This window comes from Dolichospermum heterosporum TAC447, assembly GCF_024584745.1.
In the GTDB taxonomy this organism is placed as follows: domain Bacteria; phylum Cyanobacteriota; class Cyanobacteriia; order Cyanobacteriales; family Nostocaceae; genus Dolichospermum; species Dolichospermum heterosporum.
In genome coordinates this window covers 1843418-1937500 of sequence record NZ_CP099464.1, presented here as the reverse complement: position 1 = coordinate 1937500, position 94083 = coordinate 1843418, and the positions used below count along the sequence as shown (strand labels likewise).

General features: G+C 38.6%; 88 protein-coding genes, 2 tRNA genes, 2 rRNA genes, 1 other RNA gene and 1 riboswitch (2 of these 94 only partly in view). Of the genes, 51 read left to right on the top strand and 42 right to left on the bottom strand.

The features are described from left to right. The 4 genes from NG743_RS08830 to NG743_RS08815 all read right to left on the bottom strand — a co-directional run. Positions 1-239 (bottom strand): 23S ribosomal RNA (locus NG743_RS08830) (it extends 2586 nt beyond the left edge of the window). 162 nt (positions 240-401) lie between these two features. Then, positions 402-474: transfer RNA gene (locus NG743_RS08825), tRNA-Ala, on the bottom strand. Positions 475-557: 83 nt separating this feature from the next. After that, positions 558-631, bottom strand: a tRNA-Ile gene (locus NG743_RS08820). Between the two features lie 140 nt (positions 632-771). Then, positions 772-2258, bottom strand: a 16S ribosomal RNA gene (locus NG743_RS08815). The 16S and 23S rRNA genes sit together here with 2 tRNA genes alongside, the layout of an rRNA operon. A gap of 417 nt (positions 2259-2675) precedes the next feature. Here NG743_RS08815 and nadC point away from each other — a divergent pair. Continuing rightward, complete coding sequence (gene nadC / locus NG743_RS08810; RefSeq protein WP_027403963.1) at positions 2676-3542, top strand: carboxylating nicotinate-nucleotide diphosphorylase; 867 nt, start codon at positions 2676-2678, stop codon at positions 3540-3542. A 113-nt stretch (positions 3543-3655) separates the two neighbouring features. Here nadC and NG743_RS08805 read toward each other — a convergent pair whose 3' ends face one another. The 5 genes from NG743_RS08805 to NG743_RS08785 form a co-directional block, all read right to left on the bottom strand. Further along, a complete protein-coding gene (locus tag NG743_RS08805; RefSeq protein ID WP_027403964.1) occupies positions 3656-4840 on the bottom strand; it encodes an LL-diaminopimelate aminotransferase in 1185 nt (394 codons plus the stop codon). A 75-nt stretch (positions 4841-4915) separates the two neighbouring features. Continuing rightward, positions 4916-5251: a thioredoxin family protein gene (locus tag NG743_RS08800; protein WP_027403965.1), complete on the bottom strand. Its 336-nt coding sequence runs from the start codon at positions 5249-5251 to the stop codon at positions 4916-4918. Positions 5252-5573: 322 nt separating this feature from the next. After that, on the bottom strand, positions 5574-6365 hold the full coding sequence (locus NG743_RS08795; protein ID WP_257121857.1) for a PspA/IM30 family protein: 792 nt from the start codon (positions 6363-6365) through the stop codon (positions 5574-5576). Between the two features lie 163 nt (positions 6366-6528). Continuing rightward, the gene (locus tag NG743_RS08790) at positions 6529-7239 is read right to left on the bottom strand and encodes a PspA/IM30 family protein (protein ID WP_257121856.1); all 711 of its coding nucleotides are present in this window, start codon (positions 7237-7239) and stop codon (positions 6529-6531) included. Between the two features lie 165 nt (positions 7240-7404). Beyond that, positions 7405-8595, bottom strand: coding sequence for a hypothetical protein (locus NG743_RS08785; RefSeq protein ID WP_257121855.1), 1191 nt, complete (start codon positions 8593-8595; stop codon positions 7405-7407). 105 nt (positions 8596-8700) lie between these two features. On the opposite strand from NG743_RS08785, the gene NG743_RS08780 reads away from it, so the two are divergent. Continuing rightward, a complete protein-coding gene (locus tag NG743_RS08780) occupies positions 8701-9246 on the top strand; it encodes a DciA family protein (protein WP_027403969.1) in 546 nt (181 codons plus the stop codon). 333 nt (positions 9247-9579) lie between these two features. Continuing rightward, positions 9580-9894: a hypothetical protein gene (locus NG743_RS08775; protein WP_027403970.1), complete on the top strand. Its 315-nt coding sequence runs from the start codon at positions 9580-9582 to the stop codon at positions 9892-9894. A gap of 375 nt (positions 9895-10269) precedes the next feature. Here NG743_RS08775 and menB read toward each other — a convergent pair whose 3' ends face one another. Then, positions 10270-11106 (bottom strand): 1,4-dihydroxy-2-naphthoyl-CoA synthase, encoded by an 837-nt coding sequence (gene menB, locus NG743_RS08770; RefSeq protein ID WP_035082730.1) that lies wholly within the window; start codon positions 11104-11106, stop codon positions 10270-10272. Positions 11107-11270: 164 nt separating this feature from the next. Here menB and NG743_RS08765 point away from each other — a divergent pair, with 164 nt between their 5' ends. From NG743_RS08765 to brnA (NG743_RS08750), 4 genes are all read left to right on the top strand, one after another. Next, positions 11271-13652, top strand: coding sequence for a phosphoketolase family protein (locus NG743_RS08765; protein ID WP_257121854.1), 2382 nt, complete (start codon positions 11271-11273; stop codon positions 13650-13652). A gap of 138 nt (positions 13653-13790) precedes the next feature. Next, the gene (locus tag NG743_RS08760) at positions 13791-16733 is read left to right on the top strand and encodes a serine/threonine-protein kinase (RefSeq protein WP_257121853.1); all 2943 of its coding nucleotides are present in this window, start codon (positions 13791-13793) and stop codon (positions 16731-16733) included. Positions 16734-16836: 103 nt separating this feature from the next. After that, positions 16837-17100, top strand: a complete 264-nt coding sequence (locus NG743_RS08755) for a BrnT family toxin (protein ID WP_027403973.1) — start codon at positions 16837-16839, stop codon at positions 17098-17100. Further along, positions 17090-17323: a type II toxin-antitoxin system BrnA family antitoxin gene (gene brnA, locus NG743_RS08750; RefSeq protein WP_027403974.1), complete on the top strand. Its 234-nt coding sequence runs from the start codon at positions 17090-17092 to the stop codon at positions 17321-17323. The genes NG743_RS08755 and brnA (NG743_RS08750) overlap by 11 nt, the downstream gene beginning before the upstream one ends. Before the next feature lie 209 nt (positions 17324-17532). Here brnA (NG743_RS08750) and NG743_RS08745 read toward each other — a convergent pair whose 3' ends face one another. Together NG743_RS08745 and NG743_RS08740 are read right to left on the bottom strand one after the other, a co-directional pair. Continuing rightward, a complete protein-coding gene (locus tag NG743_RS08745) occupies positions 17533-17913 on the bottom strand; it encodes a type II toxin-antitoxin system HicB family antitoxin (protein WP_027403975.1) in 381 nt (126 codons plus the stop codon). Then, positions 17879-18154, bottom strand: a complete 276-nt coding sequence (locus tag NG743_RS08740) for a type II toxin-antitoxin system HicA family toxin (RefSeq protein WP_027403976.1) — start codon at positions 18152-18154, stop codon at positions 17879-17881. Before NG743_RS08740 ends, NG743_RS08745 begins: the two co-directional genes overlap by 35 nt. Positions 18155-18552: 398 nt before the next feature. Here NG743_RS08740 and NG743_RS08735 point away from each other — a divergent pair, with 398 nt between their 5' ends. From NG743_RS08735 to NG743_RS08685, 11 genes are all read left to right on the top strand, one after another. Then, a complete protein-coding gene (locus NG743_RS08735) occupies positions 18553-20382 on the top strand; it encodes a WG repeat-containing protein (protein ID WP_051424193.1) in 1830 nt (609 codons plus the stop codon). Positions 20383-20389: 7 nt separating this feature from the next. Further along, the gene (locus NG743_RS08730) at positions 20390-20749 is read left to right on the top strand and encodes a type II toxin-antitoxin system RelE/ParE family toxin (protein WP_193964482.1); all 360 of its coding nucleotides are present in this window, start codon (positions 20390-20392) and stop codon (positions 20747-20749) included. Between the two features lie 10 nt (positions 20750-20759). Next, positions 20760-21089: a helix-turn-helix domain-containing protein gene (locus NG743_RS08725; RefSeq protein ID WP_193964480.1), complete on the top strand. Its 330-nt coding sequence runs from the start codon at positions 20760-20762 to the stop codon at positions 21087-21089. A 110-nt stretch (positions 21090-21199) separates the two neighbouring features. Then, positions 21200-21433: a type II toxin-antitoxin system BrnA family antitoxin gene (gene brnA, locus NG743_RS08720; protein WP_096664968.1), complete on the top strand. Its 234-nt coding sequence runs from the start codon at positions 21200-21202 to the stop codon at positions 21431-21433. A gap of 53 nt (positions 21434-21486) precedes the next feature. Next, a complete protein-coding gene (locus tag NG743_RS08715; RefSeq protein ID WP_027400593.1) occupies positions 21487-22005 on the top strand; it encodes a DUF29 family protein in 519 nt (172 codons plus the stop codon). Between the two features lie 5 nt (positions 22006-22010). Beyond that, positions 22011-22529: a DUF29 family protein gene (locus NG743_RS08710; protein WP_027400592.1), complete on the top strand. Its 519-nt coding sequence runs from the start codon at positions 22011-22013 to the stop codon at positions 22527-22529. 5 nt (positions 22530-22534) lie between these two features. Continuing rightward, the gene (locus tag NG743_RS08705) at positions 22535-23053 is read left to right on the top strand and encodes a DUF29 family protein (protein WP_257121852.1); all 519 of its coding nucleotides are present in this window, start codon (positions 22535-22537) and stop codon (positions 23051-23053) included. A 197-nt stretch (positions 23054-23250) separates the two neighbouring features. Beyond that, complete coding sequence (gene gap / locus NG743_RS08700) at positions 23251-24276, top strand: type I glyceraldehyde-3-phosphate dehydrogenase (RefSeq protein ID WP_027400590.1); 1026 nt, start codon at positions 23251-23253, stop codon at positions 24274-24276. 151 nt (positions 24277-24427) lie between these two features. After that, positions 24428-25858: a pyruvate kinase gene (gene pyk / locus NG743_RS08695; RefSeq protein WP_193964320.1), complete on the top strand. Its 1431-nt coding sequence runs from the start codon at positions 24428-24430 to the stop codon at positions 25856-25858. Between the two features lie 136 nt (positions 25859-25994). Then, complete coding sequence (locus NG743_RS08690; protein WP_027400588.1) at positions 25995-26996, top strand: transaldolase; 1002 nt, start codon at positions 25995-25997, stop codon at positions 26994-26996. Positions 26997-27347: 351 nt separating this feature from the next. Beyond that, a riboswitch (cyclic di-AMP (ydaO/yuaA leader) is annotated at positions 27348-27463 on the top strand. A gap of 158 nt (positions 27464-27621) precedes the next feature. Then, positions 27622-28266 carry a universal stress protein gene (locus NG743_RS08685; RefSeq protein WP_027400587.1) on the top strand — a complete coding sequence of 215 codons (645 nt, stop codon included), beginning with the start codon at positions 27622-27624 and terminating at the stop codon, positions 28264-28266. Positions 28267-29154: 888 nt separating this feature from the next. Here NG743_RS08685 and NG743_RS08675 read toward each other — a convergent pair. Then, a complete protein-coding gene (locus NG743_RS08675; protein ID WP_257122116.1) occupies positions 29155-30750 on the bottom strand; it encodes an IS1634 family transposase in 1596 nt (531 codons plus the stop codon). 549 nt (positions 30751-31299) lie between these two features. Continuing rightward, on the bottom strand, positions 31300-31500 hold the full coding sequence (locus NG743_RS26855) for a pentapeptide repeat-containing protein (protein WP_371316535.1): 201 nt from the start codon (positions 31498-31500) through the stop codon (positions 31300-31302). Between the two features lie 409 nt (positions 31501-31909). Here NG743_RS26855 and NG743_RS08670 point away from each other — a divergent pair, with 409 nt between their 5' ends. Both NG743_RS08670 and NG743_RS08665 read left to right on the top strand, forming a co-directional pair. Next, entirely contained in the window at positions 31910-32185 is a 276-nt protein-coding gene (locus tag NG743_RS08670; protein ID WP_027403977.1) for a TM2 domain-containing protein, read from the top strand. A gap of 613 nt (positions 32186-32798) precedes the next feature. Beyond that, positions 32799-35213: a heavy metal translocating P-type ATPase gene (locus tag NG743_RS08665; RefSeq protein WP_257121851.1), complete on the top strand. Its 2415-nt coding sequence runs from the start codon at positions 32799-32801 to the stop codon at positions 35211-35213. A 639-nt stretch (positions 35214-35852) separates the two neighbouring features. Here the strand turns inward: NG743_RS08665 and NG743_RS08660 are convergent. The 3 genes from NG743_RS08660 to NG743_RS08650 all read right to left on the bottom strand — a co-directional run bounded on the left by NG743_RS08660 (position 35853) and on the right by NG743_RS08650 (position 39730). Continuing rightward, positions 35853-37454: an IS1634 family transposase gene (locus NG743_RS08660; protein ID WP_257122132.1), complete on the bottom strand. Its 1602-nt coding sequence runs from the start codon at positions 37452-37454 to the stop codon at positions 35853-35855. A 679-nt stretch (positions 37455-38133) separates the two neighbouring features. Beyond that, a complete protein-coding gene (locus NG743_RS08655) occupies positions 38134-39246 on the bottom strand; it encodes an RNA-guided endonuclease InsQ/TnpB family protein (protein WP_236630633.1) in 1113 nt (370 codons plus the stop codon). A 172-nt stretch (positions 39247-39418) separates the two neighbouring features. Then, a complete protein-coding gene (locus NG743_RS08650) occupies positions 39419-39730 on the bottom strand; it encodes a recombinase family protein (RefSeq protein WP_236630663.1) in 312 nt (103 codons plus the stop codon). A gap of 213 nt (positions 39731-39943) precedes the next feature. Between NG743_RS08650 and thyD the strand changes: the two genes are divergently transcribed. Both thyD and NG743_RS08640 read left to right on the top strand, forming a co-directional pair. Then, positions 39944-40864: a thylakoid membrane protein ThyD gene (thyD, locus tag NG743_RS08645; protein ID WP_027403979.1), complete on the top strand. Its 921-nt coding sequence runs from the start codon at positions 39944-39946 to the stop codon at positions 40862-40864. 162 nt (positions 40865-41026) lie between these two features. After that, a complete protein-coding gene (locus NG743_RS08640; RefSeq protein WP_027403980.1) occupies positions 41027-42208 on the top strand; it encodes an aldo/keto reductase in 1182 nt (393 codons plus the stop codon). Positions 42209-42529: 321 nt separating this feature from the next. Here the strand turns inward: NG743_RS08640 and NG743_RS08635 are convergent, their stop codons facing one another. Beyond that, positions 42530-43546, bottom strand: coding sequence for a LysR family transcriptional regulator (locus NG743_RS08635; RefSeq protein ID WP_027403981.1), 1017 nt, complete (start codon positions 43544-43546; stop codon positions 42530-42532). Positions 43547-43713: 167 nt separating this feature from the next. On the opposite strand from NG743_RS08635, the gene NG743_RS08630 reads away from it, so the two are divergent. From NG743_RS08630 to NG743_RS08605, 6 genes are all read left to right on the top strand, one after another. Beyond that, complete coding sequence (locus tag NG743_RS08630) at positions 43714-44430, top strand: NnrU family protein (protein WP_257121850.1); 717 nt, start codon at positions 43714-43716, stop codon at positions 44428-44430. 573 nt (positions 44431-45003) lie between these two features. Then, on the top strand, positions 45004-45390 hold the full coding sequence (locus NG743_RS08625) for a thioredoxin family protein (RefSeq protein ID WP_257121849.1): 387 nt from the start codon (positions 45004-45006) through the stop codon (positions 45388-45390). A 411-nt stretch (positions 45391-45801) separates the two neighbouring features. Continuing rightward, positions 45802-47880, top strand: coding sequence for an NAD(P)H-quinone oxidoreductase subunit 5 (locus tag NG743_RS08620; protein ID WP_257121848.1), 2079 nt, complete (start codon positions 45802-45804; stop codon positions 47878-47880). Between the two features lie 397 nt (positions 47881-48277). Next, on the top strand, positions 48278-48565 hold the full coding sequence (locus NG743_RS08615; protein ID WP_027403985.1) for a DUF4258 domain-containing protein: 288 nt from the start codon (positions 48278-48280) through the stop codon (positions 48563-48565). Then, entirely contained in the window at positions 48565-48789 is a 225-nt protein-coding gene (locus NG743_RS08610) for a type II toxin-antitoxin system MqsA family antitoxin (RefSeq protein WP_027403986.1), read from the top strand. Before NG743_RS08615 ends, NG743_RS08610 begins: the two co-directional genes overlap by 1 nt. 144 nt (positions 48790-48933) lie before the next feature. Continuing rightward, positions 48934-49194, top strand: coding sequence for a ribbon-helix-helix domain-containing protein (locus tag NG743_RS08605; protein ID WP_137908561.1), 261 nt, complete (start codon positions 48934-48936; stop codon positions 49192-49194). Positions 49195-50311: 1117 nt separating this feature from the next. On the opposite strand, the gene NG743_RS08600 is transcribed toward NG743_RS08605, so the two are convergent. The 7 genes from NG743_RS08600 to NG743_RS08570 form a co-directional block, all read right to left on the bottom strand. Next, positions 50312-50728 (bottom strand): type II toxin-antitoxin system VapC family toxin, encoded by a 417-nt coding sequence (locus NG743_RS08600; RefSeq protein WP_306459833.1) that lies wholly within the window; start codon positions 50726-50728, stop codon positions 50312-50314. Continuing rightward, positions 50710-51048, bottom strand: coding sequence for a hypothetical protein (locus tag NG743_RS08595; RefSeq protein WP_035083192.1), 339 nt, complete (start codon positions 51046-51048; stop codon positions 50710-50712). Before NG743_RS08595 ends, NG743_RS08600 begins: the two co-directional genes overlap by 19 nt. Before the next feature lie 429 nt (positions 51049-51477). Further along, entirely contained in the window at positions 51478-51870 is a 393-nt protein-coding gene (locus NG743_RS08590) for a type II toxin-antitoxin system VapC family toxin (protein ID WP_027403988.1), read from the bottom strand. After that, entirely contained in the window at positions 51870-52091 is a 222-nt protein-coding gene (locus tag NG743_RS08585; protein WP_027403989.1) for a type II toxin-antitoxin system Phd/YefM family antitoxin, read from the bottom strand. Before NG743_RS08585 ends, NG743_RS08590 begins: the two co-directional genes overlap by 1 nt. A 252-nt stretch (positions 52092-52343) precedes the next feature. Next, entirely contained in the window at positions 52344-52673 is a 330-nt protein-coding gene (locus NG743_RS08580) for a ribulose bisphosphate carboxylase small subunit (RefSeq protein ID WP_027403991.1), read from the bottom strand. 46 nt (positions 52674-52719) lie between these two features. Next, a complete protein-coding gene (rcbX, locus tag NG743_RS08575) occupies positions 52720-53127 on the bottom strand; it encodes a RuBisCO chaperone RbcX (RefSeq protein WP_027403992.1) in 408 nt (135 codons plus the stop codon). Between the two features lie 70 nt (positions 53128-53197). Then, a complete protein-coding gene (locus NG743_RS08570; protein ID WP_027403993.1) occupies positions 53198-54628 on the bottom strand; it encodes a form I ribulose bisphosphate carboxylase large subunit in 1431 nt (476 codons plus the stop codon). A gap of 873 nt (positions 54629-55501) precedes the next feature. Here NG743_RS08570 and NG743_RS08565 point away from each other — a divergent pair. Continuing rightward, positions 55502-56566: a ligand-binding sensor domain-containing protein gene (locus tag NG743_RS08565; protein WP_080683938.1), complete on the top strand. Its 1065-nt coding sequence runs from the start codon at positions 55502-55504 to the stop codon at positions 56564-56566. Between the two features lie 253 nt (positions 56567-56819). Beyond that, positions 56820-57593 carry a 3-methyl-2-oxobutanoate hydroxymethyltransferase gene (gene panB, locus NG743_RS08560; protein ID WP_257121847.1) on the top strand — a complete coding sequence of 258 codons (774 nt, stop codon included), beginning with the start codon at positions 56820-56822 and terminating at the stop codon, positions 57591-57593. Between the two features lie 48 nt (positions 57594-57641). Here the strand turns inward: panB and NG743_RS08555 are convergent, their stop codons facing one another. From NG743_RS08555 to NG743_RS08545, 4 genes are all read right to left on the bottom strand, one after another. Next, entirely contained in the window at positions 57642-57968 is a 327-nt protein-coding gene (locus NG743_RS08555; RefSeq protein WP_257121846.1) for a DUF6887 family protein, read from the bottom strand. Continuing rightward, the gene (locus NG743_RS26850) at positions 57958-58095 is read right to left on the bottom strand and encodes a DUF6888 family protein (protein WP_370743737.1); all 138 of its coding nucleotides are present in this window, start codon (positions 58093-58095) and stop codon (positions 57958-57960) included. The genes NG743_RS08555 and NG743_RS26850 overlap by 11 nt, the downstream gene beginning before the upstream one ends. A 147-nt stretch (positions 58096-58242) precedes the next feature. Further along, entirely contained in the window at positions 58243-59208 is a 966-nt protein-coding gene (locus NG743_RS08550) for a DUF1517 domain-containing protein (protein ID WP_257121845.1), read from the bottom strand. Between the two features lie 368 nt (positions 59209-59576). After that, entirely contained in the window at positions 59577-60092 is a 516-nt protein-coding gene (locus tag NG743_RS08545; RefSeq protein WP_257121844.1) for a GNAT family N-acetyltransferase, read from the bottom strand. 273 nt (positions 60093-60365) lie between these two features. On the opposite strand from NG743_RS08545, the gene NG743_RS08540 reads away from it, so the two are divergent. Further along, positions 60366-61802, top strand: a complete 1437-nt coding sequence (locus tag NG743_RS08540) for a BCD family MFS transporter (RefSeq protein WP_257122131.1) — start codon at positions 60366-60368, stop codon at positions 61800-61802. A 57-nt stretch (positions 61803-61859) separates the two neighbouring features. Then, positions 61860-63083 carry a RuBisCO small subunit-like domain-containing protein gene (locus tag NG743_RS08535; RefSeq protein WP_027403999.1) on the top strand — a complete coding sequence of 408 codons (1224 nt, stop codon included), beginning with the start codon at positions 61860-61862 and terminating at the stop codon, positions 63081-63083. Between the two features lie 57 nt (positions 63084-63140). Here NG743_RS08535 and NG743_RS08530 read toward each other — a convergent pair whose 3' ends face one another. Continuing rightward, positions 63141-63929, bottom strand: a complete 789-nt coding sequence (locus NG743_RS08530) for a glycoside hydrolase family protein (protein ID WP_027404000.1) — start codon at positions 63927-63929, stop codon at positions 63141-63143. A 249-nt stretch (positions 63930-64178) separates the two neighbouring features. Further along, on the bottom strand, positions 64179-64730 hold the full coding sequence (locus NG743_RS08525; RefSeq protein WP_027404001.1) for a 2'-5' RNA ligase family protein: 552 nt from the start codon (positions 64728-64730) through the stop codon (positions 64179-64181). A 175-nt stretch (positions 64731-64905) separates the two neighbouring features. Here NG743_RS08525 and NG743_RS08520 point away from each other — a divergent pair, with 175 nt between their 5' ends. The 5 genes from NG743_RS08520 to queF all read left to right on the top strand — a co-directional run bounded on the left by NG743_RS08520 (position 64906) and on the right by queF (position 66819). Further along, positions 64906-65172 carry a YciI family protein gene (locus tag NG743_RS08520; protein ID WP_027404002.1) on the top strand — a complete coding sequence of 89 codons (267 nt, stop codon included), beginning with the start codon at positions 64906-64908 and terminating at the stop codon, positions 65170-65172. Between the two features lie 37 nt (positions 65173-65209). Further along, positions 65210-65306: signal recognition particle sRNA small type (gene ffs, locus NG743_RS08515), an RNA gene on the top strand. Between the two features lie 25 nt (positions 65307-65331). Continuing rightward, positions 65332-65733: a phasin family protein gene (locus NG743_RS08510; protein WP_027404003.1), complete on the top strand. Its 402-nt coding sequence runs from the start codon at positions 65332-65334 to the stop codon at positions 65731-65733. Between the two features lie 165 nt (positions 65734-65898). Then, the gene (locus NG743_RS08505; protein ID WP_027404004.1) at positions 65899-66321 is read left to right on the top strand and encodes a hypothetical protein; all 423 of its coding nucleotides are present in this window, start codon (positions 65899-65901) and stop codon (positions 66319-66321) included. Between the two features lie 81 nt (positions 66322-66402). After that, complete coding sequence (gene queF / locus NG743_RS08500) at positions 66403-66819, top strand: preQ(1) synthase (RefSeq protein ID WP_027404005.1); 417 nt, start codon at positions 66403-66405, stop codon at positions 66817-66819. Positions 66820-67283: 464 nt separating this feature from the next. Here the strand turns inward: queF and NG743_RS08495 are convergent, their stop codons facing one another. Continuing rightward, positions 67284-68357: a glycosyltransferase family 4 protein gene (locus tag NG743_RS08495; RefSeq protein WP_027404006.1), complete on the bottom strand. Its 1074-nt coding sequence runs from the start codon at positions 68355-68357 to the stop codon at positions 67284-67286. A 366-nt stretch (positions 68358-68723) separates the two neighbouring features. Here NG743_RS08495 and NG743_RS08490 point away from each other — a divergent pair, with 366 nt between their 5' ends. Next, positions 68724-69452 (top strand): ABC transporter permease, encoded by a 729-nt coding sequence (locus tag NG743_RS08490; protein ID WP_027404007.1) that lies wholly within the window; start codon positions 68724-68726, stop codon positions 69450-69452. 7 nt (positions 69453-69459) lie between these two features. On the opposite strand, the gene NG743_RS08485 is transcribed toward NG743_RS08490, so the two are convergent. Further along, complete coding sequence (locus tag NG743_RS08485; RefSeq protein ID WP_027404008.1) at positions 69460-70428, bottom strand: hypothetical protein; 969 nt, start codon at positions 70426-70428, stop codon at positions 69460-69462. Next, complete coding sequence (locus NG743_RS08480) at positions 70425-71888, bottom strand: ATP-binding protein (protein ID WP_027404009.1); 1464 nt, start codon at positions 71886-71888, stop codon at positions 70425-70427. The genes NG743_RS08485 and NG743_RS08480 overlap by 4 nt, the downstream gene beginning before the upstream one ends. Before the next feature lie 304 nt (positions 71889-72192). Here NG743_RS08480 and NG743_RS08475 point away from each other — a divergent pair, with 304 nt between their 5' ends. Together NG743_RS08475 and NG743_RS08470 are read left to right on the top strand one after the other, a co-directional pair. Further along, positions 72193-73626, top strand: a complete 1434-nt coding sequence (locus tag NG743_RS08475) for a GTP-binding protein (protein WP_027404010.1) — start codon at positions 72193-72195, stop codon at positions 73624-73626. Between the two features lie 73 nt (positions 73627-73699). Then, positions 73700-74581 (top strand): bile acid:sodium symporter family protein, encoded by an 882-nt coding sequence (locus tag NG743_RS08470; protein ID WP_027404011.1) that lies wholly within the window; start codon positions 73700-73702, stop codon positions 74579-74581. A 66-nt stretch (positions 74582-74647) separates the two neighbouring features. Here NG743_RS08470 and NG743_RS08465 read toward each other — a convergent pair whose 3' ends face one another. Beyond that, positions 74648-75469 (bottom strand): SirB1 family protein, encoded by an 822-nt coding sequence (locus NG743_RS08465; protein WP_027404012.1) that lies wholly within the window; start codon positions 75467-75469, stop codon positions 74648-74650. Between the two features lie 205 nt (positions 75470-75674). Between NG743_RS08465 and NG743_RS08460 the strand changes: the two genes are divergently transcribed. From NG743_RS08460 to NG743_RS08425, 8 genes are all read left to right on the top strand, one after another. Beyond that, a complete protein-coding gene (locus tag NG743_RS08460) occupies positions 75675-75929 on the top strand; it encodes a TIGR03643 family protein (protein ID WP_027404013.1) in 255 nt (84 codons plus the stop codon). A gap of 25 nt (positions 75930-75954) precedes the next feature. Further along, positions 75955-77457 carry a cryptochrome/photolyase family protein gene (locus NG743_RS08455; RefSeq protein ID WP_257121843.1) on the top strand — a complete coding sequence of 501 codons (1503 nt, stop codon included), beginning with the start codon at positions 75955-75957 and terminating at the stop codon, positions 77455-77457. A gap of 472 nt (positions 77458-77929) precedes the next feature. Further along, complete coding sequence (gene atpD / locus NG743_RS08450) at positions 77930-79378, top strand: F0F1 ATP synthase subunit beta (protein WP_027404015.1); 1449 nt, start codon at positions 77930-77932, stop codon at positions 79376-79378. A gap of 89 nt (positions 79379-79467) precedes the next feature. After that, positions 79468-79881 carry an ATP synthase F1 subunit epsilon gene (gene atpC / locus NG743_RS08445; protein WP_027404016.1) on the top strand — a complete coding sequence of 138 codons (414 nt, stop codon included), beginning with the start codon at positions 79468-79470 and terminating at the stop codon, positions 79879-79881. Positions 79882-80236: 355 nt separating this feature from the next. Beyond that, entirely contained in the window at positions 80237-81418 is a 1182-nt protein-coding gene (locus NG743_RS08440) for a hypothetical protein (RefSeq protein WP_152540505.1), read from the top strand. Between the two features lie 141 nt (positions 81419-81559). After that, entirely contained in the window at positions 81560-81883 is a 324-nt protein-coding gene (locus NG743_RS08435; RefSeq protein ID WP_160170646.1) for a hypothetical protein, read from the top strand. 70 nt (positions 81884-81953) lie between these two features. After that, a complete protein-coding gene (locus NG743_RS08430; protein ID WP_027404020.1) occupies positions 81954-84029 on the top strand; it encodes an SPFH domain-containing protein in 2076 nt (691 codons plus the stop codon). 109 nt (positions 84030-84138) lie between these two features. Continuing rightward, on the top strand, positions 84139-84702 hold the full coding sequence (locus tag NG743_RS08425; protein WP_027404021.1) for a Uma2 family endonuclease: 564 nt from the start codon (positions 84139-84141) through the stop codon (positions 84700-84702). Positions 84703-84842: 140 nt separating this feature from the next. Here the strand turns inward: NG743_RS08425 and NG743_RS08420 are convergent, their stop codons facing one another. From NG743_RS08420 to NG743_RS08410, 3 genes are all read right to left on the bottom strand, one after another. Beyond that, complete coding sequence (locus tag NG743_RS08420; RefSeq protein ID WP_027404022.1) at positions 84843-85295, bottom strand: protein kinase domain-containing protein; 453 nt, start codon at positions 85293-85295, stop codon at positions 84843-84845. A gap of 153 nt (positions 85296-85448) precedes the next feature. Further along, positions 85449-85784: a DUF5615 family PIN-like protein gene (locus tag NG743_RS08415; protein WP_027404023.1), complete on the bottom strand. Its 336-nt coding sequence runs from the start codon at positions 85782-85784 to the stop codon at positions 85449-85451. Beyond that, positions 85777-86103, bottom strand: coding sequence for a DUF433 domain-containing protein (locus NG743_RS08410; protein WP_236630634.1), 327 nt, complete (start codon positions 86101-86103; stop codon positions 85777-85779). Before NG743_RS08410 ends, NG743_RS08415 begins: the two co-directional genes overlap by 8 nt. 64 nt (positions 86104-86167) lie before the next feature. Here NG743_RS08410 and fabG point away from each other — a divergent pair, with 64 nt between their 5' ends. Further along, positions 86168-86908, top strand: coding sequence for a 3-oxoacyl-[acyl-carrier-protein] reductase (fabG, locus tag NG743_RS08405; RefSeq protein WP_027404025.1), 741 nt, complete (start codon positions 86168-86170; stop codon positions 86906-86908). A 61-nt stretch (positions 86909-86969) separates the two neighbouring features. Here fabG and NG743_RS08400 read toward each other — a convergent pair whose 3' ends face one another. After that, entirely contained in the window at positions 86970-88052 is a 1083-nt protein-coding gene (locus NG743_RS08400; RefSeq protein WP_027404026.1) for an MraY family glycosyltransferase, read from the bottom strand. Between the two features lie 163 nt (positions 88053-88215). On the opposite strand from NG743_RS08400, the gene groL reads away from it, so the two are divergent. Continuing rightward, positions 88216-89898 (top strand): chaperonin GroEL, encoded by a 1683-nt coding sequence (groL, locus tag NG743_RS08395; RefSeq protein ID WP_027404027.1) that lies wholly within the window; start codon positions 88216-88218, stop codon positions 89896-89898. 681 nt (positions 89899-90579) lie between these two features. Here groL and NG743_RS08390 read toward each other — a convergent pair. From NG743_RS08390 to thrC, 3 genes are all read right to left on the bottom strand, one after another. Beyond that, a complete protein-coding gene (locus NG743_RS08390; RefSeq protein WP_027404028.1) occupies positions 90580-91065 on the bottom strand; it encodes a DUF2996 domain-containing protein in 486 nt (161 codons plus the stop codon). Between the two features lie 232 nt (positions 91066-91297). Beyond that, positions 91298-91573 (bottom strand): MoaD/ThiS family protein, encoded by a 276-nt coding sequence (locus NG743_RS08385; protein WP_027404029.1) that lies wholly within the window; start codon positions 91571-91573, stop codon positions 91298-91300. A 75-nt stretch (positions 91574-91648) separates the two neighbouring features. Further along, positions 91649-92953 carry a threonine synthase gene (thrC, locus tag NG743_RS08380; RefSeq protein ID WP_193962574.1) on the bottom strand — a complete coding sequence of 435 codons (1305 nt, stop codon included), beginning with the start codon at positions 92951-92953 and terminating at the stop codon, positions 91649-91651. Positions 92954-93288: 335 nt separating this feature from the next. On the opposite strand from thrC, the gene ychF reads away from it, so the two are divergent. Then, on the top strand, positions 93289-94083 hold the 5' portion of the coding sequence (ychF, locus tag NG743_RS08375; protein WP_027404031.1) for a redox-regulated ATPase YchF. The gene runs 297 nt beyond the window's last position; only the first 795 of its 1092 coding nucleotides appear in the window; its start codon is at positions 93289-93291; the stop codon falls past the right edge of the window.

The following is a 94083-nucleotide window of genomic DNA, read 5'->3' as shown; positions in this document are numbered from 1 at the left end:
CACCACTACTTAGGGAATCTCTAGTTTGATTTCTCTTCCTCCAGCTACTAAGATGTTTCAGTTCGCTGGGTTGGCTCTTTCCTGTCTATATATTCAACAGGTAGTACATAGGGTTGCCCCATTCGGATATTTCCGGCTCTTAGTTTGCTTCCAACTCCCCGGAACATTTCGTCGGTAACCACGTCCTTCTTCGCCTCTGTGTGCCTAGGTATCCACCATTAGCCCTTATTAGCTTGACCACAATGTCTGCTTGTTTGCTTTCACATCCATCTCAATGTCTGTGTCTGCGGTGCTTTTTCTCTTTCTCTTATGCAGTTTTCAAGGTTCTGGCTGGAATTTAACCCAGCAGTCAAAAACTATTATCATGTCAATAGTTTCAGTTGCTGTTTTTCTTCCAAATGTGGAGGTTAGCGGACTCGAACCGCTGACATCCTGCTTGCAAAGCAGGCGCTCTACCAACTGAGCTAAACCCCCCTACTAAATTTTGGATTTGCGATTTTGGATTGGTTGTTTATTTCAATCTAAAATCTAAAATCGCCAATCTAAAATTCTTCAGGTGGGCCATCCTGGACTCGAACCAGGGACCTCACCCTTATCAGGGGTGCGCTCTAACCACCTGAGCTAATAGCCCTTATCGAACCAAACCATAGTTTGAAAGCTTTACTTCAAGTCTGCGACCGACCTTGGGATAAACCGAAGTCTAGGTTTTTTGTCTAGGTCTTGATTTTTGACTTTTGACTTTTGCCTTTTGACTTGATTTGGGTCTCCCTAAAAGGAGGTGATCCAGCCACACCTTCCGGTACGGCTACCTTGTTACGACTTCACCCCAGTCATCAGTCCTACCTTAGGCATCCCCCTCCAAAAGGTTGGGGTAACGACTTCGGGCGTGACCAACTTCCATGGTGTGACGGGCGGTGTGTACAAGGCCCGGGAACGAATTCACTGCAGTATGCTGACCTGCAATTACTAGCGATTCCTCCTTCACGAAGGCGAGTTGCAGCCTTCGATCTGAACTGAGCTACGGTTTATGAGATTCGCATCACATCGCTGTGTAGCTGCCCTTTGTCCGTAGCATTGTAGTACGTGTGTAGCCCAAGACGTAAGGGGCATGCTGACTTGACGTCATCCCCACCTTCCTCCGGTTTGTCACCGGCAGTCTCTCTAGAGTGCCCAACTTAATGCTGGCAACTAAAAACGAGGGTTGCGCTCGTTGCGGGACTTAACCCAACATCTCACGACACGAGCTGACGACAGCCATGCACCACCTGTGTTCACGCTCCCGAAGGCACTTCCATCTTTCAACGGAATTCGTGACATGTCAAGCCTTGGTAAGGTTCTTCGCGTTGCATCGAATTAAACCACATACTCCACCGCTTGTGCGGGCCCCCGTCAATTCCTTTGAGTTTCACAGTTGCCTGCGTACTCCCCAGGCGGGATACTTAACGCGTTAGCTACGGCACAGCTCGGGTCGATACGAGCTACGCCTAGTATCCATCGTTTACGGCTAGGACTACTGGGGTATCTAATCCCATTCGCTCCCCTAGCTTTCGTCCCTCAGTGTCAGTCTTGGCCTAGCAGAGCGCCTTCGCCACCGGTGTTCTTCCTGATATCTACGCATTTCACCGCTACACCAGGAATTCCCTCTGCCCCGACCACACTCTAGCTTTGTAGTTTCCACTGCTTTTATTTGGTTGAGCCAAACTCTTTAACAGCAGACTTACAATGCCACCTGCGGACCCTTTACGCCCAATCATTCCGGATAACGCTTGCATCCTCCGTATTACCGCGGCTGCTGGCACGGAGTTAGCCGATGCTTATTCCTCAGGTACCGTCATTTTGTTCTTCCCTGAGAAAAGAGGTTTACAACCCAAGAGCCTTCCTCCCTCACGCGGTATTGCTCCGTCAGGCTTTCGCCCATTGCGGAAAATTCCCCACTGCTGCCTCCCGTAGGAGTCTGGGCCGTGTCTCAGTCCCAGTGTGGCTGATCATCCTCTCAGACCAGCTACTGATCGTCGCCTTGGTAGGCTCTTACCCCACCAACTAGCTAATCAGACGCAAGCTCTTCTTCAGGCAGCAAGCCTTTCACCTCTCGGCACATTGGGTATTAGCCACCGTTTCCAGTGGTTGTCCCCAACCTGAAGGTAGATTCTTACGCGTTACTCACCCGTCCGCCACTATCTCCGAAAAGACCGTTCGACTTGCATGTGTTAAGCATACCGCCAGCGTTCATCCTGAGCCAGGATCAAACTCTCCATTTTGGTTCGTCTGTTATAAAGCTCTTTCTTAACCGTTTTTACAACCACGGTCAGGTTATTTTCTTTCTGACGCAGGGTACTTGTCGTATTCTGGCTTTCAAACTATAATATTTTCAAGGTTCGGTGTGCTGTTTAGTGTCGCCTCTTTTTTGCTTCTCTGTTCAGCACTTATCTAATATATCGAATCTACTTTGGTTTGTCAACTACTTTGGCAAACTATTTTTCGGTTTGTTTTTTGTTTTATCTAAAATCCTTGTGAGACAAGGGTTATGAGCGTTAAAATTCCTGAGATTTCTGCCCTTTTGGTGGTGTTTTTGATTTGGCTGGGTTTGTGGAGTTCCACTTCTGGTTTTTTTTGAGTCATTAGAGAAAGAAAGACAATAATTGATAGTGTTGAGTGGATATAGATAGATATTAGAGATGAAGAGTTCAGTGGCTGTACTACCACCGTTTTTGGTGCTGGATCAATTGTTGCAAAGTTGGTTGTTGGAAGATATTGGTAGGGGAGATCGTACTACTCAATCTCTATTGTCCCAACATCCCACTAGAGGAGAAGCTAAATGGATAGCGAAAGCACCAGGGATAATTGCTGGTTTACCGATTGCGGCTAGGGTGTTTCAGCTTTTGAATAATCAAGTTGATTTTGTCAATGTTACCGATGAGGGTACACTATGCGAACCAGGGCAGGTGATAGCGGAAATTAATGGTTCACTGGATACGCTGTTAATGGGGGAAAGGGTAGCGCTTAATTTGGTGATGCGGTTAAGTGGAATTGCCAGTTTGACTAATATATATGTAGAGAAAATAGCTGATTTACCTGCTCAGTTGGTGGATACGCGCAAAACTACTCCAGGGTTGAGAATTTTGGAAAAGTACGCTACTGCTTTGGGTGGTGCGATGAATCACCGGATGGGTTTAGATGATGCGGTGATGATTAAGGATAATCATATTGTTGCGGCTGGGGGAATTGGGGAAGCTATTACCCGCATTCGTTCTCACGTTCCTTATCCTCTAACAATTGAGGTGGAGACGGAAAATTTAGCACAGGTGCGGGAAGCTTTACAGTACAAAGCAGATATTATTATGTTGGATAATATGCCTTTGTCTATGATGAGTGAGGCTGTATTATTGATTCGTGATGAAGATGATCGGGTGAAAATTGAGGCTTCGGGAAATGTAACTTTGGAGACTGTTCGCGCTGTTGCGAAAACTGGTGTTGATTATATTTCTACTAGTGCGCCTATTACTCAGTCTAAATGGTTGGATTTGAGTATGAGAATGGTTTAATAATGTCTGAATCAGGATATCCGGGATTAAAGGATTAACAGGATGAGAAATTTACCAATTACCAATTACCAATTACCAATTACCAGGCTCAATTAGATGACTAGCAACTTGAGTTAATAGAGGAACTGGGAAATTCTCTCTACAGCAGTTTCTAAGATTTCTGGTTTTTGTACTAATGCAAAGCGAACGTATCCTTCACCGAATTGACCGAAGCCGACTCCTGGGGAAGCGGCTACACCTGTTTTTTTAACTAGTTCGGTGCAAAATTCTATGGAATTATGACTCCATTGTGGGGGTAATTTTGCCCAAATGTACATTGTGGCTTCTGGTGTGGGAACGTTCCAACCGATACGGTGCAAGGCTTTAATGAAGGTGTCCCGGCGTTGACGGAAAATATCAACGGCAGATTTTACACCATCTTGGGGTCCGGTGAGGGCGGCGATCGCTCCGTTCAAAATTCCCAAATATTGGTTAAAATCAACGCTGGCTTTGATTTGCTTAAGGGCTTGAATTAATTGCGGATTCCCAATTGCGTAACCAATGCGGAAACCACCCATATTATAGGATTTGGAAAGGGTAAAGAATTCAATAGAGACGCTTTTTTCGGGGTCTGCTTGCAAAATTGAGGGAACAGGGGATTTTGGATTTTGGGTTTTTTCTGTGAAGACTAAATCTACGTAAGGGAAGTCGTGAACGAGAACTATATTATGTTGTTGACAAAAGGCTACGGCTTCTTGAAAGAAGGATAAGGGGGCGATCGCACTGGTAGGATTATGAGGATAGCTTAATACCATTAACCGCGACTGGGCTAAAACTGTGGCGGGAATATCACTAAAAACTGGTAAAAAATTATTTTCTGGTTTTAATGGCATGGGGTAAATTTGACCACTAGCCAAGTATACTCCTCCGGCATGGGAAGGATAACCAGGATCTAATAATAGGGCAAAGTCGCCGGGATTAAGCACGGCTAAGGGTAAATGGGCTGTTCCTTCTTGAGAACCAATGAGGGGTAAAACTTCTGTTTCTGGGTCAACTGGGATACCGAATTTTTGCTCGTACCACTGGGCTGCGGCTTGACGGAAATTTTGAGTGCCACGAAATAATAAATAACCATGAGTGGTAGGATCATGGAGAGATTGAGCGATCGCTTCTATGACGTGATTCTCGGTAGGTAAATCTGAAGAACCTAAAGATAAATCAATTAATTCTCTTCCAGCAGCCAAAGCAATGGTCTTGGCTGTGTCCATATCGGCAAATACGTTAGATTTTAAGGGTTGTAACCGGGTAGCAAATTGCATTTCAATTATTATTTATTGGTCATTAGTCATGAGGTAGTGATCAAAAACTATGGAGTTTTGATCACTAATCGGTAACTAATTATTATTTAAATGATCTTCCAAAAAACTGAGTAATTTATCTTTACCAATTACTCCCTCAATAGATTCTAATAGTTGTTCTCCTCTTACCAATCTCAGAGCCGGGAGACCTTCTACTTGGTATTGTTTGACTGTGAGTGGATTGGCATCAGTTTCCATCTTAACAATTTTTAGGCGATCGCTATAAGTTGTCGCAGCCGCATTAATCACTGGTGACATCAATTGACAAGGTCCGCACCAGGAAGCCCAGAAATAAACTAATACAGGCTGTTCGGCTTTTAATACTTCCGTTTCAAACTCAGCATCAGTGATAGTGATTACACCCTTGTTCATTATAGTCTCCATAAAGTAGTATAAATTGGCGTTGCTGAATGAAAGTATGAATTTGTCTCTCGCAGAGGCGCAGAGGCGCAGAGAGTAAGAGTTCGAGAAATGGAATTTTTGATTTTCATACCGCCATTATGCAATGGACATAAATTAATCAAATTCATTCACAAAATACTTTATCCCAATCTGAGAGTCAGTTGTTATCCGATTTTAGATTTTGAGTTTTAGATTGTAAAAGATTTACTAATAAACTTTTCGGCTTTGAAAATGGAGTAAAATCCCACAACCAAGATGTGTGGGATTAGCTGAATTGAATTATCTGCAAAAACTACAGATTATCCAGTTGTTTGCGTAGAGATTCCAATTCAGCATCAACTGGTTCAACCGATTTAGCTGTACTGGTTGGTTGTACTGGAGTTGTGGTGCTAGATTGTTCTGGGGTTAGTAGTTTTCGGTCGGGTGCAGGTGCTAAGGATGCTTTCAAAGCGGCCAATTCATCATCAACATCACTACCAGATTCTAACTTGGCAAATTGGTGATCTAAATCTGCACTTACTAACTCGGATACAGCCTGAGATTTAGCTTCTTGCATTAATACTTTTTCTTCCATGCGCTCAAAAGCAGACATGGCACTATTGCTACTCATCCCACTAACCATATTTCCCAATTGTTCTTGGGCTTTTGCAGCGGTAATCCGGGCTTTGAGCATTTCTTTCTTGGTTTTGGCTTCAGAAATTTTGCTCTCTAACTGGATTAAATTCTTTTTCAGACCTTCTACCTGAACAGTTTGCTGATCTAGACTGGTTTTTAAAGCCGTAGCAGTATCAGTATAAGTTTTCTTGCGCTCTAATGCTTGACGGGCTAGGTTCTCATCACCTTTTTGCAGGGCAAGTTGGGCGTTACGTTGCCACTTATTAATTTCGGCTTGTCCTTCATTATACTGTTTTTCAGTGCGCTTCTGGGCAGCTATTGCTTGTGCTACACCTTGGCGCAACTTCACCATATCCTCTTGCATTTCGAGGAGGGCTTGTTCCAGCATTTTTTCTGGATCTTCGGCTTTACTGACTAAATCGTTTAAGTTAGCACCAACTACTCGTTTAAGGCGATCAAATAATCCCATAAATTTATTTTTCCTTTAGAGGTTTACGCTCTTGGTTAGATAGTTAGCCTTTCTACTATATCAATAGCTACCTATGCCAATGTAGTCTTTCCAGTCTGGATTACTATCTTTTTTTCTATTCTGAATCATGAACCTATTAATTATCTATATTAACCAGAGAAAGTTATGGTTCGGGTGTTTTGGGTAAATTATGATCTGGCTGGGGATTTTCTTCTTGATTTAGGATATAAGTTTTCATGGCTGCGAGTTCTGTATCAATATCATGGTGAGAATCTAAGGATGCAAATTCTTTTTCTAGATTATCACCACCCAGTGTACTAGCAACTTCTGATTGTGCTTCTATTTGTAAGACTTTTTCCTCCATTCGTTCTAATGCACCTAAGCTAGATGTAGCAGAAGTTCCAGTTAACATTTCTTGCAGCCGATAGGAAGCTTCTGCGGAACGAGCGCGAGCGATATACATATCTTTCTTAGTTTTTACCTCAGCCAGTTTTAACTCTAAAGTCCGCATATCTTGCTTTAATTTGGCGACTACATCTTTTTGCTGCTGAATTTGGCTGGTTAAAGTTGTAGCGGTCTCTTGGTAAAATTTGCGTTTGGTGAGAGCTTCCCGTGCGAGGGAGTCATTACCTTGCTGGAGGGCTAATTGGGCGCGACGATACCATTCTGCGGCTTGGGATTCTCCTGCGGCTGCTTGGCGTTCTGTGCGCTTTTGGGTGGCGATCGCTTGAGCTACCCCTTGACGCAATTGTACCAAATTCTCCTGCATTTCCATGAAAGCTGTTTCCAGAATTTTTTCTGGATCTTCTGCATTGCTAACCAGACTATTAAAATTAGCGCGAATCACCCGCAGAATACGGTTAATAACTTCCATGTTGGCTCTACCTTGACCATTTACTGGACTTTGAGGATTGCTATATTGTTATCATAGTAAGAAATCAGTATGAATTAGCCTCACGCAAAGGCGCAAAGACACAAAGGTCAGAGTTTTTGGCGTTAAATTCAGTAAATTTTATTCAGTAAAACCAGCATTTTTTAACTATGGCTGTTGTAATCGTCCTTTAATGCCTTTTGCCTCTAATTCCTGCAATCTGCGCTTAATCTCATCCTTGGTTTTCAAAGCACCCAAATAAATAAATTTTTTATTTGGTGATAAATAAGCATCAGGAACAACTTGCTTGGCGGCTGTTAAAGCTTTGTCGCCTTGATTATCAGCAATAATATAATAGTATCCATTAGCTGATGGTTTGACATCTTCTGGTAGGGGTGAAAAAGTAGCTGTAGGCTTTGCTAAAGGTGTGGATTTAGAGAGGGTGTTAGGTAAGGGGGAAAGTCTCGGTAATCGAGAGATAGGAGTTATGGGGGGTTGAATAGCTACAGGAGTGGAAATGATTTGAGGGGTCGGTTTAACTTTTGGTGTTAAATCTACGACATCTTTAGGATCTCTAACTTGTCGAAATTCTTGGGTGGCTAAATTAGGATATTTAGCTATGGGGGTGATTTTTGGTTCGCTAGTCAGTTGGGAATTATTTTCTATAATTTCTGTGTTTTGTGTATTTTCCGCAGTCTTTGATGAATTATTGTTTAGTACGCTACTGAAATTCAATTTAGGTAAATTTTTGGGATTGAAGACGACATAACCTAAAGTCAAACTTGCCAATAATAGCAACAGCATTGAACCAATACCTAAAGGTGATAAGACACTATCACGGGATTTAGGAGAATTAGGAGTTTGATTTTGTGGTGCAACGGCTGTCAAACTCCGCAATAATGCCTCACTAGATTCTAAATAATCATTTGGTTGTTGAGGAGGATCATTTGAGGTGAGGAGGGTTTGGTTGTCAGGGGAGGGAATTTTGGTGGGAACTATACTGCTAGTTGATTTTTCTAGGTTTGGAGGAGTGGGGGTTTCTTCTATGTCTGAGTTAGCAAACTCCTGGGGAAAATCAATGGTTTCAGTCTCATTCGTCAAGAATGGATTTTCTGAGGGAATGGCTACGGGAGGAACTGCTGGTAGTTGAATCTCCTTCGACAAGGTTGTTGTTTGATAATTAGTGTAACTTTCTACACTTCTTGCTGTTTGTGATTTGGTGTTTTTGCGTGTGCGTCTATATCTGGTTAATTCTTGATCCAATTGTATTTCTAAACTAGCCAGTGCGGTAGTTAGGGTAGGGTTTAAGCCGGGTGTTTGCGGGGATTTGGTAGAATCTATCAAAGGATTTTGATTCATTGTTTAAGATGGAGTCAGGGTAGATGATTAAATGAATTTTCAATATACTGGTGAAAGTTGATTATCAGTATTCAGCTATTTTTATGGTAAAACTAATAACATAATATGTCTTTTAAGTCAATTGATCAGGTTTTAGGAAATATTCAACGTTCACCACAATGGCAAGAACAGGTATTGCTGCGGTTGCTAAAGTGCTGGGTAGAAGTTGTGGGGACTGCCGTTGCGGTGCAAACTCGTCCTTTGTCTATTCAGCGTGATGTTTTGTGGGTAGCAACTTCTAGTGCTGCTTGGGCGCAAAATTTGACATTTGGCAGGAAAACTATGTTGGTAAAGTTAAATAACAAGCTATCTACGTCTTTGGTAGATATTCGCTTTTCTACAGCCGAGTGGAAAAATTCATCAATAGCGGGAACAGAAGCCACTGTTTCGGCATCTGAACATCCTAGTTATGTGGCTGATGATTTGATTGGTGATAGGTTAGTTCAAGTCAATATTGACAATGCGTTGGGTGCTTTTGAGAATTGGGCGAAGATGATGCAAGAGCGATCGCATCATCTCCCCTTGTGTCCCCAATGTCAATGTCCCACTCCACGGGGTGAACTTGAACGCTGGGAAGTTTGTTCTCTCTGCTGCTCCAAGCGGTTAGGATAAATATTGAACTATTGTAAATAATTCAGTAAATTAAATGCTAAGAACCGATTTTAACTCTATCTAAAGTAACGTTTTTACAAAACGAGTAAATCCAGAATCAATGTTTTAATCTTGATCCCCAATAAGTTTTAGGTAAAAATAAATATGTACGCACTCTAATAATTATTTACATATATAACAAGAATCTAAAGATATCCTAAAGTTTATTTATGGTTAATAATCGCTAGAACCTATATCCAACAATGATTTTTTACCCTTCATGCCTATTTTGATTAAGAAGCAAGATATATAAGTGTGATAAGTAGTCCTGAATGGTACTGAAGATGAAGGCACATGAAACTAATTAAGCGTTTAACATCTACCTGTCGTTATTGTCGTTATTACCAGCCACAAGGTCGTCGTGGTGGTATGTGTGAAAAATTGAGCGCACCAGTACAAGGGGTCTGGAAAGCTTGTCCTTTCGTCATGTCCGCTTTTGCACCTGCTTGGGAAACTTTAGAAGATGCTTGGAGTTTACCAGTAGCCAAACCTGTTTTTGCGGCTGCTCAAACTCTCCAGACCGATTTGGATCATGTTACAGTAGTCTCTGTCGAAGACATTCCTGCTGCCGCTACACAAGAAGTGAAAAATCAAAGCGTACTCATTTAACTATTCATGATTACGGACATCAATTTTCTGTCCACCCTAATAAAATTTGACTGGCAATTTGTTAGTGTTTCCAATTTTGACATCTTTAGAAATCGCACCTTCCACAACAGGTGCGATTTTGGTAAGTAGTGAGACAGAATTAATTACACAATGTTATTGCGTTAGCGCAGCGTGGCGTTAGCCATAGGAAACGAAGTGAAATGAAGCAATTGCCAGGGTTGTGATTGCTTCCCTTCCCTCGCAATGACTGTAAATATGTTTGTCCAATTACTTATATAGCAGGACGTAGGGGCGCAGATCCTGCGCCCAGTCAAGAGTCAGGAGAACAAAGAAAGATTGAGACTCTTATGAGTAAAGTTTCATTATCAAATCAATTTAAGGCAACCAAGGAAAATCTCGGAAGTTAGGGGGACGCTTTTCCAAAAAGGCTTGTTTTCCTTCTGCTCCTTCTTCTGTCATGTAATAAAGTAGAGTAGCGTTACCAGACAATTCTTGTAAACCAGCTTGTCCGTCACAGTCAGCGTTAAATGCTGATTTCAGACAACGAATAGCTATGGGACTTTTTTCTAATACTTCTTGCGCCCATTGTACGCCTTCTGTTTCTAGTTGTTCTACAGGGACGACAGTATTAACCAAGCCCATTTCTAGGGCTTCTTGGGCGTTATATTGACGACAGAGAAACCATATTTCCCTGGCTTTTTTTTGTCCTACTATTCTGGCTAAATAACTAGCACCAAAACCACCATCAAAACTCCCTACTTTGGGTCCTGTTTGCCCAAAAATGGCATTATCAGCCGCAATAGTTAAATCACAAATTAAATGGAGAACATGACCCCCACCAATAGCATAACCCGCGACTAGGGCAATAACGACTTTGGGAATGGAACGAATGAGACGTTGCAAGTCTAAGACGTTTAACCGGGGGATTCCGGTTTCGTCTACATAACCTGCTTGTCCACGCACACTTTGATCACCACCTGAACAAAAGGCATATTTTCCATCTGTATGAGGTCCTGCACCTGTAAATAGGACTACGCCAATGGTGGTATCTTCTTTAGCATCCCAAAAGGCTTCGTATAGTTCAAATACGGTTTTTGGACGGAATGCGTTACGTTTGTGGGGACGGTTAATAGTGATTTTGGCGATACCGTCGGTTTTTTGGTAGATGATGTCTTCGTAGGTTTTGACGGTCTTCCAGTCGGTTTCTATCATGAATAATCTGTGATTTGTGCTTGAGAATTTTATCGCGGATATCGAAGTATTTTTCTCGCCGATATTTTCGTTGTTTTTCTGATACTTAGAAAGCCCTGCGCCCCTACTTCTTGACAATGGGGTTTAAAATTGATTGGTGCAAATACTTTACATTGGGGTTGGAAATGACTATTGCCAGTATTCCACAGATCAAGCCTTTAACAGACAAAGAATTGCAACAAATCAATGCTTATTGGCGTGCTGCTAACTATCTGTCTGTGGGACAAATTTACCTTCTTGACAATCCTTTACTAAGGGAACCCCTCAAACAAGAACACGTCAAACCTCGACTCTTAGGACATTGGGGAACTACTCCAGGGCTGAACTTGATTTATGCCCACTTTAACAGAGTTATTAAAAAATACGATCTCAATGCAATTTACATAGCTGGACCCGGACATGGTGGACCCGGACTTGTTGCCAATACATACTTAGAAGGAACATATAGTGAATATTACCCTAACATTTCCCAAAATGAAGAGGGAATGCAAAAACTATTCAAACAATTTTCCTTTCCTGGTGGTATTCCCAGCCACGTCGCCCCAGAAACCCCTGGTTCTATCCATGAGGGGGGAGAATTAGGTTATGCTTTAGTTCACGCTTATGGGGCGGTATTTGATAACCCTGATTTGATAGTTGCGGCGGTTGTCGGTGACGGAGAAGCGGAAACTGGACCTTTGGCAACTAGCTGGCATTCTAACAAATTTATTAACCCGGTTACTGATGGTGCGGTTTTACCAATTCTGCATTTAAATGGTTACAAAATTGCTAACCCAACCGTATTAGCACGGATACCTCATGAAGAGTTAGCAAGCCTATTTATCGGCTATGGCTATAAACCTTACTTTGTGGAAGGTGGTGACCCTGCGGAAGTTCACCAACAAATGGCAGCAGTATTAGATACAATCATTCCAGAAATTCAAAGTATCCAAAGAGAAGCGCGGATACATGGTTGCCAAGAAAGACCGCAATGGCCAATGATTATCTTACGCACTCCTAAAGGTTGGACCGGTCCCAAGGAAGTGGACGGGAAGAAAACAGAAGGTTATTGGCGATCGCACCAAGTCCCCTTTAGTGATATAGCTGGTAAACCGGAACATCTGCAACTGCTGGAAGATTGGCTAAAAAGTTACAATCCTGAAGAACTGTTTAATGAAAAGGGTCAACTCATTCCTGAACTTGCAGAATTAGCACCCAAAGGTCAGCGTCGCATGGGAGACAACCCCCACGCTAACGGCGGAATTTTGCTGCGTGACTTGAAAATGCCTGATTTCTCCAACTACGCTGTAGAAGTACCCCAACCAGGGACAGTTAACGCCGAAGCTACCAAAGTTACTGGTAAGTTTCTCCGTGACATTATGAAACTGAACGACGAAAGCCGCAACTTCCGCGTTTTTGGTCCTGACGAAACCGCCTCAAATCGGCTAGATCCTTTATTTGAAGTGACAAATCGCGCTTGGGATGCGGAAACTCTCCCCGAAGATGACCATTTATCACCGGACGGTCGAGTAATGGAAATCCTCAGCGAAACCAATTGTCAAGGATGGTTAGAAGGCTATTTATTAACAGGTCGTCATGGTTTCTTCTCCTGTTATGAAGCTTTTATTCACATCATTGATTCGATGTTCAACCAACACGCCAAATGGTTGAAAACGACTCGTCATATTACTTGGAGAAGACCAATTGCATCTTTAAATTATCTTCTCACTTCCCACGTTTGGCGACAAGATCATAACGGGTTCTCTCACCAAGATCCTGGGTTTATTGACCACGTAATTAACAAAAAAGCCGAAATTATTCGTGTTTATCTGCCACCTGATGCTAATACTTTATTATCAGTAACCGACCATTGTTTAAGAAGTCGGAATTATGTCAATGTCATTGTGGCTGGTAAACAACCAGCATTACAATATTTAGACATGGATTCTGCAATTAAACATTGTACTAAAGGTTTAGGAATTTGGGAATGGGCAAGTAATGATCAAGACAGTGAAACTGATGTAGTTATGGCTTGTGCTGGAGATGTTCCGACTTTGGAGACTTTAGCGGCTGTGGATATTTTAAGACAACATTTCCCAGATTTAAAAGTGCGGGTTGTCAATGTTGTGGATTTAATGACACTACAACCACAAAGTGAACATCCTCACGGTTTAAGTAGTAAGGATTTTGATACGATTTTCACAACTGATAAACCTGTGATTTTTGCTTTTCATGGTTATCCTTGGTTAATTCATCGTCTCACCTATCGGCATACAAATCACCACAATATTCATGTGCGTGGTTATAAAGAAGAGGGAACAACAACCACACCTTTTGATATGGTAGTGATGAATGATTTAGATAGATTCCACTTGGTTATGGATGTGATTGACCGTGTTCCAAAATTAGGTTCTAAAGCAGCTTATGTGAAGCAAAAATTGCAAGATAAGTTGATTTCACATCAGCATTATATCCAGAAACACGGTGAAGATATGCCAGAAATTCGTGATTGGACTTGGCCATATTAATAATTGAGTCAAGCTGATTTTATCGGTAAGGGTTTAGCACTGCTAAACCCCTACCCATCTAAAGTTTGCGTAATCTTGTAAAAGTCCATTGCTCTTGATGCTAGAATTTAATAACCAGGGTTATAAAAATATATTTCTATGATTGGTAATATTCTCCGTCAACGTTACAGAATTATCAAAAAATTGGGTGAGGGTGGGTTTTGTGAAACATACCGTGCAGAAGATTTAGATATTCCCGTAACTCCTAAACCAGTTTGTGTAGTTAAACGTTTAAAATCTACAGAGATTGATATGAATAGTATCCGTTTATTTGAACAAGAAGCACAAATATTATATAAACTAGGAGAAAATCACGATCAAATTCCTAAATTGTATGCCCATTTTCAGGAAGGTCAAGAATTTTATTTGATTCAAGAATTTATTGATGGACATGATTTAACTGAAGAAATAACACCTGGTAAAAAGCTGGGTGAAGGGGAAGTAATTCAACTTTTACGAGATGTTTTAGAAATCTTGGTTTATGTCCATGAAAATAATGTAATTCATCGGGATATTAAACCAGCCAATATTATGCGGCGTAAAGATGGGAAGTTAGTATTAATTGATTTTGGGGTGGTGAAACAGATTAATACTACTATTGCTATGAAATCAGGGTTTACCAGTAAAACTGTTGGTGTTTATACAGAAGGATATACGCCAGCAGAACAGAAGGCAGGTAAACCTAAATTAAGTAGTGATATTTATGCTTTGGGGATGACAGCAATTCAGGCTTTAATTGGACTTCCTCCTCATTCCTTGCCAGACGATCAAGATGGAGAGATTCTTTGGCACTATGGATCTCAAGTAAGTGATAAATTCGCTCATTTCATCACTAAAATGGTGCGTTATTATTGGAAACAACGCTATCAAGATGCGAAAGAAGCATTAGAAGAATTAAATAAAATTTTTGGAGTTAGTCAACAACAGAATATACATTCAGGAACACAATATCAAGTTAAAGATTGGCTTGAGGATGGGAATAAATTATTATTTAATTATGCAAAAAATTTTTGGAATGAGTTAAATGATCAATTAAATCAGTTTTCCGTTAAAGATTTATTTGTAGAGGGGAATAAATTATTAAGATTACAAAAATACCAAGAAGCGATCGCATCCTATGACAAAGCTATTGCTATTAAACCTGACTTTCATGAAGCTTGGTATGGACGGGGGCTTTGCCTAGACAACTTACAAAAATACCAAGAAGCGATCGCATCTTTCGATAAAGCTATTGCTATTAAATCTGACTTTCATGAAGCTTGGCATAACCGGGGGTTTTCCCTAAACGAATTACAAAAATACCAAGAAGCAATTACATCTTTTGACAAAGCCATTGCTATTAAACCTGACTTTTATGTAGCTTGGAATAACCGGGGTTTTTCCCTAGAGAAATCACAAAAATACCAAGAAGCGATCGCATCTTACGATAAGGCTATTGCTATTAAATCTGACTTTTATGATGCTTGGAATAACCGGGGTTTTTCCCTAGAGAAATTACAAAAATACCAAGAAGCAATCGCATCTTTCGATAAAGCTATTGCTATTAAACCTGACCATGATTATGCTTGGCATAACCGAGGTTTTTCCCTAAACCAATTACAAAAATACCAAGAAGCAATCGCATCTTTCGATAAAGCTATTGCTATTAAATTTGACTATTATGAAGCTTGGTATAACCGGGGTAACTCCCTATACAACTTACAAAAATACCAAGAAGCGATTGCATCCTATGATAAAACTATTGCTATTAAACTTGACTTTTATCTAGCTTGGCATAACCGGGGTATTTCCCTAGCAAACTTACAAAAATACGAAGAAGCGATCGCATCTTATGAAAAAGCTATTGCTATTAAACCTGACTTTTATGATGCTTGGAATAACCGGGGTTTGTGCCTAGAGAATTTACAAAAATACGAAGAAGCGATCGCATCTTATGAAAAAGCTATTATCATTCAACCTAAATATTATCCAGCTTGGAATAATCTAGGTCTTGCATTATCTAATTTGCAAAGATACCAAGAAGCAATTATATCCTACGACAAAGCTATTTCCATCAATCCTGACGATGCTCATTCTTGGTATAATAGAGGTATTTCTCTATATTATTTGCAAAGATACCAAGAAGCGATTACATCTTTCGACAAAGCCATTGCCATCAAATCTGATGACCATCAATCTTGGTATTTCCGAGGTAATACACTAGGTCAATTACAAAAATACCAAGAAGCGATTACATCTTTTGACAAAGCCATTGCCATCAAATCTGATGACCATCGATACTGGTATTTCCGAAGTCTTACTCTATATTATCTGCAAAAATACCAGGAAGCGATCAACTCTTTTGACAAATCCATTACCATAAAAACTGACTTTCATCCAGCTTGGTATTTTCGAGGTATTTCCCTATGTTCTCTGCAAATGTATCAAGAAGCGATCGCATCCTTTGACAAAGCCATTGCTATCAACCCTAAAGACTATGAATCTTGGTATTTCCGAGGTAATACACTAGATCAATTACAAAAATACGAAGAAGCGATTATATCCTATAACAAAGCCATTGCCATCAATCCTGACGATGCTAAATCTTGGTGTAACCGAGGTTTTTCCTTAGAGAACTTAGAAATGTACCAAGAAGCGATCGCATCCTATGATAAAGCCATTACAATTAACCCTGACGATTCCAAATCTTGGTGTCATAGAGGTTTGTCACTATATTATTTACAAAAATACAAAGAAGCAATTACATCCTTTGACAAAGCCATTACTATCAACCCTGACGATTATCTAGCTTGGAAAAACCGAGGTTTTGCTCTAAGTCAATTACAAAGATATACAGAAGCACTTTTATCCTTCGATAAAGCTATTTCTATCAAGTCTGACTTACATCTAGCTTGGTATAAGCGCGGCAACATTCTACTTCAATTCCAAAGATATGAAGAAGCACTAAAATCATACAAGAAGGCAATTAGTATTAAACCAGATTTTCAACCAGCAATAAATAATCACAATGATTTATTAAGACAATTGGGGCGTTTAAATTAGTAAATTATCCTTGTAAAGGATTAGCAAAAATAACAATTAATGGCAAATAACACTTAATAGATAACATAGTTTATTAAAATCAAAACACAAAGATGCAAAAATAATGATGGAATTTGAATTTGATGCAAACAAAAGTGCAACAAATAAAACTAAACATAACATTGATTTTATTGAAGCACAAAAACTTTGGAGAGATACGCATCTAGTAGAAGTCCCCGCAAACACAACCGATGAACCCAGATTTTTAGTTATTGGCAAGATAGCTGATAAACATTGGTCAGCAGTCATTACCTATCGTAGTGATAAAATAAGAATTATTTCTGTTCGTCGTTCTCGTACTGAAGAGGCCAATATTTATGAAAGCTGAAGAATTTGATACTAAGTTTGATAATGGTGAAGATATTACTGAGTTGTTAGACTTATCTCAAGTACATCATCCAAGGTATACACAAAAAAGAGTTAATATTGATTTTCCTGTTTGGATGATAGAAGCTTTAGAACAGGAAGCAAAACGTTTAGGCGTGACTTCTGATTCTATTATTAAATTGTGGCTTGCTGAACGTCTGGATAAAAAAGTGATTACCAATTAGTTATAATATTGATTTAATTCACCAGCGATTACAAACAGCAATCCAAATTTCACAAACTAGACAATCATGAGAGGAAGATTATGTTAGATTATACAATCAGTTCTGGCAACATATTTCAGTGAAAAATATTCGGTTTATATTATTAAATTCCATTAATTGACTATTATTCATATAATTCCTGATCTATCTTTTCGGCTAAACTCCCATTATTACTTTGCTGCACTCACTAAAGATACAATATATTGATTTAAACTTACTCCTTCCCTTTCCGCAGTTTCAGATAACCGCCGATGTAATGATTTAGGCATTCTTAACATTAACTTACCACTATAACTATCATCTGTACTGGGTAAAGGAATATTATCACCTGCTTCATAAGCCGTTTCTATCCACAATTCTCGCGCTTCATTAATATTTGTCATTGTCTCTTCTATGGTTTCTCCTTGAGTGAGACATCCAGGTAAATCTTTAATTTGTGCTACATATCCCCCTTCAATATCTGGGTATAGGGTGATAGGGTATTGAAGCTTTAAATAGTATTCTAAGGGTGATTGTTCAATCTGCTTGTTCGTCTGATTCAGTGTTTTCATTTATCCACTCTTCTAAATTTAATAACTCAACTATTTGCTGAACATAGACTCCTTTAACTTTCTGTCCTCCTGTTTTCGGTACAGTAACTTTTCTACCTTGGGAATCTCTAAAACTATGATGGCTACCTTTAGAACGTTTTTCTTCAAAGCCAAAAGCTTCTAAAAGATAGTACACATCCTCAAATCTTACTTCTGGAGGTAGTTTCAGGAATTTAACTACTAATTTTCTTAATTTGCTCACGGAGCGATGATACCATATATAGTATCATAAATTTTTACCATTGGCAAAATCCGCCCAAAAGCGATCGCTTGTTTTTAGTTTTAAAATCAGATATAGTTATTTCTACCGTAAAATCAAGCACTAAGGGACTTCCAGGAAATAAATTATCCCAATAAATAAATGAACAAACGAACCACAGAGGCACAGAGAACACAGAGAGAGAAGAAATAGGGAGGGTTTTTGCGTTAGTTTTGGGACATTTTTTTATTTGGAAGTCTCTAATACTACAAAATAACTCAATATTGTTTACTAAATAAAGTACAAAAGATGACCAACAAAAAATAAACACTATTGACAACCCAATAATTCTCAATACAGGAACAATCATCAACAATAACATTATTGAATCTATTGAATCTATGATTGGTAATATTCTCCGTCAATGTTACAGGATTGTTAAAGAACTAGAACTCAAGAAAGGTGGGTTTGGGGAAACTTACCTTGCAGAAGATTTAGATATTCCCGTGACTCCTAAACCGGTTTGTGTGGTGAAGCGTTTAAAACCTACAGAGATTGACAGGGATAGTCTCCGTTTATTTGAACAAGAAGCAAGAATTTTATATGAATTAGGACAAAATCACGATCAAATTCCTAAATTATATGCCCATTTTCAAGAAGGTGAAGACTTTTATATAATTCAAGAATTTATTGAAGGTAAAGATTTAACTAATGAAATCAGCCCTGGCAAAAAGTTGAGTGAAAATGATGTAATTCAACTGTTACGAGATGTTTTAGAAATATTGGTTTATGTCCATGAAAATAAGGTGATTCATCGTGATGTTAAACCTGACAATATTATGCGCCGTAAAGATGGGAAATTAGTATTGATTGATTTTGGTGCAATCAAACAAATTAATACTACTATTGCCATGAAATCAGGCTCTACTACCCGAACTATTGGTATTGGTACATGGGGATATAAGCCTTTAGAACAGGCTAGGGGTAAACCTAAATTTAGTAGTGATATTTATGCTTTAGGGATGACTGCAATTCAGGCATTAGTTGATCGATCACCACGCTTATTTGCTGAAGATGATGATGGTGAAATTATTTGGATTGACCAGGTTGAAATAAGTGACAAGTTAGAGCAGTTTATCTCTAAGATGGTACGTTATGATTGGAAAGAACGTCATAGAAATGCAAAGGAAGCTCTGGATGAATTAAATCGAATTTTTGTAATTAATCAAAGATTATTAGCAGTACCTAAGTTAGTTCCAGTTAGACTTAATGGAAAATATGGTTATGTTAGTGGGGGTAAATTAGTTATTCCCTACCAGTTTGGTCTTGCTTATAATTTTTCTGAAGGACTAGCACGTGTAATAAAAGGAGAAAAATGGGGATTTATCAATACTATTGGTGAATTAGCTATCCCCTATCAATTTGATAATGCTTCTGATTTTTCAGAAGGACTAGCAAAAGTAGAAATAGCAGAAAAATGGGGATTTATTAATACTAATGGTCAATTAGTTATTCCCTGTCAGTTTGATGATACTGAGTCGTTTTTAGAAGGACTAGCAAAAGTAAAAATAGCAGAAAAATGGGTATTTATCAATACTAATGGTCAATTAGTTATTTCTTGTCAATTTGATAAGACTTTGTGGTTTTCAGAAGGACTGGCGACTGTACAAATAGGAGGTAAATATGGTTATATAAACACTAATGGTCAAATAGTTATTCCCTGTCAGTTTGATTATGCTAATAATTTTTCAGAAGAACTGGCAACCGTACAAATAGGAGGAAAATATGGGTATATAAATACTAATAGTCAAGTGATTATTCCCTGTCAGTTTGATTATGCTGATAATTTTTCAGAAGAACTAGCAATAGTACAAATAGGAGGAAAATATGGGTATATAAACACTAATGGTCAAATAGTTATTCCCTGTCAGTTTAATCAGATTTACTGGTTCTCTGAAGGACTAGCAGCCGTAAAAATAGGGGAAAAATACGGATATATAAATACTAATGGTCAAATAGTTATTTCTTGTCAATTTGATAGGACTGTATGGTTTTCAGAAGGACTGGCGACTGTACGAATAGGAGATAAATGTGGTTATATAAATGCTAATGGTCAAATAGTTATTCCTTATCAGTTTAATAATGCTGAATCGTTTTCAGAAGGATTAGCAAAAGTAACAATTAGTGGCAAAGATTACTTAATAGATAAAACAGGAAAGATAGTTTATTAACTAAATTATGACTAATGATACAATCAAAACAGTTATCTGGGTAAACTCTGCTAAAGAAGAACTTCTAGAATTTCCTGAAGATATAATTGATGAAATTGGGTATATTCTTTATCGCGTGCAAACTAATCAAAATCATCCTAAAATAAAACTATTAAAAGGATTTAATGGAGTATTTGAAATTCGCAACAATGATCAAACCGATACATACCGCACTATTTATGCTATAAAAATAGATAATGCTGTGTATATTCTCCATGCTTTCAAGAAAAAATCACCCAAAGGTATCAAAACACCTCAACAAACTATTGATTTAATTCACCAGCGATTACAAACAGCAATCCAAATTTCACAAACTAGAGAATCATGAGATCAAGATTATGTTAGATTATACAATCAGTTCTGGGAACATATTTCAAGATTTAGGATTTGCTAATGCTGAAGAAAAACTAGCCAAAGTTAAATTAGCTTCTGTTATTGCTGATATTTTAGAACAGCAACAAATTACACCTCAACAAACCGCACAAATTTTAGGCTTAGAACTTGAACAAATAAATAATTTAACTAACGGTATTCTCAAAGAATTTACGATTGAAAATTTATTAAGTTATTTAATTAAACTAGGTCAAAATGTAGAAATAATGGTAACAAATCAACAGCAAGATAAATCTCAACCAAAAATTAATGTTGTCTATCAAAAAATTGCTTAATGCTAGTTTATATAATACTGATAAATATTGGTCAGCAGTCATTACCTATCGTAGTGATAAAATAAGAATTATTTCTGTTCGTCGTTCTCGTACTGAAGAGGTTAATATTTATGAAAGCTGAAGAATTTGATACTAAGTTTGACAATGGTGAAGATATTACTGAGTTTTTAGACTTATCTCAAGTACATCATTCAGGGTATACACAAAAAAGAGTTAATATTGATTTTCCTGTTTGGATGATAGAAGCCTTAGAACAGGAAGCAAAACGTTTAGGTGTGACTTCTGATTCTATTATTAAATTGTGGCTGGCTGAACGTCTGGATAAAAAAGTGATTACCAATTAGTTATAGTAGAAGCAGACGTTTATTTAGTAAATTTCCAACTTGAGGTAATCAATATGACACAGGAATTAATAGACCTCAGAAATAGTATTTTAGAACAACGTTACAGCGATGCTTTAGCTATTGTTGATGAATTAGAGGGGATGAGTAAACAAGCTATTTTACGGAATATTCAAGCATTTTTGAGAATTTTGTTAATTCATTTGATTAAAAACCAAATAGAAGCCCGATTAACTAATTCTTGGGTTGCTTCTATTCGCAATTCATTGGTAGAAATTAAAAAAATAAATCTCAAAGAAAATAAAAAATCCTATTATATCAATCAAAATGAATGGGATAGTTGGTTAGAAGATGAAATTGAATTAGCCATAGCTGACGCTAGTTTAGAAATAATGAATGGAAAATTTAAGCGTCAGCAACTTTCCCAAATGTTAAACAAACCACAATTAATATTAACTGCAACCGAGTTAATTAACTTCACCTATAATTATCAAGTTAGAGAATTACCAGATATTATTGATGATTATTTAGGTAATTTAACCGGTGGTGAAGATTGGAAGTTAGGGAAAAGGTAATCAATATGACACAAGAACTAATAGACCTCAGAAACAGTATTGTAGAACAACGTTATACGGACGCTTTAGCTATTGTTGATGAATTAGAGGGGATGAGTAAACAAGCGATTTTACGGAATATTCAAGCATTTTTATTGAGATTGATGATTCATTTGATTAAAAATCAAGTGGAACAGCGGTTAACTAATTCTTGGGCTGCATCAATTGAAAGTTCAATTTTAGAAATTAAGAAATTGAATTTAAAAGATAATAAAAAATCTTACTATCTGAATATTGATGAATGGGTAGAAATCTTAGAAGATGCTATAGAGTTAGCAATTCGTCCTGCAAGTTTAGAAATAATGAATGGAAAATTTCAAAGACAACAAATTTCTCAAATGTTAAATAAACCACAATTAATATTAACTGCAACTGAGTTAATTAACTTGACCTATAATTATCAAATTAGAGAATTGCCAGATATTATTGATGATTATTTAGGTAATTTACCCGGTGGTGAAGATTGGAAGTTAGGGAAAAGGTAATCAATATGACACAAGAACTAATAGACCTCAGAAACAGTATTCTAGAACAACGTTACACCGATGCTTTGGCTATTGTTGATGAATTAGAGGGGATGAGTAAACAAGCGATTTTACGAAATATTCAAGCATTTTTGAGAATTTTGTTAATTCATTTAGTTAAAAACCAAATAGAAACCCGATTAACTAATTCTTGGGTTGCTTCTATTCGTAATTCATTGATAGAAATTAAAAAAATAAATCTCAAAGAAAATAAGAAATCCTATTATATCAACCAGGATGAATGGGATAGTTGGTTAGAAGATGAAATTGAATTAGCCATAGCTGACGCTAGTTTAGAAGTTTTGAATGGGATTTATAATGAATTTCAATTAGTGGAAATGGTTAATAAAAATGAGGTAATCTCTATCGCTAGGAAATTTTTGGAATTGACTCATTTACATTCTGTGAAAGAGTTACCAAAAACTATTGCTGAACTGTTAATACAGTTACCCGGTGGTGAAGATTGGAAATTAGGTAAGAAGTGAGATATTGATACAGATACATAAATATTTAAACTCAGTAGCCAATGATCACAAGTAATCAACGAACAATAACTAAACCTTAAAATATGCCAGTTAAATTAACTTTATGCCTTTTGTGACTGTAAGAATCAGCTAAGTCAGACTAGAATTAACCGGGCCAGTTAACCTTTGCTGAAATTCCCAACACAGGAGGTTTAATTTTGACGAAGTTGAAAATTGGTATTAATGGATTCGGTCGAATTGGTAGACTTGTGTTACGTGCTGGTCTTACTAATCCCAATATTGAATTTGTAGGAATTAACGATTTAGTTCCCCCCGATAACCTTGCTTATCTTCTCAAGTACGACTCTACACACGGGAGATTGAAAAGCAAAGTTGAAGCTAGAGAAGACGGTATTGTAATTGACGGTCATTTTGTCCCCTGTGTATCTATGCGAAATCCCGCAGAACTACCTTGGGGTAAATTGGGAGTAGATTATGTTGTTGAATCTACAGGACTCTTCACCGATTATGCTGGGGCGGAAAATCACCTGAAAGCAGGTGCAAAGCGGGTTGTCATCTCCGCACCGACAAAAGAACCGGAAAAGGTAAAAACAATGGTCATGGGTGTAAATCATCACTTATTTGACCCCGCCAAAGACTTGATTGTCTCCAATGCAAGTTGTACTACAAATTGTTTAGCGCCCATTGCGAAAGTCATTAATGATAACTTCGGTTTAGCTGAAGGGTTAATGACCACAGTTCACGCCACAACAGCCACTCAGCCCACGGTAGATGGTCCCAGTCGCAAAGATTGGCGCGGTGGACGGGGTGCGGGTCAAAATATAATTCCCTCCGCTACAGGGGCGGCTAAAGCGGTGGCTTTGGTGTTACCAGAATTGAAAGGTAAGTTAACTGGTATGGCTTTGAGAGTTCCCACTCCTGATGTCTCCGTGGTTGACTTGACTTTCAAAACCACCAAAGCCACTTCTTACAAAGAAATCTGTGCAGCGATGAAAAAAGCTGCGGAAGGTAATTTATCAGGTGTATTGGGTTACACCGATGAAGAAGTAGTATCTACAGATTTTCAAGGTGATTCCCACTCTAGCATCTTCGACGCGGGTGCAGGAATTGAACTGAATGCTAATTTCTTCAAAATTGTCTCCTGGTATGACAACGAATGGGGTTACTCCAACCGCGTCATTGATTTGATGCTGTCAATGGCCAAAAAAGAAGGATTGATTTAGGTGACAGGTGACAGGTGACAGGTGACAGTGAGAACCGCAAGAGGTAAGAGCAAGATTAATATTCTTCTCCCCCTGCTCCCCGCTCCCTGCTCCCCTGCCTCTTCCAGGGCTTAACGGAGTGTGCTACCTTAACGTTACTCCTTACATACTTATGCGTCGCACAAAAATTGTTTGTACTATTGGACCGGCTACATCTTCACCTGAGAAGTTAGAAGCTTTGGTAAGGGCAGGAATGAATATGGCGCGGTTAAATTTTTCTCATGGTGCTTATGAAGCTCACGGACAGGTTTTTCATCATCTGCGCCAGATTAGCAAGGATTTACATAAGCCAATTGCAATTATGCAAGATTTGTGTGGTCCAAAGATTCGGTTGGGGAAATTACCACCGGAAGGGTTAATGTTAGAGGCTGGTAAGGAGGTGACTTTCCTCTTACAGGAGAAGGGGGAAAATATTGACGAGTTACCCTTACCTCTACCCACCCTATTCGCTATGATGCGATGTGGTGAACCCATTTTAATTAATGATGGTCGGGTGAAATTAACTGTTACCAGTCGTGACGCTGATAGAATTCGCGCTCAGGTGAATATTGGCGGTTTGATTTCTTCTCATAAAGGTGTGAATTTACCCGCTACTCCTTTACCCGTAAGTTCGATTACGGAAAAGGATTTAATGGATTTGCGATTTGGGATACAATTAGGTGTAGACTGGGTTGCAGTTTCCTTTGTGCGATCGCCCCAAGACCTCGAACCTGCACGCCGCATGATTGAAGGTGCTGGCTCAAAGATTCGGCTGATTGCCAAAATTGAACGAGCAGAAGCAGTGGAACAGCTAGATGCTATCCTGCAAGTCGCGGACGGAATTATGATTGCTCGTGGTGATTTGGGGGTGGAAGTACCGATTTATGAAGTCCCCCTCATTCAAAAAGAAATTGCCCGTCGTTGTAATCAAGCTGGTAAACCAGTGATTACGGCTACCCAAATGTTAGAGTCTATGATTAGCTCTCCCGACCCCACTCGCGCTGAAGCTACAGATGTCGCCAACTCGATCTTAGATGGCACAGATGCAGTTATGTTATCTGGGGAAACTGCAATGGGTGAATATCCGATCGCTGCTGTCCAAACTATGCACAATATTGCATTAAGAACAGAAACTGTACTCCAAGAGGGAAATAGACATTCGTGGAGTCCTACAGCAGGTAGTCTGACAGTGACAGAATCAGTATCTCAATCGGTGTGTCGCATTGCTTATGAAATTGGTGCGAAGGCGATTCTCTGTAATACTACATCAGGAAGTACAGCCAAACTGGTTTCTAAATATCGTCCCAGCACACCAATTATTGCGCTGACTTCTGACTGTACAGCTTACCGTCAATTGGCTTTATCTTGGGGTGTAGAACCCCTACTAATTCAACCTGTTCACAGCGCCGAAGAAATGTTTGTGAATGTGGTAAACACCGTTGTAGATAGTGGTTTAGTTCAGGAAGGAGACAAGGTGGTGATTACCTCTGGTGTCCCAATTGGTCAATCTGGAACAACAAGTTTAATTAAAGTGCATTCTATTGGACAGCCAATTACGGCATGACGCATTTAAAATGGGTAGTTGGTAATGGGTAGGTGATTGGTAATTGGGAAAATTCTTGTTCCCTAACCCCTAACCACTGACCCCTAACCACTGACTACTGACCACTGACTACTGACCACTGACATTGGAGTATGTTATGCCTAAGAACTTACTAGAAGCACTACGGGCAGTAACCGTTGTGGTAGCGGATACGGGAGATATCCAATCAATTGAACAGTTTAAACCTCAAGATGCTACTACTAATCCTTCACTGATTACTGCTGCGGCACAAATGGCGGAATATCAGGATATTGTTGATCAAACTTTACTCAAAGCTAAAAAAGATGCTGGCACTGCCGCTAGTCAAGCACAGGTGGTATCCCTGGCTTTTGACCGTTTAGCGGTATCTTTTGGATTAAAGATTTTGCAAATTATTCCTGGTCGGGTGTCTACAGAAGTAGATGCTCGATTATCTTATGATACGGATGCTACTGTAGCTAAAGCCCGGGATTTGATCGCTCAGTATAAAGCTGCTGGTATTTCTAAAGAGCGGGTTTTGATTAAAATTGCCTCCACTTGGGAAGGTATCAAAGCTGGGGAAATTTTGGAAAAAGAAGGTATTCACTGTAACTTAACTTTACTATTTGGTCTGCACCAAGCGATCGCCTGTGCGGAAGCTGGGATCACTTTGATTTCTCCCTTCGTTGGTCGGATTCTTGACTGGTACAAGAAAGATACTGGTCGGGATAGCTACCCCGCAGCAGAAGATCCAGGTGTATTATCTGTCACTACCATTTATAACTACTATAAAAAGTTTGGTTATAAAACTGAGGTAATGGGCGCTAGTTTCCGCAATATTGGTGAAATTACAGAATTGGCTGGTTGCGATTTGCTGACTATTTCTCCAGGGTTGTTGACAGAATTGCAAAACACTGTTGCTGAATTACCCCGCAAACTTGATCCTGCCAAGGCAGCAGGGTTATCAACTGCCAAAATCTCTGTTGATAAAGCTACTTTTGATCAAATGCACAATGGCGATCGCATGGCTTCTGATAAACTTGCAGAAGGTATTGATGGTTTTACCAAGGCTTTGATTTCTTTGGAAAAACTACTGGCCGAAAGATTGGCTCGTTTAGAAAGTGAAAAGGTAACTGCTTAATAATTGGTAATAGGTAATTGGTAATTGGTAAAATTCTTACTTGTTCTCTATTACCTATTACCTGCTTGATCTACTACAAGGCTGTTAAGAATCTCCTGTTTCAATTAATTCATTTTTTTTAAATCTTGAAAAATAGCCCTTAAACATAATCAAATCACGAATTATAGCTAAATTCCAACTTTTTTAATTCTGGCAATATTAAAATAGTTTAAATCATTAAATATTAGTAAAAATAGGAAAAATTAGTAATTAAGCTCCTGACTACAACCATATCCTCAATATTCTTAACCTTGACTTTATTTAAACCTAGTGTAATAGTATTAATATATTTTTAGTGGGTAGCCTAATTCAAATTCATCAAAGCTGAATTTGAAACGGAGGAACCAAGTATTTGGGGCTAATCTTACGAGAGACACCTTCCAGTCTTAGCCCGTCAGCTAACTCCGTCGGCAATGGAAGGAACTTCCAAAATCTTGGCTGTAATATTCAGTTATGATTGGGGCTTCCTTAAATAAATTTTAGATTTTGGATTTGAGATAAATCTGAAATTTAAAATTGTCATCCCCCGCTTCTCATTGATTAATCGTTTCAAGGGAGAGAAGTTAAAACTGTGAAAATTAAGCCAATGTTAGCACGATTACAAAGTGCTATCGGTCGTGATGACCTAATTGAACAAATGGTATTACTACCAGAAACTCAAAAATCATTTTCTAAAAGAGTTTCTCAGGCAAAATCAGCCAATTTTATCGTGGGATATAATGGTTCACCTGAAAGTCACACAGCCCTAGATATCGCTTGTTGGATTGCTCACCAAACGAGTTTAGCTACTAACTCTCAAATTACAGTTCAAGCCGTTTATGTAGTAGAAGAAAACTTCAATTGCCAGTCTGTTGATATATTCAATGTTGCCAATAATAAAGCTCAATTAGAATCCCAATTCAGCAATACATCAAAGCCAGCCACGTTGCGATTAAATCAACCCAAAGGAACAGCAATTTTACCGCAATTGGAAAGAGAATCTAGGACTTCTATTAAGGAAGCAGACAGAATTATTTGGCAAGCCAAAACTCTAGCCGAAGAATGGCAAGGTTCGTTTAAATCTCATTTGCGATTTGGCAACATTGCTAAAGAACTGAAGAAGGTTGTGCAATTAGAAAGTGCAGATATTCTCTTTTTAGGCTGCCAATCTAGTAATCATCCCATGATTACAACACTCGGTAAAAATTTCCCTTGTGCAGTTTTGGGTATTCCCCATTCTATTAATGAATAATTCTCTGTTTTCAATGAAAGTGATGGGAATTAATTTCAAATTATGAAAAGTCACTTATACTTTAAGTGGCTTTTTCGTTAATTCCTAACTTCTATTGATAAACCGTTCTCTAAATGAGAACATATTGATCAAGTAAGATTTGCATTTTCAAATAAAAATAAACACTACCCTATTGAACCATCATCTCCCCATGCCATGTTAGAACATTTAATGAATGCTAGGGGAATTAAACAATCTGATTTGGTAGGAGTTATTGGTTCTAAAGGTGTGGTTTCTGAGGTTGTGAATAGGAAAAGAGCAATTAGTAAGGCTTAAGCAAAAGCATTAGGAGAATTTTTTAATGTTTCTCCAGGATTGTTTATTTAAATTAAAATATTTTATTTCTCAATTCCTTAACGATATCTAAAAACCCACATTCCGCACCCCAACTGTCACAGGAGTGGAATTACATAGGCAAGAAATAAAATTGAGAATAAAAAATAACATATTATCGAGAAAATACATTGGCAAAAAAGAAAAACACCAAAAATGGCATCAAAACCCATTGTCAATAACCCACATTCCGCACCCCAACTGTCACAGGAGTGGAATTACATAGGCAAGAAATAAAATTGAGAATAAAAAATAACATATTATCGAGAAAATACATTGGCAAAAAAGAAAAACACCAAAAATGGCATCAAAACCCATTGTCAATAAGGAGCAACAAGAATGAACACCACCCAGAGGGAGAAAAAGATAAATAAATGAAGATATTCAAGATACAGATTATAAGTTAGACTAATAAATTGAAGTAAAAAACGAAATTATAGACATAGTAAAATAGAGCAATAAATCAAACAGATTAGCTCCTAAATCTGATATTAATTAAATTAATGGAGAGAAGAATTAAGTGGCTAATTGATAGTAATGAAAACAATCATCTGGTAAAAGATTCAGAATAAAATCCCTATCTTGAGTCCAATTAGAGACGTGTTGTTCGTTGTTATATTCAACTAAATGAATACACTGAAAGCATTGAAAAATCCAGCGTAAAGTAGGACGGTCAGTTGCTTTACCTAATTGATTTTTAATTGTTGATTTAGAATCTTTCAGAGCATTTCTAATTTGACGTTGAGCCAAAGTATAAACCAGTAGACATAAACCCATAATCATTCCCAGAGACTCTATTCTCTCAGGACTTTTGAGAAAAATACTGTCTGCAAAAAATAATGGGTCTTTAAGAAAACCGAACCCCCGCTCACAAGACTGTTGAGCTTTATATTCACTCAGCATGGAATCATTGCTAAGTTCATTTGAATCTAAAACATTCGTAGCAATAATAAAACGTCCTGCACTCAGCAATTCTGTATTAATTTTACTTTCATTTTCGGAAACTGTAGCTGATATTTGGTAAGATATTTCTTCTGAAGAATCTTTTGTCTTAAATTTGATTTGAGTAACCAAAATTTCGTTAATTTGATGATATTTGAATTGTTTTGATAATTTTGATAATGCCTTGATAGCATCAGCCTCACAAGCAAATCTCTCTTGTGATAACTTTTTCAAATCTTTCACAGCTTTTGATTCTGCTTTGGTAATTTTTTGTCTGAGCTTACGCAGGTCTGATTCTCTTCTTTCTTGACTTTGCACTACTAACCATCTTTGTTCTATCCCTGCATAATTTTCGGTTTTTGATGCTAATTTATATCCTGGTATTGTACTATCAATAAATTCTGATTCTGGTAATGTTGATATTAATGATTTTGCTGCTTTTATGCTTAATGGTACTCGACATAACCAACGTAATTCTGACATCATTTTCAGGTTTGATTCTGTATATAAAGCAGCGTCAGCAACGATGAGACTATTAACTTCTAATTGTTTTTGATATTCTACTGCTATTTGACCAAAGCATGATGAATCTGTTTGGTTTCCTGATGCTAGTTTTAAAAATATTGGTATGTCTCCATCTCCTGAACATATCATTTCTATGATGAATTGTTTTAAATCTGGTCTATGGTCACGGGAATAACCGTAGGTGATGGTTATCTCTTTTGGTGATTTTACTGCTAATTCTTCTAATTCTTGGTTATTTCCTACTTTTTGATTCTCAAATATTACTTCTGGTAAACTTGTATTATATTGCCCATGCACGTGTATTGATGATGAGTCTAAATGCGACGTTGACAGTGATACTCCAAATTTTTGTGCTGCTTTTAAGGCTATGATAAAAAATAGTGTATCCAATCCTTTGATAAATAGTTTATCCATAACTCTCCCCAGTTTATCGTCGTTGAGATATTCTGGTTTTACTCCTGCTCCTATTAGATGTTCACAGGCGATTGTTTCAAAATATTGGGGAAACATATATAAGGGTTTCGATACAAATCCTAACCCGTTTATTATCATGGCTTTTACTACTTGACCTGCACTTACTTTCTCGTCTTTTTCAACTCCTATTAATTCATTTATTATTTCTACTATTCCGATTGAATCTATCATCCCTGCTACTATCCCTAGATGATCTATGTTTTGAATTTCTATTTCTTGGGGTTTTAATTTCACAACAGATTCCTCTACTTGTTCTATTGTGATTCTCTCATTTCTTGCTTTTGTGAACAATTAATTTTTTAATCATATCGAATTTTCTCTTTCTTTCAGTCCCGTTACGAAGTTCCACTTTCTCACTCCATGCCCAGCTTAATGCTACTTACTATCATTAAGCCTCTTACCCTTCGAATGATTTTTAGTTATTATGTACTACTCGCTAGGCTTTTTTGATATGTGACAGTTCAGGGTGCGGAATGTGGGCTAAAAAAGCCGCAAATATCTAAAAATAAAACTGGTGCAGGTGCAGAGATAATAATTTCACTTAGCTCTGTTGAACTAATAAACATTCATCATTGTCCTTCTAACCCGTCTGGGAATTAATTACCAGTCTAATAGCTGAAGTCCATTAAAACGGACTCAACGATTATTCTAGTCGTCTTGAGACGACTTTTGCTATTAGACTCAGAATTTATTCTGAGGCGGTTTTAAGCTATCTTATCCTTAACAATTGCCCCGCGATGTTCTAAAGTCAGCATTTGTAACTCTGGCAAGATTGAAGTTAGCGTCGGTCAATATAGTATTACTTAGTTCAGCACCGCTTAGGTTAGCGTTTCTCAGGTAAGCCTTGCCGCTATTTTTGGATGTAGGCTGTTTAATATATGATTTATTATCATTTATCAACCGCTGTAACCCACATTCCACAGCCTTAACTGTCACAATCTGTTATTACGGAAATTGATTCATAAAAAAGGAGTAAAAAATTACCTTTAGCCAAAAAAATAGATTTTGGATAGGAAAATTTATTTGCCTGCCTACTTACTTCTCAAAAAAATCTTCCGGATTTCACAATAATAGATATGTAGAAAAATCCATAGTGTTGGATATGTTGGATATTTACTGATTTTGAGGTTAATTATTACCTGAAATTTGGTGAATATTAAGCACAATATTTCTCTGCAAATTTGCTATGTCTGAGCGAAAAATTTAGTATTTTGATGATGGCTTTTCATGAGTATCTTATCATTATTTAAATCATATATAGGATTATCAGTAAATAAATAGGACTAATCACTAATTACCAATTACTAATTACCAAGGAGTATATCTCAATATGACTAATATTAACCCATCTCACACTATGAAACAACTGTTAGCTGGTTATGCTGGAATTATTTTTGGTGGATTTGGGCTACATAAATTCATTCTTGGTTATACTTTAGAAGGTTTTATTATGTTAGCAGTTTCTATAATCGGTGGTTCTTTTACCTATGGATTTACATTAATAGTTATGCAGCTTGTTGGTTTGATTGAAGCTATGATTTACTTAAATAAATCTCATGAAGAATTTGTTAATACCTATTTTGTGAATAAGCAAGGTTGGTTTTAGAAAGTTTGTCATGTCAAATTAAGTAGGTTGGCGTTGAAAATTGTCGTTATGGCAAGGCAAAAGGCAAGAGGGAACAGTGAAAAGGGTTTGGGCGATTTTACGTTTCTTTACACAGGTTGGTTTTATTGTGTTCACCTACTTAATATGCAGTTGCTCAAATATAAACAGATGCACTTGTTAGTCTTGCTAATAATGAGTACGGGATATTTTAGTATAGTATCAGACTGGGAAATTAATTATTTCTGTAAAAGCCTAATTTTGATGTTACCAGTACAATTAACTGCTGTAATTTACACAGCTAAAATTAAACTATGATGTTTGTGATTTAGATGATTTAGTCTCATGCAAAGACGCAATCACGCTTCGTGATCTCGTATAGAGTAGACGCAAAGGTAAGATTTTTAAAGGTTCAATTTGGGAATTTCATACCTCAATATGGCTACGCCACGCAGGCTATCAGCAACGCCGGATTTAGATGATTTTGGGGAGTTGGGGTTTTAAACGGAAACTTAATATTGTTCACTTGGTGAAAGTGGCAGATTTCCCTTAACCTCAAAGTAGAGACGCTGGTTATTAAGCGTTAAACTAACAAAAGCGAACCTCAAAACTAGCCATGCAACTGATCCCAAAATCTGAAATACTTAGAGAATCTGTCCCCCCCACAAAAATACTTAACTCAGAGAAAATTATTTTAGATGTTGGGGGGATGAAGTGCGCTGGATGCGTGAATGCAGTAGAAAAACAGCTTATTCAGCATTCAGGGGTTAAAAGCGTTTGTGTTAATCTCGCAACGGAAGTTGCAGTCGTAGAGGCAGAAGTTGGTACTGTAGATATAGAGGCGTTAGTTCAAGGATTAACGGCTACAGGATTTCCTAGCCAATTACGGACGGGTAAAAGTGCTGGTGATAATCTGCAATCCGCTGTGGAAGCAAGACAACGCCAGGAAATGCAGGGGACAGTTAGACAGTTAGGAATTGCTGGTCTATTACTGCTACTATCGGGAATTGGTCATTTTGGTAATATTGGATCTGTTATTTTTCCCTTTTTAAATGATATCTGGTTTCATTGTGGATTGGCGACGATCGCTATTATTATTCCTGGTAGACCAATTTTAGTGGAAGGTTGGCTAGGTTGGCGACGGGGTGCGCCGAATATGAATACTCTCATTGGTTTGGGAACGTTAACAGCCTATACTGCAAGTTTGGTAGCGTTATTGTTTCCCCAAATGGGTTGGGAATGCTTTTTTGATGAACCTGTGATGATGCTGGGTTTTATTCTTTTGGGGAGGACTTTGGAAAAACAGGCTAGAGGACGCGCTGCTAAAGCGTTTCGCCAATTGTTGGCTTTAGCCCCCCAAACAGCCCGGTTAATTATTAACCCAGAACCGGAAAAATTGATTGCTGGGGCAAATATTATGGAGATTCCGGCAGAACAGGTGCGTGTGGGCGAATGGTTGCAGGTGTTACCGGGGGATAAAATTCCTGTAGATGGTGAGGTGCGTTTTGGACAAACTACCATAGATGAATCCATGCTGACAGGGGAAGTAGTACCTGTGATGAAGCAACCGGGAGATACTGTGACTGGGGGAACTTTAAATCAATCAGGAGCGATCGCTATTCAAGCTACCCGCACCGGTGATGATACAATTTTAGCCCAAATTGTGGCTTTAGTAGAAGCCGCCCAAACTCGCAAAGCCCCAGTCCAAAAATTAGCTGATACGGTGGCTGGATATTTTACTTATGGTGTCTTAACAGCGGCTGGTTTAACCTTCGTATTTTGGTATTTGCTGGGAACTCACCTCTGGCCAGATGTTACCATGTCCGGGGCGATGGCAATGGCTCACAATATGGGACATAATCCCCAACATTTATTACCGCACACTCAATATTCTTCCCTATTAATTAGTTTAAAATTAGCGATCGCTGTGATGGTAGTTGCTTGTCCCTGTGCTTTAGGATTAGCTACCCCGACAGCGATTTTAGTAGGAACAGGAATGGGTGCAGAACGGGGACTATTAATCAAAGGTGGCGACGTTTTAGAAAAAGTCCACAAACTAGACACGGTAGTTTTTGATAAAACCGGAACTCTCACCACAGGTAAACCCACTGTCACTGATTGTCTAGTTATTGCCGAATCAACTTTACCATCATCTCTCATTCAACTAGCCGCAGCCGTAGAAAGTGGTACTTATCACCCCCTAGCTACAGCTATTCAGCAAGAAGCCAAAGCCAGAGAGTTAATCATCCCCCATGCTGTAGACTTCCATACCGAACCAGGTATGGGCGTATCCGCTGTCGTCGAGGGAAAAAAAGTTCTTTTAGGTAACTGGGAATGGTTTAATTACCACCAAATCAATATTAATGAAACAGCAGAAAAACAGAGACAAAGACTAGCCACAGAAGGAAAAACCGTAATTGGTGTAGCTGTAGATGGAACTTTAAGCGGATTAATTGCCGTTAGTGATACCCTCAGACCAGATGCGAAAACCGCAGTAGATAAACTCCGACAAATGGGTTTGCGCGTGATGATCCTTAGTGGTGATAGATTAGAAGCAGCCAAGGCGATCGCTAAACAACTAGGAATCGCCAACACCGACATCATGGCAGGTATCCCCCCAGCCCAAAAAGCCGCCACCATTCAATCTCTTCAATGTGGGAAGATCAACACATTTGTTGCTATGGTAGGAGATGGCATCAATGACGCTCCAGCCTTATCACAGGCAGATGTCGGTATCGCCCTACATTCTGGAACCGATGTCGCTATGGAAACGGCTGAAATTATCTTAATGAGAAATTCCCTGACCGATGTTGTAAAATCTATTCAGCTAAGTCGAGCCACTTTTAATACTATCCGTCAGAATTTATTTTGGGCTTTTGCCTATAATACGATAGGTATTCCCCTAGCCGCTGGTATATTATTACCTGCCTACGGTTTCGTTCTAGGACCTGCCAGTGCAGCAGCATTAATGGCTTTTAGCTCCGTCAGTGTTGTTACCAACTCAATTTTATTAAGGAGGTTCGTTCCCTAGCAGCACAAAGTGAAAGTTAAAAGTCACTCGATTCGGGATTGAGGATTTTTCTGTCCTCAAAGACGGGTCTTGTACCAAATTCTTTTAATCTAAAATCTAAAATTCCCGGTCAACACCAACACAGTGTAAGTAGTGAGATAGAATTAATTACACAATGTCATTGCGTTAGCGTAGCGTGGCTTTAGCCATGTGAAACGAAGTGAAATGAAGCAATAGCGTTCGCGGAGCGTCCCGGAGGGAACTAGCGCTGCTGCAAGCAGTTCGCAAGGGTTGTGATTGCTTCCCTTCGCTCGCAATGACTGTAACCCACATTCCGCACCCCAACTGTCACAGGAGTGGAATTACATAGGCAAGAAATAAAATTGAGAATAAAAAATAACATATTATCGAGAAAATACATTGGCAAAAAAGAAAAACACCAAAAATGGCATCAAAACCCATTGTCAATAAGGAGCAACAAGAATGAACACCACCCAGAGGGAGAAAAAGATAAATAAATGAAGATATTCAAGATACAGATTATAAGTTAGACTAATAAATTGAAGTAAAAAACGAAATTATAGACATAGTAAAATAGAGCAATAAATCAAACAGATTAGCTCCTAAATCTGATATTAATTAAATTAATGGAGAGAAGAATTAAGTGGCTAATTGATAGTAATGAAAACAATCATCTGGTAAAAGATTCAGAATAAAATCCCTATCTTGAGTCCAATTAGAGACGTGTTGTTCGTTGTTATATTCAAATTCAACTAAATGAATACACTGAAAGCATTGAAAAATCCAGCGTAAAGCAGGACGGTCAGTTGCTTTACCTAATTGATTTTTAATTGTTGATTTAGAATCTTTCAGAGCATTTCTAATTTGACGTTGAGCCAAAGTATAAACCAGTAGACATAAACCCATAATCATTCCCAGAGACTCTATTCTCTCAGGACTTTTGAGAAAAATACTGTCTGCAAAAAATAATGGGTCTTTAAGAAAACCGAACCCCCGCTCACAAGACTGTTGAGCTTTATATTCACTCAGCATGGAATCATTGCTAAGTTCATTTGAATCTAAAACATTCGTAGCAATAATAAAACGTCCTGCACTCAGCAATTCTGTATTAATTTTACTTTCATTTTCGGAAACTGTAGCTGATATTTGGTAAGATATTTCTTCTGAAGAATCTTTTGTCTTAAATTTGATTTGAGTAACCAAAATTTCGTTAATTTGATGATATTTGAATTGTTTTGATAATTTTGATAATGCCTTGATAGCATCAGCCTCACAAGCAAATCTCTCTTGTGATAACTTTTTCAAATCTTTCACAGCTTTTGATTCTGCTTTGGTAATTTTTTGTCTGAGCTTACGCAGGTCTGATTCTCTTCTTTCTTGACTTTGCACTACTAACCATCTTTGTTCTATCCCTGCATAATTTTCGGTTTTTGATGCTAATTTATATCCTGGTATTGTACTATCAATAAATTCTGATTCTGGTAATGTTGATATTAATGATTTTGCTGCTTTTATGCTTAATGGTACTCGACATAACCAACGTAATTCTGACATCATTTTCAGGTTTGATTCTGTATATAAAGCAGCGTCAGCAACGATGAGACTATTAACTTCTAATTGTTTTTGATATTCTACTGCTATTTGACCAAAGCATGATGAATCTGTTTGGTTTCCTGATGCTAGTTTTAAAAATATTGGTATGTCTCCATCTCCTGAACATTTCATTTCTATGATGAATTGTTTTAAATCTGGTCTATGGTCACGGGAATAACCGTAGGTGATGGTTATCTCTTTTGGTGATTTTACTGCTAATTCTTCTAATTCTTGGTTATTTCCTACTTTTTGATTCTCAAATATTACTTCTGGTAAACTTGTATTATATTGCCCATGCACGTGTATTGATGATGAGTCTAAATGCGACGTTGACAGTGATACTCCAAATTTTTGTGCTGCTTTTAAGGCTATGATAAAAAATAGTGTATCCAATCCTTTGATAAATAGTTTATCCATAACTCTCCCCAGTTTATCGTCGTTGAGATATTCTGGTTTTACTCCTGCTCCTATTAGATGTTCACAGGCGATTGTTTCAAAATATTGGGGAAACATATATAAGGGTTTCGATACAAATCCTAACCCGTTTATTATCATGGCTTTTACTACTTGACCTGCACTTACCTTCTCGTCTTTTTCAACTCCTATTAATTCATTTATTATTTCTACTATTCCGATTGAATCTATCATCCCTGCTACTATCCCTAGATGATCTATGTTTTGAATTTCTATTTCTTGGGGTTTTAATTTCACAACAGATTCCTCTACTTGTTCTATTGTGATTCTCTCATTTCTTGCTTTTGTGAACAATTAATTTTTTAATCATATCGAATTTTCTCTTTCTTTCAGTCCCGTTACGAAGTTCCACTTTCTCACTCCATGCCCAGCTTAATGCTACTTACTATCATTAAGCCTCTTACCCTTCGAATGATTTTTAGTTATTATGTACTACTCGCTAGGCTTTTTTGATATGTGACAGTTCAGGGTGCGGAATGTGGGCTGTAAATATTTTTGTCCAATTACTTAGAACCTTTGGCAATTGAGAATGACTGATCAAAGTTTAGGTAATTATCCTATACTCAAAACGGCTTGATTGTTTGATTCTAAACGTAGGGGTTTAGGGGTTTAGTAAAACGGGCGGTTAGAAACCGCGTCTACACAGGCAAAACCCACTTGCGTGGGTTTCAATGCTTGATTTTTCCTTAGTCCGCGCAGGCGGACTTTGTTTGTGTAGCCGTGAATTCCATTCGCCAGGGCTTATTGCAAAATACAGAGATTTTTTCCTCAACAGATGGGATTGAGTACGACATTACATTAATCAACCGTTCGTGTTAAAATGAACAAATCTCTATCTGTTCAAAATGACACTTTATAAAGGCATAACCTTTATTGGTGTAACGGCGACACTCCCTATCCCATTTGCAAAAGCATTTGGGAATACTTTTCTGACAATATTAGCTGACCCATTGCAATCTGCATTTAGGAGGATTCCTTGAGCAGATTTGAATAAACCACGCTTCACTCTCTTCCCCAAGTAGATAGAGTGTTTTTGTATTGGTTCTAAGTCTAAAGCGCTGCACTTTGAGGTATAAGATTCTTCAGTTACTATAACTTTGATTCCTGCTAATTGACATTTATAAGTTAGTTGGTCAATTAATCTGGCATGGGGAATCTGTGTAAATGACTGATTATTCTTTTTACCTATATTGATATTCTGTTTCCAGTTATCATTCTTACCAATAACTAACGTACCAATATCACAAGCCTGAAGTAGATTAACAATCGTTCTACTTGTATTGTGTAGATAATTGTCAACGTAGTTGTTTCTATAAGCAGTCATTAATTGAATCCGCTTACTAGTCTTGCGTTGATCACCTAATTGAGCTTGTAACTTAGCTTTGGTTTTGTGATAGAACTGGTTTACTGATTTAAGTGGTCGTCCATTAACCAACAAAGGTTTAAAACCTGGTTGATTTGAAGTTAACGCTACTAAGTTAGTTAAACCAAGGTCTATACCCGCTACATAATTGCTAGTACACTGTTCTTGTTCTTCTTTTTCATACACAATTTCAACAACATAGCAAGTGGGACGTGGTACTAATCGTACTTCTATGACGTTATCTACCTTAGTTGGAATCTTAATATCACTCATTGATAAGTGACAGATTCCCTTCTTCAATTCAGCTTTGTAAACTGACTCATGATAGTAGATAACTACATTACGTCCCTTAGCTTTATCTTTGTAACCAGGTATTCTAGGTTCTCCTAAGAGCTTAGAAGGATTCTTCTGCCATTCTTTATGAGCCTGAAAATACCCAGTCCAAGTAGATACTAGTCCTTTGATAATTTGCTTACTGACTTTAGTAGGTAAAGCACGGTAGTCTACATAATCTTTAACTAAATGATAAAGGTCAGGGAGACTATATTTCTTACCAGTGGCAAAGAAGTGCTGACGACAAATGTAATTAGCTACATTAGACATCTCCGAAAATTAAATGTGCGTCGTTTGAACCCCTTGTAGAGACGTTCCATGGAACGTCTCTACAATCTTTACCGGAGAAGTCTATTGTATAAATTTTTTGAGAGGAAAGATAGTTTATCAATCTCTTGCCAATGTTGGTGAGATTGTTTAATGATATGTCTTTCAACTAAAATCATTTCTTCTTCCTTCTTTGTGCTGAACGTTTCCTGTAAATCCTAGCCGAGAAAGAAGACATAAGGGATAACATATCTTCTGCTAACTCAGCTTCGTATGTTTTAGGCAGAGTTTCCTCTATATATTCAACTTGGACACCATGACTTTCTAAAAATAACTTAAATATTTCCAAGTTAAATCTACACAATCTATCCCGATGTTCTATTATAAGTTTTGATATCTTCTTTTCTGTCGCCAGTTTAAATACTTTGAGTAATTTAGCTCTAGTATCAGACATACCAGAACCTACTTCAGCAAAAGAATAACCAATAGTATATCCTTTATCAATACAGTAGGATAAAACTCTACCTTCTTGACGTTCTAAATCTTAGCATATCATCAGGAGATTTATAAAGGTTTTACTAGAAATGTTTAGATATTTGCTTTACGGCACGAACCCCTGCATGACTGAAGATTCAGAAGCATAATAGAATCTTGATTTAATTCCCATTCCTCAGTAGATCATAAACAACAGGAAATATCAATGAAAATAGCAATTAGTGGTGCAACAGGATTTGTAGGTAGTCGGTTGGTAGAAAGACTACACACGGAAGGTCATAGAATTTTGGTATTAACTCGCAACCCTACCTTTGCTCAAAAGGTTTTTCCTTCCCCAGCATTTCCTAATTTAGAAATTATTGCCTATACTCCTTGTGTATCTGGCACTTGGCAAAATGCTATATCTGGTTGCGACGGAGTCGTTAATTTGGCAGGAGAACCCATTGCTGAGGGGCGTTGGACACCAGAACGCAAGCGGGAAATTCTCAACACCCGCAAACTAGGAACACAAAAAATTGTCGAAGCTATAGCTAAAGCTAATCCTCGCCCCATTGTCCTAGTCAATACTTCGGCTATTGGTTACTACGGAACCAGCGAAACTGCCAGTTTTGATGAAGATAGTGCCTCTGGTAACGACTTTCTCGCTCAAGTCTGTCAAGAATGGGAACAGGAAGCTACCAAGGTAAAAGATACCAATGTGCGGTTAGTAATTTTACGCTTTGGGATTGTTTTGGGTAACGGTGGCGCTTTGGGGAAAATGATTACCCCCTTTAAACTCTTTGCTGGTGGACCCATTGGCAGTGGTCAACAGTGGTTTTCCTGGATTCATCTAGATGATATCGTCGGTTTAATTATCCAAGCTTTAACTAACCCAACAATGGAGGGAGTGTATAATGCCACTGCCCCTCAACCAGTCCGCATGAATGATCTAAGTACAACTATGGGTAACGTCATGAATCGTCCCTCTTGGTTGCCTGTGCCAGGATTCGCCATAGAAGCTATATTAGGAGACGGGGCAAAGGTAGTTTTGGAAGGACAAAAGGTTTTACCCAAACGCACTTTAGAGTCGGGTTTTGAGTATCAATATCCGAATTTGCAATCAGCACTAACGCAGATTCTCACCTAATTCTTAGTTGATAGATAAGTAGGTTGGCATTAAAAATTGTCGTTATGGGAAGGCAAGAGGCAAGAGGCAATCATGCAAGAGTGAAGAAGCTTTGGGCGATTTTACTTTTCTTTACACACTTTGGTTTTATTGTGTTCACCTACTTAGTTCAAAAATTCACAAATGCTATACAAACGTTTTGGTCGGACAGAATTACAAATGCCCGTTTTCTCCTGCGGGGGAATGCGCTATCAATATAAATGGCAGGATGTCACACCAGAGGAAATTCCTACAGATAATCAAGAGAATTTAGAAGCTGTAATTCGTCGTTCTGTAGAATTGGGAATTAATCATATTGAAACTGCACGGGGTTATGGAACATCAGAAATGCAGTTGGGAAAAATCCTGCCTCAGTTTCCCCGTGAAAAATTAATAGTCCAAACGAAAGTTTCTCCTGTTGCAGATGCTCAAGAATTTCGCAAAACGTTTGAAAAATCTTTGGCTTACCTTCAGTTAGATTATGTTGATTTATTTGGGTTACATGGGATTAATAATGCAGGAATTTGGGATTATAGTATTCGTGAAGGTGGTTGTTTAGAAGTAGCAAGACAGTTACAGTCTGAGGGTAAAATTAAATTTATTGGTTTTTCTACTCATGCTCCCATAGAGATAATTTTGCAAGCAATTAATAGTAATCAATTTGATTATATAAATTTGCATTGGTACTATATTAATCAATGGAATTGGGCTGCTATTGAAGCTGCAAATAAATTAGATATGGGTGTATTTATTATTAGCCCTTCTCATAAAGGCGGGTTATTATATCAACCTGCCAAAAAATTAGTTGATTTGTGTGCGCCTTTGAGTCCAATGGTGTTTAATGATTTATTTTGTTTGAGTCGTCCTCAAGTGCATACTTTGAGTATAGGTGCAGCAAAACCAACTGATTTTGATGAGCATTTAAAGACTTTGGCATTGTTAGATAACGCGGCAGAAATTTTACCACCAATTATTTCTAGATTGGAATCGGAAGCAGTCAATATTTTAGGAGAAGATTGGGTAAAAACCTGGGAAACTAATCTACCAACTTGGGAAGAAACGCCAGGAGAAGTAAATATGCGGGTGATTTTGTGGCTGTTAAATTTGACTTTGGCTTATGACATGATTGACTATGGGAAAATGCGTTACAATCTCTTAGGACAGGCTAATCATTGGTTTCCTGGTAATCGGGCTGATAAGTTAGGTGAATTAGATTTAAGAGAATGTCTTCTTAATAGTCCCCAATCTCAAAAAATTCCCCAGATGTTAGCTAAAGCCCAGGATATATTAGGAAGTGCGGAGATAAAGCGTTTGTCTCAGAGTTGAAAACTGCAAAACTTTAAGTTATCGAATCACCATTATTCCTCAAATTACCCCACCCTAACCCTCCCCGATGCTTTGGGGAGGGAACTAATTTTTCCGGTTTCCCCCCAAAGCATCGCTTGCGGGGAGGGGGTCTTTGTTTTTAATAATAACTTTTGCCTGGTAAGTAATTGGACAAAAATATTTACAGTCATTGCGAGCGAAGGGAAGCAATCACAACCCTGGCGATTGCTTGATTTCACTTCGTTCCATATGGCTAACGCCACGCAACGCTAACGCAATGACATTGTGTAATTAATTCTGTCTCACTACTTAACAAAGGTTTTAACTGATATCAGAAGAGCTAGGTGTCACTACATCTAATGTACTATTTACCACTGAATTCATTTGTGACAATTTTAACATATCCTCAGTCCAGCCAGGGTTAGCAAACTGAGGTAATATTTCCTTGCTAAATGCTTCGGCGGCTTTTGATCTATAGCGGTTGGGGTTAAATATCAGCCAGAGTGTGCGCTTCACAACAACTCCTTCGATAGGGGTGCGGTGAAGGACACCCATTTGTAATTCTTTAGCGATCGCCGATGTAGAGACAAAGGCAGCACCTAAGCCTGATTGGACAGCGTTTTTAATAGCTTCTATGGAATTTAGTTCCATCTCAAACTTAAACCGTCTGGTGTCAATATCACAACGGGCTAAAACCTGATCAATGACTTTGCGGATAGTTGATTGGGAGTCAAGAGCAATGAATTGTAGTTTATATAGGTCTTCTTTTTGGATGGTTTCTAATTTAGCAAAGGGATGGGAGGTAGGTAAGATGAGTGCCAATTCATCTTCAGCATAGGGAACAGTTTTTAAAGATTCCCCTAATTCTGTGGGAATTTCTCCGCCAATAATCGCCAGATCAACCTGACCATTAGATACACTCCAAGCGGTGCGTCGGGTTGAATGGACGTGCAATTGCACAGCTACTTCTGGATATTTCTGTCGAAATAAACCGATCATTTTCGGCAGAAGATAAGTGCCAGTGGTTTGAGATGCGCCTACAATTAATGTACCCCCTTGAAGATTTTGGAGGTCTTCAATCGCGCGGCAGGTTTCCTGACACAAGCTGAGGATTTTGTCTCCGTAGTTGAGGAGTAAATGACCAGCTTCAGTTAATTGAGCGCGACGACCTCCTCGATCAAATAGAGGGACATCCAGTTGTCGTTCCAGGTTTTGAACTTGCAAACTGACAGCGGGTTGGGAGACGTAAAGGCTATCAGCCGCCCGTTTGAAACTCCCTTCTTGGGCGATCGCTTTGAGAATACGTAACTGATCTAAGGTAAAAGGAAGGTCAGACATAAGGCTTAACCCACAAACTGGGGTGCATGAGTAACTTTAAAAATAAATCGAAATGAATAGTTTGGTCACTAAGCATGATTTATGGCATTGTTAACATTTGAAGAACCGTGAATTTTGACTTTGCTTTGCGGTACTAGCTGATTTGAATTTTGAATTGAGTTGTATATATGATGCCCAATCATTGGTTTACCTCCAGTCATTTTGTCATACTAGGGTTACAATTAGTTTTTGCGATCGCTCACAGCGGAGGGGCGGCTTTACGTCCTTGGGCAGAAAAATACATTGGACCAAGACTTTATCGCATTATCTTTGCATTAATTAGCCTCCCTTTGGCTGTGATATTAATTGTTTACTTTTTTAATCACCGTTACGACGGACAGCAACTTTGGCAACTACAGGATATAACAGGTGTAAAAACATTAGTCTGGGTACTATCAGCTATATCTTTTTTACTTTTATATCCTGCTACCTTCAATCTACTAGAAATTGCTGCCATTCAAAAGCCCCAAGTTCATCTTTATGAAACAGGAATTATCCGTATTACCCGTCATCCGCAAATGGTGGGACAAGTTATTTGGTGTGTAGCCCATACCCTGTGGCTAGGTACTAGTTTTACCCTTGTCACCTCCATTGGGTTGATACTACATCATATATTTGGAGTATGGCATGGCGATCGCCGTTTAAGTCAACGTTATGGAGAAGCCTTTGAAGTTGTCAAACAGCGAACTTCCATTATCCCCTTTCAAGCGATTATTGATGGTCGTCAATCCTTGCACTGGGAGGAATTTCTCCGCCCTGCTTATTTAGGGGTTGTCATTTTCACAGGTCTATTATGGTGGTCTCACCCCTTGTTATTAGTGGCAACAAGTAGGATAATATGGTAGTTTAGTGTGATCCCCAAGATCAACAAAACATATAAATTTAACGAAACTTTGTCCTGATCACTTGCTACCAAAACAATGTACGATAAACTCAAACATATATCATTAAACTTTTTCCCAATGGGATCAGAAAAAGAATTTATCCACCAGGCTTCAGTGGATTTTATACTCGTAAACAAACAATAGCCATCCACCAGACTGGAAACAGGCATTAAGTAGCAATGTAGAGACTGCAATAACCCGCACTGTCGCCATTGTCAAATTTTTCCCAAGCAGTAGTAATCAGGATTTGAAATGTAGAGCAGCCAGCGCGGTATACACGGTGGCTTTTTTGTCAGCAGGAAACATCAAAATCCTTAATAGCAGGAGTCAGGAGTCAGGAATCACCGATTTAGAAGTAAAACCCTGTTGTCGGCTGAATTTAATCAATACCTACGGTGCGTTGACACGAACAATAGATATCCTCCGCCTTGTCTGTTGCTAGAAAATTTAAAATTCAAATTGGTAATTTATACCGATTTGCTCCTGCTGACAATCAACTTTTGATATAAAAACCTTATAATCACAAGAGGCATCATGGTGTTGTCGGTTAATGAACGGACATTTACTCAAGAAGTTTTAGAATCCCCTGTACCCGTTTTGGTGAATTTTGAAGCCCCCTGGTGTGGGCTTTGCCGCATCATTCACCCACTGTTATCACAATTTCAGACTCAGTGTGGTAATGAACTTAAATTGGTGGGAGTTAACGCTGATCAAAATTTCAAGCTATCAAATACTTATAGACTGAAATCATTACCAACCTTACTGTTGATAGAAAAAGGTATAGTTAGACAAAGACTAGAAGGTTTTCGGAGTAAAGACGATTTACGTCTAGCCTTAGAAGCAATTAGACTCACATATACAAGTCAAGAAAAAATAGATACAGCAGAAGTCAGAAGTCAGGAGTCAGGAGTTAGGAGGTAGGAGAGCAGGGGGCAGGGGGCAGGGGGCAGGGGGCAGGGGGCAGGGGGCAGGGGGCAGGGAGAATATTTATTGCCTATTGCCTATTGCCTATTGCCTTCTTCCTGACAACTGACAACTGACAACTAACCAAATCTAAAACCATGCTTAACACCCCACCTAAAGGGTATCGGGTGGGGTATTTTATCCTCAAGGGTGTGTGTCACAATTATGAGCAGTTGGTGAAAATTTTCAGTTAACTGAAGTTTGAAGTGGGAAAATTCAAGCTAACTTGAAGGTATTGGGCTATTAAGTAGTAGAGATTAGTAAATAATTTCTCGTCTCTTATCCCAAACACAAACCCTCACCCCATTGAATTTCCATTTTTTTATCTTCTCATTTGTTTGTACAGAATTCTAAAAGTAGGCGTTAGTGATGGAAGTAATCTATCAGTATGCCTGGCTGATTCCGGTATTACCTCTTTTGGGAGCAACACTGGTCGGTCTAGGGCTAATCTCGATAAATCAGGTGACGAACCGCTTGCGACAACTAAATGCTATAGTCATTATCTCCCTGATGGGGGCTTCTATGGCACTGTCGTTGGCTTTGCTGTGGAGTCAAATTCAAGGCCATGCGCCTTATCTTTGGACTTTGGAATGGGCATCAGCAGGTAATTTTCACCTGACGATGGGCTACACTATTGACCACCTGACATCTCTAATGCTGGTGATTGTAACAACAGTAGCCGTTTTGGTGATGATTTACACCGATGGTTACATGGCGCATGACCCTGGTTATGTGCGATTTTACGCCTATCTCAGCTTATTTGGCTCTTCAATGTTAGGTTTGGTGGTCAGTCCTAACCTAGTACAAGTTTATATTTTCTGGGAACTGGTGGGGATGTGTTCCTACCTGCTAGTGGGCTTTTGGTATGATCGCAAAGCCGCAGCAGATGCTTGTCAAAAGGCCTTTGTCACCAACCGCGTCGGTGACTTCGGGTTACTATTGGGAATTTTGGGGCTGTTCTGGGCGACAGGCAGCTTTGATTTTATGGTTATGGGCGATCGCCTATCCAACCTAGTAGAAACCGGCTCTATCAGCAATTTCCTCGCCATTCTGTTGGCAATTCTCGTCTTCCTGGGACCTGTGGCTAAATCTGCCCAATTCCCCCTCCATGTCTGGCTACCAGATGCCATGGAAGGTCCTACACCTATTTCTGCCCTGATTCATGCGGCGACAATGGTGGCGGCGGGTGTATTCTTAATTGCCCGGATGTACCCAGTATTTGAAAATGTCCCAGCCGCAATGAACGTAATTGCTTATACTGGGGCATTTACAGCGTTTTTGGGGGCAACTATCGCTATTACCCAAAACGACATCAAGAAGGGTTTGGCTTATTCCACCATTTCCCAACTTGGTTACATGGTGATGGCTATGGGTGTGGGGGCTTACAGTGCGGGATTATTCCACCTCATGACCCACGCTTATTTTAAAGCGATGCTGTTCTTGGGTTCTGGTTCGGTAATTCATGGCATGGAAGCAGTTGTTGGTCATGATCCTGTATTGGCGCAAGATATGCGGTTAATGGGCGGACTGCGGAAATATATGCCCGTGACCAGTTTCACCTTTTTGATTGGTTGCTTGGCCATTGCGGGGATTCCTCCTTTTGCTGGTTTCTGGTCAAAAGATGAAATTTTAGGCGCGGCTTTTGCTGCTAACCCTTTCCTGTGGTTTATTGGTTGGGTGACAGCAGGGATTACAGCTTTTTATATGTTTAGAATGTATTTCTCAACATTTGAAGGTAAATTCCGGGGTAATGACGAGAAAATCAAGGTAAAACTCAAAAATGCGGCTGCTGCTTTGGCTGAAAAGTCAGGGACAGCAGAATTAGTGCCTAATTTTGGTCCTGGGGCAATGAAAAAGGGAGAATTGTCAAGTCACTCCCATGACTCCCACAGCCATGAGCCTCATGAGTCTCCTTGGACGATGAGTTTACCGTTGGTGGTGTTGGCTATTCCTTCAATGTTGATTGGTTTGGTGGGGACTCCCTACGCCAATTATTTTGAGCAGTTTATCTTTCCTCCTAGCGAAACTTTAGCTGAAGTGATGGAAAAGGCTGCGGAGTTTGACCCCCATGAGTTTTACATTATGGCGGGTAGTTCTGTGGCTGTTTCTGTGATTGGGATTACTTTGGCTGTGCTGATGTATTTGGCTCGTAAAATTGATCCTAGTGCGATCGCTAAAAACATTCAACCGCTATACGATCTATCTTTGAACAAGTGGTACTTTGATGACATTTATCATCGTGTCTTTGTTCTCGGTTTGCGTCGTGTGGCTAGACAAGTTATGGAAGTTGATTTCCGCGTTGTTGACGGCGCTGTTAATCTCACGGGTTTCTTTACTCTTGTCAGTGGTGAAGGTTTGAAATACCTAGAAAGCGGTCGGGTTCAATTCTATGCTCTGATCGTTTTTGGGGCTGTTTTGGGCTTGGTGATCGTTTTTGGTGTTACCTGATTTTAATGGGGGCGGTTTGTCCGCCCCTGGATTGTTTTTTTTGACGAACCACAGAGGCACAGAGGACGCAGAGTTAATGAACCACGAAGGGACGAAGGAAGCGAAGGAAGAAGGGAAGAAGGAAAAAGTTTGTAGGGTGCATTAGGAGCGCGAAAATAGTATTAAATATAGATAAAGTTAGAAAAGCGAAGTAACGCACATTAATTCATGAAATTAAATTATTGTCAGAATCAGGATATCCAGGATTTAAGGATGTACAGGATGTAGAAAAAAGTAATCTTTGAAAATCTCAAATATTCCTAGATAAGTATTCGTAAAAAATCCTATTAATCCTCTAATCCTGGGCATCCTGATTCTGACAAAATAAGTTATCATAATTAAGATTCAAGACTAATTTATGTATTGTCAAAATACCAACTTCTCACGTCATGCTATCCAACAAATGTTTTATCGTCGCATTAGTAAAAAAGAAGTAGAAACTGTAATTGCTTATGGACAAATAATAGAAGAAAATCCTGATGATACACCATACCCTAGTTATTTAATATTAGATTTTGTAGAAGGTAAACCGATTCATGTTGTATTTTCCTATGATGAAGTTACAGATACAGGATATGTGGTAACAGCTTATATTCCTGATGCTAATATTTGGTTAGATGGTTTTACAACTAGGAGACAAAAATAATGAAATGCGTAATTTGTAAACATGGAGAAACTAAACCCGGTTTAGTCACCGTCACCTTAGAAAGAGATGAATGTATTATTGTCTTGAAAAAAGTTCCCGCAGAAATTTGTGATAACTGTGGTGAATATTATTTAAGTGATACAGTTACCGAACAGGTTTTAGACAAAGCAGAATTAGCGATTACTAAAGGAGTAGAATTAGAAATTATTAGATATGCAGCTTAAATTGGAAAATATATGAATACTCAAATTAATGTTCCTCCTGCTGTTGATTATTTAATGTTGAAAAAAGCATACTCCTATGCACTTTTAAAGTGGAAAGGTTTTTCTCTTCCAGATTTTGAGCAATTAGTATAAAAAGGTAAAATTATGAATATCCAAATTAAACCGGAATTAGAGCAAATTATTCAAGCGCAAATTGCCACAGGTAGATATACAAATCCTGAAGATGTAATTAGTAAGGCGTTAAAGTTGCTTTTGGAGTGGGATAAGGGTTATCAGAATTGGGTGGAAGAAACACGGGAAAAGGTGGATGTTGCTATTGAACAATTAGATAGAGGTGAAGGTATTAATGGGGAAGTTGTGATTTCACAATTGCGGGATAAGTTGCGTCAAGCTAGAGAGAGATAAGGATAAAAATACATACTTCGTGGACTAAAAAAATTAGTTTTTATTTTTATCAATACCAATGGTTGACAAATTAATATATGGATAAAATAGAGATGTTATTTCGCTGGGTGTTTGAACTTCAAACCATTTTCTAATTTCCTTAATTTGGTTTGTACAAATATTTAATTTTTCGCCGTTTCTCTGTGCTTCTGATTTTATATCTCCTTCATTTACATAGATTTCTAATCGTTTCTCAGATAAGCTTTTTCTTAACTGCTGTCGATTTATTTGATACTGTTGATATGCAATATAAGCTGCAATACAAGTAATAGGAGTAAAAGCCTAATTCATGAGATTAAATTTCATCAATTTTGGTGCGCTACGCTGCGCTAACACACCCTACTGTCTGAATCAGGATTTCCAGGATTTAAGGATATACAGGATGAAGAAAAAACTCATCTTCAAAACCCGAAATATTCCCAGATAAATATTCATAAAAAATCCTGTAAATCCTCTAATCCTGGACATCCTGATTCAGACAATTAAGCATTTTCAGGATGAAGAAAAAAACTCATCTTCAAAACCTGAAATATTCCCAGATAAATATTCATAAAAAATCCTGTAAATCCTCTAATCCTGAGTATACTGATTCAGACAATTAAGCATTTTCAGGATGAAGAAAAAAACTCATCTTCAAAACCTGAAATATTCCCAGATAAATATTCATAAAAAATCCTGTAAATCCTCTAATCCTGAGTATACTGATTCAGACAATTAAGCATTTTCAGGATGAAGAAAAAAACTCATCTTCAAAACCTGAAATATTCCCAGATAAATATTCATAAAAAATCCTGTAAATCCTCTAATCCTGAGTATACTGATTCAGACAATTAAGCATTTTCAGGATAAAGAAAAAAAACTCATCTTCAAAACCTGAAATATTCCCAGATAAATATTCATAAAAAATCCTGTTAATCCTCTAATCCTGAGTATCCTGATTCAGACAATTAAGCATTTTCAGGATAAAGAAAAAAAACTCATCTTCAAAACCTGAAATATCCCCAGATAAATATTCATAAAAAATCCTGTAAATCCTCTAATCCTGGGCATCCTGATTCAGACAAAAAATATTTATAATCTAAACAAACCAATTCTCAACCTGAATCTCTTGAAAATCAATAAAATCTGAAATATTATTTATCACCAAAATTAAATCATTTACCTTCGATATCGCTGCAATTTGTCCATCTGGATATGCAGGAGTTTTACCTAATGCTACCAGTCGCGCTCTTTCTTGGGCAAACCATTCAGCAGCTAAATCATCATAGTATAAAATGGGAATTTTTGGTTGAATTGTATCTTTTAGATACTTCTCAATTTTATTTCTTTTTTGAGAAGCTGGTAAACGATAACAACCAAATAAAAGTTCATACCATGTTACAGATGCCATAGCAATTTCAAATTCATGTTCTTTGAATTTTTGAGTAACTCCTGGGTTGGGTTGTAATCGTACAGGCTCAGATATAATGTTAGTATCTAATAAAAAGCGAAGCACCAAATTACCTCACGTCCTGGAACATAATTACGAATATTTTCCCAAACTTCATCAGGGTTAATTTCTATTTCTTCATCTATTAATTCCTGCCGAAATTGTGCTATGGATTCCGAAAGAGTAGGTTTTTTATTTACTGGGGTTACAAATTCTTCAAAAAAATTGCTTTTACTATTTTCTGGAATACCTGCAATCATTATAAATTGTTTTTTACTTTGCAAATCTGCCAAATATTCCTTAAGATGTTCTGCAATTGTATCTTGTAAATCTTGAGGTAAAGATTCCATCATTTTAACTACAGTGGTAATTGCTGGAGATGACATAATCTAATTTCCTTTTTAATTTTACCAGTTTATTATACTAATAATAACTCAATCTTAAGTTCTTAGTGTACGTTAGAAGGGCAAAAATTTAAATTTAATCAATTTTGGTGCGTTACGCAACGCTTACACACCCTACTGTCTGAATCAGGATTTCCAGGATTTAAGGATATACAGGATGTAGAAAAAACTAATCTTTAAAACTGGAAACATCCCCAAATAAATATTCATAAAAAATCCTGTAAATCCTCTAATTCTGGGTATCCTGATTCAGACAAGTAAGCATTTTCAGCGTTATTTTTCACCACAAACGCTGTATGGGATAGGCATCGAAAATTGTATCAGCACTTATTAAGTAATTGGACAAAAATATTTACAGTCATTGCGAGCGAAGGGAAGCAATCACAACCCTTGCCAACCCTTGCGATTGCTTCATTTCACTTCGTTCCATTTCCAATGACATTGTGTAACTAATTCTGTCTCACTACTTATAGGCATATTTTCCACCATAGCCTGTGCAATTAACATTCTGTCAAAAGGATCACGGTGATGTAGAGGGAGTTGAGTAATAGCCGTAATATGACTGATTTTTATATCTAACACCGTGAAGTCATTAATATTAATTTGCTGCGTGATAAATGTCTCAAATGAAAGATTAAACGTTAGCTTTCCTAACCTGTGTTTAATTCCCATTTCCCAAACACTAGCTATACTCAAAAAAATCTGATTATTCTCATCGTTAATCAATTCTAAAACTTGATTACTAAGTCGAGAGTTATCTGTTACATACCAAATAAATGTATGTGTATCTATCAAAAACATCATCACATATATTCCTGAAAATCTTCTAAAGGTGCATCAAAATCATCAGTCATTGTTACCATTCCTTTAGCACTAGGTTGACGACGATGTTTAACTGGTAATACGGGAATTAACTTCACCACAGGTTGATTATCTTTCATAATGATAATTTCATCACCACCAAGTGCGGCTTCAATTAAATCAGATAAGTGTTGAGACGCTTCATTAACAGTAATTTGTTGCATAATTACCACCTTTAGTTGGCGTTGCTGATTAAGGGTATGAATTTTAGTCTCACGCAAAGGCGCAAAGACGCACTGAGGTTTGAGTTTTAAAGGTTCAATTTGGGAATTTCATACCTCAATTCAGCAACGCCCTTTAGTTTTGTGTGTGCGACTCAACCGACAATTCTATTCTCTATCAAAAACTAAAAAAAGAGAGATAGAAAACTCTACCTCTCCTTTTAATTCATTAAATTACTATTAGCTAATTAGCTCTTAGTATCTGCTGGGTTTGTGAACAAGGAAGCTCATAACTTGACACTGCTTGATGTTGTCAAAACCAACAACACGGATGTAGCAGTTACTATACTGAGAACGGCAACCTTGAACTTCGCTCAATACTTCTTGAGTAGTTTTAGCGCCGAACAAAGGCAATTTCCACATTGTCCAATAAAGTTCTGTAGGTTCAGAAGTTTCGTTGAATTCAATTGCAGGAATGAACCCTTGTGCGATAATGTACTGAACTTGCTTGGCAATTTGCGCGTCAGACAGAGGGGGAAGATAGGAAAGGGTTTCGTAACGACGCTCTTTAGGTAAAGTTTGCATAGTTTTTGATAAGTGGGGGGAGATTTTTTATGACTTGGTTGATTGACTAATTAGATAAATTATCTAAATTAGGATCAGATATTATCTGTCTTTCAATTTCCAGGCTGGGACTTGATAAACTTAGTTGCGTAATGCGTTCGAGATGCTGGCGACGCTGTTCCATATTGGCTTGCTGAATGCCAGTTAGTACCATTTCTGGTAAAAACTCTGTCACTTCCGCCGCTATATGTTCCCTGACAGTCATAATCCGCAATGCCAAATCTGACTTTTCTAGAAACAGTTCCTCAATATATGCTTCTCCGTCTTGGATTTTGCCAGCGGAGAAGTTTTGCAACCAATGTGCTAGAGGAGGATTTGTTTCGCCTAGCTGTGCCAATACAGTCCTTAACGCCTGATAAGTCAGGTAGCTTTGGAGAGTTTTGGCTGTGTCTTTCGCAATTTGCTTTAAATCCATGCTTGACCCAGCCCTTTAGATTATTAGATTTTGGATTGTTTATGAATCCAAAATCCCAAATCTTAAATGATCAGACGGTATCCATTGCTTCAAACTCGAACTTAATTTCTTTCCACAGTTCGCAAGCAACAGCCAACTCAGGAGACCACTTAGCAGCTTCGCGGATAATATCGTTACCTTCACGAGCCAAGTTACGACCTTCGTTACGAGCTTGAACAACTGCTTCTAGAGCTACGCGGTTAGCTGTAGCACCAGGAGCGTTACCCCAAGGATGTCCGAGAGTACCACCACCGAATTGTAGTACGGAGTCATCACCAAAGATTTCTACCAACGCGGGCATATGCCATACGTGGATACCACCAGAAGCAACTGCCATTACACCGGGTAAAGAAGCCCAGTCTTGGGTAAAGTAAATACCACGAGACTTGTCTTGTTCGATGTAGTTTTCACGCAATAGGTCAACGAAGCCCATTGTGATTCCCCGTTCACCTTCTAACTTACCAACTACTGTACCGGTGTGAATGTGGTCACCACCAGACAAGCGGAGAGCTTTAGCCAATACGCGGAAGTGGATACCGTGGTTCTTCTGACGGTCAATTACAGCGTGCATAGCACGGTGAATGTGCAACAGAATACCGTTATCACGACACCAGCGAGACAATGTGGTGTTAGCGGTAAAACCTGCGGTCAGGTAATCGTGCATGATGATGGGCTGTTTGAGTTCTTTAGCGTACTCAGCCCGTTGGATCATTTGTTCGCAGGTAGGAGCGGTAACGTTCAGGTAGTGACCCTTGATTTCGCCGGTTTCTGCTTGTGCTTTGTTGATAGCTTCAGATACAAACAAGAAGCGATCGCGCCATCTTTGGAATGGAGCAGAGTTGATGTTTTCGTCGTCTTTGGTGAAGTCCAAACCACCACGTAAACATTCGTAAACTGCGCGTCCGTAGTTCTTAGCGGAAAGACCTAATTTGGGTTTGATTGTACAACCCAACAGAGGACGACCGTATTTGTTCAATTTGTCGCGCTCTACTTGGATACCGTGAGGAGGTCCTTGGAAAGTCTTGATGTAAGCTACAGGGAAACGAATGTCTTCCAAACGTAATGCCCGTAAAGCTTTAAAACCAAATACGTTACCTACGATGGAGGTTAGTACGTTGGTGATAGAACCTTCTTCAAACAAGTCCAAAGGATAAGCAACATAACAAATATATTGGTTATCTTCACCGGGAACTGGTTCGATGTCGTAACAACGACCTTTGTAGCGATCTAGGTCGGTGAGCAAGTCTGTCCATACTGTTGTCCAAGTACCAGTGGAAGACTCAGCAGCTACTGCCGCACCAGCTTCTTCAGGAGGAACTCCGGGTTGAGGAGTCATCCGGAAAGCCGCCAATAAATCTGTATCTTTAGGAGTGTAATCAGGTGTGTAATAAGTTAGTCTGTAATCTTTAACCCCAGCTTGGTACCCAGACTTAGCCTGAGTCTTAGTTTGCGCGTAAGACATATTTTTCTTCCAAGAAGTCTTTCTTTTTACTATCAAATCACGTTATGTGCCACTTCTTCTCATTCCTACTCTTAATTCATTCTTAATGAAGTTATAAGTTTTGCTTATAGTTAGGGGCGATCAATTTCTATGGTGGCAATGTTACTGCTGCACAAATTAGGTTGCAGTCACAATCACCGCAACAATTTGTTTACCATGTTTCAGACGTACTTTTTGACGCTGTTATTTTTCGTCCCAGAAATACAAAATCTTTTCATCTTGAGTTTGCATACCCGACTAAATCGGCTTTACAAGCCGTCTGGGGAATTTTGCCTGAAAGCCGCATTCCAGATATAAGGCTGGTTTGCTGCAATTCTCTTTTTTTTCCTGATGTCTTTACCTAAAGCGGGTAAGGAGCGATCATGAGGCATTTTTCCTAAAGACAGGTTTAGTCATGGGGATGAGCAAGAAAAGAAGAAACTGCACATCACGGAATTTGTAGCTTACCCCACAATATATCAATAATTCAATAAGTTATTTTGCGAATTTTGTTAATTGATATATTTAAATTTGTTATTACATAAAGATTTAACATTTTGTTAAGATTGATTTACAAATGTGTATATCTAAACTCTAGAGAGCTAATGATGTCAGGGCTTTGTTATCAAATAATGTAATTTTTAATACTAATTTAAAATGTTTGTTACGGCTGATGCCTCCGGCTCCCGCATGGATACGCCACACTTCGTGAACGATTTTATGCTACCTAATAACTATACCATATTTAAAATATACATCTACTATGGTATTAATAAAACTCAAAAAACTTAGTAGAATTAACTAGAAAGGAATATCACCGTGACTTTATTTCACAAGCATACTAACTTATTAATAATGTCCGCCTTGCTGGGATTAATCGCCTTACCAAGCATAGTCACACCAGCTACAGCCCAAAAGGTTGAGAATAAAGACAACAATCCCAGTCTTAGTCAATCCAAATCTACCCCCACTTATGAAGTTGCACCACCACCAGAACGAATCAAACCCTTACCTAATGAGAGACAATTGCAAGAGGGAGAAACACCGGTAGATTATCGCATTAGTAACTTATTGGGAGATTTCACTGGTAATCTGTGGGTAGGTTCGTGGCGCGGATTATCACGCATTAATCCCAATACAGGTAGGGTTATTTCCCGTGTGAGTTTACCAAATATTGCGATTAGTGCTTTAGTCCAAGATAAGGTAGGGCGTTTGTGGGTGGGAAATAATGAAGGATTAACAAGAGTAGACCCCCAAACCAGTCAAATTACAGCCCAGAATTTATTATTACCCTCCAAACGAGTATTATCACTGTTACTTGACAAACGCGGCTATTTGTGGGTAGGAACTGATGCTGGGTTAACTCTGGTTAGTCCCGACCAAGGTTTAATCATGACAACGGTTAAAAATATGCCCGGTGTCAGTGTTAATGCAATGACTTTAGATGCTGACGGTCAATTGTGGGCGGGGACGCTGGAGGGAATAGTCAAGGTGAATACTTCCAGCGCTTTACTGATGAAGAGAATCCAAAATCTACCAGGGGGAACTGTCCAAACTTTGGCTATTAGTCCCCAGGGGTTAATTTGGGCTGGTATGCCAAATCAATTGTTGGTGATTAACCCCAAAAATGGTATTGTGTTAAGGTCTGTGACTCCCCTGCGTGGACGCAACGTGACATCGGTTAGGTTTGCCAAGGATGGTAGTGTGTGGGTGGGTACTAATAATGGTTTGCTGCGATTGAACCCATATACGGGGGCAGTCTTAGACCAAGTTACGGGACTGCCTTCTAGTCGAGTTTTGACTTTGGCACCGGATATTGGTAATAAGTTATGGGTGGGAACAACGGAGGGTTTAGCTTGGTTAATGCCTTCAGTGGGTACGGCTCAACCTCATTTTGGTTTTGGTCGGTATGTGAAGTAGGAGTCAGGAGTCAGGAGTCAGGAGGAAGAATTAGAAGGAGATAAGAATAGTCTCGAATTTGAGAAAGTAATATTAGGACTCCTATTTGATTTTTGAATAAGACTCAGTAGGTATCAATTCTGTATTTCCTGTTCCCAGTTAAGAGTTCCCTGTTCCCTTGCCCCAACGACAATTTTTAACGCCCACCTACTTACTTAATTGACAATTATCAGTTGACAATTAACAATTGACAATTATCAGTGATCAATTCTTTATGGCAGTTACTACCCAACAATTAACTCAATGGAAACAACAGGGACGGGCGATTGTTGCGTTAACTGCCTGGGATTATGCGATCGCTCAACTTTTGGATCTAGCTGGTGTAGACTTGATCCTAGTTGGTGATTCTCTTGCCGTCGTCCTTGGTTATGAAACTACTTTACCAATAACTTTGGATGAAATGATCCATCATGCTAAAGCTGTGCGGCGTGGGGTCAAAAACGCTCTGGTTGTGGTGGATTTACCATTTTTAACTTACCAAGAAAGTATTTCTCAAGCTATGCACTCCGCCGGTAGGGTGTTGAAGGAAACGGGGGCGCAAGCAGTAAAATTAGAAGGTGGCTATCCCACAATGGTGGAAACCATTACCCGGTTAGTGCAATCTGGGATTCCAGTTATGGGTCATGTGGGTTTAACACCCCAATCAATCCATCAATTAGGGTTACGACAACAGGGAAAAACCCAGGAAGCAGGAGAGAGAATTTTTAATGAAGCGATCGCTCTCGAACAAGCTGGGGTTTTTGCGATAGTATTAGAACATATTCCCACAAAACTAGCACTGCAAATTACAGAAAAACTCCGTATTCCTACCATCGGCATCGGTGCAGGTTCTAGCTGTGATGGTCAAGTATTAGTCACTTCTGACATTCTCGGACTTTCGGAAAAACAACCACCATTCGCTAAGGTTTATACAAACTTGCGAGAAACAATTACCAAAGCTGTCCAAGATTACGCTGTGGAAGTGCGAGAAGGACAGTTTCCTAAATAGTTAATATTTTAGGAAGGATAGCCTTATGAAAGGCTATTGATTCCGAGATTATTGATTGATTTTCTTTTTTTCTTCCCTCCATTCAGCATCTGCTTTCATCATTCCCTTATAAAGTGCCTCATGTGCTTCAATCTCCCTCCTAATGGACTCTTTTTTTCCCTCTAAGGTAACTCGTTCCTGAATACCTTTTGCCGCTAACTGGATATTTTCTTCTATTGGTACACCTTCTGCTGTCACCATTGGCGCATACCATGTAGCTTCTGAATCAGGAGTACGACGACTAACCAGAATATCTAAAGCCTCCCAGTCATCATGGTTTCTCCGTACATAAGCTCTCAAATCATCTGTTGGCATTTGATCAAAATTAGGTTTCATCAATAAACCTCCAATTTCCTTCAGGAAAGATTAAAATTTCCATTTCATCACCTGCCAAAATGTATACATATCCCTTAATTTCATTAAACCGAATTAAGTGGATATCTAGAAAGCTGTTAGAGACCATCTGGCAAACCCTGAGACAGGTTAGGGCTTGTACAGCAGTAGGATTAAAAATGGTAGTTTCCTCAATTGTGACATAAATAATCTTAAAACGAATGTCGCAATTTTCGATTACAAGTCACTTCTAACTGTTTTCAGCCCTAAACCTCAATTAAACCAATTTCAAATCAGGATATTCCGCAAACAAATCATCTGATGTCAGTGTATCTCCTTCTACTTGGGGAGTCCACAAAACTTCAATTGCTAACAGTTGTTCACCGGAAAGACTACCAATTTGACGTAAGGCTTGACGCAAATCATCAGCATTATTAATAGCCGGAATTTCACATTTACCCAAAGTCGCCGCTAATAAGGTGACGATAATATACTCTCCTGGTCCTTCGCTAATCAAACGAGTGGGGTTATCCACTTCACCAGCTAAAGCTTCCCGACTAGCAACAGCCTTGAGTTGGTTATTGACATTAGAGAGAGTTTCTTCGCTAAACTTACTGCGTTCGGCTAAAGACAACCGATTAAATTGAGATTCTGCGGAATTTAGTTTTGCTTGTTGAGTTCCACCACCTGCATATACCCAGTATTCAGGGTGACGCAATAAAGCCAAACTAGCTTCTTGTAAAACTTCGCTTCTTCCTGCTGGGCTGTTGGTATCAGCAGTTTCCGCAATGCGATTGAGTTCGGGTTGTAAATCTCTCGCTTGGGCTAATAAACCAACTTGTAACCGGGTGACAGACACGGAGGGATTGCTGCTATAGCTGACTTCTTCCGTTTCTCCACTGGTGACACGGCGAAAGGTTTGGACTAAAAAATTCGCCATTGCAAAAAAGATCAATATCCCAAACAACCCACCAAAACCACCGCCGAAACCCCATAAGGGTAAAAGAAACGGAAATCCAAAACCACCACCATAAGGGGCATAGTAGCCGCCATTACCTGGCATACTTGTCCGAGGTGCATAAGTGCGGCTAGAAGGCATTCTAAAAGAACCACCGCCAATCCTGCCGCCACTACGGGCTGCTAAGGCATCATTAGCATGAATAAAAGCTAAAGTTAGCACTAAGCTAAGGATAAAGACGGTTTTAAATAGGGGTTTGAGGAATCCTTGTATTTTTTTACTCATAACACATTTATGGAGACAACTGTATTTTTATGATCACTTCTCCGGTTTTGAAGAAGTGACACTATCTCTAATCTACCGCTTCTTTTCTTGGTTAGGGTGGAAATAGGGAGAGATTTCTGGCGTTGATAACCGTACAAGGAAACATCTTGAGAATCCAAAAACTTTAGAATTAATTAATAATTTTTCATGTTTAGTGATGCCAATCTGATATAAGGGTATGCATTTGAATGAGATCCAGTGACTAAATTGCAAAAGCTATAACCCCGCCCTCAATTGTATTGTTTTAGTTTCTTATCTGTTCCCTGTTCTCTTTTTTTGTAATTTGGATAATTTATTGATATGAAGTAAATCACAAATTATTGAATTATTCAAATATCATAACCCATGATGTAATCATCCAATACAAATCCACTACCAAAATCTTTTATCTGACTATCAATAATTTTAAAACCAAATCGAGAATAGGCTTTAATGCCTTTTTCATTCCTTTTATTAACATTGAGGATTATTTGTTTTAGGTTCATTGCTTGGGCTTTTTGGTAAACATGGAATAACATCTTTTGACCATAGCCAAAACCATGCAGTGATGGCAATAAGTAACATTTATGTAGTTTTAAATAACTCATATTATTCATCGTTTCTGAACTATAAGATAAATAGCCAACTAATTCAGAATTATGTAAAACTTGATCATAAAATATTCCTTGGTGATGAATTTCGTTTTCAATTACTCCTGTTCCATACATTTTAGTGAGCATATATTCGATTTGTGCATGACTGAGAATTGTCGAATAGTAGCTATACCAAATTTCTCGACTGATTTTTCTGATTTCTCCCAAATCTGTATCTGATAACTGAGTAATGGTAATTGATGAATTATTCATAGAGAGAATTATATTCTAATGAAAATTAAAAACGAGGATTCCTAAAATTAATTTACCATTTAATTGAGATCATATAGAATTCATATTTGATTTTGGAAATAAGTAGGTGAACATAAAAATTTAAAGGTATGTGAAGAAAAGTAAAATCACTCAAAACTCTCTTCCTGTTCCCAGTTAAGAGTTCCCTGTTCCCTTGCCCCAACGACAATTTTTAACGCCCACCTACTTATACCGAGGGTGCTACTATTTAGAAAACAAGACAAAAAAGCAGCTATGGCAATGGATGATACATTGGACACCCCAACTCAATCCTTCTCTATCCCCAAAGTCAATATTTTGACGATGTTTCGGCTAGGATTGTTTCAAATGGGGTTGAGTATGATGTCTATCTTGACTCTGGGAGTGCTTAACCGTGTCATGATTCAGGAAATTGCAGTTCCGGCAACTATAGGTAGTTTAGTATTAGCAATACCTTATTTTATAGCACCGACAAGGATTTTATTTGGGCAAATGTCCGACGCTAAACCCTTCTTAGGTTATCATCGCACGGCTTATGTGTGGGGAGGAGCAGGAATATTTGCGATCGCTGCATTTTTAGCGGTACAAGTAATGTGGCAGTTAAATGCGGCTAATATTGGTGATAAGTGGACATGGACTACCCAAACAATCGGTTGGACAGCGGTTCTCGGTTTTGTGTTCGCAATTTACGGTTTAGCCATTTGCGCTAGTGGTACAGCATTTGCAGCTTTATTAGTTGATATTTCCGAAGAAGACAACCGTTCTCAAGTTGTGGGGATTGTTTGGTCAATGTTAATGGTAGGGATTATAGTAGGGGCAATTATCAGTTCCAGCTTATTAAAGGAATTAAGCACAAACGCACCTCTAGAAACTTTACAAGCGGCAATTAATCGTCTATTTATAATTGTTCCCAGCATCGTTTTTAGTTTAGCAATTGTGGCAACTGTAGGAGTTGAAAACAAATATTCCCGTTTCTTAAACCGTGCTAATAAAGGAAATCGGGAAGATGGTATCACCTTAAAAGGTGCTTGGAAAATTTTAACAGCTAGTCCACAAACAGGCTTATTTTTCACATTTTTATTAGTGATGACTATTAGCTTGTTTATGCAAGATCCCATTTTAGAACCTTATGCAGGGCAAGTATTTAAAATGCCCCTAGCAGAAAGTACCAAACTCAACGTTTTTTACGGTACAGGGATATTAATTTCCTATGGAATCACAGGTTTTTTCATTGTTCCCCGTTTGGGTAAAAAAAGGACTATAAAGTTAGGTTGTATTTTAGTAGCAGTTGCCGCTTTATTAATAGGGTTTTCCGGATTTTCCGCAAATCCATCTCTCCTAAAATCAACTTTAGTTTTATTTGGTTTATCTACTGGTTTTGTCACTACCGCAGCCGTTACTTTAATGTTAGACTTAACAATTGCTGAAGCCGCAGGTACATTTATTGGTGCTTGGGGACTTGCCCAGTCTTTATCTAGAGGCATTGCTACGGTAATTGGTGGTACTGTTTTAGATTTAGGACGCAAGTTTTTACCCGATAATTTGGTCTTAGCTTATGGCATGGTATTTCTATTAGAAGCTGTGGGAATGTTGATATCAATTTGGTTTTTGAATCGAGTCAATGTTACAGAATTTCAAACTAACACAAAACAAGTTTTAGCCTCTGTTCTCGAAAGTGACTTAGATAATTAACAACTGACAACTAACAACTGACAACTAACAAATAAAACATAACCAGGGATACATTCTATGAGTTACTACATTGCGCCTAGTTTTCTTGATAAACTTGCAGTTCATATCACCAAAAACTTCTTAAATATTCCTGGGATTCGCGTTCCTCTAATTTTAGGTATTCATGGACGCAAAGGTGAGGGGAAAACTTTTCAATGCGAATTAGTCTTTGAAAAAATGGGTATCGAAGTCACCTTAATATCTGGAGGAGAATTAGAAAGTCCAGATGCAGGAGATCCAGCGCGGTTAATTCGATTGCGTTATCGGGAAACAGCAGAATTAATCAAAGTGCGGGGGAAAATGTGCGTACTGATGATTAATGATTTAGATGCTGGTGCGGGACGTTTTGACGAAGGAACTCAATATACAGTAAATACTCAGTTGGTAAATGCTACATTGATGAATATTGCTGATAATCCCACAGATGTGCAGTTACCGGGAAGTTATGATTCCAATCCTTTATGTCGTGTACCAATTATTGTGACTGGCAATGATTTTTCTACTCTCTATGCACCATTAATTCGTGATGGGAGAATGGATAAATTTTATTGGGAACCAAACCGCGATGATAAAATAGGAATTGTGGGGGGAATTTTTGCACCTGATGGACTTTCAGAACGAGAAATTGCCCAATTAGTTGATACTTTTCCCCATCAATCTATTGACTTTTTTAGTGCTTTGCGTTCTCGGATTTATGATGAACAAATTCGTAACTTTATCCATCAAATTGGCTTTGAAAATGTCTCTTTACGAGTTGTTAATAGTTTAGAAGGTCCACCAGCATTTAAAAAACCAGATTTTACACTCTCTCATTTAATTGAGTCTGGTAAATTTATGGTTGGTGAACAAAAACGGGTAGAAACTTCTCATTTAGTAGATGAATATAATCGTTTAAATCGCGGTAAAGCGTCTCAAGCAAGTTTACCTGTTGTGGAAAGTCCAGTTAGCAAACCTACAATTAATCAACCTACTCATTTAAGTTTAGAAACTCAAGAACAAGTTCGCCAAATTTTATCTCAAGGTTGTAAAATTGGCATTGAACACGTTGATGAACGACGGTTTCGGACAGGTTCTTGGCAAAGTTGCGGTTCTTTTAATATTGATGCCCATTCCGATGCTATTTCTACTTTAGAATCTTGTTTATCTGAATATAACGGTGAATATGTGCGTTTGGTAGGAATTGATCCACAAGCAAAACGACGAATAGTAGAAACGATTATTCAACGTCCCAATGGTAAGTAATTAGTATTTTTTGAATGTAGAGACGTTCTATAGAACGTCTCCGATTGAATTTAATATTTAGCTAACAGGAGTTAAAAATAGTTTAGCTTCTGCTTGTCTTCTCCGTTTCAATCCTGCTTCTACATTGCTACCAGGATTTCTGTATTTTAGAAAAGTTTCTTCAATTTCATCCCACTTTTTATCTCTCAAAACTCTAGTCATGCTTGAGAAGTTGGAACTACCATAGAAGTTAGCACCCAAGTTATAACCAAAACTTAATAAAGCACCCTGTTGATTGGCATTTAATTCATTCCAAACAGGAATTTTTTGCATAGGTGGTAGATAGCTATTCTCTAGCTGAAGCATCAATAAATCATCTGCTTCTTGTTGAGTGATGCTTTCACCTAGTTTCCAGTTACTACCATCTCTTTTTTTAGTAGTACCCCAACCAATAGTGATAGGTAAATTACCACTGAGAGGATCTGGGTAAGCCTTTAAATAACAACCTTCAAATTCTTTGATGAGAGGAACACCTGGAAGTGGTAGTTTTCCAGTTATCCCACCAAAACCTTTTGTGGAAACGCTAGAAGTTGGAGATGATATAGATGATGCTGCGCTTGTCGTTGCTTCTCCCAGGGCATTATTTAAAGCATTTTGAGTATTTTTTCCGACTACACCATCTGCTTCAAGCCCTTTTTGACTTTGAAATTGTTTAACGGCTTTGACAGTATTATTGCCAAAATCACCATCTATTGTTCCTGGATTTAGATTCAGTGCTTTTAAGATTTCTTGGAGTTGTTTAACCCGTGATCCTGTTGCACCTTTTTGGAGAGTTTCACCACTATTGAGATTTAATTTGCTAGGCATTGTGTTATTCTGTGGGCCGGATTTAATCAGTTTAATAATTAAGAAAAAGCAAATTTAAAACTTACTTTTTACCTATAACAATAAGTAAACAATTTCCATCCATTTTTGTGAATGAATTTTTGATATTTACTAATTGTCTGTTCATCAGCAGTAGAATCATTATTACAGTCATTTCCAGTTAATTCAACTGAATTTTAAAAACTTAACAAATTATTAGTAAATTTCTAGATAATCTCACAAATTTTAGCATCATTTGCCGGATGGTAGAAACGGAAATTTTGATTTAATATTCCAGCAGTTGCCATCATGCAGGAGTAGAGTTAAATGATTTACTGTGCATTCAGAATAAAACTGACGCTGGACAAATTCTGGCCAAGCAATCCGAAAGCTCTCCATTGTTAAATCCCGAAATGCTACTGTGAGATGGGGGATAAAGGGGCGAGTTTTTCCGACTTCATCAATAATCCCTAAGTTGGTTTCTAGATGTGTAACTAAATCTGTTTGTAAATTCAAAAGTGGTTGACTTTTGACTACATCCATGTATACAACACGAGGCGGAAAGGCAGCAAACCCGTTGAATGTGATGGAAATTGATTGCTGTTGAATAGCGAATGCTTCCAAAGATGTTTCTAGACTCAATAGGGAATAATCTGCCCATTCAAAGGGCGGCTGTAAGGTAATATGGGGGGGTGATTTTTTAGCACTGTAGGAGGCATATTTATCTGCAAAATACTGTTTAATTTCGTTTGCATATTCTTGGATATTTTGTGGTGGTAAGAGGGCAACGAAAAAGCGACTCATTTAATTCTCCTGCTTTTACTAGATAATTATACAGGATGGATGTGTAAATGGGTAGCGTGTGGCTATGAAATATTACATAAATCATAAAAATATATGAATCAGCACAAATATGATAACAAATCATGATATTTTGTGATAAATCAGAAATTATTCATTTAAAATCTCATCTGAAGATATGGCTTGGTTTGTCAAAATTGAAACTGGTAAGGTTGAGAAACCCACCTTTGACCAATATGTACCTGCCCATAGAGCCTATGTACAAGAGTTGATTACTAAAGGACACAAAGCTAAAACAGGTTATTGGGCGCAAAAGGGTGGTGGAATGATGTTATTTGAGGCGGCATCAATGGATGAGGCACAAGCAATAGTATTGGCTGACCCCTTGGTACAGAACGATTGTGTCAGTTATCAATTATTTGAATGGCGAATTGTTGTGGAATAGTCCACAAATTTTGAATTTTCGTGTTATGATGATGAAAGACCTGGATCTATGCAACTTCAACGCCCAAACTTTGTCAGGACCGGAAGGTAGCAGCAATAAGGGATGCTTGTGGTAGGCGTAGTCTCCGGGTCGCCTTATTTGTAGGAGCTTTCAGCAGCAATGCCTGGTTTTGGAGATATTGTACAAAAAGCTTTTTATCTTGGTGTTGGGTTAGCATCTTACGCTGGCGAAAAAGCTGGGGGGAAGTTAGCCGAGATGCGATCGCAATTTCAAAAATTGGCAGATGAAATGGTAGCCAAAGGTGAGATGAACACAGAAGAGGCTCGCCGCTTTGTCGAAGATATGATGAAGCAAGCCCAACAGCAATCAACCTCTGGACAAACGCCTGAAAAAACAGCCCCTTCCGAACCTCGTCGGATTGAAATTTTAGAGGTTGACGAAGAACCAAGGGTGAAAGAGACGACAAAAGAAAATAAAGAAAATGGCGATAATGTAGATCAACTACGCAATCAAGTGCTAGAACTACAGGAAGAGTTAAAACGGCTGCAACGTGAACCGTAAAAAGCAATTTTTTATTGTGGGTATCAGTAACATTTAATTCTCGTAATTCTCGAAAAATGACGCTGTACCCAAGATGGTTTCAGTTGCAATTACCAACCGTAAACTCGATAGCTTCCAGTCAAGCGGTGTTAAGCGTCATGTTTTTAGCCTTTTAGAGTACAAGTTATGGAACAGTGGCAAAAAGACTTAATAGGCATGATTGAAGCCGTGACTGATGAAGTAGAGCAGTTCTTCCTAGAAATAAATGATATGGTAGACGCTTTTTTTGAGATTACGGAAGAGATTACTGAAGAAGTACAAAACGCATTGGTGGCTGATATTGATACCTTCGCTACTTTGCACGAACAGTTTTTACAGGACTTGACCGAACCATTTTTGGAAATTTATTGGGAATTAGGGGACATATCCGAGGATATAGATCCTGGTTTTCCCTATGCGGTAGAAGCTACACTAGAAAAAAATGCTGCTTGTATTGGTTGTAGTAACTATCATGGACAGGTTTACAGTGGTAATTTGCTAGTCTGTGGTATGCACCCTCATGGTTGGGATGATGAAATTTGTCCAGATTGGGAAAAAGAAATTGAGTAGGTAACTCATGAAGCTGGGGAGAAATGTTAAAAACTGTTAAGTTAATAATTGTCAATCTCTGCATTTCTTTTTATTAACATAATGAGTAACCTTGCACCTGAAACTGTATCTCCAGCAAGTCCAGAAATGAAATATGGTGAACGCGAAATTGCGGAAGGGAAATTAATTACATTTCCTAACCCCCGCATTGGCAGACGCTATGACGTTAATATTACTTTACCGGAATTTACTTGTAAATGTCCTTTTTCCGGTTATCCTGACTTTGCGACTATTTATATTACATACATTCCAGATGAAAAGGTAGTAGAGTTGAAGGCGCTCAAGCTTTATATTAACAGCTACCGCGATCGCTATATCTCCCATGAAGAAACAGCCAATCAAATTTTAGATGATCTAGTTGCAGCTTGTGATCCTTTAGCAATTACTGTGAAAACAGATTTTACCCCTCGTGGGAATGTGCATACAGTTGTTGAAGTCAGACATCAAAAAGCTGTTTAGAGTAGGAGTCAGGAGTCAGGAACTATACTGCAAACGGCTTGATTGTTTGATTCTAAACGTAGGGGTAAAGCAAGAGCTTCATTGGTGTCAACTTAACGTAAAACGGGCGGTTAGAAACCGCGTCTACACAGGCAAAACCCACCTGCGTGGGTTTCAATCCTTGATTTTTCCTTAGTCCGCGCAGGCGGACTTTGTTTGTGTAGCCGTGAATTCCATTCGCCAGGGCTTAAGTTGACACCATTAAGCTTTTGCTTTACCCCTACACATCTGGGTTCTTTGTCATTAGACATCTGGCGAAAATTAAATATGCGTGACATGAAACCCCTGTAGAGACATTTCGTGGAACGTCTCTACAATCTTTACCGGAGATGTCTATTAGCCATAACCCAACATTATCAAGGATATTGTTGGGTTTCGCTGTCGCTCAACCCAACCTACATTTCCTTAACCGACAAGCACCCCTACTAAGTAACTAAAGCATTGCGGGGAAAACCATTTTGTTGAGCTAAGTTTTCGGCAATTAGCTGGCGATAAACGGCTTCATAACCATCAGTCATGTGCTGAACGCTAAAATTTTTGTCCACATATTCACGACAAGCGTAACGATCTAAGTTACTTATTTTGTCAAGAGAATGAATACATTCTGCCACATTATTACAAAGGAAACCTGTTTCACCATCAACAATCACTTCCTCTGCTGAACCCATTCGCATGGCAATTACAGGTGTACCTGATGCCATTGATTCTACCATGACTAATCCAAAGGGTTCTCGCCAAGTAATGGGGAATAAAGTTGCATAAGCACCCCCCATAAGGGCATTTTTTTGTAGATGATTGGCTTCACCTAAATATTCAATTTGTTTACCATCAATATGTGGTTTAATTTTTTGGTCAAAATATTCCAAGTCTACTAAATCTACCTTACCTGCTATTTTTAACTTCCGACCAGTTTTTTTAGCAATTTCAATTGCTAAATGTGGTCCTTTTTCTGGAGACATTCTCCCTAAAAAAGCTAAATAAGATGGTTCATTTGGTTGGGGATAAAATTCATAACTACTAACATCAATGCCATTATAAACAGTGTCTACGTAGTTTAATCCTAGCCGGGGTTCTTTTTGAGAATTAGAAATACTAATATAAGGCTGTTTTTTGCCATATTTAAAGATTTTTTCATTATCGGGAGTAAAAATTCCATGTAAAGTGTGAACTGTAGGAGTTTTGACTAAATTGGCATAAACTAGCGCTCCTAGTCCTACATGAGAATGGATGATATCAAAATTTTCTGCTTGTTCATAAACTGAAGCTAATAGCAGCATTTCATAAATAGCTGGCTCTTTAATTGTAGGATCTAGCCTTAAAGCACGGGGATGCACTGATACTAATTTGGCTAAACTTAAAGAATCTCCTGATGCAAATAATGTCACTTCATGTCCTCGACGGACTAGTTCATCAGTTAATAACCCCACTACTAATTCTATGCCACCATAAGCTGGTGGCGGTACTCTCTCCCACTGTGGGGAAACCTGAGCAATTTTCATGTCAATCTCCTAAGATATCAGATTTCTATTTCTAGTTAGTTGATGAATAAATGAAATAACTAACGCAGAAATAGCTAAAAATATAAAAACCACCCTTCTTTATGATTACTACCAAATCTTATGTTTTATATTTGATATTTTTTGTCTACCTGAGGTAATGTAAATGTCTGATACTTAAGAAATAAATTAGACATAATATAATCATCATGGTTGTAATTTTTAACTTGACTGAGAACAAAAAAATCAGTATAGTATGACACGATAACCAAATATTTGCATTGATTAAGTAGCATGAATATATACAAAAAAATAAATAAACCGCGTGTTTCATGGCAGGTGATTTTTGCACTGATTATATTTGTGTTTATGTACCTACCTATCCTGGTACTGGCTTTTTATAGTTTTAATCAGTCCCCCTACAGTGCTACATGGCAAGGTTTCACCCTGGAATGGTACGGAAAATTATTTAATGACGACCGGATTTTATCGGGGTTATATAATAGTTTGGTGGTGGCTTTTTGTGCTGTGGGGGTTTCTGCTGTTATGGGAACATTAATGGCTGTGGGGTTGGCACGTTATGACTTTCCTGGTAAGAAATTATATCAGGGAATTGCTTATTTACCGTTATTAATTCCTGATATTGCGATCGCTGTTTCTACCCTAGTATGTTTAGCAGCCTTTGCTATTCCTTTGAGTATATGGACTATTATCGCCGCCCATATCGTATTTTGTCTATCCTATGTTGGTTTGGTAGTGTCTGCGCGGATGAATAATATTAATCCCCATTTGGAAGAAGCAGCTTTAGATTTAGGTGCAACACCAACACAAGCCTTTATTTTAGTTTTATTACCTCAATTAATGCCAGGAATTATTTCTGGGTGCTTATTGGCATTTGTGTTGAGTTTAGATGATTTTTTAATTGCTAGTTTTACTGCGGGAAGTGGTACTAATACCTTACCAATGGAAATCTTTAGTCGCATTAGAACGGGAGTCAAACCGGATATTAATGCTTTAAGTGTAATGTTAATTTCTATGACTGCGATTGTGGCTTTGATTGGGGAATTGATTAGAACGGCGGGGGAAAGGAGAGAATAGGGTGAAATTAATTCAAAGTAGAAAAATGTCTTAAAAATTGCATAAAAGCAGGAATATGATATTTAGCACAATTACTCTGTTCTGAGTAAAATTTAGCTATTTGCCTTAATAATTCATCCCTAAATACCTCCTCTGTATTAGTCCAATCACTTGGTGGTTTAATATCTTCCCAATAGTCCTCTTTAGTGTTTTTATCCTTAACTTTTTTAAGCATTAATAAGGCATAAATTAACTCATTCCTGCGTGTTTCATCTGAATTTTCAAACTGTTTTTTCCAGGAATCACGTAACTTTTCTAAATCTGTACAATCTAATCCTGAACAATGACTAATGCGATTAGAAACCTTTGATAAGTTATTTTCTAAATCATTATTATTAATAATAGCATTTGCCATAGTAATATAAATATCTTCAAGAATAAGTTTTTGACTATTATACATAGGAACATTAATATAATCATCAAAAACTTCTTGCAGTTCAGGTATGATGAAATATGCTTCTTTGTGAATTAATCCCGTCACCCAAATGCGATGATTTCTGGCATTTTTCTCATTAATTTGACCTTGGTGATAAAGATTTAAGAAAATTTCTTCTGTATTAGAGAAACCGTAATTATCAATATTTTGGGACTGTAAATCTAAATCAACTATAGCAAACAGCTTATCAGGATTTAAGTATGACTCTCTACTACCTTCTTCATGTAATTCTAAAAGCTTAAAATAAGTATCTATAACACCTGTTCTACCTTGACAATTAAAAAATTCTGGTTTGTATGTTTTCCATGTCTTTGGAATGCATTTTATATAAAAATCTGCATCTGGCATTTGCTTCATTTTTCCGTAATTTACTGTTGTTTCATCACTTAAGTTTAAAATACTACCTTGACCTTCACACAAAACAACAATTCTCTGTCTAATGTTTGGATTTCCCAGAATTTCGTTACAATGTTGCATTAGTTTTTTTTGATAAGTATTCATAGTGGAATATTATTATCTGATTTGATAAGCTTTGGTTCTAGTTCCCTGACATGAGCCGGTGTAAGCACTCGACATAATTGATAAGAATGAGTTGCTAGAATATATTGATTACTAGGAGACCATTCTTCTAAATCTCTAATTATTTCATATTGCCAATCTGGATGAAATCCTATTTCAATTTCATCCATGAGAACAATAGCATCTTCGATTTTATTATACTTTATCCATAAGTAAATGCTCAATCTTTTTAATTCACCATGACTTAAATCTTCAGGATAAAGTTTAATATTTTCATCATTTGTGTCTAACTGGAAGATGATTGTGGATAAATCTGTAGAAATATTTACTTTTTTATAAACCAAGAATGAATTCAAATCATCTAATAATGCTTTATATCGCTTACCATACTCACCTTCAGTTTTTATAGCATCTCTGTAATCTTCATTTATAGCATTTGTGAATACTGTAATCATCGGTTGAGCAAAATCATAAGTAAAAAATCCTGGTAGTTTCAATTTAGACATTTTTAATTCTGAATCATAATTTTTATCACCAGTTTGTTCAAAGAATCGTCTTCTGTATTCGTGATGAGTAAATAGAAAAACTTGACTAATAGGAGCAGCTAAGAATACTTTATTTGATATTTCATCTAACCAGGCTTCTGCTTTATTGATATCTAAATTATCACCAATTTGGCATAATACAAATTCATTTTCTTCAGTATTAATTCCTGAAGAATAATTACATATATATATGATGTTTTTCTCATGCAAGTATGTGGATATTTTTTGCAATACAATATCTATTTTTTCTTTTTCCTGCGAAAGTTCATCAAGATTTAGTTGATATGAATCAAGCATTTCTTCAACTTCTTCTTTAAAATCTGCAACTGGCAATCTTCTTATTCTAGAGGATATTATATTATTATAGAATAATTCACGCATTACTTGTTGGAATCGTCTGTGCTTAATATCATCATTTTCTAGCTTTTCATGAATTTCTAATTTATTAATTGCTTTTTCTAGTTGTTCAATATCTTGTTCTGTTTTATAAATATTCTTAGTGATATTTTCTAGTTTTTCAAAATTAGATAATTTCCAGTCCTCACTATTTTTGTATTCATGATCTTGTTTTAAGATATTTTCAATATAAGTATTATGACAAACTAGAAATTTAATTTCAACTTCTTTTTCACCATCCCAAATTTTGATGATGGCTAATACTCTATCACTAGAATCATCATTAAGTGTAAAGCCATGTAGTAGATTCTTTATAAAAACTTTTCTTTCTGAATTTGTGCAGCAATGTAATAAAACAAAGACTAATTGTAAAAGTGTACTTTTACCACCTCCATTGAGACTTCCTAAAGGAAAGATATTAGGGACAAACCTTCTATCAAACTTAATATCAACATCTTTCAAAACACGGAAATCGGGTACTTGGACTTGTAGTAATTTCATGTGAATTTTCTTCCTTGAGAAATATTACATATTGGAATTATACCGTTAACACCGAATTACGGCTAACCTAATCATAATTCATTTAGGGTGGGCATTATCCATCACTAAACTTTACAATATTTTACACCTTAAACTTAACCGTGATCAGCTTCATGGCTTCTTCGACATCTTCTAAAGGCATAAATTTGGAAATAACCTGCACCCACAGAGTAAAATCTGATTAATATGTCTTGCTTGAAAAATCTCATATACTGTATTTGTGCTAGTGTAACTTTTAATTACTCCCTCTTTTTCGCTTTCTCAAATGAACACTATACCCGAATCCATCCCCAATTGGGAAGAAGAATTGGATAATGCCATTTTTACCTTTGACGATATTCAAGCCGAACTTAACTACAAACAAGCCAAAAACGCACTCCGAAACTTAGTTAATAATCTTGATCTTTCCCCTGTGGAAAAATCAGGGTTAGAAGCAGAAATTCATGATTTAGAAACCATGCTAGATAAACTAGAAAGCATGGTAGTCCAAATTGCTGCTTTTGGGATGGTAGGACGGGGTAAATCCTCCCTTCTCAATGCTTTAGTCGGTCAAGAAGTCTTTGTTACAGGTCCCCTACATGGTGTTACTCGTGATGCACAAACAGTAAATTGGAGTATTAGTGAAGAAGCTTTAGGGACTTTAAAAGCCACATTACCCAGTAATGGTCAATCCCAAGTTGAATTAATTGATACTCCTGGATTAGATGAAGTAGACGGTGAAACTCGCGCAGCTTTAGCTGAACAAATTGCCAAGCAAGTAGATTTAATTTTATTTGTAATTTCGGGAGATATGACGAAGATTGAACAAATAGCATTATCGCAATTAAGAGAAGTAGGTAAACCGATTATTTTAGTCTTTAATAAAGTTGATCAATATCCCGAAACTGATAGAATTACAATTTATGAAAAAATTCGAGATGATAGAGTGCGGGAATTACTTTCACCCGCAGAAATCGTCATGTCCGCAGCTTCACCATTAGTCAGAATTGCGGTACAAAATCCTGATGGAACTAGAGGTATAAAACTCCAAAAAGGACAATCACAAGTTGACGAATTAAAATTGAAAATATTGGAAATTCTGCACCATGAAGGTAAGGCATTAGTAGCTTTAAATACTATGCTTTATGCTGATGATGTTAATCAGCAATTGGTACAACGTAAACTAATAATTAGAGAAGAAAATGCTAATCAGTTAATTTGGAAAGCAGTCATTACTAAAGCATTAGCGATCGCACTCAATCCTGTTACAGTAGTGGATATACTCAGTGCTGTAATTATAGATATCTCCTTAATTTTAGGCTTATCCAAGCTTTACGGTATCCCCATGACAGAAACTGGTGCAGTGAAATTACTCCAAAAAATCGCCCTGAGTATGGGTGGTATCGGTGCTAGTGAACTATTAGCAAATTTGGGTTTAAGTAGTTTAAAAACCCTACTGGGTATCTCTGCAACAGCAACCGCCGGCATGACAATTGGACCCTATTTATCCATAGCTATAACCCAAGCAGGAGTAGCTGGAGTATCTTCATACAGTATTGGCCAAGTTACCAAAGCCTATTTAGCCAATGGTGCAACCTGGGGACCAGATGGACCAAAAGCAGTAGTTAGTCAAATTTTATCAACTTTAAATGAAACTTCAATTTTGAACCGGATTAAAGATGAATTGCTGATTAAAATTAGACTCAGGAAAAAAATCTGAAATTTCCCCAAACTTAAGAATAATTAGGTCAATACTTGGTAAAATAGCCGGCAGTTGCGTGAGTAAAATGATCATGGAGTCAAATTTTCTAACTACGGTTTTTCTGCCCCTAGCATTATTTATTATTATGCTGGGTATGGGGTTGGGACTAAAAGTGGATGACTTTAAGCGAATCTTAATTGAACCTTTTGCCGTCTTTGTGGGATTAATAGCCCAATTGATAATGCTGCCAATAGTCGGCTTTTTGGTAGCTACAATTTTTCCCCTCACACCAGAATTAGCGGTAGGAGTGATGATTTTATCAGCTTGTCCTGGTGGTGCTACTTCCAATCTGGTGACATATTTAGTCCGGGGGAATGTTGCCTTGTCAATTACGCTAACGGCTATCAGTAGTCTAGTTACCGTCTTTTCTATTCCCTTGGTAGTTAACCTAGCTATGCAGCACTTTATGGAAGCAAATTCTTCCGTACAGTTACCATTTATAAAAACAGTGATTCAGATTGCGGTAATTACCATTATTCCCGTAGTTTCAGGTATGGGAATACACTACTATTTTCCCCTATTCGCAGCCCAAGTCGAAAAATGGGTTAAGTGGCTGTCTCTATTCTTTTTGGCCTTAATTATCTTTGGTTTGGTGTTAAAAGAAAAGGCTAACATTCCCACCTTTTTCTTACAGGTAGGTGGAGTAACTCTCGTCTTGAATATATTAACAATGGTCTTAGCCTATCTCTTTGCCGTCTTCAGCAAGCTGACCTCAGGAAATGCCAAAGCGATTACAGTAGAAGTTGGGATTCAAAATAGCACATTAGCGATCGCCATTGCCAGTTCTCCCACCCTACTGAACAACCCTACCATGGCGATTCCAGCCGCTATTTACAGTCTGATTATGTTTGCCACTAGCGCAGCTTTTGCTTGGTTAGTCAATCGAGAAATTAAGAATATTCCTCATCAATAAAGCCATGAATTAACTTAACTTCAGATTCTAGCGAAATCCATTTTTTACTACATGAGATATCTCAAGTTAATCATCACCTAATTTAGCTAGTAATTGACGTATTACATCTGCATCTTTAGCATCAGGAACTTTAATTAAATAAATCTGTAAGTCTTCCGCCGCTTGAGAAAACTGCCCAAGTTGATAATACAACAAACCCCTATCTCTTAATTCAAAACTTGCTTCTGGAAACAACAGCAAAATCCGTTCTACCGTTCTTAAACTCCTTTCTAAATCCTGCTTTTGAAGATAAATATATTTTAAATTAGTCAACATTCGCATTAAAAATTGCCGATTACTCACAACCGCTAAAAATTCAGGTTTGAGCGTCACTTCTTGCTGATAAATTTGTGAAAGTCTTTCTTGACAGTCTTGGGCAAACATCACCTCACCACCATTAAAAGCATCCACAAAAATCCCTATATCTTCTACGTCTGGACGAATCAAAAAATGTCCCGGCATTCCCACCCCAACCATCGGAAAATCAATCCGTTTGGCTACCTCCATATAAACTAATGCCAAAGTAATCGGAATACCCGTTTTCCGTTCAATGACATCATTTAAAAAACTATTGCGGGGGTCATAATAATCAATTTTATTACCATCAAAGCCCAATTCTTCGTATAAATATTGATTAATACTTTGAATAACCCGTAGAGGATAGCGAAAAGAAGGCAAACGTTCCTCTAACTCCATTGCCATTGTATCAATAGCATTTAAATACTCTTCAGTATCAATATCTGGATATTCTTCCTGGGCAATATATAAGGCTGCCTTTGCGAGATTGATATCCTCATCAGGTTGTTGAATCTCTTGGTAAAAATACTGTCGTGCTGACGAGAAGTTCATAAGCAATCAGGATGAGGCTATTAGAGGAAAGTACAGAGTTTTTTGTGTCTCCTCCCATTTTAGATTATTCAAGAGATTTATGGAAGATAGTCTGGATCTATCCGTTCTAGAATCTGAAAACAAGAAAAAAGAGCATTATTATAGTATAATCAGTATAGATTTATAATTGTGACGGCTTTATTAAACTTTTCAAACCAGTTCCAACATGAAACTACCTGACTTAGATACTGAAACCATAGATCGTATTATTGAAATGGCTTGGGAAGATAGAACGCCATTTGATGTTATAGAAAACCAATTTGGACTTTTAGAAAAGCAGGTAATTGCTCTAATGAGAAGGGAAATGAAATTATCTAGCTTTCAAATGTGGAGAGAAAGAGTTACCAAACGTAAAACCAAACATTTAGAAAAAAGAGAATTTATTGCAGGGAGATTCAAATCCCAAAATCAAAAGACTTAAATTCACATAAAATATAAAATTATCTATGATTGGAATTTGGATATTAGGCGATCAACTTTCCCTACAACAATCAGCCTTAAAAAGCTGTAATCATCAAATAAATACACCTGTAATTTTCATCGAATCATTACAGCATATTCAAATCAGACCATATCATCGCCAAAAATTAGTGTTAATTTGGTCAGCAATGCGCCACTTTGCAGCAGAATTAGCACAACTAAACTATGCAGTCACATACAAAGTAGCCACAGATTTTCAAACATCACTCCAAGCATGGATTCAAGTTAATCAAATTACCGAATTGCGGGTAATGACACCCAATGATAAACCATTCATCCAAAGCATTCAAAATTTACAATTACCTTGTCCAATCACCTTAATTCCTAATAATCAATTTTTATGGAGTACAGAAAAATTTACTGCTTGGGCGAAAAGTCGCAAACGCCTATTAATGGAAGATTTTTATCGAGAAGGAAGACGAAGTTTTCAAATTTTAATGGAGGACAAACAACCAATTGGAGGACAGTGGAATTTAGATAAAGAAAATCGTCAACCACCTAAAGGTAAATTACATCCACCCCCAGCCCAATGGTTTACACCAGACGCAATTACTCTCGATGTTATAGACAAAGTTAACTCTCTTTCTCATTTAACTTATGGAGAAATAGAACCCTTTGATTGGGGAGTAAATCGTCAACAAGCACTTCAAGTATTAGACTGGTTTATTCAACATCGTTTATCAGATTTCGGTACTTACCAAGATGCGATGATTACCGGAGAACAGACAATGTGGCACGCATTAATTTCTCCTTATTTGAATATTGGCTTACTCCAACCATTGGAAGTAATTCAAGCCGCTGAAGCAGCATATAAACAACACCAACTACCTTTAAATAGTGTGGAAGGTTTTATTCGTCAAGTATTGGGTTGGCGAGAATATATGTATGGAATCTATCATTTTGTAGATACAGAATATGCCGAAAAGAATTGGTTTGGTCACACCCAACCATTACCTGAATTTTTCTGGACAGGTGAAACAAACATGAATTGTTTACACCAAACTATCACCCAGATCAAAAGTACAGGTTACGCTCATCATATCCAGCGGTTAATGGTATTGAGTAACTTTGCTTTAATTGCAGGAATTTCACCCCAAGCTGTAGAAAATTGGTTTCATGCAGTATTTATTGATGCTTATGATTGGGTGATGCAAACTAATGTTATTGGTATGGGTTTATTCGCAGACGGAGGAGTATTAGCATCTAAACCCTATGCTGCTTCTGCTAACTATATAAATAAGATGAGTGACTATTGTAAAAGCTGTGTTTATAATCACAAAGAACGGATAGGTGAAAATGCCTGTCCATTCAATTTTTTCTATTGGGATTTTCTGGACAGACACAAAGAGAAACTCCAAACTCAAGGACGAATGGGCTTAATTTTAAAACATCTAGATAAAATGTCTTCAGAAGAATTGCAGTCTATCCACCAACAGGCTGAAAACTGGTGGAGTCTTAGTCAGAATTAATTATTTTTGTGCATACAGAGTCAGTTTCTAAGCTGGGGAACTAAAACCGGATTTTAGGGGTTTTGAAGTGGGGAGACTGACGAAAAGAATTTGACCCCTCTCCAAACCTCTCCCCGCACTATGCGTTACCCATATCTTTCTTGACATTCTTGAAACCCTTATAATATGAGGGTTCATCAGCGCTAAACCCCTACCGGGCTATTTATATTTGTTTGATATATCTTCCTTATCAAATCCATGATAACAAATATAAAATCCGTTGTCAATCCCCAATACTCTCTTTTTGCGGTTTTTTGTGGAAGTAATTTATTTTGCAGTTCCAGGATTTTCACAAAATCGGGGATCTCTTCTTAATAATGAATTTAAGGCAAAGGTGGAGTCGTTAAGTGCTAACCTAAAAGATGATATCGCTTGATCTGGGGTTTTAAACGAACCCACTTGTGAAAAATAGCTTCATTCATTTAGGCGCAGCATGGTCACCACCGCAGAAAAAACAAACATTGGTTACATTACCCAAGTAATTGGTCCGGTTGTAGACGTTAAATTCCCCGGCGGTAAATTACCCCAAATCTACAACGCTTTAACCATCACAGGTACAAATGAAGCTGGACAAAACATCAGCTTGACCGTTGAAGTACAGCAACTTCTAGGCGACAACCAAGTCCGCGCAGTTGCTATGAGTACCACCGACGGTTTAGTTCGTGGTTTAGAAGTAGTTGATACTGGATCTCCTATCAGCGTCCCTGTTGGTAAAGCCACCTTGGGACGGATTTTTAATGTTTTAGGCGAACCTGTAGATCAGCAAGGTCCCGTAAACGCCGAAGCATATCTACCTATTCACCGTGACGCTCCCAAATTCACAGATTTGGAAACCAAACCTTCTGTGTTTGAAACTGGGATTAAAGTTGTTGACTTGTTAACTCCCTACAAACGCGGTGGTAAAATCGGTCTGTTCGGCGGTGCTGGTGTTGGTAAAACCGTGATCATGATGGAGTTGATCAACAACATCGCTACCCAGCATGGTGGTGTATCTGTATTTGCGGGTGTGGGTGAACGCACACGCGAAGGAAATGACCTCTACAACGAAATGATGGAATCTGGAGTTATCAACAAAGATAACCTCAACGAATCCAAAATTGCTCTAGTTTATGGTCAAATGAACGAGCCACCCGGAGCCAGAATGCGGGTTGGTTTGTCTGGTTTGACAATGGCTGAGTATTTCCGTGATGTCAACAAGCAAGACGTATTACTATTTGTTGATAACATTTTCCGGTTCGTACAAGCTGGTTCTGAAGTATCCGCGCTCTTGGGTCGGATGCCTTCTGCGGTAGGATATCAGCCTACTTTGGGTACTGACGTGGGTGCTTTACAAGAACGGATTACTTCCACCACCGAAGGTTCTATTACTTCTATTCAAGCTGTATATGTACCTGCCGATGACTTGACCGACCCCGCACCTGCAACCACATTTGCTCACTTAGACGGTACAACAGTATTGTCTCGTGGTTTGGCTTCTAAAGGTATCTATCCTGCGGTTGATCCTTTGGGTTCTACTTCCACCATGTTGCAACCCAACATTGTTGGTAGTGATCACTACGATACTGCACGGGCTGTACAATCCACCCTGCAACGTTACAAAGAACTTCAAGACATCATCGCCATTTTGGGTTTAGATGAATTGTCTGAAGAAGATCGTTTAATTGTGGCACGGGCGCGGAAAGTTGAACGGTTCTTGTCTCAGCCTTTCTTTGTAGCTGAAGTATTTACTGGTTCTCCTGGTAAGTATGTGAAGTTGGAAGACACTATTAAAGGATTCCAACAAATTCTTTCTGGTGAATTGGATGCTTTACCGGAGCAAGCTTTCTACTTAGTAGGCGATATTGCCGAAGCTAAAGCTAAGGCTGAAAAGCTCAAAGGTTAGTCATTAGTCAGTAGTCAGTGGTTTTTTATGCAACTGACAACTGACAACTGACAACTGACAAAAGGCAACTGACAAAGGACAACTAACAAATGACATTAACTGTTCGTGTAATTTCCCCAGACAAAACTGTTTGGGATGCTGAAGCTGACGAAGTAATTTTACCTAGCACTACTGGTCAGTTAGGTATTCTCAGTGGACACGCTCCCATGCTGACAGCCTTGGATACAGGCGTAATGCGTGTCCGAGCTAGTAAAAACGCTAGTTGGCAAGCGATCGCTCTTTTAGGCGGTTTTGCTGAAGTTGATGATAATGAAGTCACAATTCTAGTCAATAGTGCTGAACGTGGCGACAAAATCAACCTTGAAGAAGCCCGCACTGCTTTTAATACAGCACAATCTGGCTTAAATCAAGTTAGCGCAGATGACCGAAAAGCACAATTCCAAGCAACACAGGCATTTAAACGCGCTCGCGCTCGTTTTCAAGCTGCTGGTGGTTTAGTGTAAATTTAACTACAATTAATCGCAATCTCTGGTGTTGAGGGTGGGCTGTTTGTCCACCCTTGTTTTATTAAGAGAACTCCAGAAAAAAGATGAACTGCTTGCAGCAGCGCTAGTTCCCTCCGGGATGCTCCGCGAACGCTATCCAAATTTTACTAAATCAAAACGACTTTTCCTGCCCCTGCTCCCTGCCTTATCCCAACGACGGGATATTTTTTTATTTGCAAGTCTCTAAGTCCCGTTAATGAAATATTTTTGGAACAAATAAAAATCCCTGTAGTGCTTATCTGTTATCTGTTTCCTTTCTTAAAGGTACAATTAATTTATTTTGCACGACTGCTTAATATTCCAAACTTGTCTTATGATTAAATCGACAAGTTACACATATCTCTTGTTACTATTCGTTACATCCTTATTTTCGTTAACAACCGCTTATGGATTCAACAATAAAAGCGTGAAAGGCTGGGCAGGTAAACAAGTAGGATCTTGGCACTGGCAATTACCCAATACAGACAATGGACTTAAGCCTATTGAGAGTTGGCACGCCACCGGTTCTGCGCCCAATGGAGATATATATATTGGTGGTATGGATCATGTTACCAATTCTGCCCTCTATCGCTTGGAATCCAAATTGGGTACAGTTCGGTATGTGGGAGATGCGCGTTCTGCTTCTTTAGCAGCAAATAACTGGCAACCAACAGAGACAAGTCAAAAATTTCATACTCGTCCTCTTTGGTACAACGGTAAGGTCTATGTAGCTACTATGGATCGCTCAAATTTGAACGATGACTATCTTTCTAGCAGAGGTTTTCATTGGTACGCATACAACCCAAACGAGGAAAAATTTACCGACCTGAGTAGCATAGAACCATTAGGCATTGGAGCAAAGCACGTTTCCATTGTATCTACTGCTGTTGACCCCAATCTTAATGTACTTTATGGAGCAGCAGTTCCGACTGCGGATATCTATAAATACGATATAGCCACAGGTCGCACAGAAAACCTGGGACGACCAACAGCTTATGATAAAAAATACCCTTATACTGGTCGGGTGATGTGGGTAGATTCTCGAAGTCGGTTATATTTCAGTACAGGCAATCTTTCTTGGGGAGAATATAATCCGTCTATCTACGGACACATTTATTATTATGATCCTACTAAGGGTTTTGGAGAGTTAAAAAACTGGAAATTACAGGAATCACGAGCCATTGAACTAGGGCAATGTTTGCCAATTCAAAAGCAATGTTTATTTTCCGATGATCGCGCTCATATTTACCGATTTGACGATTCTTTGCATTCCTGGTTTTATATTGGTCAAGCAAAAACTGTTCCGGCTGAGATTTTTTCTTTTAATATAAGTGCTGACGGTAAAAAAGCATATATAGTTACTAGTAGCTTGGGACCTATACCCGCAGATAGAAAAAAGCCCAATCTTCTCTACGAATTTGATCTCACAACCAAAACCACCCGTAAGTTAGTCAGTTTAAGAGACTTAGACCCTAAACTCGCCGCAAGCAACCGCCATACCGGATACAATGCCTAGGACAGTGACGGCAGGTTTTATTTTACTAGTTGCGCCAGTTATGATGGGATCGAAAAGGTACCTATTACCAACAGACAGAACGCTATAGTAACTCGTATTGACCCAGTGCGGCTCAAAGTAGCTTTAGGAATACTACCCTCTTTGACAGAAGTAACAGTCAGTAAATCACCACAAACTGACAAATCAACTTATATATTTACCCGCAAAGGTAACGTGAAAACAACACAAGAAGTGATCTATAAGTTAATTATAGTCATGAAGAATGGAACTACTCAAGAACGTTATGGAAAAATTACAATACCCTCTGGCATCTTATCTATAACTGTGCCTGAACAGCAATTAAAATTAGGAAAACTCGAAGTTATAAAAAGTTGTGTATTGTCTTTAATACCTAATGGCAATGATTATATAACTGGAATCAACAGCAGTGTCAGGTTATTAATGCCTGATAAAAAGTTACATTAAGTTTAAGAAAAATCATTCCCTCCTGATGAAGTGATACCTTAGATGATTAGTTGCCCAAAGAGGCACATATATGAAAAGCTTTCCGTTTTCTCTTGGTAAAAGTAAGCAAAATAAGTTTGTCAGCGTGGCTACATCTGCAATTGCAGCCTTAGCTTTAGCAGGTGGTGTTAATGCTGTTAATGCCACTCCCATAAAAACACTGACAGCAAAAGAATTTACTTCTGTTTCTATTCCCTCTACCCAAACTCAACCCGTAGTTACTCAGTCTATAACTCGTCCAATCCCCTATCAATCAATGGGAATTGAGCCTTTAATCATTATTCCCGTGATTATTATTGGCGGTTGTTTCTTCTTTGGTGGATTGGTGGTTATCGGTGAACGGGAAGTGGGAATTGTGGTGAAAAAGTTCACCCTGTCAGGTAAAGGATTACCTCCTGGTAGATTAATTGCCCTCAATGGTGAAGCGGGTTTGCAAGCAGATACCCTCGCCCCTGGTTGGCACTGGGGTTATTGGCCTTGGCAATATGCAGTGAAAAAAGAGTCGGTAATTGTTGTCCCCCAAGGTCAAATCGCTCTGATTGTCGCCGCTGATGGGGCTTCTAACCCTCCAGAACGGATTTTGGGCAAAATTGTCGAATGTGATAATTTTCAAGATGCTCGGAAATTCTTAACCAAAGGTGGGGAGAAAGGACGGCAAATTGCTTTTATCACCGCAGGTACTTACCGCATCAATACAGCGCTGTTTAAAGTGATTACAGCAGCAAATGCCAGTAAAGAGGGTATGCGTCCAGAACAGTTACAAATCTATGAAATAGCAGCGGAAAAAGTTGGTATTGTGACTACTTTGGATGGTTCACCAATTGCCGCAGGTGAAATTGCTGGGCGTGCTATTACCGGACATAATAATTTTCAAAATGGTCAAAAATTTATTGACGCTGGGGGACAACGGGGTTTACAAGAACAGGTGTTATTATCGGGTTCGTGGAATCTCAATCCTTGGTTGGTAAGTATTGAACAAGTACCGATGACTCAAATCCCTATCGGCTATGTGGGTGTGGTGATTTCTTTTGTTGGTGAAGAACAGGAAGATGTGAGCGGGGCATCTTTCACTCACGGAAATTTGGTCAATCAAGGACATAAGGGTGTTTGGGTTGAGCCTTTATATCCTGGGAAGCACCCGCTCAATACTAAAGTGATGAAAGTTGAGCTAGTGCCGACAACAAACATTGTCTTAAACTTTACTGATAGAATTAGCGGTCAGCATGGGTATGATACGAATTTAACGGCGCTGAAACTTCTGTCATTTGATGGTTTTAGCTTTGATTTGGAGATATTCCAAATTATTCACATTGGTGCGTCAGATGCTCCGAAAGTGATTTCCCGCTTGGGTTCGATGCAAAATGTCATTGATCAGGTTTTGCGTCCCATTGTGGGGAATTATTTCCGCAACTCGGCTCAAGAATATACTATCCTGGATTTCTTGATTGCCAGAAGTGAGCGTCAAGTTGAAGCCTCTGAATACGTTAAATCTGCCTTACGTGCTTATGATGTGCAAGCAGTGGATTCGTTGATTGGTTTGATTACGCCACCGAATGAATTAATGCACACGCTGACAGACCGGAAAATTGCTGAGGAACAACGCAAAACTTACGAAGTTCAGCAAATGGCAGAAACCCAACGACAAATGTTAGTCCGGGAAACAGCGATCGCAGATATTCAGCAAGAGTTGGTAAAATCGGAACAAGGTGTCACAATTGCCGAGTTGCAAGCTAACGCACAAATTCAGCAAGCAACAGGTGAAGCTGAAGCCACTAAACTCAAAGCCATAGCGGAAGCTGAAGGTATCCGGGCGACAGGTAACGCGAAAGCAGAAACCTATCGGACAGGGGTACAAGCATTGGGTTTGCAAGGTTACACAGCGATGCAGTTAATGCAAATTGTGGGCGATCGCAATGTCCGCATTATTCCTGATATCATTGTTGGTGGTAATAGTGGTAGTAATAATGGTTTAGCAGATGGTTTATTGTCTATGATTCTTTTGAATCAAACTAATAGCAAAACCCATCTAGAATCGAAAATCCCTACACCTCCACCTCTTCCTAATCCTGTAGTTGCTAAAGCTGAATCTATTAATCATAACAGTTAAGATTCAGATCCCCGACTTCTTAGAGAAGTCGGGGATCTTGTTCTTGTGAATGTTTTTATTGAGAGTAGTGATAAAATTAAAATTAAAATTAAATTATGGGGTTAAATAAATGACAACAACAGTTGCAAAAATCATTCCCATAGAAGAATTTTTAACCCTGGGTTTTATTGATGAATCACCAGCTTGGGAATATATTAACTCAGAAGTAATTCAAAAACCAATGGGTGGCGGTAAACACAGTTTATTACAAAAAAAATTAATAGCAGTTATTGACACAGCAACAAGTGACTATGAAGCTTTTCCAGAAATGCGCTGTAACTGTGGAAATCGTTCTGTAGTTCCCGATGTTCTGGTGATTGCTACTGATCAAATACCATTAGATGAAAGCGGTGATATCATTAGCAGTGGGATTAATTTTGCACCTCTTTGGGTAATTGAAATCCTTTCACCTAACCAAAGTCAGACTAAGGTAACTGGTAATATTTTACATTGTATCAAACATGGTACTAAACTTGGCTGGTTGCTTGATCCAAGTGAGCGTTCAATTTTAGTTTATCAGCCTAATACTTTACCAGATTTGTTAACTGGAAAAGATAGATTACCAGTTTTAGAAGGTGTGAATTTAATAATCACAGTTGAGGAAGTATTTGATTGGTTGCAAAGAAAGAGGTAAATATCAAGTGCTGGCGAATAGAATTCGCAGCTACACAAACAAAGTCCGCCTGCGCGGACTCAATAAAAATCAAAGGTTTAAAACTAGTGTGTTAATTCTGAATCCCTCATCCTATAAGACTTCATGCACAAAATATGTCGTCATATTTTTATGAGAACGTGCCTGGAACAGATGCTTTCGGTGTAAACTACGGTAACACCAATAATTTTCTGGACAATCCCTCCAAAAATACACAGAATTAACACACTAGCCTCACTCCATTCTTGACCTGAAGTTATTTCATAACTCAAGTCTTGTCCATCAATGTATTCTTGAACAAGATAAAATTTTCTGTTTTCCTCAAAAAAGTCATACAGTTCAGGAATTTGGGAATGGGTTTTTCCCAACTTGAATAAGATTGCTGCTTCCTTTTTAAACCTTTCTTCTGTATCTAATTCGGATGTCGGGGGTTTGATAAGTTCTTTAACAACACAGTGATATTGGGGAGTAACAGGCAAATCAAACGGGTATTCAGCTAAATAGGTTTTGCCAAACCCCCCTTTTCCTAACTCCTTAGTAATTTTGTAACGCCGTTGTAATGTTTGCCCAATCATAATGATACAGAAGCATTTCTGTATATTTTGGCATAATTGCGCCAGAAAAAACAATTATTGACAAATATTTCCCAGAATAGATTAAAGCTATTATCCCTTCATTTCATAATAAGGAGGGTTTAAAAATACAAGTCTTTAAATGTTGCTTTAATTTCACAAAAACTCCACACGTCCTACCATCTCTTCAGGTGTCATCACCTCATAAATCAGAACCAAAGTTTCAATGACTTCTCCAATTGAACGAGTTCCTTTTTTACAGTATGTAATCCCAGGATGATCAAGCTGACGACTCGCAATAATCAAAAAATCTGTATCTTGGGTAAACAGCACTCGTTGCGTTTCCTGAATAAACCCTAATTGGACTTCATCGGATTGAGTACGTAATCCCACACTATTAGTTGTTGTAACATCAATTCCATAACGACGCAACCCAAGCGCGATCGCAGGATCAGCATTTTCATCTAAATGAAAGCGAATTTTTTCACTCATTTCTCAACTGTTTGAGCTTTTCTTGAAGACGTGAAGGATAATTTTGTTTTAGTACCTCAACCGATTCATCCTCTTGCACAGTGAGTGCATCAATCTCATCTCGATGATCAAAATAATAAGCCATTGCTGCATAAACAGATGCCAGAGACAAGTTATATTTACCAGCAATTTCTACCAGAGAATACCCCAGTTTTAAATGTAGAACTGCTATATCCTCTACTGCAATACGAGTACCAGCAATTCGGGGTTTTCCACTTCGGACATTAGCAGCAATTTCGATGTATTCTTGACTAACTAACTGCATCAATAAATTTTTCACCTCCGTCTAACTTAAAATTATAAGATAATTAGCGCGGTATCTCCACAAAATTGAGGAAAAATAGATGAGTTTATTAAAAAATCAGGTTGCAATAGTCACAGGTGCATCACGGGGAATTGGTAGAGCGATCGCTATCCAATTAGCCTCCCAAGGTGCAAAAGTAGTTGTTAACTACGCTAGTTCCAGCACAGCAGCAGATGAAGTAGTCGCAGAAATTACAGCAGCAGGAGGAGAAGCCATCGCCCTCCAAGCAGATGTTTCTCAAGAAAATCAAGTAGATACACTCATTAAAACCACCTTAGAAAAATTCCAGCGCGTGGATATCTTAGTCAATAACGCAGGTATTACCCGTGATACCCTGCTATTAAGAATGAAATTAGCAGAATGGCAAGCAGTTATAGACCTAAATTTAACTGGTGTATTTTTATGTACAAAAGCTGTAAGTAAAATTATGCTTAAACAACGTTCGGGGCGGATTATTAACATCGCTTCCGTCGCGGGACAAATGGGCAACCCTGGACAGGCAAACTACAGCGCAGCCAAAGCCGGAGTAATTGGCTTTACCAAAACAGTAGCTAAAGAACTCTCTTCTCGTGGCATCACTGTCAATGCCGTTGCTCCTGGTTTTATTACCACTGACATGACCAGCGATATCAAAGCCGATGGTATCCTGCAATATATCCCCCTGGGGCGTTTTGGTAAACCAGAAGAAATTGCTGGCATGGTGCGCTTTTTAGCATCAGATCCCGCCGCAGCTTATATCACAGGACAAGTATTTAATGTTGATGGCGGTATGGTGATGTAGTTTTATAATACTCAGATCCCCGACTTCTCAAAGAAGTCGGGGATCTATATCTGTACTCTATTCACGAATTATTCAACATTCTTTGCCAAAAGGTAAGGCCTAACAGCAAAATAATACCGACAGCAGTAGCCAGCATCACAGATAAACTCATACCCTGGACTTTCATCGCCAGCAAATTACAACCTAAAGTAATTGACCAGAGGGTAAAAGCTGCATTGCGTTGGGATAGTCCCCAAGCCAACAAGCGATGATGGATGTGGTCTTTACCTGGTGTACTCAGAGGGTTTTTTCCTGCCATCAGTCGGCGTACAAACACTTGAGTAGTGTCAATCACTGGCAACAGCAGAAATAAAACTGTGGGGATTAGGGCATAGATTGTATTTAACTGGAGTTTGCCTAAAATGCTGGTTGCTGCTAACACATAGCCAAAAAAGTATGCACCAGCATCACCCATAATGATGTGTGAGGGGTGAAAATTATGGCGTAAAAAGCCCAGCGCCGCCCCTCCCAAAGCCGCTAAAACCAAAGTAGCAGCAGCGCGATTATCAAACTGGGCAGACACGCCTAACAAACTGATAGCAGTGATAAAGCTGATTCCACCAGCCAAACCATCCATCCCATCCATGAGGTTAACAGCATTAGTGATCCCCACCACCCACAGCACCGTTAACGCCATAGACAAGAGGGAATCAATGGGTGTACCAAAGGCAACTTTGATGCTAATTCCATTACCAACCAACAAAAGTGCTGTTGTTACCTGCGCCCATAAACGCACAGATGGAGGTAAACCAAACTGGTCATCAATAAAGCCCACTAAAACTAAAATTGAACCACCCAGGAGAATCGTTAAGACCTGAGCTAAAACCCCTTGCAGTTCAATCGGTCGCAAGAGACTAGCTAAGACCAAAGCCGCAATGACACCCGCGTAGATTGCCAAACCTCCCGCATTAGGTAAAGGTTCTTGATTCAATCGTCGGGCGTTGGGTTGATCTGCCCAACCTACCTCTAAGGCAAATTTGCGAATTGTGGGAATTAAACGCCAGGTAACAACTAAAGCTAATAGAAACGTAAATACTACAGCTAACCAGCCGGAGCCGCTAGGGTCAGCAATGCCAAGGGATTTAAGGGAGTTTGCTAAGTTCATCTGCTCCCAATATAATCATTAGTTTTATGGTCAAACATAAGTATCAACTGTTAATATTAATCAATTTTGGGATTTTGATTGTTAATCTAAATTGGGGAAAGGGATTAGCACTCTTGGTCAGTGAGTGCTAAATTGTCTAATGGAAGCAATAGAAAAATAAAACATGACTAAGATTATTGCATTTAATGAAGAATCACGGCGTGCTTTAGAAAGGGGTATTAACGCCCTGGCAGATGCGGTGAAAATCACTTTAGGTCCAAAAGGTCGTAACGTCCTATTAGAGAAAAAATTTGGTATTCCCCAAATTGTTAACGATGGTATCACTGTTGCTAAAGAAATTGAATTAGAAGATCCTCTAGAAAATACTGGCGCTAGACTAATTCAGGAAGTAGCATCAAAAACTAAGGATATAGCTGGCGATGGGACTACCACTGCCACAGTTCTAGCACAAGCCTTGATTAAGGAAGGTTTAAAGAATGTAGCTGCTGGGACAAATCCCATGAGTTTAAAACGGGGCATTGATAAAACCGTTGAGGCGCTGGTAAAGGAAATTGCCAAGATCGCTAAACCTGTAGAAGGAAGTGCCATTTCCCAAGTTGCCACAGTTTCCGCTGGTAATGATGCTGAAGTGGGACAAATGATCGCGCTGGCGATGGAGAAAGTGACCAAAGACGGTGTAATTACCGTTGAAGAATCTAAATCCTTCACCACTGAACTAGAAGTAGTAGAAGGAATGCAGGTTGATAGAGGCTATATTTCTCCCTACTTCATCACCAACAACGAACGGATGACAGTAGAGTTTGAAAATGCTCGCATCCTGATTACCGATAAAAAAATCAGCAGCATTCAAGATTTAGTTCCCATCTTGGAAAAAGTTGCCCGTTCAGGTCAACCTTTATTGATTATTGCCGAAGATGTAGATGGTGATGCTTTAGCAACTTTGGTTGTGAATAAAGCGCGTGGTGTATTGGCGATCGCAGCGATTAAATCTCCTGGGTTTGGCGAACGTCGCAAAGCTATGTTAGAAGACATTGCCATTCTCACCGATGGACAAATGATTTCTGAAGACATTGGCTTAAGCTTAGATACTGCCACTTTGGAAATGTTGGGAACTGCGGAGAAAATCCACATTGACAAGGAAAATACCACCATTGTGGCTGGTAATGCTGCTAAACCAGAAATCCAAATTCGGATTGAGCAAATTCGTAAACAGTTAGCCGCAACTGATTCCGACTATGATACCGAAAAACTGCAAGAACGCATTGCTAAGTTAGCTGGTGGGATTGCCGTAATTAAAGTCGGTGCCGCTACAGAAACCGAACTCAAGGACAAAACCTTGCGGATTGAAGACGCACTCAACGCTACCAAAGCCGCAGTAGAAGAAGGTATTGTTCCTGGTGGTGGTGCAACCTTAATTTATCTATCTACCAAGATAGAAGCAATTAAAAACAGCCTCACCCCCGAAGAAAGAATTGGTGCTGATATTGTTAAAAAAGCTTTAGAAGCTCCCCTGCGGCAAATCTCAGAGAACGCTGGGGCAGAAGGTTCTGTCATTGTTGCCAGAGTTCGGGAAACTGATTTGAATATCGGTTATAACGCAGCTACAGGTGAATTTGAAGACTTAATTGCTGCTGGTATTATTGATCCCGCAAAAGTGGTTCGTTCCGCTTTACAAAACGCTTCTTCTATTGCCGGTATGGTACTAACCACCGAAGCCATTATTGCTGAAAAGCCTGAAAAACAATCCGCTGGGTCTCCTGATGGTGGCATGGGCGGTATGGGCGGCATGGGCGGTATGGGTGGTATGGGTGGCATGGGCGGCATGGGCGGCATGGGTATGTTCTAATTTGCCACTTTCCCAAATCCATAATTTATAAGTAACCGAATAACCCACCCCTAAACTTAGTAAGGGTGGGTTTTTTTAACTAAACCTCCAGGAGACCCCCACCAAAACTGTACTCAGCTTGGTGATGGGAGGAATGGAGGGTTAATTGTGAAACGTCCCTTGAGTAATTTTGTGCGCCAGCACAAACAATGAGAGGGACAGTTGAGCAATTAACAAATCTTTGATTTTCCATATTCGTAACCGTCCTTTTTGTGAGTCTAGTGGTCTTTTTTCAGTGTCTAAGGGAACACCAAAAATAAATTACCCAATTTTGTGGGATGGGCATCCTGCCCGTCCTTGGTAATTAGCGGGCAATTCGTCCCGCACCACAAGAAACTTTTGGGGATTTTTTTAATTGGAAGTCCCTAAAACAAATACTTTGGACATAATATTTTGCTCCGAAGAGCCTCCCCTTTCTGGGGTAATGTTAGCTTTGACAATGTTAGAGGTCGGTAACTATCTTAAAAGCACTGGTTTAACCCTTAAGCCTGTTTAACTTTGAAGTTCTAGAGCAGGGAACTAGCTACGCATCCCCTGGTAGGTCTTTAACTCTTACCTCTAACGTAGTTCGGTTAAGAACTGAGTCCAACTAGGCTTTTACAAGCCCTCACTTACCCGAAGGGAAGTGATGGGTGGTTGACTCTAATTTCTACCTAGCCACTTTTGTCCATTTAAGCGATACACTAACCGAGATACCAATAAATCTAGGGTAATTTTACGCTCATCAATTAAAAACGATTCCAAGGTACTTGGTTTTTTCCCTTCATGACAGGAAAATCCCTTTTTACCTTGAATATTGGCTTCAGGGAAATATACGTTAAACTGGCGTTGTCCCCCTTGCCAAGAACCGATAACTTGCCAACATTCTTCTGCTGAATTAAAACCAATAATAGAATACTTCTGCTTGGCAAAAGTCAGCTTCACATCTGGTACACCTTCTTTAGTAATTGCCTGTTGTAACGCTGGTAGGTAATGTTGCTGCATAAACTCTTCAAAAGGCTTATCTTCCAACGCTGGGGGCTTTTCCTTTTTGGCGGCTTTCGCGTCTGCGGAGGGCTTTTCTGGGGCGGTTGTAGCAGGATTAGAACCCACATCACCCGCTTGATTTTGATTAGTTTCTTCTGCCATTGCTCATTTTGGGGTAGTCAGTTATTTCCATTTTGACATACCAGAGCATAGCCACAACTATTTATATATAACGATTATCTGATACTTTCCATCTATTTTAGATTGGTAATGGTTAATGCTATGGTAATTGACGATCGCTCGCAAATAGCATTTTCCTTAAAAGAACCATAAGATTGGGTAATGGGTAATTTGGGACTTTCAAAACCCCATACCCTAAACCCCAATAAATATTTCAACCACCTGCAACAGCGGGAACAATACTCACTTCATCTCCATCTTTGAGGACCGTTTCTGCCCCTTCTAAAAAGCGGATATCTTCGCTGTTGACATAGAAATTCAAAAACCGTCTGAGATTTCCTGCTTCATCACACAAACGCGATTTGATACCAGGACAGCTTACTTCTAAAGAATCTAATAATCCAGAAATATTACTAGCACTACATTCTAAAGCAGCTTGTTCGTTTGTAAACTTTTGCAAAGCAGTGGGAATTAAAACTTTTACAGCCATTGTTTAAACGTTAATTTTTAGTGAATTGGTGGGTAGGAATTGCGTTAAATTGGCGGTTTATAACCGCCATAACTTCTAAACTAGAACTTGTTGCCATTCTAAACGATCAAGGGTGCGGGATCTTTCTAACGCCCGTTCAAAACTATCTAGTTTGGCATCAATTGTCAAAGGTTCGCCAATATAGCCTTGAATGGCTTCCTGGGTTTTCAAACCATTACCAGTGATATAAACAACTGTAGTTTCATCTGGATCAATTTTACCAGCTTCAACTAATTTTTTGAGAACAGCAACGGTTGTACCACCTGCGGTTTCGGTAAAAATGCCTTCGGTTTCTGCTAAGAGTTTAATACCTTCGATAATTTCGGCATCATTAACTGATTCAATATTACCATTGGTTTTTTGAGCGATTTCTACAGCATATACACCGTCTGCGGGGTTGCCGATCGCAATTGATTTGGCAATTGTGTTAGGTTTAACTGGTTGAATGAAGTCTCTACCTTCTTTAAAGGCTGTTGCAATGGGAGAACAACCTTCTGCTTGAGCACCACTGAAACGGACATCTTTGGCTTCTACTAAACCAACTTCTACAAATTCTTGGAAACCCTTATAGATTTTGGTGAACAGAGAACCAGAAGCCAAAGGTGCAACAATATGATCTGGTAATTCCCAACCTAGTTGTTCTGCAACTTCAAAACCTAATGTCTTAGAACCTTCGGAATAGTAGGGACGCAAGTTAATATTCACAAAACCCCAACCATGAGTATTGGCAACTTCTGAACAAAGACGATTAACTTGATCATAGTTGCCTTTAACAGCCATTAGAGTTGGACTATAAATCAAGCTGCCGATAACTTTACCAGCTTCTAGGTCAGAAGGAATAAATACACAGCAATCTAAACCGGCATAAGCAGCGATCGCCGCGGTAGAATTTGCTAAATTACCTGTACTAGCACAAGAAACAGTCGTAAAACCTAATTCTCTCGCCCTACTTAGTGCCACTGACACCACCCGATCCTTAAAGCTCAGGGTGGGCATATTCACGGCATCATTTTTAATATAAAGTTTATTTAAACCCAGGCGACGAGCCAGACGGTGGGAACGCACCAATGGAGTCATCCCTGTGCCTACATCTATAAAATTATCTGTAGCAACGGGCAAAAAGTGACGGTAGCGCCAAATCGAATTGGGACCGGCTTCAATAGTTTCTCGACTAACTAAGCTCTTGAGAACATTGTAATCATATTTGACTTCCAGCGGTCCAAAACACAACTCACATACATGAGTAGCTTTGAGTTCGTATTCCGCTCCACACTCTTTACACTTCAAAGCCTTGAGGATAGAAGTGTTCGCTTGGTTGAGGTTTGTAATCGCCTGAGTCATAATCTTGCTTTCCCTGGGTATCCGTCAACTTTGGAATGATACTAACACGAGGCAAAATCCACGTCAAACATACCCGACTATTTTTGTCGGGTTTAATAAAAACAAGGACTAAGGCAATTTTGTATATCTATGGTTAATTTTCCGTTAAGTAGGTGAACACAATAAAACCAATGTCATTGTCTAAAAACCTTGGTATCATTGGGTTATGGATAATTCCCAAAATTCCCAAAATACCTGCCAAATGTAGGAAGGATGAAAGTCTTTTTGTGAATTAACTCCAACCATCCTCCTGTTTGAATTATCCTTATACTTGAAACCAAAATCTAAAATTTGCAATGCTAAGAGCCGGAATTGTCGGACTTCCCAACGTCGGAAAATCAACCCTATTTAACGCTGTAGTCGCTAACGCTAAAGCTGAAGCCGCTAACTTCCCATTTTGCACCATTGAACCGAATGTTGGTATGGTCTCAGTCCCCGATGACCGGTTAGACGTTCTCGCCAAAATTGCCACCTCAGTGCAAACTATACCTGCCCGTGTTGAATTTGTTGACATTGCCGGTTTAGTTAAAGGTGCAAGTCAAGGAGAAGGACTGGGTAATCAATTTTTATCCCACATTCGGGAAGTTGATGCGATCGTTCATGTTGTGCGTTGTTTTGAAAACGATGATATCATTCACGTAGCCGGTTCTGTTGACCCAGTGCGAGATATTGAAATCATTAATTTAGAACTTGGTTTATCGGACTTATTCCAAATTGAAAAACGTATTGAAAGAACTCGTAAACTTGCCCGTACCAGCAAGGATGCCCAATCGGAAATAGAAATTCTGGAAAAATTAGCTGTCGCTTTAAATGAGGGTAAATCTGTTCGTCAAGTTGGTTTAAATGCCGAAGAATCGGAAATTATTAAGGGATTAGGATTACTTACCAATAAACCTATTATCTACGCTGCTAATGTTTCTGAAGAAGACTTAGCTACAGGTAATGATTTTGTCGAAAAAGTGCGAGCAGTTGCGGCGGTTGAAAATGCCCAAGTTGTCATAGTTTCTGCCCAAGTAGAAGCGGAATTGGTCGAATTACCAGAAGCCGATAAAGCTGACTTTCTGGAATCTTTAGGTGTGAAAGAAGGTGGT

What these genes read in the sequence shown, in the direction of transcription:
- NG743_RS08540 (WP_257122131.1), top strand. Translation starts at nt 60,366, where the DNA reads ATGGCAATGGATGATACATTGGACACCCCAACTCAATCCTTCTCTATC.
- NG743_RS08670 (WP_027403977.1), top strand. Translation starts at nt 31,910, where the DNA reads ATGACTAATATTAACCCATCTCACACTATGAAACAACTGTTAGCTGGT.
- NG743_RS08590 (WP_027403988.1), bottom strand. Translation starts at nt 51,870, where the DNA reads ATGATGTTTTTGATAGATACACATACATTTATTTGGTATGTAACAGAT.
- NG743_RS08760 (WP_257121853.1), top strand. Translation starts at nt 13,791, where the DNA reads ATGATTGGTAATATTCTCCGTCAACGTTACAGAATTATCAAAAAATTG.
- NG743_RS08705 (WP_257121852.1), top strand. Translation starts at nt 22,535, where the DNA reads ATGACACAAGAACTAATAGACCTCAGAAACAGTATTCTAGAACAACGT.
- rcbX (WP_027403992.1), bottom strand. Translation starts at nt 53,127, where the DNA reads ATGGATTTAAAGCAAATTGCGAAAGACACAGCCAAAACTCTCCAAAGC.
- thyD (WP_027403979.1), top strand. Translation starts at nt 39,944, where the DNA reads ATGAAAATAGCAATTAGTGGTGCAACAGGATTTGTAGGTAGTCGGTTG.
- NG743_RS08535 (WP_027403999.1), top strand. Translation starts at nt 61,860, where the DNA reads ATGAGTTACTACATTGCGCCTAGTTTTCTTGATAAACTTGCAGTTCAT.
- NG743_RS08520 (WP_027404002.1), top strand. Translation starts at nt 64,906, where the DNA reads ATGGCTTGGTTTGTCAAAATTGAAACTGGTAAGGTTGAGAAACCCACC.
- NG743_RS08615 (WP_027403985.1), top strand. Translation starts at nt 48,278, where the DNA reads ATGTATTGTCAAAATACCAACTTCTCACGTCATGCTATCCAACAAATG.
- NG743_RS08675 (WP_257122116.1), bottom strand. Translation starts at nt 30,750, where the DNA reads ATGATAGATTCAATCGGAATAGTAGAAATAATAAATGAATTAATAGGA.
- nadC (WP_027403963.1), top strand. Translation starts at nt 2,676, where the DNA reads ATGAAGAGTTCAGTGGCTGTACTACCACCGTTTTTGGTGCTGGATCAA.
- NG743_RS08420 (WP_027404022.1), bottom strand. Translation starts at nt 85,295, where the DNA reads ATGATTGGGCAAACATTACAACGGCGTTACAAAATTACTAAGGAGTTA.
- NG743_RS08685 (WP_027400587.1), top strand. Translation starts at nt 27,622, where the DNA reads ATGTTAGCACGATTACAAAGTGCTATCGGTCGTGATGACCTAATTGAA.
- NG743_RS08620 (WP_257121848.1), top strand. Translation starts at nt 45,802, where the DNA reads ATGGAAGTAATCTATCAGTATGCCTGGCTGATTCCGGTATTACCTCTT.
- NG743_RS08455 (WP_257121843.1), top strand. Translation starts at nt 75,955, where the DNA reads ATGATTGGAATTTGGATATTAGGCGATCAACTTTCCCTACAACAATCA.
- NG743_RS08510 (WP_027404003.1), top strand. Translation starts at nt 65,332, where the DNA reads ATGCCTGGTTTTGGAGATATTGTACAAAAAGCTTTTTATCTTGGTGTT.
- NG743_RS08690 (WP_027400588.1), top strand. Translation starts at nt 25,995, where the DNA reads ATGCCTAAGAACTTACTAGAAGCACTACGGGCAGTAACCGTTGTGGTA.
- fabG (WP_027404025.1), top strand. Translation starts at nt 86,168, where the DNA reads ATGAGTTTATTAAAAAATCAGGTTGCAATAGTCACAGGTGCATCACGG.
- pyk (WP_193964320.1), top strand. Translation starts at nt 24,428, where the DNA reads ATGCGTCGCACAAAAATTGTTTGTACTATTGGACCGGCTACATCTTCA.
- NG743_RS08790 (WP_257121856.1), bottom strand. Translation starts at nt 7,239, where the DNA reads ATGGAAGTTATTAACCGTATTCTGCGGGTGATTCGCGCTAATTTTAAT.
- NG743_RS08550 (WP_257121845.1), bottom strand. Translation starts at nt 59,208, where the DNA reads ATGAGTAAAAAAATACAAGGATTCCTCAAACCCCTATTTAAAACCGTC.
- NG743_RS08580 (WP_027403991.1), bottom strand. Translation starts at nt 52,673, where the DNA reads ATGCAAACTTTACCTAAAGAGCGTCGTTACGAAACCCTTTCCTATCTT.
- NG743_RS08635 (WP_027403981.1), bottom strand. Translation starts at nt 43,546, where the DNA reads ATGTCTGACCTTCCTTTTACCTTAGATCAGTTACGTATTCTCAAAGCG.
- menB (WP_035082730.1), bottom strand. Translation starts at nt 11,106, where the DNA reads ATGATAGAAACCGACTGGAAGACCGTCAAAACCTACGAAGACATCATC.
- thrC (WP_193962574.1), bottom strand. Translation starts at nt 92,953, where the DNA reads ATGACTCAGGCGATTACAAACCTCAACCAAGCGAACACTTCTATCCTC.
- NG743_RS08795 (WP_257121857.1), bottom strand. Translation starts at nt 6,365, where the DNA reads ATGGGATTATTTGATCGCCTTAAACGAGTAGTTGGTGCTAACTTAAAC.
- NG743_RS08745 (WP_027403975.1), bottom strand. Translation starts at nt 17,913, where the DNA reads ATGAAAACACTGAATCAGACGAACAAGCAGATTGAACAATCACCCTTA.
- NG743_RS08755 (WP_027403973.1), top strand. Translation starts at nt 16,837, where the DNA reads ATGATGGAATTTGAATTTGATGCAAACAAAAGTGCAACAAATAAAACT.
- NG743_RS08780 (WP_027403969.1), top strand. Translation starts at nt 8,701, where the DNA reads ATGTCTTTTAAGTCAATTGATCAGGTTTTAGGAAATATTCAACGTTCA.
- NG743_RS08565 (WP_080683938.1), top strand. Translation starts at nt 55,502, where the DNA reads ATGTCCGCCTTGCTGGGATTAATCGCCTTACCAAGCATAGTCACACCA.
- NG743_RS08655 (WP_236630633.1), bottom strand. Translation starts at nt 39,246, where the DNA reads ATGTCTAATGTAGCTAATTACATTTGTCGTCAGCACTTCTTTGCCACT.
- NG743_RS08605 (WP_137908561.1), top strand. Translation starts at nt 48,934, where the DNA reads ATGAATATCCAAATTAAACCGGAATTAGAGCAAATTATTCAAGCGCAA.
- panB (WP_257121847.1), top strand. Translation starts at nt 56,820, where the DNA reads ATGGCAGTTACTACCCAACAATTAACTCAATGGAAACAACAGGGACGG.
- NG743_RS08485 (WP_027404008.1), bottom strand. Translation starts at nt 70,428, where the DNA reads ATGAATACTTATCAAAAAAAACTAATGCAACATTGTAACGAAATTCTG.
- NG743_RS08475 (WP_027404010.1), top strand. Translation starts at nt 72,193, where the DNA reads ATGAACACTATACCCGAATCCATCCCCAATTGGGAAGAAGAATTGGAT.
- NG743_RS08490 (WP_027404007.1), top strand. Translation starts at nt 68,724, where the DNA reads ATGTACCTACCTATCCTGGTACTGGCTTTTTATAGTTTTAATCAGTCC.
- NG743_RS08785 (WP_257121855.1), bottom strand. Translation starts at nt 8,595, where the DNA reads ATGAATCAAAATCCTTTGATAGATTCTACCAAATCCCCGCAAACACCC.
- NG743_RS08805 (WP_027403964.1), bottom strand. Translation starts at nt 4,840, where the DNA reads ATGCAATTTGCTACCCGGTTACAACCCTTAAAATCTAACGTATTTGCC.
- NG743_RS08660 (WP_257122132.1), bottom strand. Translation starts at nt 37,454, where the DNA reads ATGATAGATTCAATCGGAATAGTAGAAATAATAAATGAATTAATAGGA.
- NG743_RS08630 (WP_257121850.1), top strand. Translation starts at nt 43,714, where the DNA reads ATGATGCCCAATCATTGGTTTACCTCCAGTCATTTTGTCATACTAGGG.
- NG743_RS08715 (WP_027400593.1), top strand. Translation starts at nt 21,487, where the DNA reads ATGACACAGGAATTAATAGACCTCAGAAATAGTATTTTAGAACAACGT.
- NG743_RS08400 (WP_027404026.1), bottom strand. Translation starts at nt 88,052, where the DNA reads ATGAACTTAGCAAACTCCCTTAAATCCCTTGGCATTGCTGACCCTAGC.
- NG743_RS08555 (WP_257121846.1), bottom strand. Translation starts at nt 57,968, where the DNA reads ATGAAACCTAATTTTGATCAAATGCCAACAGATGATTTGAGAGCTTAT.
- NG743_RS08735 (WP_051424193.1), top strand. Translation starts at nt 18,553, where the DNA reads ATGATTGGTAATATTCTCCGTCAATGTTACAGGATTGTTAAAGAACTA.
- brnA (WP_096664968.1), top strand. Translation starts at nt 21,200, where the DNA reads ATGAAAGCTGAAGAATTTGATACTAAGTTTGACAATGGTGAAGATATT.
- NG743_RS08415 (WP_027404023.1), bottom strand. Translation starts at nt 85,784, where the DNA reads ATGAGTGAAAAAATTCGCTTTCATTTAGATGAAAATGCTGATCCTGCG.
- NG743_RS08505 (WP_027404004.1), top strand. Translation starts at nt 65,899, where the DNA reads ATGGAACAGTGGCAAAAAGACTTAATAGGCATGATTGAAGCCGTGACT.
- atpC (WP_027404016.1), top strand. Translation starts at nt 79,468, where the DNA reads ATGACATTAACTGTTCGTGTAATTTCCCCAGACAAAACTGTTTGGGAT.
- NG743_RS08425 (WP_027404021.1), top strand. Translation starts at nt 84,139, where the DNA reads ATGACAACAACAGTTGCAAAAATCATTCCCATAGAAGAATTTTTAACC.
- NG743_RS08470 (WP_027404011.1), top strand. Translation starts at nt 73,700, where the DNA reads ATGGAGTCAAATTTTCTAACTACGGTTTTTCTGCCCCTAGCATTATTT.
- NG743_RS08530 (WP_027404000.1), bottom strand. Translation starts at nt 63,929, where the DNA reads ATGCCTAGCAAATTAAATCTCAATAGTGGTGAAACTCTCCAAAAAGGT.
- NG743_RS08440 (WP_152540505.1), top strand. Translation starts at nt 80,237, where the DNA reads ATGATTAAATCGACAAGTTACACATATCTCTTGTTACTATTCGTTACA.
- NG743_RS08640 (WP_027403980.1), top strand. Translation starts at nt 41,027, where the DNA reads ATGCTATACAAACGTTTTGGTCGGACAGAATTACAAATGCCCGTTTTC.
- NG743_RS08725 (WP_193964480.1), top strand. Translation starts at nt 20,760, where the DNA reads ATGTTAGATTATACAATCAGTTCTGGGAACATATTTCAAGATTTAGGA.
- NG743_RS08665 (WP_257121851.1), top strand. Translation starts at nt 32,799, where the DNA reads ATGCAACTGATCCCAAAATCTGAAATACTTAGAGAATCTGTCCCCCCC.
- groL (WP_027404027.1), top strand. Translation starts at nt 88,216, where the DNA reads ATGACTAAGATTATTGCATTTAATGAAGAATCACGGCGTGCTTTAGAA.
- NG743_RS08730 (WP_193964482.1), top strand. Translation starts at nt 20,390, where the DNA reads ATGACTAATGATACAATCAAAACAGTTATCTGGGTAAACTCTGCTAAA.
- NG743_RS08585 (WP_027403989.1), bottom strand. Translation starts at nt 52,091, where the DNA reads ATGCAACAAATTACTGTTAATGAAGCGTCTCAACACTTATCTGATTTA.
- NG743_RS08610 (WP_027403986.1), top strand. Translation starts at nt 48,565, where the DNA reads ATGAAATGCGTAATTTGTAAACATGGAGAAACTAAACCCGGTTTAGTC.
- NG743_RS08570 (WP_027403993.1), bottom strand. Translation starts at nt 54,628, where the DNA reads ATGTCTTACGCGCAAACTAAGACTCAGGCTAAGTCTGGGTACCAAGCT.
- NG743_RS08800 (WP_027403965.1), bottom strand. Translation starts at nt 5,251, where the DNA reads ATGAACAAGGGTGTAATCACTATCACTGATGCTGAGTTTGAAACGGAA.
- queF (WP_027404005.1), top strand. Translation starts at nt 66,403, where the DNA reads ATGAGTAACCTTGCACCTGAAACTGTATCTCCAGCAAGTCCAGAAATG.
- NG743_RS08390 (WP_027404028.1), bottom strand. Translation starts at nt 91,065, where the DNA reads ATGGCAGAAGAAACTAATCAAAATCAAGCGGGTGATGTGGGTTCTAAT.
- NG743_RS08385 (WP_027404029.1), bottom strand. Translation starts at nt 91,573, where the DNA reads ATGGCTGTAAAAGTTTTAATTCCCACTGCTTTGCAAAAGTTTACAAAC.
- NG743_RS08495 (WP_027404006.1), bottom strand. Translation starts at nt 68,357, where the DNA reads ATGAAAATTGCTCAGGTTTCCCCACAGTGGGAGAGAGTACCGCCACCA.
- NG743_RS08525 (WP_027404001.1), bottom strand. Translation starts at nt 64,730, where the DNA reads ATGAGTCGCTTTTTCGTTGCCCTCTTACCACCACAAAATATCCAAGAA.
- NG743_RS08595 (WP_035083192.1), bottom strand. Translation starts at nt 51,048, where the DNA reads ATGTCATCTCCAGCAATTACCACTGTAGTTAAAATGATGGAATCTTTA.
- atpD (WP_027404015.1), top strand. Translation starts at nt 77,930, where the DNA reads ATGGTCACCACCGCAGAAAAAACAAACATTGGTTACATTACCCAAGTA.
- NG743_RS08460 (WP_027404013.1), top strand. Translation starts at nt 75,675, where the DNA reads ATGAAACTACCTGACTTAGATACTGAAACCATAGATCGTATTATTGAA.
- NG743_RS08545 (WP_257121844.1), bottom strand. Translation starts at nt 60,092, where the DNA reads ATGAATAATTCATCAATTACCATTACTCAGTTATCAGATACAGATTTG.
- NG743_RS08480 (WP_027404009.1), bottom strand. Translation starts at nt 71,888, where the DNA reads ATGAAATTACTACAAGTCCAAGTACCCGATTTCCGTGTTTTGAAAGAT.
- NG743_RS08765 (WP_257121854.1), top strand. Translation starts at nt 11,271, where the DNA reads ATGACTATTGCCAGTATTCCACAGATCAAGCCTTTAACAGACAAAGAA.
- brnA (WP_027403974.1), top strand. Translation starts at nt 17,090, where the DNA reads ATGAAAGCTGAAGAATTTGATACTAAGTTTGATAATGGTGAAGATATT.
- NG743_RS08430 (WP_027404020.1), top strand. Translation starts at nt 81,954, where the DNA reads ATGAAAAGCTTTCCGTTTTCTCTTGGTAAAAGTAAGCAAAATAAGTTT.
- NG743_RS08465 (WP_027404012.1), bottom strand. Translation starts at nt 75,469, where the DNA reads ATGAACTTCTCGTCAGCACGACAGTATTTTTACCAAGAGATTCAACAA.
- NG743_RS26850 (WP_370743737.1), bottom strand. Translation starts at nt 58,095, where the DNA reads ATGGTCTCTAACAGCTTTCTAGATATCCACTTAATTCGGTTTAATGAA.
- NG743_RS08625 (WP_257121849.1), top strand. Translation starts at nt 45,004, where the DNA reads ATGGTGTTGTCGGTTAATGAACGGACATTTACTCAAGAAGTTTTAGAA.
- NG743_RS08710 (WP_027400592.1), top strand. Translation starts at nt 22,011, where the DNA reads ATGACACAAGAACTAATAGACCTCAGAAACAGTATTGTAGAACAACGT.
- NG743_RS08775 (WP_027403970.1), top strand. Translation starts at nt 9,580, where the DNA reads ATGAAACTAATTAAGCGTTTAACATCTACCTGTCGTTATTGTCGTTAT.